This window comes from Streptococcus sp. Marseille-Q7087, from assembly GCF_965111935.1.
The window spans coordinates 767992-883334 of record NZ_CBCOPJ010000001.1; the positions used below are offsets into that span (position 1 = coordinate 767992).

At 37.3% G+C, this 115343-nt stretch carries 123 protein-coding genes, 1 tRNA gene, 1 pseudogene, 1 riboswitch and 1 other annotated feature (1 of these 127 running past the window's edge); of the genes and pseudogenes, 107 read left to right on the forward strand and 18 right to left on the reverse strand.

What is annotated here, in order from left to right; genetic code table 11:
- Positions 1-13 precede the first annotated feature (13 nt).
- The 28 genes from era to ACWPVF_RS04140 all read left to right on the forward strand — a co-directional run bounded on the left by era (position 14) and on the right by ACWPVF_RS04140 (position 28955).
- Positions 14-913 carry a GTPase Era gene (gene era / locus ACWPVF_RS04005; protein WP_414307818.1) on the forward strand — a complete coding sequence of 300 codons (900 nt, stop codon included), beginning with the start codon at positions 14-16 and terminating at the stop codon, positions 911-913.
- A 48-nt stretch (positions 914-961) separates the two neighbouring features.
- Entirely contained in the window at positions 962-1786 is an 825-nt protein-coding gene (gene mutM, locus ACWPVF_RS04010; protein ID WP_414307817.1) for a DNA-formamidopyrimidine glycosylase, read from the forward strand.
- A complete protein-coding gene (coaE, locus tag ACWPVF_RS04015) occupies positions 1786-2391 on the forward strand; it encodes a dephospho-CoA kinase (protein ID WP_454384844.1) in 606 nt (201 codons plus the stop codon). The genes mutM and coaE overlap by 1 nt, the downstream gene beginning before the upstream one ends.
- Positions 2378-3577, forward strand: coding sequence for a multidrug efflux MFS transporter (locus tag ACWPVF_RS04020; protein ID WP_454384846.1), 1200 nt, complete (start codon positions 2378-2380; stop codon positions 3575-3577). The genes coaE and ACWPVF_RS04020 overlap by 14 nt, the downstream gene beginning before the upstream one ends.
- The gene (gene rpmG / locus ACWPVF_RS04025) at positions 3577-3726 is read left to right on the forward strand and encodes a 50S ribosomal protein L33 (protein WP_045615846.1); all 150 of its coding nucleotides are present in this window, start codon (positions 3577-3579) and stop codon (positions 3724-3726) included. Before ACWPVF_RS04020 ends, rpmG begins: the two co-directional genes overlap by 1 nt.
- 39 nt (positions 3727-3765) lie before the next feature.
- Positions 3766-3999 carry a preprotein translocase subunit SecG gene (gene secG, locus ACWPVF_RS04030; RefSeq protein WP_045615847.1) on the forward strand — a complete coding sequence of 78 codons (234 nt, stop codon included), beginning with the start codon at positions 3766-3768 and terminating at the stop codon, positions 3997-3999.
- 95 nt (positions 4000-4094) lie between these two features.
- Positions 4095-6437: a ribonuclease R gene (gene rnr, locus ACWPVF_RS04035; RefSeq protein WP_454384848.1), complete on the forward strand. Its 2343-nt coding sequence runs from the start codon at positions 4095-4097 to the stop codon at positions 6435-6437.
- The gene (smpB, locus tag ACWPVF_RS04040; RefSeq protein WP_001051741.1) at positions 6400-6867 is read left to right on the forward strand and encodes an SsrA-binding protein SmpB; all 468 of its coding nucleotides are present in this window, start codon (positions 6400-6402) and stop codon (positions 6865-6867) included. Before rnr ends, smpB begins: the two co-directional genes overlap by 38 nt.
- 14 nt (positions 6868-6881) lie before the next feature.
- Entirely contained in the window at positions 6882-7742 is an 861-nt protein-coding gene (gene tehB, locus ACWPVF_RS04045; protein ID WP_454384850.1) for an SAM-dependent methyltransferase TehB, read from the forward strand.
- Positions 7743-7931: 189 nt separating this feature from the next.
- Entirely contained in the window at positions 7932-9080 is a 1149-nt protein-coding gene (locus tag ACWPVF_RS04050) for a hypothetical protein (protein ID WP_454384852.1), read from the forward strand.
- Between the two features lie 82 nt (positions 9081-9162).
- Complete coding sequence (locus ACWPVF_RS04055; protein ID WP_454384854.1) at positions 9163-10119, forward strand: competence protein CoiA; 957 nt, start codon at positions 9163-9165, stop codon at positions 10117-10119.
- A gap of 18 nt (positions 10120-10137) precedes the next feature.
- Complete coding sequence (gene pepF / locus ACWPVF_RS04060) at positions 10138-11940, forward strand: oligoendopeptidase F (protein ID WP_454384856.1); 1803 nt, start codon at positions 10138-10140, stop codon at positions 11938-11940.
- A gap of 1 nt (position 11941) precedes the next feature.
- Positions 11942-12655 (forward strand): O-methyltransferase, encoded by a 714-nt coding sequence (locus ACWPVF_RS04065; protein WP_414307809.1) that lies wholly within the window; start codon positions 11942-11944, stop codon positions 12653-12655.
- A 74-nt stretch (positions 12656-12729) separates the two neighbouring features.
- Complete coding sequence (gene prsA, locus ACWPVF_RS04070) at positions 12730-13671, forward strand: peptidylprolyl isomerase PrsA (protein ID WP_414307808.1); 942 nt, start codon at positions 12730-12732, stop codon at positions 13669-13671.
- 211 nt (positions 13672-13882) lie between these two features.
- Positions 13883-15094 carry a cell division peptidoglycan polymerase FtsW gene (gene ftsW, locus ACWPVF_RS04075; RefSeq protein ID WP_414307807.1) on the forward strand — a complete coding sequence of 404 codons (1212 nt, stop codon included), beginning with the start codon at positions 13883-13885 and terminating at the stop codon, positions 15092-15094.
- Between the two features lie 22 nt (positions 15095-15116).
- Positions 15117-17942, forward strand: a complete 2826-nt coding sequence (gene ppc, locus ACWPVF_RS04080) for a phosphoenolpyruvate carboxylase (RefSeq protein WP_414307806.1) — start codon at positions 15117-15119, stop codon at positions 17940-17942.
- A 94-nt stretch (positions 17943-18036) separates the two neighbouring features.
- Positions 18037-18253, forward strand: a binding site (T-box leader).
- A 133-nt stretch (positions 18254-18386) separates the two neighbouring features.
- On the forward strand, positions 18387-19385 hold the full coding sequence (gene trpX, locus ACWPVF_RS04085) for a tryptophan ABC transporter substrate-binding protein (RefSeq protein WP_414307805.1): 999 nt from the start codon (positions 18387-18389) through the stop codon (positions 19383-19385).
- 61 nt (positions 19386-19446) lie between these two features.
- Positions 19447-20313: an ABC transporter permease gene (locus ACWPVF_RS04090; protein ID WP_016465932.1), complete on the forward strand. Its 867-nt coding sequence runs from the start codon at positions 19447-19449 to the stop codon at positions 20311-20313.
- Positions 20310-21068, forward strand: a complete 759-nt coding sequence (locus tag ACWPVF_RS04095) for an ABC transporter ATP-binding protein (RefSeq protein ID WP_414307804.1) — start codon at positions 20310-20312, stop codon at positions 21066-21068. The genes ACWPVF_RS04090 and ACWPVF_RS04095 overlap by 4 nt, the downstream gene beginning before the upstream one ends.
- 243 nt (positions 21069-21311) lie before the next feature.
- A complete protein-coding gene (dnaG, locus tag ACWPVF_RS04100; RefSeq protein ID WP_414307803.1) occupies positions 21312-23072 on the forward strand; it encodes a DNA primase in 1761 nt (586 codons plus the stop codon).
- A gap of 2 nt (positions 23073-23074) precedes the next feature.
- Positions 23075-24184, forward strand: coding sequence for an RNA polymerase sigma factor RpoD (rpoD, locus tag ACWPVF_RS04105; protein WP_004252673.1), 1110 nt, complete (start codon positions 23075-23077; stop codon positions 24182-24184).
- 17 nt (positions 24185-24201) lie between these two features.
- Positions 24202-24531: a metal-sulfur cluster assembly factor gene (locus ACWPVF_RS04110; RefSeq protein WP_006145447.1), complete on the forward strand. Its 330-nt coding sequence runs from the start codon at positions 24202-24204 to the stop codon at positions 24529-24531.
- A 101-nt stretch (positions 24532-24632) separates the two neighbouring features.
- Complete coding sequence (locus tag ACWPVF_RS04115) at positions 24633-25685, forward strand: glycosyltransferase family 4 protein (protein WP_414307802.1); 1053 nt, start codon at positions 24633-24635, stop codon at positions 25683-25685.
- 8 nt (positions 25686-25693) lie between these two features.
- Positions 25694-27010 carry a glycosyltransferase family 4 protein gene (locus ACWPVF_RS04120; RefSeq protein WP_454384861.1) on the forward strand — a complete coding sequence of 439 codons (1317 nt, stop codon included), beginning with the start codon at positions 25694-25696 and terminating at the stop codon, positions 27008-27010.
- Positions 27011-27036: 26 nt separating this feature from the next.
- Positions 27037-27228 carry a PspC domain-containing protein gene (locus ACWPVF_RS04125; RefSeq protein WP_052689745.1) on the forward strand — a complete coding sequence of 64 codons (192 nt, stop codon included), beginning with the start codon at positions 27037-27039 and terminating at the stop codon, positions 27226-27228.
- Positions 27229-27257: 29 nt separating this feature from the next.
- On the forward strand, positions 27258-27392 hold the full coding sequence (locus tag ACWPVF_RS04130) for a DUF4044 domain-containing protein (RefSeq protein ID WP_000863850.1): 135 nt from the start codon (positions 27258-27260) through the stop codon (positions 27390-27392).
- Between the two features lie 75 nt (positions 27393-27467).
- Positions 27468-28778 carry a GTPase ObgE gene (gene obgE / locus ACWPVF_RS04135; protein ID WP_414307800.1) on the forward strand — a complete coding sequence of 437 codons (1311 nt, stop codon included), beginning with the start codon at positions 27468-27470 and terminating at the stop codon, positions 28776-28778.
- Positions 28779-28787: 9 nt separating this feature from the next.
- Complete coding sequence (locus tag ACWPVF_RS04140) at positions 28788-28955, forward strand: hypothetical protein (protein ID WP_414307799.1); 168 nt, start codon at positions 28788-28790, stop codon at positions 28953-28955.
- 44 nt (positions 28956-28999) lie between these two features.
- On the opposite strand, the gene ACWPVF_RS04145 is transcribed toward ACWPVF_RS04140, so the two are convergent.
- Positions 29000-31279, reverse strand: coding sequence for a Xaa-Pro dipeptidyl-peptidase (locus ACWPVF_RS04145; RefSeq protein WP_454384864.1), 2280 nt, complete (start codon positions 31277-31279; stop codon positions 29000-29002).
- 171 nt (positions 31280-31450) lie between these two features.
- On the opposite strand from ACWPVF_RS04145, the gene mutY reads away from it, so the two are divergent.
- The 7 genes from mutY (at position 31451) to ACWPVF_RS04180 (ending at position 36948) form a co-directional block, all read left to right on the forward strand.
- Positions 31451-32608 carry an A/G-specific adenine glycosylase gene (gene mutY, locus ACWPVF_RS04150; protein ID WP_454384866.1) on the forward strand — a complete coding sequence of 386 codons (1158 nt, stop codon included), beginning with the start codon at positions 31451-31453 and terminating at the stop codon, positions 32606-32608.
- Positions 32609-32676: 68 nt separating this feature from the next.
- Entirely contained in the window at positions 32677-33381 is a 705-nt protein-coding gene (gene yycF, locus ACWPVF_RS04155) for a response regulator YycF (protein WP_045615876.1), read from the forward strand.
- On the forward strand, positions 33374-34723 hold the full coding sequence (gene vicK / locus ACWPVF_RS04160; protein ID WP_414307796.1) for a cell wall metabolism sensor histidine kinase VicK: 1350 nt from the start codon (positions 33374-33376) through the stop codon (positions 34721-34723). The genes yycF and vicK overlap by 8 nt, the downstream gene beginning before the upstream one ends.
- A 1-nt stretch (position 34724) precedes the next feature.
- Complete coding sequence (locus ACWPVF_RS04165; RefSeq protein WP_414307795.1) at positions 34725-35534, forward strand: MBL fold metallo-hydrolase; 810 nt, start codon at positions 34725-34727, stop codon at positions 35532-35534.
- Between the two features lie 89 nt (positions 35535-35623).
- Positions 35624-35866: a type II toxin-antitoxin system RelB family antitoxin gene (gene relB / locus ACWPVF_RS04170; RefSeq protein WP_223140897.1), complete on the forward strand. Its 243-nt coding sequence runs from the start codon at positions 35624-35626 to the stop codon at positions 35864-35866.
- Between the two features lies 1 nt (position 35867).
- The gene (locus tag ACWPVF_RS04175) at positions 35868-36122 is read left to right on the forward strand and encodes a type II toxin-antitoxin system RelE family toxin (RefSeq protein ID WP_045615883.1); all 255 of its coding nucleotides are present in this window, start codon (positions 35868-35870) and stop codon (positions 36120-36122) included.
- A 52-nt stretch (positions 36123-36174) separates the two neighbouring features.
- Positions 36175-36948, forward strand: a complete 774-nt coding sequence (locus ACWPVF_RS04180; RefSeq protein ID WP_454384870.1) for a potassium channel family protein — start codon at positions 36175-36177, stop codon at positions 36946-36948.
- 136 nt (positions 36949-37084) lie between these two features.
- Here ACWPVF_RS04180 and ACWPVF_RS04185 read toward each other — a convergent pair whose 3' ends face one another.
- Both ACWPVF_RS04185 and ACWPVF_RS04190 read right to left on the reverse strand, forming a co-directional pair.
- The gene (locus tag ACWPVF_RS04185; protein WP_454384872.1) at positions 37085-37432 is read right to left on the reverse strand and encodes a thioredoxin; all 348 of its coding nucleotides are present in this window, start codon (positions 37430-37432) and stop codon (positions 37085-37087) included.
- A 108-nt stretch (positions 37433-37540) separates the two neighbouring features.
- Entirely contained in the window at positions 37541-39259 is a 1719-nt protein-coding gene (locus tag ACWPVF_RS04190; RefSeq protein ID WP_454384874.1) for a phospho-sugar mutase, read from the reverse strand.
- Between the two features lie 151 nt (positions 39260-39410).
- Between ACWPVF_RS04190 and abc-f the strand changes: the two genes are divergently transcribed.
- A complete protein-coding gene (gene abc-f / locus ACWPVF_RS04195; RefSeq protein ID WP_454384876.1) occupies positions 39411-41312 on the forward strand; it encodes a ribosomal protection-like ABC-F family protein in 1902 nt (633 codons plus the stop codon).
- 45 nt (positions 41313-41357) lie between these two features.
- Here abc-f and ACWPVF_RS04200 read toward each other — a convergent pair.
- The 3 genes from ACWPVF_RS04200 to ACWPVF_RS04210 all read right to left on the reverse strand — a co-directional run bounded on the left by ACWPVF_RS04200 (position 41358) and on the right by ACWPVF_RS04210 (position 42416).
- Positions 41358-41429 (reverse strand) — tRNA-Arg (locus tag ACWPVF_RS04200).
- Positions 41430-41536: 107 nt separating this feature from the next.
- The gene (mscL, locus tag ACWPVF_RS04205; protein ID WP_045615890.1) at positions 41537-41911 is read right to left on the reverse strand and encodes a large conductance mechanosensitive channel protein MscL; all 375 of its coding nucleotides are present in this window, start codon (positions 41909-41911) and stop codon (positions 41537-41539) included.
- A gap of 70 nt (positions 41912-41981) precedes the next feature.
- Positions 41982-42416, reverse strand: coding sequence for a GtrA family protein (locus ACWPVF_RS04210; RefSeq protein WP_454384879.1), 435 nt, complete (start codon positions 42414-42416; stop codon positions 41982-41984).
- 28 nt (positions 42417-42444) lie between these two features.
- Positions 42445-42542: riboswitch (PreQ1 riboswitch) on the forward strand.
- On the opposite strand from ACWPVF_RS04210, the gene ACWPVF_RS04215 reads away from it, so the two are divergent.
- The 13 genes from ACWPVF_RS04215 to ACWPVF_RS04275 all read left to right on the forward strand — a co-directional run bounded on the left by ACWPVF_RS04215 (position 42540) and on the right by ACWPVF_RS04275 (position 53765).
- Positions 42540-43049, forward strand: coding sequence for a QueT transporter family protein (locus ACWPVF_RS04215; RefSeq protein WP_016465913.1), 510 nt, complete (start codon positions 42540-42542; stop codon positions 43047-43049). It overlaps the preceding riboswitch by 3 nt.
- Before the next feature lie 115 nt (positions 43050-43164).
- The gene (locus ACWPVF_RS04220; protein WP_454384881.1) at positions 43165-43581 is read left to right on the forward strand and encodes a hypothetical protein; all 417 of its coding nucleotides are present in this window, start codon (positions 43165-43167) and stop codon (positions 43579-43581) included.
- A gap of 92 nt (positions 43582-43673) precedes the next feature.
- Positions 43674-44471, forward strand: a complete 798-nt coding sequence (locus ACWPVF_RS04225; protein WP_254730226.1) for a formate/nitrite transporter family protein — start codon at positions 43674-43676, stop codon at positions 44469-44471.
- Positions 44472-44551: 80 nt separating this feature from the next.
- Positions 44552-45823, forward strand: a complete 1272-nt coding sequence (locus tag ACWPVF_RS04230) for a DUF2130 domain-containing protein (protein ID WP_454384883.1) — start codon at positions 44552-44554, stop codon at positions 45821-45823.
- A complete protein-coding gene (locus tag ACWPVF_RS04235) occupies positions 45823-47073 on the forward strand; it encodes a glutamyl-tRNA amidotransferase (protein ID WP_454384885.1) in 1251 nt (416 codons plus the stop codon). The genes ACWPVF_RS04230 and ACWPVF_RS04235 overlap by 1 nt, the downstream gene beginning before the upstream one ends.
- Positions 47057-47872 (forward strand): hypothetical protein, encoded by an 816-nt coding sequence (locus ACWPVF_RS04240; RefSeq protein WP_454384887.1) that lies wholly within the window; start codon positions 47057-47059, stop codon positions 47870-47872. The genes ACWPVF_RS04235 and ACWPVF_RS04240 overlap by 17 nt, the downstream gene beginning before the upstream one ends.
- A gap of 3 nt (positions 47873-47875) precedes the next feature.
- Positions 47876-48682, forward strand: a complete 807-nt coding sequence (locus ACWPVF_RS04245; RefSeq protein WP_454384889.1) for a hypothetical protein — start codon at positions 47876-47878, stop codon at positions 48680-48682.
- Positions 48682-48795 carry a DUF4176 domain-containing protein gene (locus tag ACWPVF_RS04250; protein ID WP_454384891.1) on the forward strand — a complete coding sequence of 38 codons (114 nt, stop codon included), beginning with the start codon at positions 48682-48684 and terminating at the stop codon, positions 48793-48795. The genes ACWPVF_RS04245 and ACWPVF_RS04250 overlap by 1 nt, the downstream gene beginning before the upstream one ends.
- 44 nt (positions 48796-48839) lie before the next feature.
- The gene (locus ACWPVF_RS04255) at positions 48840-49601 is read left to right on the forward strand and encodes a hypothetical protein (protein WP_454384893.1); all 762 of its coding nucleotides are present in this window, start codon (positions 48840-48842) and stop codon (positions 49599-49601) included.
- A 165-nt stretch (positions 49602-49766) separates the two neighbouring features.
- On the forward strand, positions 49767-50645 hold the full coding sequence (truB, locus tag ACWPVF_RS04260; RefSeq protein ID WP_454385794.1) for a tRNA pseudouridine(55) synthase TruB: 879 nt from the start codon (positions 49767-49769) through the stop codon (positions 50643-50645).
- Between the two features lie 194 nt (positions 50646-50839).
- Positions 50840-51331 (forward strand): DUF536 domain-containing protein, encoded by a 492-nt coding sequence (locus ACWPVF_RS04265; protein WP_004252719.1) that lies wholly within the window; start codon positions 50840-50842, stop codon positions 51329-51331.
- 69 nt (positions 51332-51400) lie between these two features.
- Positions 51401-51991 carry a 3'-5' exonuclease gene (locus tag ACWPVF_RS04270; protein WP_454384895.1) on the forward strand — a complete coding sequence of 197 codons (591 nt, stop codon included), beginning with the start codon at positions 51401-51403 and terminating at the stop codon, positions 51989-51991.
- 10 nt (positions 51992-52001) lie between these two features.
- Positions 52002-53765, forward strand: a complete 1764-nt coding sequence (locus ACWPVF_RS04275; protein ID WP_454384897.1) for a glycerophosphoryl diester phosphodiesterase membrane domain-containing protein — start codon at positions 52002-52004, stop codon at positions 53763-53765.
- Positions 53766-53811: 46 nt separating this feature from the next.
- On the opposite strand, the gene ACWPVF_RS04280 is transcribed toward ACWPVF_RS04275, so the two are convergent.
- On the reverse strand, positions 53812-54111 hold the full coding sequence (locus tag ACWPVF_RS04280; RefSeq protein WP_142557396.1) for a YbaB/EbfC family nucleoid-associated protein: 300 nt from the start codon (positions 54109-54111) through the stop codon (positions 53812-53814).
- A gap of 364 nt (positions 54112-54475) precedes the next feature.
- Between ACWPVF_RS04280 and ACWPVF_RS04285 the strand changes: the two genes are divergently transcribed.
- The 11 genes from ACWPVF_RS04285 to ACWPVF_RS04335 all read left to right on the forward strand — a co-directional run bounded on the left by ACWPVF_RS04285 (position 54476) and on the right by ACWPVF_RS04335 (position 67313).
- Positions 54476-55183 carry an IspD/TarI family cytidylyltransferase gene (locus ACWPVF_RS04285; protein WP_454384900.1) on the forward strand — a complete coding sequence of 236 codons (708 nt, stop codon included), beginning with the start codon at positions 54476-54478 and terminating at the stop codon, positions 55181-55183.
- 4 nt (positions 55184-55187) lie between these two features.
- Entirely contained in the window at positions 55188-56210 is a 1023-nt protein-coding gene (locus ACWPVF_RS04290; RefSeq protein ID WP_006148454.1) for a ribitol-5-phosphate dehydrogenase, read from the forward strand.
- A 12-nt stretch (positions 56211-56222) separates the two neighbouring features.
- Entirely contained in the window at positions 56223-57092 is an 870-nt protein-coding gene (locus tag ACWPVF_RS04295; protein ID WP_454384902.1) for a phosphotransferase, read from the forward strand.
- Positions 57082-57960, forward strand: a complete 879-nt coding sequence (locus tag ACWPVF_RS04300) for a DMT family transporter (protein WP_036752746.1) — start codon at positions 57082-57084, stop codon at positions 57958-57960. The genes ACWPVF_RS04295 and ACWPVF_RS04300 overlap by 11 nt, the downstream gene beginning before the upstream one ends.
- A gap of 12 nt (positions 57961-57972) precedes the next feature.
- Positions 57973-58662 (forward strand): sugar phosphate nucleotidyltransferase, encoded by a 690-nt coding sequence (locus ACWPVF_RS04305; protein WP_247912265.1) that lies wholly within the window; start codon positions 57973-57975, stop codon positions 58660-58662.
- A gap of 249 nt (positions 58663-58911) precedes the next feature.
- Entirely contained in the window at positions 58912-59712 is an 801-nt protein-coding gene (locus ACWPVF_RS04310) for a dihydroorotate dehydrogenase electron transfer subunit (protein WP_414307783.1), read from the forward strand.
- A gap of 10 nt (positions 59713-59722) precedes the next feature.
- Complete coding sequence (locus ACWPVF_RS04315; protein WP_414307782.1) at positions 59723-60658, forward strand: dihydroorotate dehydrogenase; 936 nt, start codon at positions 59723-59725, stop codon at positions 60656-60658.
- A gap of 55 nt (positions 60659-60713) precedes the next feature.
- Positions 60714-61625, forward strand: a complete 912-nt coding sequence (locus ACWPVF_RS04320; protein WP_414307781.1) for a bifunctional riboflavin kinase/FAD synthetase — start codon at positions 60714-60716, stop codon at positions 61623-61625.
- Positions 61626-61774: 149 nt separating this feature from the next.
- Positions 61775-62740, forward strand: coding sequence for a hypothetical protein (locus tag ACWPVF_RS04325; protein ID WP_414307780.1), 966 nt, complete (start codon positions 61775-61777; stop codon positions 62738-62740).
- Positions 62741-62878: 138 nt separating this feature from the next.
- A complete protein-coding gene (locus ACWPVF_RS04330; protein WP_414307779.1) occupies positions 62879-63805 on the forward strand; it encodes a metal ABC transporter solute-binding protein, Zn/Mn family in 927 nt (308 codons plus the stop codon).
- Positions 63806-63812: 7 nt separating this feature from the next.
- Entirely contained in the window at positions 63813-67313 is a 3501-nt protein-coding gene (locus tag ACWPVF_RS04335; RefSeq protein WP_454384906.1) for a pneumococcal-type histidine triad protein, read from the forward strand.
- 77 nt (positions 67314-67390) lie between these two features.
- On the opposite strand, the gene pepT is transcribed toward ACWPVF_RS04335, so the two are convergent.
- Positions 67391-68614 carry a peptidase T gene (gene pepT / locus ACWPVF_RS04340; RefSeq protein WP_414307777.1) on the reverse strand — a complete coding sequence of 408 codons (1224 nt, stop codon included), beginning with the start codon at positions 68612-68614 and terminating at the stop codon, positions 67391-67393.
- Positions 68615-68767: 153 nt separating this feature from the next.
- On the opposite strand from pepT, the gene hemH reads away from it, so the two are divergent.
- Complete coding sequence (hemH, locus tag ACWPVF_RS04345) at positions 68768-69862, forward strand: ferrochelatase (RefSeq protein WP_454384908.1); 1095 nt, start codon at positions 68768-68770, stop codon at positions 69860-69862.
- 286 nt (positions 69863-70148) lie between these two features.
- Here the strand turns inward: hemH and mnmE are convergent, their stop codons facing one another.
- Both mnmE and ACWPVF_RS04355 read right to left on the reverse strand, forming a co-directional pair.
- Positions 70149-71522 carry a tRNA uridine-5-carboxymethylaminomethyl(34) synthesis GTPase MnmE gene (gene mnmE / locus ACWPVF_RS04350; protein ID WP_454384910.1) on the reverse strand — a complete coding sequence of 458 codons (1374 nt, stop codon included), beginning with the start codon at positions 71520-71522 and terminating at the stop codon, positions 70149-70151.
- 122 nt (positions 71523-71644) lie between these two features.
- Positions 71645-71827 (reverse strand): 4-oxalocrotonate tautomerase, encoded by a 183-nt coding sequence (locus tag ACWPVF_RS04355; protein ID WP_049550455.1) that lies wholly within the window; start codon positions 71825-71827, stop codon positions 71645-71647.
- 123 nt (positions 71828-71950) lie between these two features.
- Between ACWPVF_RS04355 and ACWPVF_RS04360 the strand changes: the two genes are divergently transcribed.
- From ACWPVF_RS04360 to msr(D), 14 genes are all read left to right on the forward strand, one after another.
- Positions 71951-72550 (forward strand): thymidine kinase, encoded by a 600-nt coding sequence (locus tag ACWPVF_RS04360; protein WP_454384913.1) that lies wholly within the window; start codon positions 71951-71953, stop codon positions 72548-72550.
- Positions 72540-73019, forward strand: a complete 480-nt coding sequence (locus ACWPVF_RS04365) for a GNAT family N-acetyltransferase (RefSeq protein ID WP_454384915.1) — start codon at positions 72540-72542, stop codon at positions 73017-73019. The genes ACWPVF_RS04360 and ACWPVF_RS04365 overlap by 11 nt, the downstream gene beginning before the upstream one ends.
- Before the next feature lie 9 nt (positions 73020-73028).
- Complete coding sequence (gene prfA / locus ACWPVF_RS04370) at positions 73029-74108, forward strand: peptide chain release factor 1 (RefSeq protein WP_006148466.1); 1080 nt, start codon at positions 73029-73031, stop codon at positions 74106-74108.
- Positions 74108-74944, forward strand: coding sequence for a peptide chain release factor N(5)-glutamine methyltransferase (gene prmC, locus ACWPVF_RS04375; protein ID WP_454384917.1), 837 nt, complete (start codon positions 74108-74110; stop codon positions 74942-74944). The genes prfA and prmC overlap by 1 nt, the downstream gene beginning before the upstream one ends.
- Positions 74928-75530, forward strand: a complete 603-nt coding sequence (locus tag ACWPVF_RS04380) for an L-threonylcarbamoyladenylate synthase (protein WP_414307772.1) — start codon at positions 74928-74930, stop codon at positions 75528-75530. The genes prmC and ACWPVF_RS04380 overlap by 17 nt, the downstream gene beginning before the upstream one ends.
- A gap of 1 nt (position 75531) precedes the next feature.
- Positions 75532-75978 carry a GNAT family N-acetyltransferase gene (locus tag ACWPVF_RS04385; protein WP_414307771.1) on the forward strand — a complete coding sequence of 149 codons (447 nt, stop codon included), beginning with the start codon at positions 75532-75534 and terminating at the stop codon, positions 75976-75978.
- Positions 75975-77231: a serine hydroxymethyltransferase gene (glyA, locus tag ACWPVF_RS04390; protein ID WP_454384920.1), complete on the forward strand. Its 1257-nt coding sequence runs from the start codon at positions 75975-75977 to the stop codon at positions 77229-77231. Before ACWPVF_RS04385 ends, glyA begins: the two co-directional genes overlap by 4 nt.
- Positions 77232-77237: 6 nt before the next feature.
- Positions 77238-78212, forward strand: coding sequence for a nucleoid-associated protein (locus ACWPVF_RS04395; protein WP_454384922.1), 975 nt, complete (start codon positions 77238-77240; stop codon positions 78210-78212).
- Complete coding sequence (locus tag ACWPVF_RS04400; protein WP_454384924.1) at positions 78212-78814, forward strand: lysozyme family protein; 603 nt, start codon at positions 78212-78214, stop codon at positions 78812-78814. Before ACWPVF_RS04395 ends, ACWPVF_RS04400 begins: the two co-directional genes overlap by 1 nt.
- A gap of 81 nt (positions 78815-78895) precedes the next feature.
- Entirely contained in the window at positions 78896-79870 is a 975-nt protein-coding gene (locus tag ACWPVF_RS04405; RefSeq protein WP_454384926.1) for a DUF1002 domain-containing protein, read from the forward strand.
- A 74-nt stretch (positions 79871-79944) separates the two neighbouring features.
- Positions 79945-81300 (forward strand): 23S rRNA (uracil(1939)-C(5))-methyltransferase RlmD, encoded by a 1356-nt coding sequence (gene rlmD / locus ACWPVF_RS04410; RefSeq protein WP_454384928.1) that lies wholly within the window; start codon positions 79945-79947, stop codon positions 81298-81300.
- A 514-nt stretch (positions 81301-81814) separates the two neighbouring features.
- A complete protein-coding gene (locus ACWPVF_RS04415; protein ID WP_000873143.1) occupies positions 81815-81985 on the forward strand; it encodes a hypothetical protein in 171 nt (56 codons plus the stop codon).
- A 385-nt stretch (positions 81986-82370) separates the two neighbouring features.
- The gene (gene mef(A) / locus ACWPVF_RS04420) at positions 82371-83588 is read left to right on the forward strand and encodes a macrolide efflux MFS transporter Mef(A) (protein ID WP_000417519.1); all 1218 of its coding nucleotides are present in this window, start codon (positions 82371-82373) and stop codon (positions 83586-83588) included.
- 119 nt (positions 83589-83707) lie between these two features.
- Positions 83708-85171 (forward strand): ABC-F type ribosomal protection protein Msr(D), encoded by a 1464-nt coding sequence (gene msr(D) / locus ACWPVF_RS04425; protein WP_000420313.1) that lies wholly within the window; start codon positions 83708-83710, stop codon positions 85169-85171.
- A 117-nt stretch (positions 85172-85288) separates the two neighbouring features.
- On the opposite strand, the gene ACWPVF_RS04430 is transcribed toward msr(D), so the two are convergent.
- Genes ACWPVF_RS04430 through ACWPVF_RS04445 form a run of 4 tightly spaced genes read right to left on the reverse strand, consistent with a single transcriptional unit; the run spans position 85289 to position 86533 of the window.
- Positions 85289-85588, reverse strand: a complete 300-nt coding sequence (locus ACWPVF_RS04430; protein ID WP_001072467.1) for a DUF5960 family protein — start codon at positions 85586-85588, stop codon at positions 85289-85291.
- A complete protein-coding gene (locus ACWPVF_RS04435) occupies positions 85575-85943 on the reverse strand; it encodes a hypothetical protein (RefSeq protein ID WP_316447150.1) in 369 nt (122 codons plus the stop codon). Before ACWPVF_RS04435 ends, ACWPVF_RS04430 begins: the two co-directional genes overlap by 14 nt.
- A gap of 12 nt (positions 85944-85955) precedes the next feature.
- Positions 85956-86291 carry a DinB/UmuC family translesion DNA polymerase gene (locus ACWPVF_RS04440; protein ID WP_000806926.1) on the reverse strand — a complete coding sequence of 112 codons (336 nt, stop codon included), beginning with the start codon at positions 86289-86291 and terminating at the stop codon, positions 85956-85958.
- Complete coding sequence (locus ACWPVF_RS04445) at positions 86288-86533, reverse strand: hypothetical protein (protein ID WP_004236330.1); 246 nt, start codon at positions 86531-86533, stop codon at positions 86288-86290. Before ACWPVF_RS04445 ends, ACWPVF_RS04440 begins: the two co-directional genes overlap by 4 nt.
- Before the next feature lie 412 nt (positions 86534-86945).
- On the opposite strand from ACWPVF_RS04445, the gene ACWPVF_RS04450 reads away from it, so the two are divergent.
- From ACWPVF_RS04450 to ACWPVF_RS04545, 20 genes and pseudogenes are all read left to right on the forward strand, one after another.
- Positions 86946-87575: a TetR/AcrR family transcriptional regulator gene (locus ACWPVF_RS04450; RefSeq protein WP_454384940.1), complete on the forward strand. Its 630-nt coding sequence runs from the start codon at positions 86946-86948 to the stop codon at positions 87573-87575.
- 276 nt (positions 87576-87851) lie between these two features.
- Positions 87852-88592 (forward strand): ABC transporter permease, encoded by a 741-nt coding sequence (locus ACWPVF_RS04455; protein ID WP_454384942.1) that lies wholly within the window; start codon positions 87852-87854, stop codon positions 88590-88592.
- A gap of 135 nt (positions 88593-88727) precedes the next feature.
- A complete protein-coding gene (locus tag ACWPVF_RS04460) occupies positions 88728-89465 on the forward strand; it encodes an ABC transporter ATP-binding protein (RefSeq protein WP_247912569.1) in 738 nt (245 codons plus the stop codon).
- A gap of 2 nt (positions 89466-89467) precedes the next feature.
- A complete protein-coding gene (locus ACWPVF_RS04465) occupies positions 89468-91150 on the forward strand; it encodes an ABC transporter ATP-binding protein (RefSeq protein WP_454384944.1) in 1683 nt (560 codons plus the stop codon).
- Positions 91151-91536: 386 nt separating this feature from the next.
- Positions 91537-92286, forward strand: a complete 750-nt coding sequence (locus ACWPVF_RS04470) for a CPBP family intramembrane glutamic endopeptidase (protein WP_454384946.1) — start codon at positions 91537-91539, stop codon at positions 92284-92286.
- Between the two features lie 16 nt (positions 92287-92302).
- On the forward strand, positions 92303-92713 hold the full coding sequence (locus tag ACWPVF_RS04475) for a DUF7668 domain-containing protein (protein WP_454384948.1): 411 nt from the start codon (positions 92303-92305) through the stop codon (positions 92711-92713).
- 111 nt (positions 92714-92824) lie between these two features.
- A complete protein-coding gene (locus tag ACWPVF_RS04480; RefSeq protein ID WP_454384950.1) occupies positions 92825-92980 on the forward strand; it encodes a hypothetical protein in 156 nt (51 codons plus the stop codon).
- A gap of 20 nt (positions 92981-93000) precedes the next feature.
- On the forward strand, positions 93001-93492 hold the full coding sequence (locus ACWPVF_RS04485; protein WP_414259141.1) for a phosphoribosylanthranilate isomerase: 492 nt from the start codon (positions 93001-93003) through the stop codon (positions 93490-93492).
- A gap of 45 nt (positions 93493-93537) precedes the next feature.
- Positions 93538-93624, forward strand: a pseudogene (locus tag ACWPVF_RS04490) (CPBP family intramembrane glutamic endopeptidase); the annotation flags it as partial.
- Between the two features lie 110 nt (positions 93625-93734).
- Positions 93735-94520 (forward strand): alpha/beta fold hydrolase, encoded by a 786-nt coding sequence (locus ACWPVF_RS04495; protein ID WP_454384953.1) that lies wholly within the window; start codon positions 93735-93737, stop codon positions 94518-94520.
- Between the two features lie 21 nt (positions 94521-94541).
- Positions 94542-95360 carry an ADP-ribosylglycohydrolase family protein gene (locus ACWPVF_RS04500; protein WP_454384955.1) on the forward strand — a complete coding sequence of 273 codons (819 nt, stop codon included), beginning with the start codon at positions 94542-94544 and terminating at the stop codon, positions 95358-95360.
- Between the two features lie 66 nt (positions 95361-95426).
- On the forward strand, positions 95427-96212 hold the full coding sequence (locus tag ACWPVF_RS04505) for a hypothetical protein (RefSeq protein WP_454384957.1): 786 nt from the start codon (positions 95427-95429) through the stop codon (positions 96210-96212).
- An 11-nt stretch (positions 96213-96223) separates the two neighbouring features.
- Positions 96224-96790: a hypothetical protein gene (locus tag ACWPVF_RS04510; protein ID WP_454384959.1), complete on the forward strand. Its 567-nt coding sequence runs from the start codon at positions 96224-96226 to the stop codon at positions 96788-96790.
- Between the two features lie 10 nt (positions 96791-96800).
- Positions 96801-97100: a hypothetical protein gene (locus ACWPVF_RS04515; protein ID WP_414307719.1), complete on the forward strand. Its 300-nt coding sequence runs from the start codon at positions 96801-96803 to the stop codon at positions 97098-97100.
- 35 nt (positions 97101-97135) lie between these two features.
- Complete coding sequence (locus ACWPVF_RS04520; protein WP_454384961.1) at positions 97136-97885, forward strand: hypothetical protein; 750 nt, start codon at positions 97136-97138, stop codon at positions 97883-97885.
- A gap of 244 nt (positions 97886-98129) precedes the next feature.
- The gene (locus ACWPVF_RS04525) at positions 98130-99011 is read left to right on the forward strand and encodes a diacylglycerol/lipid kinase family protein (RefSeq protein WP_414307717.1); all 882 of its coding nucleotides are present in this window, start codon (positions 98130-98132) and stop codon (positions 99009-99011) included.
- Positions 99012-99100: 89 nt separating this feature from the next.
- Entirely contained in the window at positions 99101-99979 is an 879-nt protein-coding gene (locus ACWPVF_RS04530) for a DUF4300 family protein (protein ID WP_414307716.1), read from the forward strand.
- Between the two features lie 14 nt (positions 99980-99993).
- On the forward strand, positions 99994-100176 hold the full coding sequence (locus ACWPVF_RS04535) for a hypothetical protein (RefSeq protein ID WP_414307715.1): 183 nt from the start codon (positions 99994-99996) through the stop codon (positions 100174-100176).
- A gap of 4 nt (positions 100177-100180) precedes the next feature.
- Positions 100181-100492 carry a hypothetical protein gene (locus ACWPVF_RS04540; RefSeq protein ID WP_045616054.1) on the forward strand — a complete coding sequence of 104 codons (312 nt, stop codon included), beginning with the start codon at positions 100181-100183 and terminating at the stop codon, positions 100490-100492.
- Between the two features lie 33 nt (positions 100493-100525).
- On the forward strand, positions 100526-101332 hold the full coding sequence (locus tag ACWPVF_RS04545) for a hypothetical protein (protein ID WP_414307714.1): 807 nt from the start codon (positions 100526-100528) through the stop codon (positions 101330-101332).
- Between the two features lie 30 nt (positions 101333-101362).
- Here the strand turns inward: ACWPVF_RS04545 and ACWPVF_RS04550 are convergent, their stop codons facing one another.
- Positions 101363-102382: a hypothetical protein gene (locus tag ACWPVF_RS04550; RefSeq protein WP_454384964.1), complete on the reverse strand. Its 1020-nt coding sequence runs from the start codon at positions 102380-102382 to the stop codon at positions 101363-101365.
- A gap of 119 nt (positions 102383-102501) precedes the next feature.
- On the opposite strand from ACWPVF_RS04550, the gene ACWPVF_RS04555 reads away from it, so the two are divergent.
- From ACWPVF_RS04555 to ACWPVF_RS04610, 12 genes are all read left to right on the forward strand, one after another.
- On the forward strand, positions 102502-103008 hold the full coding sequence (locus ACWPVF_RS04555; RefSeq protein ID WP_414307712.1) for a YfbM family protein: 507 nt from the start codon (positions 102502-102504) through the stop codon (positions 103006-103008).
- Positions 103009-103039: 31 nt separating this feature from the next.
- Positions 103040-103891 (forward strand): CbrC family protein, encoded by an 852-nt coding sequence (locus tag ACWPVF_RS04560; protein ID WP_414307711.1) that lies wholly within the window; start codon positions 103040-103042, stop codon positions 103889-103891.
- A gap of 194 nt (positions 103892-104085) precedes the next feature.
- The gene (locus tag ACWPVF_RS04565; protein WP_454384967.1) at positions 104086-105102 is read left to right on the forward strand and encodes a hypothetical protein; all 1017 of its coding nucleotides are present in this window, start codon (positions 104086-104088) and stop codon (positions 105100-105102) included.
- Positions 105103-105699: 597 nt separating this feature from the next.
- Complete coding sequence (locus ACWPVF_RS04570) at positions 105700-107154, forward strand: aminotransferase class I/II-fold pyridoxal phosphate-dependent enzyme (RefSeq protein WP_454384969.1); 1455 nt, start codon at positions 105700-105702, stop codon at positions 107152-107154.
- Entirely contained in the window at positions 107155-108015 is an 861-nt protein-coding gene (speE, locus tag ACWPVF_RS04575; protein WP_000366713.1) for a polyamine aminopropyltransferase, read from the forward strand. It begins immediately after the preceding gene.
- Positions 108012-109271, forward strand: coding sequence for a saccharopine dehydrogenase family protein (locus ACWPVF_RS04580; protein ID WP_454384971.1), 1260 nt, complete (start codon positions 108012-108014; stop codon positions 109269-109271). The genes speE and ACWPVF_RS04580 overlap by 4 nt, the downstream gene beginning before the upstream one ends.
- Positions 109271-110398, forward strand: a complete 1128-nt coding sequence (gene nspC / locus ACWPVF_RS04585; RefSeq protein WP_195184255.1) for a carboxynorspermidine decarboxylase — start codon at positions 109271-109273, stop codon at positions 110396-110398. The genes ACWPVF_RS04580 and nspC overlap by 1 nt, the downstream gene beginning before the upstream one ends.
- Positions 110395-111480 carry an agmatine deiminase gene (aguA, locus tag ACWPVF_RS04590; RefSeq protein WP_195184254.1) on the forward strand — a complete coding sequence of 362 codons (1086 nt, stop codon included), beginning with the start codon at positions 110395-110397 and terminating at the stop codon, positions 111478-111480. Before nspC ends, aguA begins: the two co-directional genes overlap by 4 nt.
- A 9-nt stretch (positions 111481-111489) precedes the next feature.
- Complete coding sequence (gene aguB / locus ACWPVF_RS04595) at positions 111490-112365, forward strand: N-carbamoylputrescine amidase (RefSeq protein ID WP_454384974.1); 876 nt, start codon at positions 111490-111492, stop codon at positions 112363-112365.
- Between the two features lie 161 nt (positions 112366-112526).
- Positions 112527-112649, forward strand: a complete 123-nt coding sequence (locus ACWPVF_RS04600; RefSeq protein WP_006148507.1) for a hypothetical protein — start codon at positions 112527-112529, stop codon at positions 112647-112649.
- Positions 112650-112712: 63 nt separating this feature from the next.
- A complete protein-coding gene (locus ACWPVF_RS04605) occupies positions 112713-112949 on the forward strand; it encodes an AbrB/MazE/SpoVT family DNA-binding domain-containing protein (protein WP_000260607.1) in 237 nt (78 codons plus the stop codon).
- Complete coding sequence (locus ACWPVF_RS04610) at positions 112946-113359, forward strand: type II toxin-antitoxin system death-on-curing family toxin (protein WP_424846550.1); 414 nt, start codon at positions 112946-112948, stop codon at positions 113357-113359. Before ACWPVF_RS04605 ends, ACWPVF_RS04610 begins: the two co-directional genes overlap by 4 nt.
- A gap of 140 nt (positions 113360-113499) precedes the next feature.
- Here ACWPVF_RS04610 and ACWPVF_RS04615 read toward each other — a convergent pair whose 3' ends face one another.
- The 3 genes in view from ACWPVF_RS04615 to ACWPVF_RS04625 are tightly spaced (each overlapping or abutting the next) and all read right to left on the reverse strand, a layout consistent with a single transcriptional unit that may run on beyond the window.
- The gene (locus tag ACWPVF_RS04615; RefSeq protein WP_454384977.1) at positions 113500-114315 is read right to left on the reverse strand and encodes a TIGR03943 family putative permease subunit; all 816 of its coding nucleotides are present in this window, start codon (positions 114313-114315) and stop codon (positions 113500-113502) included.
- Positions 114312-115217 carry a permease gene (locus ACWPVF_RS04620; RefSeq protein ID WP_454384979.1) on the reverse strand — a complete coding sequence of 302 codons (906 nt, stop codon included), beginning with the start codon at positions 115215-115217 and terminating at the stop codon, positions 114312-114314. Before ACWPVF_RS04620 ends, ACWPVF_RS04615 begins: the two co-directional genes overlap by 4 nt.
- Positions 115218-115343: the 3' portion of an SPJ_0845 family protein gene (locus ACWPVF_RS04625; RefSeq protein WP_454384981.1), read on the reverse strand. 6 nt of this gene lie beyond the right edge of the window; 126 of the gene's 132 nt are visible here — the last part of the coding sequence; its start codon lies beyond the right edge, outside the window — the gene reads right to left on this strand; the stop codon is at positions 115218-115220. It lies immediately after the preceding gene.

The window sequence follows — 115343 nt, forward strand, 5'->3', positions numbered from 1 at the left end:
TAAAGAGGTAACTATGACATTTAAATCAGGCTTTGTAGCCATTTTAGGACGCCCTAATGTTGGGAAATCAACGTTTTTGAATCATGTCATGGGGCAAAAAATTGCCATCATGAGTGACAAGGCTCAAACTACTCGCAACAAAATCATGGGTATTTATACTACGGATAAGGAACAAATCGTCTTTATCGATACACCAGGGATTCACAAACCAAAAACGGCTCTTGGAGATTTCATGGTGGAATCAGCCTACAGCACTCTTCGTGAAGTCGATACGGTTCTTTTCATGGTACCAGCTGATGAACCACGTGGAAAAGGCGACGATATGATTATCGAACGTCTCAAGGCTGCTAAGGTTCCGGTTATTCTTGTGGTCAATAAGATTGACAAGGTACACCCTGACCAACTCTTGGCTCAAATCGATGACTTCCGTAGTCAGATGGATTTCAAGGAAATCGTGCCGATTTCAGCCCTTCAAGGAAATAATGTTTCACATTTAATTGATATCTTGAGTGAAAATTTGGAAGAAGGATTCCAATATTTCCCATCGGACCAAATTACAGACCATCCAGAACGTTTCTTGGTTTCTGAGATGATTCGTGAAAAAGTGTTACACTTAACTCGTGAAGAAATTCCGCATTCAGTTGCAGTAGTGGTAGATTCTATGAAACGTGATGAGGAGACTGATAAAGTTCATATCCGAGCAACTATTATGGTCGAGCGCGACAGCCAAAAAGGGATTGTCATTGGTAAAGGTGGTGTCATGCTCAAGAAAATTGGTACCCTTGCGCGTAAGGATATCGAACTCATGCTAGGGGACAAGGTCTTCCTAGAAACATGGGTCAAAGTTAAGAAAAATTGGCGCGATAAAAAGCTAGATTTGGCTGACTTTGGCTATAACGAAAAAGAATATTAAGAAGAGGTGGGCGGTAGCCTGCTTCTTGTTTTTAGAGAAGGAGGAGCTATGCCTGAATTACCAGAGGTCGAAACAGTTCGACGCGGACTGGAAAAAATGATTTTGGGAAAGAAAATATCAAGTGTTGAAATCAGTTATCCCAAGATGATTAAGACAGATTTTGGACAATTTCAAAAGGAATTGCCAGGACAAGTTGTCGAGACAATGGGTCGTCGTGGGAAATATCTACTTTTTCACTTATCTGATAAGATTTTAATTTCTCATCTGCGAATGGAGGGTAAATATTTTTATTATCCTGATGAGATTCCTACACGAAAACATGCTCATGTATTTATCAACTTTGAAGACGGAGGCACTCTAGTCTATGAGGATGTACGCAAATTTGGGACCATGGAACTGTTGGCTCCTGAACTATTGGATTCTTACTTTATATCAAAAAAACTGGGCCCTGAACCAACTGAGCAAGACTTTGATTTAGAAAGATTTAAACTTGCCTTGAAAAAGTCTAAAAAGCCAATTAAATCTCATTTGCTTGACCAGACGCTAGTTGCAGGATTGGGAAACATTTATGTAGATGAAGTTCTCTGGAGAGCGAAAGTTCATCCTTCTAGAACTTCTAATAGTTTAAGCACCCAAGAGGCCATAAAAGTCCACGATGAAACGATTAAGGTTTTAGGTGAGGCTGTTGAAAAGGGTGGTTCAACGATTCGTACCTACACCAATGCTTTTGGTGAGGATGGAACCATGCAAGAATTTCATCAGGTCTATGATAAAACTGGGCAAGCTTGTTCTCGCTGTGGGGCTATCATCGAAAAAATTCAGCTTGGTGGTCGAGGAACCCACTTTTGTTCCAAATGTCAAAGGAGAAAGTGATGGGAAGAATAATTGGAATCACAGGTGGTATTGCATCCGGTAAGTCCACAGTCACAGAATTTCTAAGACAAAAAGGGTTTGAAGTAGTGGATGCGGATGCCCATGTCCACCAACTGCAGAAACCTGGTGGTCGACTCTATCAGATGTTAGTTGCGCACTTCGGTGCGAAAATTCTTCTTGAAAATGGGGAACTGAATCGACCATTACTTGCCAGTCTTATCTTTTCTAACTCTGAGGAGAGAGAATGGTCTAAAGAAACTCAAGGCAAAATCATCCGTGAAGAATTGAGGGCTTTGAGAGACAAGTTAGCTCAAACTGAGGATGTATTTTTCATGGATATTCCATTGCTTTTTGAACAAGACTATACTGCTTGGTTTGATGAAACTTGGTTGGTTTATGTATCACCTGATGTTCAATTAGAACGTTTGATGAAAAGAAATCATTTATCTAAAGAATCGGCTGAAGCTCGCTTGGCTTCTCAATGGTCTTTAGAAGAAAAGAAAAAATTGGCTAATCATCTTATAGATAATAATGGCAGTCGTGATCAGCTTCTGAGTCAAGTAGTGACCTTACTTGAAGGAGGCGATGTCCATGCAAGACATTAGTTGGAAGGATAATCTTCGTATTGCTTGGTTTGGTTGTTTTTTAACTGGAGCCAGCATTTCTCTCGTTGTTCCTTTCATGCCTATTTTTGTCGAACAGCTAGGAATTGAAGGAGATCAAGTTGCCTTTTATTCAGGTTTAGCTATATCAGTCTCAGCCATTTCTGCAGCCGTCGTATCACCAATTTGGGGTATCTTAGCAGACAAGTATGGTCGAAAACCCATGATGATACGAGCAGGGCTAGCCATGACTATTACTATGGGAGGTCTGGCCTTTGTTCCAAATGTTTTCTGGCTTTTGTTCTTACGATTTCTTAATGGTGTTTTTACAGGATTTGTACCCAATGCGACAGCTTTAATTGCAAGTCAAGTCCCCAAAGATAGGTCGGGATACGCTCTAGGAACTTTATCAACTGGTGTTGTTGCAGGTACGCTGACGGGCCCTTTTGTTGGTGGTTTCATTGCAGAAATTTTTGGAATTCAAAATGTCTTTTTATTGGTAGGTAGTTTTCTGTTTTTGGCAGCTATCTTAACAATTCTTTTTATTAAGGAAGACTTTCAACCTGTATCAAAAGAAAAAGAACTCCCAACAAAAGAGCTTTTTACCTCTGTGAAATATCCCTTTCTTCTGCTAAACCTCTTTCTAACCAGTTTTGTAATTCAGTTTGCTGCACAATCGATAGGTCCTATCCTTGCTCTCTATGTACGAGATCTTGGGCAGAAAGAGAATCTTCTCTTTGTCTCTGGCTTGATTGTATCCAGTATGGGATTTTCAAGTATGATGAGTGCAGGAGTCATGGGTAAACTAGGAGATAAGGTGGGAAATCATCGACTACTTGTCGTAGCTCAGAGTTATTCAGTTGTTATTTATTTATTATGTGCAAACGCGACAAGCCCATTTCAATTAGGTTTCTATCGTTTTCTATTCGGGCTAGGTACAGGCGCTCTGATACCGGGTGTCAATGCACTCCTCAGTAAAATAACTCCCAAAGCTGGCATATCAAGAGTATTTGCCTTTAATCAAGTTTTCTTTTATCTAGGAGGAGTGATAGGCCCCTTGGCAGGATCAACAGTAGCAGGTCAATTTGGTTACCATTCAGTATTTTATGCAACAGCTCTCTGCGTAGCTCTTAGTTGCTCTTTTAACCTTATCCAATTTAGAACATTATTAAAAGTGAAGGAAATCTAGTGCGCGTAAAAATTAATTTAAAATGCTCCTCTTGTGGCTGCATCAATTATCTAACCAGTAAAAACTCTAAAACACATCCAGATAAGATTGAAGTCTTAAAGTATTGTCCGAAAGAAAGAAAAGTAACTCTACATCTTGAATCTAAGTAGAAATTATGGTAAAATAATAAAGATTTTAAGGAGTTTGATATGTATAACCTATTATTAACCATTTTATTATTGTTATCTGTTGTGATTGTGATTGCAATTTTTATGCAACCAACTAAAAACCAATCTAGCAATGTATTTGATGCCAGTTCGGGTGATTTGTTTGAACGAAGCAAAGCGCGTGGTTTTGAAGCCGTAATGCAACGTTTGACAGGAATTTTAGTCTTTTTCTGGCTAGCCATTGCCTTAGCATTGACGGTATTATCAAGTAGATAAGAAAATAATGGGCGAGACTAGGTCTTAGCCTATTTTTATTTTAAAGAGAACTAAGGTTTACATTAAAATAAAATTCACAAATCTAGAAAGAAAATATGAAAGATAAAATAAAGGAATTTATAGAAGAGAAAGGGCGAGCAACAGTAAATGAGCTAGCTCAAGCTCTGGGAAAGGAGAGCTCTAAGGATTTTAGTGAGCTCATCAAAACTTTGTCTCTGATGGAAAGAAAGCACCAAATTCGTTTTGAAGAAGATGGAAGTTTAACCCTAGAACAGAAGAAAAAACATGAGATTACCCTAAAAGGAATTTTCCATGCTCACAAAAATGGATTTGGTTTTGTTAGCATAGAGGGAGAAGAAGACGATCTTTTTGTCGGAAAGAATGATGTTAACTATGCTATTGACGGAGATACTGTTGAAATCGTAATTAAGAAGGTTGCGGATCGTCAAAAAGGAACTGCTGCAGAAGCAAAGATTATCGATATTCTAGAACACAGTTTAACGACTGTGGTTGGGCAAATTATTCTTGATGAAGAAAAGCCCAAGTATGCTGGTTATATCCGTTCTAAAAATCAAAAAATTAGCCAACCAATTTACGTAAAGAAACCAGCTCTCAAGTTAGAAGGCACAGAAGTTCTCAAGGTCTTTATTGAAAAGTACCCAAGTAAAAAGCATGATTTCTTTGTAGCAAGTGTTCTGGATGTGGTAGGGCATTCGACAGATGCTGGAATTGATGTTCTAGAAGTACTAGAGTCCATGGATATCGTTTCTGAGTTTCCAGAAGCTGTTCTGCAGGAAGCAGAGAGTGTTCCGGATACTCCATCAGAGAAAGATATGGAAGGTCGCTTAGATCTTAGGGATGAAATTACATTTACTATAGATGGTGCGGATGCTAAGGACTTAGACGATGCAGTTCACATCAAGCCATTGAAGAATGGTAATTTTGAACTAGGAGTTCATATTGCAGATGTTTCTTATTATGTAAAGGAAGGTTCTGCTCTTGATAAGGAAGCCCTTAATCGTGCGACTTCTGTCTATGTGACAGACCGAGTTGTACCAATGCTTCCAGAACGACTTTCAAATGGTATTTGTTCTCTTAATCCTCAAGTAGACCGCTTGACTCAGTCTGCTATTATGGAGATTGATAAACATGGTCGTGTTCGTAATTATACGATTACGCAGACTGTTATCAAGACAAGTTTTCGTATGACCTATAGTGATGTCAATGATATCCTAGCAGGTGATGAAGAGAAGAGACAAGAGTATAAGAAAATTGTTCCTAGCATTGAACTCATGGCCAAGCTACATGAAATTCTAGAAGGTATGCGGATTAAGCGTGGAGCTCTAAATTTTGATACCAATGAAGCTAAGATTTTAGTAGATAAAAAAGGAAAGCCAGTTGACATTGTTCTTCGACATCGTGGTGTTGCTGAACGTATGATTGAGTCTTTTATGTTGATTGCTAACGAAACGGTTGCCGAGCATTTTAGCAAGTTGGACTTACCTTTTATTTATCGTATTCATGAGGAACCTAAAGCTGAGAAAGTTCAAAAGTTTATTGATTATGCTTCAAGTTTTGGCTTGAGAATTTATGGGACTGCTAGTGAGATTAGTCAGGAAGTTCTTCAAGACATCATGCGTGCTGTTGAAGGTGAGCCTTATGCAGATGTGTTATCCATGATGCTTCTGCGTTCGATGCAACAGGCTCGTTATTCAGAGCATAATCATGGTCACTATGGACTAGCTGCGGACTATTACACTCACTTTACCAGTCCGATTCGCCGTTATCCAGACCTCTTGGTTCATCGGATGATTCGTGACTATGGACGTTCTAAGGAAGTAGCGGAGCATTTTGAACAAGTAATTCCAGAGATTGCAACCCAGTCTTCTAATCGTGAGCGCCGTGCCATCGAGGCAGAGCGCGAAGTCGAGGCTATGAAAAAAGCTGAATACATGGAAGATTATGTTGGTGAAGAGTATGATGCTGTTGTATCAAGTATCGTCAAATTTGGTCTTTTTGTTGAATTGCTAAATACAGTCGAAGGCTTGATTCACATTACAAATCTACCTGAGTTCTATCATTTTAACGAACGCGATTTAACCCTCCGTGGGGAGAAATCAGGAATTACTTTCCGAGTGGGACAGCAGATCCGTATTCGTGTCGAAAGAGCTGATAAGATGACTGGTGAGATTGATTTCTCCTTTATTCCAAGTGAATTTGATGTCATTGAGAAAGGTTTGAAAGACTCTGGTCGTAAGGATAGAGGTCGTCGTTCGGGTAAGAAAGAAGACAAGAGAAAAGCTGGTCGCTCAAGTGATAAGCGCAAGCATTCATCAAAAGACAAGAAGAAAAAGAGCAAGAAGCCTTTTTATAAGGAAGTAGCAAAGAAAGGAGCCAAACATGGCAAAGGGCGAAGGAAAGGTCGTCGCGCAAAATAAAAAAGCGCATCACGACTATACTATCGTAGATACGCTAGAAGCAGGAATGGTTTTAACTGGTACAGAGATCAAGAGTGTTCGAGCAGCTCGTATCAATTTAAAAGACGGATTTGCCCAAGTAAAAAATGGTGAAGTCTGGTTGAGCAATGTTCATATCGCTCCTTATGAAGAAGGAAATATCTGGAATCAGGAACCAGAACGTCGTCGTAAACTTCTCCTTCATAAAAAGCAAATCCAGAAATTGGAGCAAGAAACTAAAGGAACAGGTATGACACTGGTTCCTCTAAAAGTCTATATCAAAGATGGCTATGCTAAGCTTCTTTTAGGACTTGCAAAAGGGAAGCACGACTATGATAAGCGTGAATCGATTAAACGTCGTGAGCAAGATCGTGACATTGCGCGTGTCATGAAGGCTGTTAATCATCGATAGAAAGAGTAAAGTCAATGGAAAAACTAGTTGCTTATAAACGAATGCCAGTATGGAATAAAGATTCCATGCCAGAGGCTGTTCAAAGAAAACACAATACTAAGATCGGAACCTGGGGCAAGATTACCGTATTAAAAGGTACTCTTAAGTTTATTGAGTTGACTGAAGAGGGAGAAGTTATAGCTGAGTACCTCTTTGAAGCAGGTGCTGATAATCCTATGGCACAACCTCAAGCTTGGCACAGGGTCGAGGCCGTCACAGATGATATAGAATGGTACCTGGAATTCTATTGTAAACAAGAAGATTATTTCCCCAAGAAATACAATACCAATCCAGTTCATTCGGAAGTCCTAGAAGCTGTGCAGACGGTCAAACCATGTAAGGCACTTGATTTAGGATGTGGTCAAGGTAGAAATGCACTCTTTCTAGCTCAATATGGATTTGATGTTACTGCAGTTGACCAAAATGAACTTTCCCTTGAAATCTTGCAAAGCATCGTAGAGCAAGAAGATTTAGAGATGCCTGTTGGTCTCTACGATATCAATTCAGCTAGCATAGGCCAAACTTACGATTTTATCGTATCGACAGTTGTTCTCATGTTTTTACAAGCAGATCGCATTCCGTCTATCATTCAAAATATGCAAGAACAAACCTCTATCGGTGGCTATAATTTAATTGTTTGTGCTATGGATACAGAGGATTATCCATGTTCTGTTAATTTCCCATTCACCTTTAAAGAGGGGGAGCTGGCAAATTACTACAAGGACTGGGAGTTGGTTAAGTACAATGAAAATCCAGGTCATTTACATCGTCGTGACGAAAATGGCAATCGTATTCAACTACGCTTTGCAACCATGTTGGCTAAAAAAGTAAAATAAATGAAAAAAAGGAATAGAGAGCAGTCGTTTTCTATTCCTTATTTGTTACCCTAATAAGAAAGGGAATTCTCAATTTATGCTATACTAGAAGTAGGAGAAGTCGATGAAATGAAACAGAATTGTGATGGTTTTAAAACGATTCTGATCGACTACTATTCTTTCAGACTTTTTTGTAGAGGAGGTCTTAGGATGACTAGTCTTTTAATTGAAGTGTATGACCGTCATACCATTGAGAAAAATGTCTATCAGGCTTTTGTCAGTGATTGTGATGAGATTTTATATCTTTCTACAAGAAAAATTGCTGAGGAAGAAAAGCTATCCTTGAAGCATTTTCTAATGGAACAGGTTCCTCACTTAAAACAAGTACATTTTCGACAATTTAACCTAGAAAAAACCTGCCAGGAATTAGACGTATTTATCAATGATTTTGAGACAGTTACCATCGATGTTTTTGGTGGAGATAATCTATTAGCAATAGTTCTATATCAGTATGGTTTGGAGAAAGGTATTCCCATTATTGCTATGGATGTTGAACAAGGAAAGCAGTATGCCTGGGAAAGGGGCAAGATTTATGATAAAAAGTTAGATATTCCTAGTTTATCCATTGAACAATTGATAGCTTTACGGGGTGGAAAAGTCCTTAAATCAAGAAGGCCTCAGCATTCTAATAAGCAAGTACTAGCTATTAAAAAATTGGCAAAATATGCTATTGAAAATCCTGAAAAATGGTATCAGATTACCCAATTCTTTGCACTGGCAAAAACAACTGATTTTTATGCTGAAACAGCAAAAGTTTTGGAGAGTAATGGAAAAATTTATTCTTACCCCAGTAGTTTGATTCCTTTGTTCACAAAAGCTAATTTACTGAAAGTAGAAGAGGAAACAACAGATACTGTCACTTATACATTCCCAACACCAGAGGCACATCTGTTATGTCGAACTAAAGGGCATATTTTAGAATTGTATATCTATTTACTAGCCCTCGAGTCAGAGTATTTTGATGAATGTATGATTGGTACTGAAATTGACTGGAATGGGATTTTCCCTGAGGCTGACAATGTTCAAAATGAGATTGATGTTATTCTTCGTAAAGGTCACTCTGTAGTTTTCATTTCTTGTAAAATGACTGATTTATCAGTTGAAGCTATTAACGAACTTGAAGTTTATGCCAATCATTTTGCGGGTGACAATTGTTTGAAGATGATTGTTTGCTCAGGCAAGATTAACCCCGTTTACAGCCATCGTTGTCAAGAATATGGTGTAATGGTGATAAAGCAGGATCAAATACAGAATCTTATTCCCATGTTGCAGAAATATATTAGAAAACTTCTGAAATAGTTGAGAATTAAATGTGAAAAAGGTTGAGTTGGTCAGCCTTTTTCTGCTTTTTCTTTTCGAATGAATTAGAAAAGGAGAGTTTATGTTTTTAGCTAGAGATAAAAAAGGTCATTTAATCAACTCGTTAGAGAATGAAGTAAAGAGACAAGCTTATTATTGTCCAGCTTGCGGAACAAGTGTTCGCTTGAGAAAAGGGAAAAATGTACGAACGCATTTTGCTCATGAAAGTCTAAAAAAATGTGATTTTTTTCATGAAAATGAAGGGCCAGAACACCTGGAAAACAAGGAGCAATTGTTTTATTGGGCTAAGAAGAATGATGAGGTTGAAACGGAATATCCGATACCTGAACTGAAGCAGATTGCTGATATCTTTATCAATAAACAACTAGCCCTAGAAGTTCAGTGTAGTCCAATTTCTTGTGAACTTTTAAGGGAGAGAAGCAATGGTTATCGAAGTCTCGGTATTCAAGTTTTGTGGTTACTTGGAGAAAAACTATGGTTAAATGAGCGACTAACTCAACTTCAGAGAGATTTTCTTTATTTCAGTAATAACATGGGCTTTCATATTTGGGAGTTAGACCATAAAAGACGAGTTTTGAGACTTAAGTACCTACTCCATCAAGATTTGAAAGGAAAACTTCATTATCAGGTCAAGGAATTTTCTTATGGCAAAGGGAATCTTCTAGAAATATTACGGACTCCTTATCAACAACGAAGCCTGATTTCCTTTTCAGTTGAGCAAGACAGGAACATCTGTTATTACATTCAAAAACAACTCTATTATCAAAACCCCTATTGGATGAAGCAACAAGCCCAAGCTTACTTAAGAGGAGAAAATCTTTTAAATCTAAAAAAAGAGGACTGGTATCCCCAAGTAAGGCCGATAGAACATGGTCATTTTTGTCAGATAAGTCAAAATCTATATGATTATTACCGCAACTTTCAGGCTTATTATGAACTGAATCCACAAAATCAGCAACAAAAGCTCTATCCACCTGCCTTTTATCAGCAGTATTTCTCGAAAAATATGGTAAAATAGAAAGGATGGAGGAAATTTATGGTATTACAACGAAATGAAATAAATGAAAAAGATACTTGGGATCTATCAACGATCTTTGAAACAGACAAAAAATGGGAAGAAGAATTAGCCCTATTAACCGAGGACACAAAAGAAGCAGCTAGACTTGAGGGACATCTTTTGGATAGCGCAGAGAGCCTATTAAATATTACAGAGCGTTATTTGGATTTGAGTCGTCGTCTTGAAAAACTCTATGTCTACGCTCATATGAAAAACGACCAGGATACACGAGTTGCTAAATATCAAGAATACTATGCAAAAGCAATGACTCTTTATAGTCAACTTGACCAGGTATTCTCTTTCTATGAGCCAGAATTTATGGCAATAACTGAAGAGCAGTATCAAAACTTTTTAGCAGAAGAACCAAAACTCCAGCCTTATAAACACTTCTTTGATAAACTCTTGCAAAATAAGGAACATGTCCTTTCACAACGTGAAGAAGAGTTGCTTGCAGGTGCTGGAGAAATCTTCGGGGCAGCTAGTGAAACCTTTGCTATCTTAGATAATGCAGATATCGTCTTTCCATTTGTTAAAGATGAAGATGGAAATGAAGTGCAGTTGTCACACGGTGTCTATATGCGCTTAGTAGAATCTAAGAACCGTGAAGTTCGTCGTGGTGCATATGAAGCACTATACTCTACCTATGAGCAATATCAACATACCTACGCTAAAACCTTGCAGACAAATGTAAAAGTACAAAACTACCGTGCAAAAGTTCGGAACTACAAGAGTGCGCGTGAAGCAGCTCTTGCGGCCAACTTTGTTCCAGAAAGTGTCTATGACAACTTAGTATCTGCTGTTCGTAAGCATTTGCCATTATTGCATCGTTATCTCTCACTTCGTTCAAAAATCTTGGGTATTCCAGACCTTAAAATGTACGATGTCTATACACCATTGTCTTCAGTAGAATACAGCTTTACTTATGAGGAAGCCTTGAAGAAGGCAGAGGAAGCTTTAGCTGTTCTTGGTGAGGATTACTTGAGTCGTGTGAAACGCGCCTTTAGCGAACGTTGGATTGATGTGTATGAAAACCAAGGCAAGCGTTCAGGTGCATACTCTGGTGGTTCCTATGATACTAATGCCTTCATGCTTCTTAACTGGCAAGATAACCTAGACAATCTCTTTACTCTTGTACATGAGACAGGTCATAGTATGCATTCTAGCTACACGCGTGAAACCCAACCTTATGTATACGGAGATTACTCAATCTTCTTGGCAGAAATTGCTTCAACAACCAATGAAAATATCTTAACTGAAAAATTATTGCAAGAAGTTCAAGATGACGCAACACGCTTTGCTATTCTCAATAACTTCTTGGATGGTTTCCGTGGGACAGTCTTCCGTCAAACTCAATTTGCAGAATTTGAACATGCTATTCACCAAGCCGATCAAAATGGTGAAGTCTTGACAAGCGAGTTCTTAAACAATCTCTATGCTGACTTGAACCAAGAATATTATGGCTTGAGCAAGGAAGACAATCCTCAAATTCAGTACGAGTGGGCTCGAATTCCTCATTTCTACTATAACTACTATGTATATCAATATTCAACTGGTTTTGCAGCAGCTTCAGCCTTGGCTGAAAAGATTGTTCATGGTAGCCAAGAGGATCGTGACCATTATATTGAATACCTGAAGGCTGGGAAGTCAGACTATCCACTCAACATCATGCGAAAAGCTGGTGTTGATATGGAAAAAGAAGACTATCTTAATGATGCCTTTGCAGTCTTTGAACGTCGTTTGGATGAGTTTGAAGCCCTTGTTGAAAAATTAGGATTAGCATAAAATGGTTGAGTCATACAGTAAAAATGCTAACCATAACATGCGACGGCCTGTTGTTAAGGATGAGATTGTGGAATTTATGCGCCACAGACAAAAACAAGTGACCGGTTCTTTAAAAGAACTAGAAAACTTTGCTCGTAAGGAGAATATTCCTATCATTCCTCATGAAACAGTCGCTTACTTCCGTTTCCTTATGGAAACTATTCAACCAAAAAATATTTTAGAGATTGGGACAGCGATTGGATTTTCAGCTCTTTTAATGGCAAATCATGCCCCAAACGCAAAAATTACAACCATTGACAGAAATCCTGAAATGATTGGTTTTGCCAAGGAGAATTTCGCCAAGTTTGATAATCGCCAACAAATCACTCTCTTGGAAGGCGATGCGGTAGATGTCTTGTCAACATTGACAGAGACCTATGATTTTGTTTTTATGGATTCTGCAAAATCTAAATATATCGTCTTTTTACCAGAAATCCTCAAACATCTTGAAGTTGGTGGAGTAGTTGTCTTGGATGATATTTTCCAAGGTGGAGACATTGCTAAGGATATTATGGAAGTCCGACGCGGTCAACGAACCATTTATCGTGGTTTGCAAAGACTATTTGACGCAACTCTAAACAATCCGGGATTAACAGCTAGTCTAGTTCCTCTTGGAGATGGAATCTTGATGCTAAGAAAGAATCAAGCAGAAATAGAACTGCCTGATGTTGATTAATTTCAGATATTTTTAAGACAATTTAGTAAAATAGATAAGGTAAACATTTATCTAGAGTATAAGAAGGAGTAAACATGAAGAAAAAATTATTGGCTGGTGCCATCACTTTGTTATCAGTAGCAACTTTGGCTGCTTGTTCAAATAGCTCTCAAGGAGCTGACTTAATCAGTATGAAAGGTGATGTCATCACAGAACATCAATTCTTTGAAGAAGTTAAGAATAATCCAACTGCTCAACAAGTCTTACTTAACATGACCATTCAAAAAGTTTTTGAAAAACAATATGGTTCTGAAGTAAGTGAAAAAGAAGTAGATGACGCTGTAGCAGAAGAACAGAAGAAATATGGTGATAGCTATCAAATCGTTCTTTCTCGTGCTGGTATGACAGCTGAAAGTCGTAAGGCTCAAATTCGTACAAGTAAATTGGTTGAGTATGCTGTTAAGAAAGCTGCAGAAGCTGAATTGACGGAAGAGAACTACAAAAAAGCTTACGATGAGTACACACCAGAAGTAACTGCGCAAATTATTAAACTTGATAGTGAAGATAAGGCTAAAGAAGTTCTTGCTAAAGCTAAAGAATCTGGAGCTGACTTCGCACAATTGGCTAAAGATAATTCAACTGACGAAAAGACAAAAGCAAATGGTGGAGAAATCACTTTCGACTCTGCATCAACAGAATTGCCAGACGTTGTTAAAAAAGCAGCCTTTGCCCTTAATGTTGATGGAATCTCTGATGTGATTACAGCTCCAGGTACACAAGCTTATTCAAACAGTTTCTATATTGTTAAATTGACTAAGAAAACTGAAAAATCTTCTAATATCGATGATTATAAAGAAAAATTGAAGACAGTCATTCTTACTCAAAAACAAAATGATGCTACTTTTGTTCAAGGAGTCATTAGTAAAGAATTGCAAGCAGCAAATATCAAGGTTAAAGATCAAGCCTTCCAAAATATCTTTACTCAGTACATCCAAAGTGATTCAACAACAGAAACTACAACTACATCTTCTAACTAAAGATTAAGACTCTATCTTTCTATTAAGAAAGATAGAGTTTTTCATGTGCCGTCAAAATCTCTGAGTAAAACTAGGCAGAATTTAATAGAATGCTCAATAATCATAAATTCAGCTCATTAAAGGGTAAGAGTTTTTTTCTAAGTTAAAAAATGGTATAATAGCTAGAAAAACTAGAGTTAATAAAAAATTATATTTTGATAGATGGTGAAGTATGAAAATTAGTAAAAGGCACCTGTTGAATTATTCTATATTAGTGCCCTATATTCTCTTGTCCGTTTTGGGCTTGATAGTGGTATATTCGACAACGAGTGCATCTTTAATTCAAGAAGGTCAGAGCGCCTTTCAATTAGTTCGAAACCAAGGTATATTTTGGATCGTTAGTTTGCTTTTGATAGCTGTTATTTATAAGTTGAAGCTAGGATTTTTACGAAACGAACGCTTGTTATTCATCGTGATGTTTTCAGAGTTAGTGTTGCTTGCTCTAGCGCGTTTGATTGGGATTCCTATTAATGGTGCTTATGGTTGGATCAAGGTTGGTCCTATTACCATACAACCTGCTGAGTACTTGAAAATCATTATTATTTGGTACTTAGCTCAACGTTTTTCAAAACAACAAGAAGAAATTGGTGTCTATGACTTTCAAGTTTTAACTCAAAACCAATGGTTACCAAGATCATTTAATGATTGGCGATTTGTACTCATAGTCATGATTGGTAGCTTGGCTATTTTCCCTGACCTTGGAAATGCGACAATTCTCTTCTTGGTAGCTTTACTGATGTACTCAATTAGTGGGATTGCTCATCGGTGGTTTGCAACCATTCTTGGTATACTGACTAGCGTTTCTTTTGTGTCATTGACGGCCATTAAATTGATTGGTGTTGATAAGGTTTCAAAGATTCCTGTCTTTGGTTATGTAGCGAAACGTTTTAGTGCCTTCTTTAATCCATTTGATGACGTTGCTGGTGCTGGACACCAATTAGCTAATTCGTACTATGCAATGGTTAATGGTGGCTGGTTTGGCTTAGGTTTAGGTAACTCTATCGAAAAGCGTGGTTATCTACCTGAAGCACACACGGATTTTGTGTTCTCGATTGTTATTGAAGAGTTTGGTTTTGTCGGAGCAAGTCTTATTTTAGCTCTCTTATTCTTCTTAATCCTCCGCATTATTTTGGTAGGTGTTCGAGCAAAAGATCCATTTAACTCAATGGTAGCGATTGGTATTGGTGGAATGATATTGATTCAGGTATTCGTCAATATCGGTGGAATCTCAGGATTGATTCCATCTACAGGTGTAACCTTTCCATTCCTTTCTCAAGGAGGAAATAGTCTGTTGGTTTTATCTGTAGCTATCGCCTTTGTGTTAAATATTGATGCTAGTGAAAAACGTGCAAAACTCTATAGCGAATATGAAGCACAGCTTTAAGAAAAGTAACAAGGAGAAAAATATGTCTCTTCAAAAACTAGAAAATAACAGAAACAAAACTGTCGTGCAAGAAGAAGTTCAAATCTTGACAGATATGCTTGAAGATATAACTAAAAACATGCTTCCCGCTGAGACCTTTGACAAGATTATGCAGTTGAAGGAGCTATCATCAAAGCTAGACTATCAAGGATTGGATAAAGTAGTAAGAAGTCTTTCTAATGATGAAATGGTCTACATTTCTAGATATTTCTCTATTTTGCCACTTTTGATTAATATTTCTGAAGATGTTGACTTGGCATACGAAATCAACCATCTAAATAATATTGGCCAAGATTATCTCGGTAAATTATCAACAACCATTGAAATGGTCGCTGAAAAAGAAAATGCCGCTGAAATTCTTGAACATCTGAACGTTGTTCCAGTATTAACAGCCCACCCAACCCAAGTGCAACGGAAGAGTATGTTGGATTTGACAACTCATATTCATACGCTCTTGCGTAAATATCGTGACGTAAGAATGGGCCTTATTAACAAGGAAAAATGGCACAATGATCTTCGTCGCTATATAGAGATTATCATGCAGACGGATATGATTCGTGAGAAGAAACTAAAAGTAACCAACGAAATCACTAACGTGATGGAATATTACAATAGTTCCTTCCTTCAGGCGGTACCAAATCTAATGCTAGAGTATAAACGTCTAGCAAAAGAGCAAGGTATTGATCTAAAACAAGCAAAACCTATTACTATGGGAATGTGGATCGGTGGAGACCGAGATGGGAACCCATTTGTAACGGCTGAAACACTCATGCGTTCAGCAACCATTCAAAGCGAAGTCATCTTCAACTACTATATCAGCAAGATTTCTAGTCTCTATCGTACTTTCTCTCTTTCTACTAATTTATCCAAGACAAGCAAGGCTGTTGAAGAAATGGCTGCGCAATCTAGTGATACATCTGTCTTCCGTGAAAAAGAACCTTACCGTCGTGCTTTTCACTTTATCCAATCTAAATTAATTCAAACGCTTTTGAATTTAAAAGAGTGGGCTCTTATTGGTTCATCAGCAGATGAACGACATCATGTTGAACGTCTCCTTGGTGCTCAAGGATACCAACAGGGAGAGATAACCGACTATATCAGTAGCCGACTTACAGGTGCTATCCAAGACTTAGCAGATGAGCGCCCACCCTACTATGAAACGATTGAAGAGTTTAAGCATGATTTAAATGTTATTAAGGATTCATTGCTTGAGAATAAAGCAGAAGCCTTGTTGACTGGTGAGTTTGCAGAATTACTAGAAGCAGTTGAGGTATTCGGTTTCTACTTGGCATCAATTGATATGCGTCAAGACTCAAGTGTCCATGAAGCCTGTGTTGCTGAATTGTTAGCATCTGCTGGAATCAATGACCACTATAGCGATTTGTCAGAAGATGAAAAGTGCGAGTTGCTTTTACATGAATTGTTAGAAGATCCTCGCATCTTGTCTGCGACTCATGCTGAGAAGTCTGAACTGCTCGAAAAAGAATTGGCTATTTTCCAAACTGCACGTGAATTAAAAGATCGTTTGGGAGAAGATGTTATTCGTCAAACAATTATCTCTCACGCAACTAGCGTATCTGATATGCTGGAATTGGCCATCATGCTCAAAGAAGTCGGTCTGGTGGATGCTGAAAAAGCTCGTGTTCAAATCGTTCCTCTTTTTGAAACGATTGAGGACTTAGATCATTCTGAAGAAACAATGAGAAAGTATTTCTCTTTACCACTTGCTAAGAAGTGGATTGCTTCTAGAGATAATTACCAGGAAATCATGCTTGGCTACTCTGATAGTAACAAAGATGGTGGATATCTCTCATCTTGTTGGACACTCTATAAGGCTCAAAAACAATTGACCGCTATTGGTGATGAATTCGGAGTCAAAGTAACCTTCTTCCATGGTCGTGGTGGTACCGTTGGCCGTGGTGGTGGCCCTACTTATGATGCCATTGCTTCACAACCACTCAAATCAATCAAAGATCGTATTCGATTGACTGAACAAGGTGAAGTTATCGGAAACAAATACGGAAACAAGGATGCAGCCTACTATAACCTTGAAATGTTGGTTTCAGCGGCTATCAACCGTATGATTACTAAGAAGAAGAGTGATACCAATACTTCAAATCGCTATGAAGCTATCATGGATCAAGTAGTGGAACGCAGTTACGATATCTACCGTGAGCTCGTATTTGGAAATGAACATTTCTATGATTATTTCTTCGAATCTAGTCCAATCAAGGCTATCTCAAGTTTCAATATCGGTTCTCGTCCAGCAGCTCGTAAAACGATTACTGAAATTGGTGGTCTACGCGCCATCCCTTGGGTATTCTCATGGTCACAAAGTCGTGTTATGTTCCCAGGTTGGTATGGAGTGGGTTCAAGCTTTAAGGAATTTATCGATCAGGATCCTAAAAATATCGAAACGCTTAGAGAAATGTATCAAAACTGGCCATTCTTCCAGTCTCTTCTCTCTAACGTAGATATGGTTTTGTCAAAATCTAACATGAATATTGCCTTTGAATACGCTAAACTATGTGAAAGTGAAGAAGTACAAGCAATCTTCTATACTATCTTAGATGAATGGCAATTGACTAAGAATGTTATCTTGGCCATCGAAGGCTACGATGAACTTCTGGCAGAAAATACATACTTGAAAGATAGTCTAAACTACCGTATGCCTTATTTCAACATTCTGAACTATATCCAGTTGGAGTTGATTAAGCGTCAACGTCGTGGTGAGCTTTCTTCAGATGAAGAAAGATTAATTCATACGACTATTAACGGAATTGCTACAGGATTACGTAATTCAGGTTAATATAAGCTCCATTTTCCAAAAACCGTAGGAATTTTCGTAATTTTTTAAAATTATTCATGAAAACCCTTGACAAGCTTTAGGAAAATGATATAATTTAAGCATTCAGAAAGTAATCATTGAATTTTTCTAGCGAGTCTGTGGTTGGTGGAAACAGATAAATGAAGATGATGAAAATTGGGCTGAATGTTATTAAGAATTTGAAATCATAAGAATTCGGTGAGCACACCTTACAGTGCAACTCGTTTTAGCGAGTAAGAGCGATAGGATAAGTTCCTATAATTGAGGTGGCACCGCGCATCGACGTCCTCACACAAGTTTTTTGTGTGAGGACTTTTTCTATGGGGAGGCAATTTTATGGAAATTAAGCGATGGCGACGCTTGGTAAAGTTATATTGAAAGTTAAATGAACATTACTAAGTTTAAGAAAAATAAGGAGAAATAGATATGAATAAACGTTTAATTGGTATTATCGTAGCATTAGCAGTTGTAGTTGGAGGAAGCTTGATCTACTCTAACTTGACGAAACAAGAAACTAAAACAGAGACAGTTAACAAGACAGCTAAAGTTGGTGTTTTACAATTCGTCAGCCATCCATCACTTGATTTGATTTACCAAGGAATTCAAGATGGACTTGCTGAAGAAGGTTATAAAGGTGACCAAGTTAAAATCGACTTTATGAACTCTGAAGGTGACCAAAGTAAGGTTGCGACAATGAGTAAACAATTGGTAGCAAACGGAAATGATGTCGTTGTCGGAATCGCAACACCTGCTGCTCAAGGTCTTGCAAGTGCAACAAAAGATCTTCCTGTTATCATGGCTGCTATCACAGACCCAATTGGTGCTAACCTTGTACAAAACTTGGAAAAACCAGGCGGGAACATCACTGGTGTATCTGACCACAACCCTGCTGAACAACAGGTTGAATTGATCAAAACATTGACTCCTGATGTCAAGACAGTTGGAGCGCTTTATTCAAGTAGTGAAGATAACTCTAAATCACAAGTAGAAGAATTCAAAGCTTACGCTGAAAAGGCTGGTTTGAAAGTAGAAACTTTTGCAGTACCTTCAACGAACGAAATTGCTTCAACAGTTAATGTTATGACTGGTAAAGTCGATGCAATCTGGGTTCCAATTGATAACACAATCGCATCTGCATTCTCAACTGTAGTATCAAGTAACCAAACAGCTAAAAAACCAATCTACCCAAGTGCGACTGCCATGGTAGAAGCTGGAGGTTTGGCATCAGTCGTTGTGGACCAACACGATCTTGGTGTTGCTACTGGTAAGATGATTGCCAAAGTCTTGAAGGGTGAAAAACCTGCAGATACACCAGTTAATGTCTTCTCAACTGGTAAATCAGTGATCAACAAGAAAGTTGCTAAAGAACTTGGAATTACTATTCCTGAATCAGTTATCAAAGAAGCTGGTCAAGTAATCGAATAAGAATAAAGGAGGAGTTGGAGACATCTCCTCCAATTTTTAGAGTAAAGGAAACGAATCAAACATGCTAATATCTATTATTTCACAGGGATTGGTCTGGGCTATCCTAGGTTTGGGAATCTTTATGACCTTTCGAATCCTGAACTTTCCAGATATGACAACTGAAGGTTCCTTCCCTTTGGGAGGAGCAGTTGCAGTTACTCTCATTACCCAAGGGGTTAATCCTTTTCTTGCGACTTTAGCAGCTGTAGGAGCGGGTTGTCTTGCTGGTTTAGCAGCGGGTCTTCTTTATACGAAAGGGAAGATTCCAACCCTTTTATCAGGAATTTTAGTCATGACTTCTTGTCATTCTATCATGCTCATGATTATGGGGCGAGCAAACCTTGGACTTTTAAATACCAAGCAAATCCAAGATGTTCTTCCTTTTTCATCTGAGATTAATCAATTACTGACAGGTTTGATTTTTGTGACTTTGGTCATTTTACTCATGCTTTTCTTCCTAGATACCAAACTTGGACAGGCCTATATCGCTACAGGAGATAATCCAGATATGGCTCGTAGTTTTGGTATCAATACAGGACGCATGGAGCTTATGGGTTTGGTCTTGTCAAACGGTGTTATTGCACTTGCTGGTGCCCTTATAGCTCAACAAGAAGGCTATGCCGATGTCTCTCGTGGTATCGGTGTTATCGTTGTTGGTCTTGCCAGCTTGATTATCGGTGAAGTCCTCTTCAAGAGTCTTACCCTAGCAGAGCGTTTAGTTACTATTGTTGTTGGTTCCATCAGTTATCAATTCTTGGTATGGGGGGTTATTGCTCTCGGTTTTAACACCAGCTACCTCCGTTTGTACAGTGCTCTTATCCTGGCAACTTGCTTGGTAATTCCAACCCTTAAGGATAAATACTTGAAAGGAGTCAAATTAAGCAAATGACAGCAATTGTAGAATTAAAAAATGCCACAAAAATTGTGAAAAATGGCTTCGACGAGGAAAAAATTATCCTAAACGATGTTTCACTTGAAATTTATGAACATGACTTCATCACAATATTGGGTGGAAATGGAGCAGGGAAGTCAACCCTCTTTAATAGCATTGCGGGAACTCTACCATTGACAAGTGGTAGCATTCGTATCATGGGTGAAGATGTAACTCATTTTAGCCCTGAGAAACGTGCTAAGTATCTCTCTCGTGTTTTCCAAGATCCTAAGATGGGAACTGCACCTCGTATGACCGTTGCAGAAAACCTTTTGATTGCTAAGTTTCGTGGAGAAAAACGTAGCTTATTTCCAAGAAAACTCTCAGCCTATAAAGAAGAATTTCAAGCAACCATTGAGAAGGTTGGCAATGGTCTAGAGAAGCATTTGGATACTCCGATTGAATTTTTATCAGGTGGACAAAGACAGGCTTTAAGTCTCTTAATGGCAACACTAAAACGTCCAGAACTACTTTTGTTAGATGAACATACAGCTGCCCTTGACCCTAAAACAAGTGTTGCTTTGATGGAATTGACAAATGACTTCGTCAACAAGGACCATCTAACTGCTTTGATGATTACTCACCATATGGAAGATGCTCTCAAGTATGGAAATCGCTTGATTGTTATGAAAGATGGACAAATCATCCAAGATTTGAATAAGGATGAAAAAGCTAAAATGAAGATTTCTGATTATTATCAACTGTTTGATTAAGAATTCACATTAACTATAAGCTTAGAGGTAGTATTTACCTCTAAGTTTTTTGTTTTTGAAACGAATAGAAAACTTTAGCTATGATTTTTATTTTCAAGGTTATTTGCTTTTAAATAAAATTTTACTTTAAAAAAGTTCATAATCTATGAAATAGGAGTATGTAAGGGTATGAAATGGTTTACTTTTTTTCAGAAATAAAGTATACTATATAAAGTAAACTGTGATAAAATGGAGGTATTGTCTATGGTTGACAAGAGAGTCATCGAAGAAATCAAAAACAATACCAATATTGTCGAAATCATAGGAGAAGTAATTTCCTTACAAAAATCTGGACGGAACTTTTTAGGGCTCTGTCCTTTTCATGGTGAAAAGACCCCTTCCTTTAACGTAGTTGAAGATAAGCAGTTTTACCACTGTTTTGGTTGTGGTCGTTCTGGAGATGTCTTTAAATTCATTGAAGAATATCAACAAGTAACTTTTGCTGATGCCGTGAGGATTCTAGGCGAACGTCTTGGGATACATCTTGAAACTCCTGCACACAATACTGCTCAACATACGTCCCCTCATCAAAATCTCTACGATATGCATGACAAGGCTGCACGCTTTTATCATGCAATCCTAATGACGACTAAAATGGGTGAGGAGGCGAGAAACTATCTCTATAAACGTGGCTTGACTGATGATGTCATTAAACACTTTATGATTGGTCTAGCTCCAGCAGAACGCTCTTATCTTTATCAGCGTTTAGCAGACGATTATAGTGAGAAGGACTTGCTGGATTCAGGTCTGTTTTATCTTTCTGAGAGTAATCAATTCTTTGATACCTTCCATAACCGGATTATATTTCCACTCTCAAACGGCCAAGGAAAGGTAATTGCTTTTTCAGGACGGATTTGGCAAGAGACAGATTCTCAAACTGCCAAGTATAAAAATAGTCGGGCGACGGCGATTTTTAACAAGAGTTACGAATTATATCATTTGGATAGGGTAAAAAAAGGCTCAGGTAAGGCTCCTGAAATTTATCTGATGGAAGGCTTTATGGATGTTATTGCAGCCTACCGTGCTGGTATTGAAAATGCAGTAGCTTCCATGGGAACAGCCTTGACTGCTGAACACGTTGAGCATCTCAAACGCTTTACAAAAAAAGTGATTATCACTTATGATGGTGATAAGGCAGGACAAGCAGCAACTGCTAAAGCTCTAGAGGAACTTGGTGATTTACCAGTTCAAATTGTTCAGATTCCAGACGCAATGGACCCTGATGAGTATTTACAAAAGAATTCTCCAGAGGATTTGGCTTATCTTTTATCCAATACTCGAATCAGTCCGATTGAGTTTTACATTCACCATTACAAACCAAGTAATAGTGAAAATCTTCAAGCACAGATTGATTTTATCGAGAAAATTGCACCTCTTATCGTCAAAGAACCTTCTATCACAGCTCAGAACACCTATATTCATTTACTGACTGATCATTTACCATCTTTTGATTATCAACAAGTAGAGCACATTATTAATGAAAGTCGTGTTAGACAGAGACAAGAAAAGGTTAAACAAGTCGTTAATCCGACACCAATTACTATGTCGGTTTCTAAACAATTGACGGCAGTCATGAGAGCTGAAGCGCATATTCTTTATCGTATGATGGAGCACCCCCTTGTGTTGAATGATTATCGTCTGAGAGATGATTTTGTATTTGAAACACCTGAGTTTCAAACCTTGTATGGTCTGCTGATTGATAATGGATCAATCACTTCGGAAGATTTGGCTAACCAGACTAGAGAAGTTGAAAATGCCTGGTACCAAGTGTTATCCTTGGATTTACCTTCTGAAATGTCTCCAGAAGAGTTAAAAGAAGTGGAAGAGTCGAGAAATCGTGCTCTGTTGAATCAAAAAAATCTGCAAATCAAAAAGAAGGTTCAGGAAGCTAGTCATGTAGGTGATACTGAAACTGCTTTAGAAGAGCTTGAACGCTTAATTGTCCAAAAAAGAAGAATGGAGTAAGAATGGCAAAAAAACAAAAAGAAGTAACAACTTTTGATGTCCAAGTCGCTGAGTTTATTCGTAACCATAAGAAAACTGGTACTGCGACAGATGACGAAATCAACAATGTCCTTGTAATCCCTTTTGCTCTTGATGTTGAAGGAATTGAAAACCTTTTGCAACGTATTCAAGATGCTGGTATTGCAATCACTGATAACGAAGGAAATCCAAGTGAGCGTGTCTTAAGTACAGAAGAAGAACCAGAACTCAGTGATGAGGATTTAATTGGTTCTACATCTGCCAAGGTTAACGATCCTGTTCGCATGTATTTGAAAGAAATTGGGGTTGTACCTCTTCTTACAAACGAAGAAGAAAAAGAGTTGGCCCTTGCTGTTGAAGCAGGCGATGTTGAAGCTAAGCAACGTCTAGCAGAAGCTAACCTTCGTTTGGTTGTGTCTATCGCGAAACGTTATGTTGGACGTGGCATGCAATTCCTTGACTTAATCCAAGAGGGGAACATGGGGCTTATGAAAGCCGTTGATAAATTTGACTACTCTAAAGGGTTCAAATTCTCAACTTATGCAACTTGGTGGATCCGTCAGGCTATTACCCGTGCCATTGCTGACCAAGCTCGTACCATCCGTATCCCAGTTCACATGGTAGAAACCATCAACAAGCTAGTTCGTGAACAACGTAATCTTCTTCAAGAGTTAGGACAAGATCCTACTCCTGAGCAAATTGCAGAACGTATGGATATGACACCTGATAAGGTTCGTGAAATTCTTAAGATTGCTCAAGAACCAGTTTCTCTAGAAACGCCTATTGGTGAAGAAGATGATAGCCATCTTGGTGACTTTATCGAAGATGAAGTGATTGAAAATCCAGTTGACTACACAACTCGTATCGTTTTGCGCGAACAGTTAGATGAAGTTTTGGATACTCTTACAGATCGTGAAGAAAATGTTCTTCGTCTTCGTTTTGGTCTTGATGATGGGAAAATGCGTACGCTAGAAGATGTGGGTAAAGTCTTCAACGTTACTCGTGAGCGTATTCGTCAAATTGAGGCAAAAGCTTTGAGAAAACTTCGCCAGCCAAGTCGTAGCAAACCGCTTCGTGACTTTATCGAGGATTAAGACAGAGGAGACTGAATATGGCGTACACTGAAGAGCAAATTGAAAACATCAAAACACGGATTTTGACAGCACTAGAAGAAGTTATCGACCCAGAATTAGGAATCGATATCGTCAACTTAGGTCTTATTTATGAGATTCGTTTTGATGGTGATACAGGAGATACAGAGATCGATATGACTTTGACAACTATGGGTTGTCCTTTGGCAGATCTCTTAACTGATCAGATTTATGATGCTATGACAGACGTTCCAGAAGTTACCAATGTTGAAGTTAAATTAGTTTGGTATCCAGCTTGGACGGTTGAAAAAATGAGTCGCTATGCGCGCATTGCTTTAGGAATTAAGTAGAAACATATCAAAAAGAGAAATAGTATAATTGTCAGGAATTTCCCTAGCTTTTATGCTATCTCTCTTTTAATTTGCTGATTTTCTTTCAAGAAAATGATATAATGGATAGTATGGAAAAAGAGAAATTACGCATCAATATGCTAAGTTCAAGTGAAAAGGTAGCAGGCCAAGGTGTTTCAGGAGCTTACCGTGAACTTGTGCAACTTTTGAAACGTGATGCGAAAGACCAACTAATTGTAACGGAGAATCTTCCTGTAGAAGCTGATGTTACCCATTTTCATACAATCGATCTTCCTTATTATTTGTCAACATTCCAAAAGAAGCGTTCTGGCCGCAGAATTGGTTATGTCCACTTCTTGCCGGATACCTTAGAAGGTAGCTTGAAGATACCATTCTTCCTAAAAGGAATCGTGAAGCGATACGTATTTTCCTTTTATGACCGTATGGAACATTTGGTTGTTGTCAATCCTACTTTCATTGAAGACTTGGTTGCAGCTGGGATTCCCCGTGAAAAAGTAACCTATATCCCTAACTTTGTGAATAAAGAAAAATGGCATCCACTTCCGGCAGAAGAAGTAAGTAAACTTCGACATGACATGGGGTTGAACGAAAATCAATTTGTGGTCGTAGGAGCAGGGCAGGTTCAAAAGCGTAAGGGAATTGATGATTTCATTACACTTGCTGAAGAGTTACCAGATATTACCTTTATTTGGGCTGGTGGCTTCTCTTTTGGTGGTATCACGGATGGTTATGAGCGTTATAAAAAAATCATGGATAATCCTCCAAAAAATTTAATTTTCCCTGGGATTGTTGCGCCAGAACGAATGAGAGAACTCTATGCTTTAGCTGATTTGTTCTTACTTCCTAGTTATAACGAGCTCTTTCCAATGACTATTCTAGAAGCTGCGAGTTGTGAAGCACCCATTATGCTTCGAGATTTAGATCTTTATAAGGTCATTCTAGAAGGAAATTACAGACCAACCACTGATGTGGAAGAAATGAAAGAAGCTATTTTGGAATACAGAGCGCATCCAGAAGCACTAAAAGAATTAAAAGAGAGGGCTAAGGCTATTTCAAAAGAATACTCAGAAGAGCATCTCTTAGAAATCTGGCTTAAATTCTATCGGGAGCAAGCAGCTTTAGGAAAAAAATGAGGTAGTATATGCGAATTGGATTATTTACAGATACTTATTTCCCACAGGTCTCGGGTGTTGCGACCAGTATTCGAACCTTAAAAACTGAGCTTGAGAAGCAAGGGCATGCAGTCTTTATCTTTACGACAACTGATAAGGATGTCAATCGCTATGAAGACTGGCAGATTATCCGTATTCCAAGTGTTCCTTTCTTTGCCTTTAAAGATCGTCGTTTCGCTTACCGTGGATTTACAAAAGCTCTTGAGATTGCTAAGCAATACAAACTTGATATTATTCATACGCAAACTGAGTTTTCTCTAGGTTTGTTAGGAATATGGATTGCACGAGAATTGAAAATTCCAGTTATTCATACCTATCATACCCAGTATGAGGATTATGTCCATTATATTGCTAAGGGGATGTTGATTCGTCCAGGTATGGTTAAGTTCCTTGTCCGTGGTTTTCTTTATGACGTTGATGGGGTTATTTGCCCAAGTGAAATCGTGCGAGACCTTCTATCAGATTATAAGGTCAAAGTTGAAAAGCGTGTTATTCCTACAGGGATTGAGCTAGCCAAGTTTGAACGACCTGAGATTGGACCAGAACATATCGCAGACTTACGTGATAAATTAGGCATTAAGGTAGATGAAAAGATGCTTCTAAGTCTTTCTCGAGTTTCTTATGAGAAGAATATTCAAGCAGTTCTTAAAGCTTTACCAGATGTCCTAAAAGAAGAACAAAATGTAAAATTGGTGGTAGCTGGTGATGGTCCATTTCTGAAAAATCTCAAGGAGCAAGCAGAGGATTTACAAATTCAAGATTCTGTTATCTTTACGGGTATGATACCGCCAAATGAGACGGCACTCTTTTATAAGGCAGCTGATTTCTTCATATCAGCTTCTACAAGTGAGACTCAGGGATTAACTTATCTTGAAAGTTTAGCTAGTAAGACACCTGTTATTGCCCATGGTAATCCTTATTTGGATAATCTCATCAGTGATAAAATGTTCGGAACCCTTTATTATGAGGAAAGGGACTTGGCAGGAGCGATTCTTGAAGCCTTACTTGCTACACCGTCAATGGATGAAAAACACTTGGCTGAAAAATTATATGAAATTTCTGCTGAGAATTTTGCTAGAAGAGTCCATGAATTTTATCTAGACGTTATTATTTCAAATAATTTTGCCAAAGAAACAGGGGCTGACGAACCTGTTACAAAACGTATTTTAAAGACAGTCTTCTATATCCCGCAACAGGCTGTTACTATGCCAGTTAAAGGTTCGAAGCGTATGCTTAAGGCATCTAGAAAACAATTAAGAAATTTAAGAAAATATATAAATGATTAATCGAATCAAAGAAAGGAAATAAAAATATGAAAAAGAAATTTATGAGAAGTGGTAGAGATCAAAAAATCGGTGGTGTATGCGCTGGTTTAGCTAATTATTTTGATATCGACCCTACAATCGTACGTGTTATTTGGGGAGTTTTAGCTTTCTGTTATGGTGCTGGACTTATTGCTTATTTAATCTTGTGGGCAATCGCTCCTGTATCAGATGAATATTAAGAACAGAGTATTAGAGTAAAGGAGAAAAAATGGCATTCGGTGATAATGGTAAACGTAAAAAAACTTTCTTTGAAAAACTAACAATGTTTGTCGTATTAATCATGTTGTTTGTTACTTTAGCAGGTATTTTTGCGACTGCAATTGGTGTATTTAGCAGATTCTAGATTGCTAGTTGTAGGATTTATTTCAAATAATTGGTGACTGGGATTTCCCAGCCCTTTTTAAAGTGAGAAGAGAATATGAGTATGTTTTTAGACACAGCCAAGATTAAAGTAAAGGCTGGTAATGGTGGCGATGGCATGGTTGCCTTTCGTCGTGAAAAATATGTCCCTAACGGTGGACCTTGGGGCGGTGATGGAGGACGTGGTGGTAACGTTGTTTTCGTTGTAGACGAAGGTTTACGTACTCTTATGGACTTCCGTTACAATCGTCATTTCAAAGCCCAATCAGGTGAAAAAGGAATGACAAAAGGGATGCACGGTAGAGGGGCAGAAGACTTAATTGTCCGTGTACCTCAGGGGACAACTGTGCGTGATGCTGAGACTGGAAAAGTCATCACTGATTTGATTGAGAATGGTCAAGAGTTTATTGTAGCTCATGGTGGACGTGGTGGACGTGGAAATATCCGTTTTGCAACACCAAAAAATCCTGCGCCAGAAATCTCAGAAAATGGAGAACCAGGTCAGGAACGTGAATTACAACTAGAGCTTAAAATCCTTGCTGATGTTGGTTTAGTTGGCTTCCCATCTGTCGGCAAATCAACCCTACTTAGTGTCATCACATCTGCAAAACCTAAGATCGGTGCCTACCACTTTACAACAATTGTTCCTAATCTTGGTATGGTTCGTACTCAATCAGGGGAGTCCTTTGCAGTAGCAGACCTTCCTGGATTGATTCAAGGTGCTAGTCAAGGTGTCGGCCTAGGAACTCAGTTCTTGCGTCATATCGAGCGTACCCGCGTTATCTTGCATATCATTGATATGTCTGCCAGTGAAGGACGTGATCCTTACGAGGATTATCTAGCGATTAATAAGGAACTTGAATCTTACAATCTTCGTCTGATGGAGCGTCCGCAAATCATTGTTGCCAACAAGATGGATATGCCAGAGAGTCAGGAAAACCTTGAAGAGTTCAAGAAAAAATTGGCTGCTAATTATGATGAATTTGAAGAATTACCGCCAATCTTCCCAATCTCAGGTTTGACCAAGCAAGGTCTTGCACCTTTATTAGATGCAACGGCAGAACTTCTTGATAAGACGCCAGAATTTCCAATTTACGACGAATCAGAAATGGAAGAAGAAGCATATTATGGCTTTGATGAAGAAGAAAAACCATTTGAGATTGGTCGTGATGATGATGCAACATGGGTTCTTTCCGGTGAAAAACTCATGAAACTCTTTAACATGACTAATTTTGACCGCGATGAGTCTGTTATGAAGTTTGCCCGTCAGTTGCGTGGAATGGGTGTAGATGAAGCTCTTCGTGCTCGTGGCGCTAAGGACGGCGACCTTGTTCGTATTGGTAAATTTGAGTTTGAGTTTGTAGACTAGGAGAAAGCTATGGGGGATAAACCAATATCTTTCCGAGATGCTGACGGAAATTTTGTTTCAGCTGCTGATGTTTGGAATGAAAAGAAGTTAGAAGAACTTTTTAATCGACTCAATCCAAATAGGGCTCTGAGACTAGCTAGAACCAAGAATCAAGCAGAAGGAAAAAAATCAGAATAAAAGAACCCGTGATATTTATTATCACGGGTTTTATAATTAACTAACTACTTTTGATAAGGAATTTCTAGACTAGACTGAGCAAGGTCCACAGTTAATTGATAATCTGTATTGTCACGTACCGTAATCTCAAAATCAGTAGTATAGAGTACAAGACGAAGAGTATCACCATCTTTGAGCTTGTAAATAGTTGGTTGTAGTTCAAATTGGAATTCCATCCATTCATCAGGCTTAACTTCCTCAATTTTCAGTAGATCATGACGATTTTGAAGATTGATATAGCCTTTTGTAATAACACGCTGAGCATTTGGAGTAAATGGAAGTTCACAAATATTTTCAAGCATGTGGTAACGACCGTTATCAATAGTACGAGCAGCCAAAACTCCTGGATATGGTTGTAAGTATTTCTTTTGACCAAGTTCGAGAAGTTGAGCAGAAAGTAAGCCTTTGTTTGTACTTGACTTGAGTCGAAGGTTCAGTTTAACACGCCCATTGATATGAAGGTCTTCAGTCACTGGAAGATCAATGGTAATCTGATTCACCTTACCTTGATAAAGTTCATTGTTAAAGGTTTGGTAAGTCTTTCCAAAACGTTCGAAGTCAGAATCTTGATAATGATTTTCAATGACAGCTTCCTCAGTACCTAAAGAGAAAGCTTTATAGTCAGTTTGATTTCCAAAATCTTCAAGAGCTAGCCAGGTTTGTGGAATAGTGTTATCTTGCCAAACGACTCTTGGAAGCTGGTAATCAGTTTCTTGCCCCAATAATTTCTGTGTTAAAAGAGCATTCATGGATTCACGGAAATCAATAGACTGCCAGTTGTTCATATAAACATGAGCCCCGTTATGATAAAAGAGGTGTTTATTAATATTGCTTGGAAGAGCATTGAACATTTGATAGACATGTAGTGGTTTGACATTCCAGTCTTGTGAACCGTGAGTAAAGACAACTTCAGCCTTAACCTTAGAAGCGTTAAGAAGGTAGTTTCTGTCATGCCAAAATTGGTTATAATCTCCAGTTTTACGGTCTAGATTTTTCTTCAGTTCTTCTATGGATTTTTTATGAGCCTCGTTTCCTCGGATATAGTCACCAGCTAAGAGGTTACGAGAATAAGTTAATTCATCTAATGAATCGAAGTCCTCCCCAGGATAGCCACCTGGGCTTGTCACAAGACCATTTTCACGGTAATAGTTGTACCATGATGAGATACCTGCTTCAGCAATAATGACTTCTAAACCATCAACTCCTGTAGTAGCCAGACCATTAGACATTGTTCCTAGGTAAGAAAGTCCAGTAGTTGCTACTTTACCATTTGACCAGTCAGCTTTTACTTGACGTTCACGACTATGGTCTGTGAAGGCACGGCATCGACCATTGAGCCAATCAATGACATTTTTATAAGCTTCGACTTGTCGGTAGTCACCATTGGTCATTTGACCTTGAGAATCCTTGGTACCAAGACCGGATACATAGATATTTGCAAATCCTCTTGGAAGGAAGTAGTCGTTAAGTGTGTAACTACTATTGATATGAGTGAGCTTTTCTTCAGCATCAGAAACGAGTGCTGCGTCCCCAACTGGTTCAACCAAGTCTAGGGTTGGCTTATCTAGCGTAATTTCATGTGGTTCCTTGACTTCTAGCACAGCTTCCATCTTGTAAAGGGCTTTATCGCTAGCCTTATCATTGGTTCCTTGATGGTAAGGACTTGCCGTCATAACAGATGGGATCTTCCCATTGTATGCTGGACGAATAATGTTTACCTTAATGAGATCAGGCAGACCATCCTTGTCAGAGTCAACGCGAGTTTCTACATAAACAACTTCACGAATGACATTGTTTGCAGAAAAGGTTGCCAAACTCTTACCATTGAAGTAGTGGTAGTTATTGTCCTCAGGAATAAGACCATCACTCACCAAATGGTCAATCAAGGTATTTCCCTTTTTAGTGCGCGTGTTAAGGAGTTGATAGAGATTATCAATCAAATTTCCGTAAACAATTGGGAATGCTGTATCTTCATGAAAAGCAATACTATCTTCAAAGTCTACTAAGTAACTGAATCCAAGTAACTGGAATGCTACAGTATAGAAAATCTCTGCAGTTAAATCACGTTCTGAATTGAAGAAAGTGAGCAGATCAGTTTCTTTATCAACTGCTAGAGCGGAAAGTGGATAATCGGTATTTTTGTAATTGAAAAAACAAGTTCTAACAAAGGTTTCAAACTGTTCTTTATGTGAAGCTGATAGATCAAGTTTAAAGCCAAGATCAGATAATTCCTTTAGTGCTTGTTGATTTGTAACGGGATAATAACTAAATTGATTAAAACGCATTGATATCTCCTTTAAAGATTCATTCAAAAGTCATTATATCAAAAAAATATGGAAAATGACAGAAACAGTTGATAGATATGTGATAGGCGAGTGAAAAGAATCATATGTGGCTAGTATAAAGCCTTATTTCCATTTTTTGAGTATCTTATAAGGATATGCTATACTAGATATATGTTAGATTTGGAGAAATATGGCGTATTTATGTGGGAAGAGGAGAGGATTCTCTCTTTCCGACAAAAATTATTAGCTTGGTATGATGAAAATAAGCGGGACTTACCTTGGAGAAGAAGTAAAAATCCTTATCATATCTGGGTGTCTGAAATCATGTTGCAGCAGACCAGAGTCGATACCGTCATTCCCTATTACGAACGTTTTTTAGAATGGTTTCCAACTGTAGAGAGTTTAGCAACTGCACCTGAAGAACGCTTGTTAAAGGCTTGGGAAGGTCTTGGTTATTATTCTCGTGTTCGTAATATGCAAGTAGCAGCTCAACAGATTATGAATGAATTTAACGGAGAGTTTCCTTCAACTTACGAAGGTATTTCAAGTTTGAAGGGGATTGGTCCTTATACGTCTGGCGCTATTGCAAGCATTGCTTTTAATTTACCGCAACCAGCAGTTGATGGGAATGTCATGCGTGTTCTGGCTCGTCTATTTGAAGTCAAACACGATATTGGCAATCCAAGCAATCGTAAAATATTTCAAGCTATGACGGAAATTTTGATTGATCCTGATCGTCCAGGTGATTTTAACCAAGCTTTGATGGATTTAGGTTCTGATATCGAATCACCAGTTAATCCTAGGCCAGAAGATAGTCCAGTTAAAGATTTTAGTGCTGCCTACCAAAATGGAACAATGGATCGCTATCCCATTAAAGCACCAAAGAAAAAACCCGTTCCCATTTATCTTAATGCTTTAGTGGTACAAAATGGGAAAGGACAGTTTTTACTAGAAAAGAATGAAAGTGAAAAGTTACTCGCTGGATTTTGGCATTTCCCCTTGATTGAGGTAGATGAATTTTCAAAAAATGAAGAACTAAATCTCTTTAATCAGGTAGCTGAACCATCTATTCAACTTGGGCCATCACCGCAAGAAAGTTTTAAGCAGGATTATGATTTAGAAGTTGAGTGGCAGGATAGTCATTTCGAAGAAGTCAAACATATCTTTAGCCATCGAAAGTGGCATGTCCGAATCCTAGCCGGGCAGGTAGTTGAGAGTAAAGAATATAGTGACAAAGAAGTTGTTTGGTTAACTCCAGATGAGTTTGACCTCTACCCACTAGCAAAACCTCAGCATAAAATTTGGCAAGAGTATTCAAAAAGATGCTGACAACACTAGTCTTTCGTGTCTTCTTTGCATTTTTTTGGTATAATTGATACAAGGAAAAAGGTGACTATATGAAAAAAATATTGATTGTAGATGATGAAAAACCAATCTCAGATATTATTAAGTTTAATATGACCAAGGAAGGCTACGAAGTTGTTACAGCCTTTAATGGACGTGAAGCGATTGAACTGTTTGAAGCTGAAAAACCTGATATTATTATTTTGGACTTGATGCTTCCAGAAATTGATGGTCTTGAAGTGGCTAAAACGATTCGAAAGACAAGTAGTGTTCCAATTATCATGCTTTCAGCAAAAGATAGTGAGTTTGATAAGGTTATTGGCCTTGAGCTTGGCGCGGATGATTATGTGACTAAGCCATTTTCAAATCGTGAGCTACAGGCGCGTGTTAAAGCTTTACTCCGTCGTACGGAGTTAGTAGCAGTGGATAACCAAGAGGAAGATGCTAAGTTACAAAGCCTTCAAATTGGTGATTTAGAGATTCTTCCAGATGCTTATGTGGCAAAAAAATATGGGGAAGAATTAGACTTAACCCACAGAGAATTTGAATTGTTGCATCACTTAGCTTCTCATCTTGGTCAAGTTATTACCCGCGAACATCTCCTTGAGACGGTTTGGGGCTATGATTATTTTGGTGATGTTCGTACTGTCGATGTTACCATTAGACGTCTACGTGAGAAGATTGAAGACACACCAAGTAGACCTGAATATATCTTAACTCGTCGTGGTGTGGGTTATTATATGAGAAATAATGATTGATATAATTAAACAAACAATTTTAACCAGAGATTTCGTCTTTGTACTCATATTAATTGGTTTTATTATGCTTGTTAGCTTTCTCTTGCTTGAAGGCCGTAGAGATAATATTCGACTCAAACAGTTAAATCAAAAGATTAAAGATTTAATTGCTGGTGATTATTCTCAGGTATTAGATATGCAGGGGAATACTGAAATCACTAACATTACGAATAACTTAAATGATTTGTCTGAAGTAATTCGTCTAACTCAAGAAAACCTTGAGCAGGAAAGTAAAAGATTGCATAGTATCTTGTCTTATATGACAGATGGAGTTTTAGCCACCAATCGACGTGGTCAAATCACGATGATTAACGATATGGCTAAAAGACAACTTGGAGTTGAAAGTGATGACGCGCTCAATCAAAACATTTTAGAGTTGCTCAAGATTGAAGATGAGTACGAGCTTAGAGACTTAATTACGCAAAGTCCTGAAATGATGATTTATTCCCAAAATGTAAATGGGGAGTATATTAGTTTGCGTGTGCGTTTTGCCTTGATTCGTAGAGAATCCGGCTTTATCTCTGGTTTGGTAGCAGTTCTACATGATACGACTGAACAAGAGAAGGAAGAACGCGAGAGAAGGCTTTTCGTTTCCAACGTTAGTCATGAATTGCGAACTCCATTGACCAGTGTAAAATCTTACCTAGAGGCCTTGGATGAGGGTGCATTATATGAACCTGTTGCTCCTGATTTTATCAAAGTATCTTTAGTTGAGACCAACCGTATGATGCGAATGGTGACGGACCTCTTGCATCTTTCGCGTATTGATAATGCAACTAGCCATTTAGATGTTGAATTGATTAACTTTACAGCTTTCATTACGTTTATCCTAAATCGTTTCGACAAGATACGATCCCAGGATCAAGAAAAGAAATACGAGTTAGTTCGAGATTATCCGATTACATCGGTCTGGATTGAAATTGATACAGACAAGATGACTCAGGTAATAGATAATATTCTCAACAATGCCATCAAGTATTCTCCTGATGGTGGGAAAATTACGGTTAGCATGAAGACAACTGATGATCAGATGATTTTATCTATTTCCGATCAAGGACTTGGGATTCCTAAAGAAGATTTACCGAAGATTTTTGACCGTTTTTACAGGGTTGATAAGGCTAGAAGTCGTGCCCAAGGTGGTACTGGTTTGGGTCTTGCGATAGCAAAAGAAATCATCAAACAACACAATGGATTTATCTGGGCCAAGAGTGAATATGGCAAGGGCTCTACTTTTACTATCGTACTTCCATACGATAAGGATGCTGTGAAAGAAGAGATTTGGGAGGATGAACTAGAAGACTAGAATGAGTGATATCGGTTTTAAATATAGTATTTTAGCATCGGGTTCTAGTGGTAATTCCTTCTATCTAGAAACCCCAAAGAAAAAGATTTTAGTAGACGCAGGATTATCTGGCAAAAAAATCACAAGCTTATTGGCTGAGATTAACCGTAAGCCAGAAGATTTGGATGCTATCTTAATTACGCATGAACATGCTGACCATATCCACGGTGTTGGAGTCTTGGCGCGTAAATATGGCATGGATCTCTATGCTAACGAGAAGACATGGCAAGCTATGGAAAATAGTAAGTATCTAGGTAAAGTTGACTCGACTCAAAAGCATATTTTTGAGATGGGAAAAACTAAAACCTTTGGTGATATTGATATTGAGAGTTTTGGCGTTAGTCACGATGCAGCCGCTCCCCAGTTTTATCGCTTTATGAAGGACGATAAAAGTTTTGTCATGCTGACAGATACAGGTTATGTCAGTGATCGTATGGCTGGTATTGTTGAAAATGCAGATGGCTATCTCATTGAGTCCAATCATGATGTAGAGATACTCCGAGCTGGATCTTATGCTTGGCGACTCAAACAACGGATTCTGTCCGATCTTGGTCATCTCTCAAACGAGGATGGAGCGGATGCCATGATTCGCACACTTGGGAATCGTACTAAGAAGATTTATCTAGGCCATTTGTCTAAGGAGAATAATATCAAGGAACTGGCCCACATGACCATGGTCAACCAGCTAGCTCAAGCAGACCTGGGAGTAGGAGTAGACTTTCAAGTTTACGATACTTCACCAGACACTGCAACACCATTGACGGAGATATAGCAAGGAACGCCGAGAGGTGTTCTTTTTATCTTGACTGAGCTCTTAAAAAGTAATACAATAGTGTTACCAATAGTTATAGGAGAAGAAACATGACGACTATTACATTAAAAGTTTCCGAAGCAGATAAAACATTTATGAAAGCAATGGCTAAGTTTGAAGGAGTTTCTCTCTCAGAGTTGATACGGACAAAAACTTTAGAAGCTTTAGAGGATGAATATGATGCTCGTGTAGCAGATTTAGCTTATCAAGAGTATTTAGAAGATTTGGAAAAAGGGCTTAAACCCATTACTTGGGAAGAAATGATGCATGATCTAGGTCTGGAGGAAGATTAACTTGTATAAGCTAGTTCCAACAAGACGATTTATTAAACAACTAAAGAAATTAGATCGTTATACACAAATATTAATTACAAAGTATCTAGAAAATAACGTTTTAGAGGATCCAAGACGGCATGGGAAAGCTTTGGTGGGGAATCGAGGTGGTCAATGGAGGTACCGGATTGGTAATTATCGAGTTATTGTGCAAATTGTAGATGATGAACTGATAGTCTCTACTCTGGAAGTTGGTCATCGTAGAGATATTTATTAGAAATCCCATTAAACTATTTTATTTAATTATTATAACAAGAGGAGTTTACAGATTGCAGAACAAGTGGAAGATAAAGGCCTATTACGATACTAGTATTATAATATTAGCTTTAATATCAGTTGTTTTAGTCATACTTGGTTTTACAGATTTAATTGATCTTGAGAAACCTCCATACAGTATTGTAGACTTAGTCATATGGTTTGTTTTTCTTGTCGATTATATTTGGAGATTTAGTATTTCCAAAAGTAAATGGTCATTTATTATAAACAACATTTTTGACTTGCTTGCAATTCTGCCTTTGAATGCTATTTTTACAGTTTTTCGTTTGGGGAGGATCTTCCGTCTTGCACGCTTAACAAAGTTAGTAAAACTAACTCGGTTATTAAGAATTATAGGTCTTACTGGCAAATTAGAGAAAAAGCTAAAAATTTTTCTAAGAACAAATGGATTAATTTACATTCTGTATGTCAATTTTTTTATCGTTCTAGTTGGTAGTTCGATCTTATCAGTTGTTGAAGAGAAGTCATTTTCTGATAGTGTATGGTGGTCACTTGTTACAGTTACAACTGTTGGATATGGGGATATTGTACCGAGTAGCCTATTTGGGAAATGGCTAGCTGTATTATTGATGCTAGTTGGAATTGGAACAATAGGAATGCTAACAAGTTCTTTAACTAATTTTTTTGTTAAGGATGAATCTAAAACTCAAATAAATCTTGATAAACTTTATAAGGAAATTGAGAATCAAAGACAATTAATAGAATCACAAGATAAGAAGCTTGAAGAGTTGAATCAGATGGTTAAAGAATTGCTGAAAAAATGTTAGCAAACAAATAGTTTTTCAACAGTCTATAAAATCAAAAAACGCATAATATCAGGAGTTCATAAACCTTGATATTATGCGTTTTAACATGAAATAAATTATTGGATTATCTCCTAAAATTAAATCTAAACTAAATTTCTTACAAACCAGCAAATTCTTTGATTTCTTGTGCTGTCATAGAAGAATCACAACGAACCTTGATTTCTCCATTAGCAACATGTACGAATCCAGGTACTGTAGTGATTTCATAACGTGAGCGGAAGTCTTGCAATGTATCGAGCTGGCTTGGCTCTTCGCTGTTAATGAAGTAGATATGTGCTTTTGTTTCGGCAATGACACCAGCTAAAGTTCCGGCAAATTTACGGCAGTAAGGACAAGATTTACGGCCGATAAAGAAAGTTGCAGTTTCTTTTTTATCAAGGGCTTCTTGCGCACGAGCTACAGTTGTAACTTCGAGATCTTTAATATCTTCTAAGAATTGTTCCATGAGTTTACCTCGCTTTCATTGATAAATCTAGTATGCCATAAAGTTTTTAAAAATGCTTAGATTTGATACGAAAAAAGATGAGATAGTCTATCTCATCTTTTTAAGTTGTTATTTTACAAAAGCGTTGATTTCAGCTTCAATGTTTGCAATTTTAGTTTGTGAATCTTCGTTGCTTTCACCAACCACTGCAATATAGAATTTAATTTTTGGTTCAGTACCTGAAGGACGAACAGCAATCCAAGAACCATCCGCAAGTGTGTATTTCAATACATCACTTGGAGGAGTAGTTAAAGCTGTAACTGTTCCATCAGCGGCAGTAGATGTTTGAGCTTTAAAGTCTTCAACAACAGTAATTGCTGTATTATTGAATTCTTTTGGACCCTTGTCACGGAATTCAGCCATAATTGCTTTGATTTGTTCAGCACCGTCAACACCAGAAAGAGTAACAGAGATTGTCTTTTCAGCATAGTATCCGTACTCTTTGTAGATTTCTTCGATGCCGTCAGCAAGAGTCAAACCACGAGAGCGGTAGTAGGCAGCAAGTTCAGCAACAACAAGAACAGCTTGAATCGCATCTTTATCACGTACGAATGGTTTAATCAAGTAACCGAAGCTTTCTTCAAATCCCATCATGTAAGTGTGATTGTGTTTTTCTTCGAATTCTTGAATCTTTTCAGCGATAAATTTGAAACCAGTCAAGACGTTGAACATAGTTGCGCCGTAGCTTTCAGCAATCTTAGTTACCAAGTCAGTTGATACGATAGATTTGCAAAGAGCTGCATTCTCTGGAAGTGTCCCAGCATTTTTGTGGGCTTCTAAGATGTACTTAGCCATGATAGCACCGATTTGGTTACCTGAAAGGTTGAGGTAGCTACCGTCTTTTTGAAGAACTTCAACACCGACACGGTCAGCGTCAGGGTCAGTTGCAACAAGAACATCAGCTCCAACTTGACGACCAAGCTCCTCAGCAAGGGCAAAGGCTGCTTGACTTTCAGGGTTTGGAGATTTAACAGTAGAGAAATCTGGATCTGGTGTTGCTTGAGCTTCAACAACCTGAACAGAGTCAAATCCTGCTTGAGCAAGAGCACGACGAGCCAACATTTCACCAGTACCATGAAGAGGAGTATAGACAATCTTCATGTCTTTACCAAACTCTTCAATCAACGCAGGGTTGATATTTACGTCTTTAACTTCTTTGAGGTATTCGGTGTCGACTGCTTCGCCAATAACTTCAATCAAACCAGAGGCTTTTTCTGCTTCTACATTAGCAACTTCAACAGCAAATGGATTTTCGATAGCACGGATGTAGGTAGTCAAAGCGTCCGCATCATGTGGAGGCATTTGGCCACCATCTTCACCGTAAACCTTGTAACCATTAAATGGAGCAGGGTTGTGACTGGCAGTAATCATGATACCTGCGAAGCAGTTAAGGTGACGAACAGCAAATGAAAGTTCTGGAGTTGGACGGAGACTTTCAAAGACATAAGATTTAATACCGTGTTTTGCAAGAACAGCTGCAGATTCAAAGGCAAATTCTGGAGAGAAGTGACGGCTATCGTAAGCAATAGCTACACCACGTTCTTTTTCGTTCCCACCTTTAGATTCGATCAAATGAGCCAAACCTTCAGTTGCTTGACGGACTACATAGATGTTAATACGGTTTGTACCTGCACCAATCAATCCGCGCATACCAGCTGTACCGAATTCAAGATTAGTATAGAAGGCGTCTTCCTTTGTTTTTTCATCCATATTTTCTAAATCTTGACGAAGGTAGTCAGGAAGTTCTGCAAAATCTACCCATTTTTGGTAATTTTCTTGATAAGTCATAGGAAATCTCCTTTATTATATATTCTAATCGGCTTCATTATACCATGAAATGAAGTTTTAGTAAAACGTTAGCATGAGTTTCTGCTAAGTTGTAAAAACTAGCTTAAGAACAAGCCTTGAACGGCTTAAAGAAACATGCTATACTAACTGTATGATTATTTTACAAGCAAATAAAATCGAACGCTCTTTTGCAGGAGAGGTTCTTTTTGAGAATATTAACCTCCAAGTAGATGAAAGAGATCGTATAGCTCTTGTTGGGAAAAATGGAGCAGGTAAGTCTACACTATTAAAGATATTAGTTGGGGAAGAAGAGCCAACCTCTGGTGAGATTAATAAGAAAAAAGATATTTCCCTTTCTTACTTAGCACAGGATAGTAGATTTGAATCAGACAACACAATCTATGACGAGATGTTGCATGTTTTTAATGACTTACGGTCTACTGAGAAACAGCTTCGTCAGATGGAGCTCGAGATGGGTGAAAAAACAGGTACAGATTTAGAAAATTTGATGTCTAATTATGATCGCTTGTCTGAGAATTTTCGTCAGGCAGGAGGATTTACCTATGAGGCGGATATTCGTGCTATTCTAAATGGATTTAAGTTTGATGAATCCATGTGGCAGATGAAAATTGCTGAGCTTTCTGGCGGTCAAAATACTCGTTTGGCTCTAGCCAAAATGCTCCTTGAAAAACCGAATCTCTTGGTTTTGGACGAGCCAACCAACCACCTAGATATTGAAACGATTGCCTGGTTAGAAAACTATTTAGTTAATTATAGCGGTGCCTTGATTATTGTCAGTCATGACCGTTATTTCCTCGATAAGGTTGCAACTATAACACTTGACTTAACCAAACATTCCTTAGACAGATACGTAGGAAACTACACTAGTTTTGTGGAGCAGAAGGAACAGAAGCTCGCAACTGAAGCCAAAAACTACGAAAAGCAACAGAAGGAAATTGCTGCCTTAGAAGACTTTGTTAACCGAAATCTTGTCCGAGCATCGACAACCAAACGTGCTCAATCTCGACGTAAGCAACTGGAGAAAATGGAGAGATTGGACAAGCCTGAAGCTGGCAAGAAATCAGCTAATATGACCTTCCATTCTGATAGAGTATCTGGTAATGTCGTTTTGACGGTGGAGAATGCTGCTATTGGCTATGATGGTGAAATTTTATCAGAACCCATCAACCTCGACCTTCGTAAGATGAATGCCATCGCTATAGTTGGTCCTAACGGTATTGGTAAGTCAACCTTTATTAAGTCTATTGTAGACCAAATTCCATTTATTAAGGGGGAGAAGCGCTTTGGTGCTAATGTTGAGGTTGGTTACTATGACCAGACGCAAAGTAAGTTAACACCGAGCAATACAGTCTTAGACGAACTCTGGAATGATTTTAAATTAACGCCAGAAGTTGAAATCCGTAATCGCCTAGGTGCCTTCCTTTTCTCTGGTGATGATGTTAAGAAATCAGTTGGAATGTTGTCAGGTGGTGAGCGAGCTCGTTTGCTTCTGGCTAAACTTTCCATGGAAAACAACAACTTCTTGATTCTCGATGAGCCGACTAACCACTTGGACATCGATAACAAGGAAGTTCTGGAAAATGCTTTGATTGACTTTGATGGTACTTTACTTTTTGTCAGCCATGACCGTTACTTTATCAACCGAGTAGCCACTCATGTTCTAGAATTATCTGAAAATGGCTCAACCCTCTATCTTGGTGATTATGACTATTATGTCGAAAAGAAAACAGAGCTAGAAGCTAGCCAAGTAGAAGAGGCTTTAACTGAAAATAAAGAGAAGGAAACTTCTCCAGTTAATGATTACCAAGCTCAGAAAGAGAGTCAAAAAGAACTTCGTAAGTTAATGAGACAAATTGAAAGTCTTGAGACAGAAATCGAAGAGCTAGAAACCAAAGCCCAAGCTATCTCTGAACAAATGCACACTACCAATGATGCAGATGAACTCATGCAGTTACAAGCAGAACTAGATATGATTAGTCAACGCCAGGAAGAAGCTATGCTGGAATGGGAAGAATTATCGGAGAAAGTTTAAAAATAAAAAAAGCAACAAACCTGTTGCTTTTTTCGTTTATATCTATCCACCCTGAGGGAATCGAACCCCCATCACAAGAACCGGAATCTTACGTGATATCCATTACACTAAGGGTGGAAACTTTAATTATTATATCAAAAAACAAGGTCTAACTCAAGAGTCATCTAAAACATGGATTTAAAGAATAGAAAAAGGATTTAGTATTCACTAAATCCTTTATGGAATTATTTTTTCTCAAGAAGTGCTTTGATTTCTTGAAGAACTTCCAATTCAGTTGGACCTGCAGGAGCTTCTTCAGCTTCTTTCTTACCAAGGCTTTGAGCTTTTTCAATTCCTTTAACAACAAAGAAAAGAACTGTACCAATAACGATGAAGTTAATAATAGCGCTCAAGAAGCTTCCGTAAGCAACACCATTCCATGAAAGTTCAGCGATACGGTCAACGTTCGCAGCTTTCAAAGCTGGGTTCAATAGAAGTGGAGTGATGATATCGTTAACGAATGAAGTTACGATAGCACCAAATGCAGTGGCGATGATCACACCGACAGCAAGGTCTACGACATTACCGCGGAGCAAAAATGCTTTAAGATCTTTTAACATTTTCTTTTTCCTTTCGAAATTTTTCAGACTAGATTATATCGTAAATTTATATTAAATGCAAGAAAAGTGATTATTTCTTTTTAAATACAAAAAGCTTACTAAAAACGTAGTTGAGAACAACCATCGTAACCTGTGCAATAAAGATTTCCACTGTATTAATTGTATTAATATCATTTCCAACAAAGTAACCAATAATTTGTGGGAAGCTTGTCACAAAAATAAAAGTTAGTAGAAGATCCAATAAAAATGTTATTAGTCTTGCAGAGGTAAATTTTATTAATCGATTAAACCAGTTTTTTCTATCTTGCTTAAATACAAATGTGTCATTTGTAAAGAAAGCAAATAGGATTCCAGCAATATTTCCCAAGGCAGTCGCAACTAATTCTTGATGAGTAAGATAAAAGATGACGATGCGGACAAATATTGATACTACGGTAGTCGCAACTCCGAAAAATAGATAGGATAAAATCTCGTTATCAAAGAATTTTTTTATATATGTTTTCATAAGATTAGTATAGCATAAAGCTGATAAATGTGCTATACTTGTAAAGTTGACTTGCTCAACCCTTGGTGCTTAGCTTCTTTCACCAAGCATATTATACGCGGGATAGCCGCTAAAGGAGAAAATATGAAAAAACTAACTGTCCGTGATTTGGCAGATATTGCCATTGTCGCAGCTATTTATGTGGTTTTGACAATCACACCACCACTCAATGCCATCAGCTACGGGGCTTATCAGTTTCGTATTTCTGAAATGATGAACTTCCTAGCTTTTTACAATCCTAAGTACATTATCGGTGTTACTCTTGGATGTATGATTGCTAATTTCTTCAGTTTCGGACTCATTGATGTCGCTGTAGGTGGAGGTTCGACACTTGTCTTTCTAAGTTTAGGAGTCTTGTTATTTAGCAAATACAGTAAAGACTATCTTTTTAATGGATTGATTCGTAAAGATCATTTCTTCTTTTCAATTCTATTTTCAATTTCAATGGTAACAATCGCTGCTGAATTGCATATCGTAGCAGAAGCACCATTCTTCTTTACATGGTTCACTACTGGTATTGGAGAATTTGCTTCACTCATTGTAGGTGCAATAATCATTGGTAAAATTGGTCAACGAATAGATTTGACTAGATAAAGATATCACACCAAATATTTGTGAAAAGGGCTGAACGTTGTTCAGTCTTTTTCTTTGTCCATAAAACTAGTTGCTCAATAAAAGTGGTATAATAAGGTAAAAAGGCGGTTTGATTATGATAGATTATTTTTTGATTGGGATAAAATCGATGATGAAAAGCTCGGTTTTGACTTTTGCTATTTACTTTGTGTCCTTCCTTCTTTTACTAATTCTATGGCGTCGTTATGTCGTTGTGCGTCAAAGTGGTGGAAACTTTTTTGCCCCGTTTCATATTGCTAAGGGAAGATTTTATATCCATAATGCTTATGTTTTTAGAAAGCGAATTATACCACTGAATAATATTAAAAAGATTGAGGTCCATTTTATTCCAAGTGTTAAATTGAATGGAGCTAGATATTTTTTGTGTATCCAACAAAAGAGCGGAAAAGCTCTAGCCTTTTTCTTTGGCAAGTCAAAAGAGTCTGAACAATTAGTGAAGAATTTAAAAAATGAAACAAAAAAATACAATATCAAGATTCGCAGTTTTGAATGATAGCTTTTAATTTTTTTTAATATTTCAGAAAGCCTTTCCATAAAATAAATTTTATGTTATAATATTCACAAATAAAAGTTTTAGGAGTTTATATGGTTTCATCAGAATTTATCTCAAAAATTGAATTTGCTTGTAAAAAGAAAGAAAGTCTTTATTCAAATAGCAAATTCAAGTATGCTATCCGTTCAATGTTTGCTGGTGCATTCTTAACATTTAGTACAGCAGCTGGAGCTGTTGGTGCTGACTTGATCAATAAGATCGCTCCTGGTAGCGGACGCTTCCTTTTCCCATTTGTTTTCGCTTGGGGATTGGCCTACATTGTCTTCTTGAATGCTGAATTGGTTACATCTAATATGATGTTCCTTACAGCTGGTAGCTTTTTGAAAAAAATTAGCTGGAGAAAAACAGTAGAAATTCTTCTATATTGTACTTTTTTTAACTTAATCGGTGCCCTTATTGCCGGTTGGGGATTTGCTCATTCAGCAGCCTATGCAAATCTTACACATGATAGCTTTATTTCTGGAGTTGTAGAAATGAAGTTAGCACGTTCGAATGAATTGGTATTACTTGAAGGTATTTTAGCGAATATCTTTGTAAATATCGCAATTCTATCATTTGTTTTGGTTAAAGATGGCGGAGCTAAACTTTGGTTGGTTCTTTCAGCTATTTATATGTTTGTATTCTTAACAAACGAACACATCGCCGCAAACTTTGCTTCATTTGCTATTGTGAAATTCAGTGTTGCTGCTGATTCGATCGCAAACTTTGGTATCGGAAATATTCTTCGTCACTGGGGTGTAACCTTCATAGGTAACTTTATCGGCGGTGGTCTACTGATGGGATTGCCTTACGCCTTCTTAAACAAAAACGAAGATACATACGTAGATTAAAAGTTGGATTGATTCCAACTTTTTCTTTTTGTTTTTCCATGCTATAATGAAAGTAGTAATGTTAAATTTAGAGGAAAATCATGAACGAAATTAAATGTCCAAATTGTGGCGAAGTTTTTACAGTAAATGAAAGTCAATATGCAGAACTGATTTCTCAAGTTCGCACTGTAGAGTTTGACAAAGAATTACATGAGCGAATCAAGCAAGAATTGACATTGGTAGAGCAAAAGGCCTTGAATGAACAACAGACAAAACTCGCTCAAAAGGATCAAGAAATTGCCCAGCTACAAAGTCAAATCCAAAATTTCGAAACTGAAAAAGAATTGGCTAAGAAGGAAGTAGAGCAAAGTGCTAGCCAAAGTCTGTTAGAAAAAGAAAAAGAGGTCCAAGCTCTTGAGAATCAATTAGCTACCTTACGCTTAGAGCATGAAAATCAACTACAAAAAACTCTTTCTGATCTTGAAAAAGAACGCGATCAGGTCAAAAATCAGCTCCTTTTACAAGAAAAAGAAAACGAGCTTTCTCTGACTTCAGTTAAACAAAACTATGAAGCCCAACTGAAGGCAGCTAATGAGCAGGTTGAGTTCTATAAGAATTTCAAGGCGCAACAATCAACCAAGGCAATCGGTGAAAGTTTGGAACACTATGCAGAAAGTGAGTTCAACAAGGTTCGTAGTTTTGCCTTCCCAAATGCTTACTTTGAAAAGGACAATAAAGTCTCAGCTCGTGGTTCTAAAGGGGACTTTATCTTCCGTGATTTTGATGAAAATGGGCTAGAATTCATTTCCATCATGTTTGAGATGAAAAATGAAGCTGATGGTACTGAGAAAAAGCATAAGAATGCTGATTTCTACAAGGAGTTGGATAAGGATCGTCGTGAGAAGAACTGTGAGTATGCTGTTTTGGTAAGTATGCTTGAGGCTGACAATGATTACTTCAATACTGGAATTGTTGATGTTAGCCACGAATATGAGAAGATGTATGTCATTCGTCCTCAATTCTTTATCCAACTGATTGGGCTCTTGCGTAATGCTGCCCTTAATTCCCTAAAATACAAGCAGGAACTAGCACTTATACGTGAGCAAAACATCGATATTACTCACTTTGAAGAAGACTTGCAAGCCTTCAAGGTAGCCTTTGCTAAGAACTACAATTCAGCCTCAGTCAACTTTGGCAAGGCCATCGACGAAATCGACAAAGCCATCAAGCGGATGGAAGAAGTCAAGAAATTCTTGACTACATCAGAAAATCAACTCCGCCTAGCTAATAATAAGTTGGATGATGTATCAGTCAAAAAATTGACCCGTAAAAATCCAACTATGAAAGCTAAGTTCGAAGCGCTGAAGGGGTAATGACCTTGACTATAAAAAGAACTCTAAAATTTACGGATGTCTATATTGCCTATTTACCATTAGTTGTTTTTTTACTCAATTTCTTATACGGTTTTTTGAACATCGAGGATTCAACAGTTTCTAACGAAAGTTCCAGATATGGTTTGTTTTTTGGTGTAGTTGGCCTTATTCCAACTATTTTTGGCTATGCTTTTAGCTTTCTAGCCAATCTTATTGTAGGTATAACTTATGTAATAAAAGCAAAAAATCAAACGAAGTGTTTGATAGCATTCCTGTTGATTGGAAATGTTTTTTTAGCAACTTTTCTAATGTTTTTGCTAAGATTTAAAATGATCGTTTCCTTTGACTTTATAAAAGATCTGGATCTTTGGAGTTTTATTTTTTTATTATTTTTATTTCCGTATTTAGATTGGATTTATCAAAAGGAAAACTATAAACCAAAATTAAGTCGTAATTTACTTATTATATTTTTGATTGGGATTTTTTCTCTACTTATAGGAAGTAGAATTCAAAGCCACTTTAGAAATAATGCTAAAGTTCAACAATTAAAAGAGTTTTATTCTTCTAGGGGAATGAATTATGATGTTGCTCTTAAAAGCGTAGAAATAGATAGTAACGTTTCAGATATTAGTATTTTTGATGTATCGAATAATGGCATAACTATTCAAGTAGGTGCTAAGTACATTCATCAAAGATTAACAGAGGTCAGTTTCATTAATGAGAATTATGGTTTTAAAGAATTCTTGAGACTTTCTGTATCGAGCCAAGAGGCACAGACAGTTCTGAATGATTTTAAATCAACTGTAGAAAGTGCAATACAAAAGAAAGGATATGATTTAGCAGTTATTGATGATAAAGAACAGCCATTGGCTAGCCCAGGTTTTCAAATATCACGTTCATTTAGAATCACTCCTTTTATTAAAGAAAAAGCAGTTCAAAATCAGAAGTCATCTAGTCCAAAAAAACAAGCATTTGGAGGATATGCAGCAATTTCTCTTAAAGATTATATGAGAGAGGGAGCCCTTCGTTTATGTTTAAGACTTAGTGAAAGTGACAAATTGAAGTTAGAAGACATTGATTTTTCAAGACTTTCCGATGGACACTACATGATCAATAATGACTATTTTATCGTTAATAATGGAATGTATACAATAGTTGAAGATGAAGGTGATTTTGAAAATTTTTTACTGAGAGAATCTAGTAAACAATTTTATTTGGAGGATTTTTATAAAATTGAAAAGCTTAATTAAATTATTAGCAAATAAAAATGAAACATTTGTTTATAATATTTGTATCCGATTATCTTCATATTTAGTAGTTGTTGCAGTTTATATAGCAATTTTGGGTTTGTTTTTATTGTTTAAACAAAATATTATTGCAGTACGTTATCTGTTGTTTTTGTCGGTATTATTTATAGTTATTGGCATCTTTTTAAGTTTATTGACTTGGGAAGTTTTACTATATTGGAAAGTGGTTTTGATTGATTTTAAGAAATATCAATCTTACTTTGTATACAATGTTAGTCATTCCAATAAGTTTAATAAGAAATTTAATGAAGTAAGTTTTGAATTAATCACAGGAGAATTATCTTACCTCAGAGGAGATTTTTTATTATCACTTAGTCAATATTCAAATATCAATCTTTCTAATGTTTCTAAAAAAAATAGAAGAATATTTGAATTGAAGAAATTATATTATGAATTTCTATCTTCTATTCATCTTAAAGATACGCAAAATATTGATTTCTTTGAGGAACAGTTGTCCAAGGCGCCAGATTCGAAAGATGGTAAGGCTAAATTCGTTGCTCAAGCCCAAGCCATAAAAGATATTGTGTTTAATAAAGAACCAAACGACTACTTCGATACAACTGAACCAGAAAATAAGCTAGCTCGAATCAAGTTCTCATATTACGGAGCTCTCAATGCTCAGCTAAAAGGAGACGAAGATCGTGCCCGTAGTTTGTTTGAAAGCATAGCCCATGAAAATCCAGAGCTTTTCTATGTACAGGAAGCGAAGAAATATTTAGAAGGAGAAAACTTAGGGAAGTAACATATGAAATTGATTGAAAAAATAGTTAGTAGGGCGACAGAAAACACTCTTTTACAAATAGAGACTATTAGTCAACTTACTTCAATTATAGGATTAGTTGTAGGAGTGTTAGCATTATGCTTAAATACTAAAAATGATACAAAAATGTGGGCGATAATATTTATATCATTAATGTGGGTTGCTCTTATTTTAGTCTTATATTTACGATTTATTTCCAATAGAGTAATCTATTTAATGTTACATGAAGCTATCAATCTTGAACTGTATGAGACTATGTTCCAGGTCGAAGCAGAGAAATCTATCAAACCCTATAAAGCAACGTACCAAGAAAATTTCCATTTTGTTAAGGGTCAAGTCAGTTTCCTAAAAGGAGATTTTCAGTCAGCAAAAGAAAATCTAGCAAAGATTAATTTTAAAAAAATTTGGAAGAGATTCAGGGGAGACTTATTTCTAAGAACAAGCTCCAATCAATTGCTAGTTTCCATCCATCTTCAAGATGAGCAAGACATTGCTTTCTTTGAGGAACAATTGTCCAAGGCGCCAGATGCGAAAGGTGGTAAAGCTAAACTAATCGCCCAAACTCAAGCCATAAAAGATATTGTGTTCAATAAAGAAGTGAACGACTACTTCGACACCACTGAGCCAGAAAGTAAGTTAGCTCGAATCATGTTCTCTTATTACGGGGCCCTCAATGCTCAGTTAAAAGGAGACGAAGATCGTGCTCGTAGTTTGTTTGAAAGCATAGCCCATGAGAATCAAGAGCTTTTCTATGTACAGGAAGCGCAGAAATATTTAGAAGGAGAAAACTGATGTCAGAACGTATGACTTTACCGATTGGAAGTGTTGTTCGAGTGAGAGAAGGTGTGGAGCCTGTCATGATTGTTAATCATTGTCCAGTTACTGAAAAGCAGAGGCAAAAATGAAACTAGGACCATTTGGATTGGGCTTATCAATAGGGGGGTAAAACATGGAAATACAATTAAAATTACATGGAAACTCGGAAGGATTTATCCTTCAGTCAAAATTACCTGATGATGAACATTGGACTGAAAGAATTGAAATCGTTCAAGAAGAGGAAGGTTATCGTCTATATGCAAAAGATGTAGAAATTCTTGTCTTGAAAGCATCAGAATACATTTCTAAAAAGAAAAGAATAGTCGCAAGAGGGTTAAATAAGGATTTGATTTATTTTGAAGAAGAAAGATTTGATCGTTTATGGGAACAAGCATACTGGCATGGAGTTTTTCAATTTAATTTAAATAACTATGAAATGACGCGTGTAGGTTCAGGTAGTAAAGGAGATATTTTACCTGTCACAAAAGATGGCATTCCGATTGCCGTTTATGCTGCAAGTAACATTGCAATTGCTGGAAAGAGAAACTTTTCTCTCTATACTGAAAATATTGACGAAATTGACAATTTACTGATGTTATATGTAGTTAAATATATTAGGGGATATGACTTTTTAGATATTGATTCTTTATCTGCAAGATATCGTTACTTTTATCAATTCAGTGATCGTTCAGCTCTAACGAAGGAACATTTAGATATGCTTCCAGAGGCTAGAAAACCTTCTAAGTTAGAGGCGTTTATCATTTATTTTTTATCAGCCTTCTTTGTTGTGGGTATCAGTTTGGTATCATTACGCCCTTTGTTCTCACTTATAGTAGTACTACTGATACATTCTATTTATAATATCATAAAGAATTGGAGAAATAGAGGTGAATAGTAGATTATTTACCTATTGATTTATTATTGATACTGCATTAAAAGAAATATTAAAAAGGTGCCAATAGCCTAATTAAAGGCATGAGAGGATGGTTTAAATGATACTGGAACGAATGAAAAAAACTTTATTAACCACATGATGAGAAAGGAAATCAGAAAGCAACACATGAACGGTATTATCAACTTAAAAAAAGAAGCAGGCATGACCTCGCATGATGCGGTTTTTAAATTGCGTAAGATTTTAGGGACTAAGAAGATTGGCCATGGTGGTACCTTGGATCCGGATGTAGTGGGCGTTTTACCTATTGCTGTGGGAAAGGCGACTCGCATGGTAGAGTTCATGCAGGATGAAGGCAAGGTCTATGAGGGAGAAATCACATTAGGATATTCAACAACAACCGAAGACGCTAGTGGGGAAGTTGTTGCAGAAACTCCTGTTTTAGCTCCACTAGATGAAAAACTTGTCGATGAGGCGATTGCGAGTTTGACTGGTCCTATCACTCAAATCCCACCGATGTACTCTGCTGTCAAGGTCAATGGACGTAAGCTCTATGAGTATGCGCGTGCTGGTCAGGAAGTGGAGCGTCCAGAACGTCAGGTAACGATCTATAGTTTCGAAAGAACCAGTCCCATTTCCTATGTGGAGAATCTTGCTCGATTTAGCTTCCGTGTAAAATGTAGCAAAGGGACTTATATCCGTACCTTATCAGTTGACTTGGGAGAAAAACTTGGCTATTCAGCTCATATGTCTCATTTAACACGAACAAGCGCTGCAGGCTTGCAGTTAGATGATGCTTTGACCTTGAATGAAATTGAGGAAAAGGTTCAAGCTGGTGAGTTAGACTTTCTCCATCCTCTAGAGATTGGTACTGGTGATTTAGTAAAAGTAAATTTGACTCCTGAACAGGCAGAAGAAGTCCGTTATGGGCGTTTCATTGAGTTAGAGCACACGGAAAATCAATTAGCTGCGTTTGAAGGCGAGAAGCTTTTAGCTATTTTAGAAAAGCGGGAAAATCTTTATAAACCGAGAAAGGTTTTCTCTTAAGTATTTGGCCAACTGATGATTTTCATCTACTAGTCCGAAGATGAGATTTTCTCATCTTTTTAAAATATTTGAAGATAAATAGATTTAAAATTTTATGTCTTAAAAAACCATTGAAAATACAGTGTTATTTGACAGTTTGAATTACTTATGATAAGATTTAATTTAAGAAAAGCTAGAGAAAAATAGAGGATATTATGAGTATTGAAATGACTGTCAGTGAGATTGCTGAGGTCTTGGGTCTATCCCGACAAGCAATCAATAATCGTGTCAAAGAATTACCTGAAGAAGATATTACAAAAAACGACAAGGGTGTTACTGTTGTTACTCGTAGTGGATTGATCAAACTTGAAGAAATCTACAAAAAGACTATCTTTGAAGATGAACCAGTTAGTGATGAAGTTAAGCAGCGAGAACTCATGGAGATTCTTGTTGATGAAAAGAACGCTGAAATCATCCGTCTTTATGAACAACTGAAAGCAAAAGACAAGCAACTGGCTGAAAAAGATGAACAGATGCGTGTTAAAGACCGCCAAATCGCTGAAAAAGATAAGCAATTGGACCAACAACAACAGTTAACCCTTCAAGCTATGAAGGACCAAGAAACTCTTCAGCTGGAGTTGGATCAAGCTAAGCAAGAAGTTCAAGCATCGAAGAAAGGCTTCTTTGCTCGCTTATTTGGCAAATAAGAAAAAACTGCTTGGTTTCTATGATTAGACCAGGTGGTTTCTTTTTACAAATCAATAAGGAATGATAAGATGGAAACAGTAAGAGATTATATCTCATTTGACTTAGAATTCAACAAACACCAAGAGAAGACTCATTTGATTCAGGTATCGGCAGTACATTTTAAAGATGGTGAAGAGGTAGAAGCGTTTGACTCTTATGTTCACTCCGATGTACCTTTAAAGAGTTTTATTAATGGTTTGACTGGTATTACTTCAGAGACTCTCAAGAATGCCCCAAAGGTAGAAGAAGTCCTCCAAAAGTTTCAAGATTTCGTTGGCAACTTGCCACTTGTTGGATACAATGCTGCAAAGAGTGATTTACCGATTTTGCTAGAACATGGTTTGGACTATCGAGAACAATATTTAGTCGATCTTTACAATGAGGCACTTGAGCGACGTAGCTCTGATCTGCATGGAATTGCTAATCTAAAATTACAAACTGTGGCTAATTTTCTAGGTTTTAAAGGGCAATCTCATAATAGTTTAGAGGATGCTCGTATGACTGCTCGAGTGTATGAAGCTTTTCTTGAGTCAGATGAGAGTAGGTTGTTACTCAATTCTCAGAGTAGTCTCAATTCGAATCCATTTGGTGGTTTAGATTTATCACAACTTTTTGATTAGGAGGTTTTTTATGAAACCTGAAAAACCGAAAAAATTGGGTTTTAAAAAGATTTACCTAAATCTAGATAAAATCCTATTTCTATTCTTTCTAATCTTTATGCTGGTTGACTATATTTGGTTGCCATTAAACTCAGTCATAGCTGGATTTTTACTCAGTCAGACTGGATATTTGTTTATTTCTTATAACAATATTTTTTCAATCATAAAAAATGCTCCTATAGTTAGTCTTGGTTTTGTGGTTTTGATAGCCATTAATCTACTGGTAGCCTATTTTCAACTCAGTATTCTCTTTATTGGAGCCCGTCATCTCCTTTATCATGAAAAAAGAACTCTCATAGAATATAGTCGAAAAGTATTCCGTGAAAGCCTTGCTTTTATGAAGGAATTGACTATTTCAAAAGCTTTGTTCATCTTTATATTTGTAGCAATGCTATTTCCGTTTATCAGAAAGATATTTAAGATTTATTATTTCAATAAAATCGTAATTCCAGAGTTTATTCAAACCTACATGGAAGATAAGTACTGGATGTGGTGGGTAGCCATTATTATCTTATCACTCTTATTCTTCTATGTTTCAGTTCGCTTGATATTCACTCTGCCCAAGGTCTTTTATGAAAAGATGACGGTTAAGGAAGCAATCATTTATAGTTTGGATAAAACTAAAGATCACTTTTGGTTTTACGCCTGGCATTTATTCTTAATTATTGTAAAAACCAATCTATTCTTCTATCTTCCTCTCATCCCAATATTATCTACTCAGTATATAGTGGATAGCCTTACTCAAAGAGAGTCTCTGGTTCTAGCTATTTTGAATTTTGTTCTTATCAAGAATTTCCACTATATGGCATTAACCTATTTCCTTGTAAAATTTACGTCCTTCTTAACAGGAGAAGAACTTGATATTATGCCAAGACGCGAGAAGGACCATATCATGAGGTGGGGTGTTATGGTGTGTGCATGTATCTTCTTTGCGATTGAAGGCTATAATTATCTAGAAGCTCCTGTAGTCAATCCACCGCTTTTGATTTCACACCGTGGTGTATCAAATGGAAATGGAGTGCAAAATACTATCCAATCCCTAGAAAAAACATCTCAATTAAAACCAGATTTAATCGAGATGGATATCCAGGAAACAAAGGATGGACAATTTGTCATGATGCATGATGCTAATCTTAGAGGATTAGCTGGTATCAATAAAACACCACAAGATTTGACCTTAGAAGAGTTAAAGCAGATTGACATTCATGAGAATGGTTATGATACAAAGATTTCAAGTTTCGATGATTATCTAACTCGCGCAAATGAACTGCATCAGAAACTACTCATTGAAATTAAGACCAGCCACAAAGATAGTCCGCAGATGATGGAACATTTTCTAGAAAAATACGGTGCAAAAATTAAGGTTTATGGTCATCAAATGCAATCCTTGGATTATAAGGTTATTGAAAAAGTAAGAGAGTATGATAAGGATATTCCGGTCTACTTTATTCTTCCCTATAATTCTGTTTTTCCTAGAACGGTTGCGACAGGCTACACAATGGAGTACTCTACTTTGGATGAATATTTTGTCACGAAACTATGGAATACTGAGCAAAAACTCTATGTATGGACAATCAATAGTTCCGAATCTTTTAATAAGTCTTTTCACCTAGGTGTTGACGGAATGATTACGGATGACTTGGAAAAAATAAAAGAAGAACTAGAAACTGCTCAGGAAGATCCTGAATATAGTGACTTATTGCTAAATAAAGCAACTGAATTATTTGCTTTTTAACATAAATTAAAAGAGGCTGTGTACTAGCCTCTTTTTGATAATCTAATTAAAATGGTAACTTACCAGCAAATGCTCCAAGTTTCTTCTTAGTAGTTTCGTCAATTTGTTCGAGAGCAGCATTGAGAGCTTGAACAGTCATATCTGAAAGAGTTTCAATATCTTCAGCATCCACAACTGCGGGATCAAAATCAATTTTTACGACTTTTTTATCACCTGTTAAGGTAGCAGTTACAAGGTTTTGAGCAGAAGTCCCAACAAATTCCGTGGCAGCCAATTCAGCTTGGCTTTGCTCCATTTGTTTTTGAAGTTTTTGAGCTTGACGCATCATGTTTTGCATATTCATCATGGCGGTAGTTAGCTTCCTTTTCTTTTATTTTCCATTTTATTTTAACAATTTTAATTGGAAAAGTCTAATTAAAATTTCAGGATTGCTATATATATCAACAAATGGTTTAAGGTTTCTTTAAGCTTTCTATATTATTCTGAAGAACTCTATATTATCCGAACAAATATCTTCAGTTTCATAAATAGAGAAAGTTTTCTTGGATAATTGTTTATTTTAAGTAAATGATTAATCCTAAAAGTTCAGATTATTATTTGAATACAAATTCGTTATAGCTTTGTTTGCTCGCTATTTATTTCAAGATACCAGTAGATTGTGATATAATAGTAAAGAATGAGTTTTTAGAACAAACTAAAGGAGAATCGATATGATTTACGCTGGAATTTTAGCAGGTGGAACCGGTATTCGCATGGGTATTAGTAATCTACCCAAACAATTTCTTGAGTTGGGAGACCGCCCAATCTTGATTCATACAATTGAAAAATTTGTCTTAGAGCCAACTATCGAAAAGATTGTGGTTGGAGTTCACGGAGACTGGGTGACACACGCAGAAGATTTAGTTGAAAAATTCCTTCCACTCCACAAGGACCGTATCATCATCACAAAAGGTGGGGCGGATCGTAATTCTAGTATTGAAAAGATTATTGAAGCTATCGATGCTTATCGTCCAATCACGGAAGATGATATCGTGGTCACACATGACTCAGTTCGTCCTTTTATCACACTTCGAATGATTCAAGATAACATTGCTCTCGCACAAAATCATGATGCTGTTGATACAGTAGTTGAAGCAGTAGATACCATTGTTGAGAGTACTAATGGGCAATTTATTACAGATATTCCAAATCGTGCGCATCTCTATCAAGGGCAAACTCCTCAAACCTTCCGTTGTAAAGACTTCATTGATTTGTATGGTTCTTTATCATCAGAAGAAAAAGAAATTTTAACAGATGCATGTAAAATCTTTGTCATTAAGGGTAAAGATGTAGCCTTAGCAAAAGGTGAATATTCAAACCTTAAAATTACAACAGTTACAGACTTGAAGATTGCTAAAAGCATGATTGAGAAAGACTAAAGACATGATTAATCAAATTTATCAACTGACAAAACCAAAGTTTATTAATATTAAATATCAGGAAGAAGAAATTGATCAAGAGAATCATATCCTCATCCGACCAAATTACATGGCGGTTTGTCACGCGGATCAACGTTACTACCAAGGTAAACGTGATCCAAAAATTTTAGCGAAAAAACTACCAATGGCTATGATTCACGAGTCTTGTGGTACAGTCATTTCTGATCCAACAGGTACTTACAAAGTTGGTCAGAAGGTTGTTATGATTCCAAATCAACCACCTATGCAAAGTGATGAGGAATTCTACGAAAATTACATGACAGGAACATATTTTTTATCAAGTGGTTACGATGGATTCATGCGAGAATTTGTATCTCTGCCTAAGGATCGTGTGGTAGCTTACGAAGATATCGAAGATACAGTTGCTGCCATTACAGAGTTTGTCAGTGTTGGCATGCATGCTATGAATCGTTTCATGACGGTATCTCACAGCAGACGTCAACGTATCGCTGTCATTGGTGATGGAAGTTTAGCTTTTGTCATGGCCAATATTATCAACTACACCTTGCCTGAAGCTGAGATTATTGTTATCGGACGTCACTGGGAGAAATTGGAACTCTTTTCATTTGCTAAAGAGCTCTACATTACTGATAGCATTCCAGAGGATCTTAGTTTTGACCATGGTTTCGAATGCTGTGGTGGTGATGGATGTGGACCTGCTATTAATGACTTGATTCGCTACATTAAACCACAAGGTACCATTTTGATGATGGGTGTTAGTGAGTATAAGGTTAACATCAATACTCGTGATTCATTGGAAAAAGGCTTGTTATTAGTTGGATCTTCTCGTTCTGGAAGAGTTGACTTTGAAAATGCTATCCAAATGATGGAGATTAAGAAGTTTGCCAATCGTTTGAAGAATATCATTTATCTAGAAGAACCAGTAAGAGAGATCAAAGATATTCACCGAGTTTTTGCAACAGACCTTAATACTGCCTTCAAGACAGTATTTAAATGGGAAGTCTAATGGAGGATGATTATGAAGGAAATCGTTAAAGAAAAGATTGCATCTTTATTATCTGGTGGTGAAGAAATTCAGAGTGTTGAACAATTGGGTGGAATGACTAATCAAAACTACTTGGTTAAAACAACCTCAAACCAGTATATCGTTAAGTTTTTTGGAAAAGGTACAGATAAATTAATCGACCGTCAGAACGAAAAATTCAATCTTGAATTGTTGAAGGATTTGAAACTAGATGTAGAAAATTATCTTTTCGATATTGAAGCAGGTATCAAGGTCAATCAATATATTGAAAATGCAGAGACACTTGATTCAACTACCATTAAAACTAAATTTGAGAAGATAGCTCCAATTTTACAAACGATCCATGCTTCGGGTAAAGAATTAAAAGGAGAGTTTGCTCCTTTTGAGGAAATTAAAAAATATGAATCATTGATTCAAGGGGAGATTTCCTATCCGAACTATGAAGTTGTCAGAAAATCTGTATTTTCTCTGAAAGACCAACTTGAAGAAATTGGAATGGATAAGAAATCGTGTCATATTGATTTGGTTCCTGAAAACTTTATTGAAGGATCAGATGGACATCTTTATCTCATTGATTGGGAATATTCATCTATGAATGATCCTATGTGGGATTTGGCAGCTCTCTTCCTAGAATCTGAATTTACAAGTGCAGAAGAAGAAGACTTTTTAAGTCATTACGAGAGTGATAAGACTCCAGTTTCAAGGGAGAAAATTCGTATTTACAAAATCTTGCAAGATATCATTTGGAGTCTTTGGACTATTTACAAAGAAGAAAATGGTGCAGATTTCGGAGATTACGGAATCTCTCGTTACAATAGAGCAGTAAAAGAATTAGAGTCTGAAGGAGATTTAAATGAAAACTAAAAATGGAGTTTCTTTTGGGCTACTATCAGGTGTGTTCTGGGGATTAGGATTAACTATTAGTGCTTATATCTTTTCAATATTCACGGATCTATCGCCCTTTGTAGTTGCAGCAGCACACGATTTCCTAAGTATTTTTATCTTGCTAGGATATCTTCTAGTTAAGGAAGGCAGAGTTCGTTTTTCAATCTTCTTGAACATTCGAAATGTCAGTGTTATCATTGGAGCTTTACTAGCTGGTCCGATTGGTATGCAGGCCAATCTCTATGCGGTTAAGTATATTGGAAGTTCATTAGCTTCGTCAGTCTCAGCTATTTATCCAGCAGTCTCAGTCTTGCTTGCCTTCTTCTTTTTGAAGCACAAGATTTCCAAAAATACAATTTTTGGTATCTTTCTAATCATTGCTGGGATTATTGCTCAGACCTATAAAGCAGAGCAGGTTAATTCTTTCTACATAGGTATTCTTTGCGCCTTGATTTGTGCCTTTGCTTGGGGAAGTGAAAGTGTTCTGAGCTCCTTTGCTATGGAAAGTGACCTCAGCGAAATTGAAGCTCTCTTGATTCGTCAAGTTACATCCTTCTTGTCTTATCTTGTTATTGTGCTTTTCTCGCATCACTCATTTGCAGAAGTGGCAAATGGCCAATTGTTTGGTCTATTAATTGTCTTTGCGGCATTTAATATGATTTCTTATCTTGCCTACTATATGGCTATCAATCGATTGCAGCCAGCAAAAGCTACTGGTCTAAATGTCAGTTATGTAGTTTGGACTGTCCTGTTTGCAGCGATGTTCTTGGGGACACCTCTGACTGTCTTGACCATTATAACTTCATTTGTTGTAATGGCTGGTGTTTATATTATCATTAAAGAATAAAGGAGAAAACGCGTGAAAGCGATAATCTTAGCAGCGGGATTGGGAACTCGTTTACGTCCTATGACAGAAAATACTCCCAAAGCCTTGGTTAAAGTCAATCAAAAACCTTTGGTTGAATATCAAATTGAATATTTAAAAGAACGAGGAATTGATGACATTATCATCGTCGTAGGTTATTTGAAAGAACAGTTCGACTATCTCAAAGAGAAATACGGTGTGCGTTTAGTTTTCAACGATAAGTATGCGGATTACAATAACTTTTACTCTCTTTACTTGGTAAAAGAAGAGTTGGCTAATAGCTACGTTATCGATGCGGATAACTATCTTTTCAAGAATATGTTCCGCAATGATATTGAACGTTCAACTTACTTTAGTGTTTATCGCGAAGACTGTGATAATGAGTGGTTCCTGGTTTATGGGGATGACTTCAAAGTTCAAGATATCATTGTCGATAGTAAAAACGGACGCATCTTGAGCGGTGTTTCATTCTGGGACGCTCCAACAGCTGAGAAGATTGTAGGATTTATTAATCAAGCCTATGAGAGTGGCGAGTTTGTTGACCTCTACTGGGATAACATGGTTAAAGATAATATCAAAGAACTTGATGTATATGTAGAAGAGTTAGAAGAAAATAGCATCTACGAAATTGATAGTGTTAAAGATTATCAAAAACTAGAAAAAATTCTTTCTTCGCAAAAATAAGCAACTTTTATGAACTGATACCTTACCTATTTTTACTTGACTTTTCATGTTTGATACAGTATACTAGTGAAAATTTAACCTTTAAGGGAAGTCCAGAGAGACTCACAAGGTGTCAGATAGAAAATAGATTACACAGACTTCGAGTAAACACAGTTTATTTGATTCATTTCTGTAAGTATCTTAACTGAAACCTTGCGATTGCAAGGTTTTTCTTTTTCTGAACCCCTTAAACTTTAAGGAGGAAAAGGTATGAATCCAAATTGTAAAAAACGCATGGGTGCAATTCGATTAGAAACTATGAAAGTAGTTGCCCAAGAAAAGATTTCACCAGCAATCTATGAGCTAGTATTAGAAGGAGAAATGGTAGAAGCTATGAGAGCTGGACAATTTCTTCATTTACGAGTTCCTGATGATGCTCATCTCTTGCGTCGTCCAATTTCAATCTCATCTATTGATAAGTTTAAGAAACAATGCCATCTTATTTATCGAATCGAAGGTTCTGGTACAGCAATCTTTTCAACCTTAAAAGCAGGTGATAGCCTGGATGTCATGGGACCTCAAGGAAATGGTTTTGATTTATCAGAATTAGACCAGCGTAGTCGTGTTCTCCTAGTTGGTGGCGGAATTGGAGTTCCGCCCTTACTTGAAGTTGCTAAGCAATTACATGAGTGCGAGGTGGAAATTACTACTGTACTAGGATTTGCCACTAAAGATGCCGTCATTTTGGAAGATGAATTAGCCAGATACAGCAAAGTCTTTGTTACAACAGACGATGGCTCTTATGGAATCAAGGGGAATGTCTCAGTTGTGATTAAGGAATTGGACAGTGAATTTGATGCTGTTTACTCTTGTGGAGCACCTGGTATGATGAAATACATCAATCAAACCTTTTACGAACATCCAAGAGCTTACCTATCTTTAGAATCGCGTATGGCTTGTGGTATGGGAGCTTGTTATGCTTGTGTGCTTAAAGTGCCAGATAGTGAAACAATTAGTCAACGAGTATGTGAAGATGGACCTGTATTTAAAACAGGCACAGTAGTTTTATAAGGAGAGTATCATGACTACAAATCGATTACAAGTTTCTCTACCTGGTTTAGAATTAAAGAATCCTATCATTCCCGCATCAGGCTGTTTTGGTTTTGGTCAAGAGTATGCCAAATACTATGATTTAGACCTTTTAGGGTCTATCATGATTAAAGCAACTACACTTGAGCCACGTTTTGGGAATCCTACTCCTCGAGTAGCAGAAACCCCTGCAGGTATGCTAAATTCTATAGGTCTACAAAATCCTGGTTTAGAGGTCGTTTTGTCTGAAAAGTTACCTTGGCTTGAAAGGGAATATCCAAATCTCCCTATTATCGCCAATGTTGCTGGATTTTCAAAACAGGAGTATGCAGCCGTTTCTCATGGAATTTCAAAGGCAAATAACGTAAAAGCTATCGAGCTCAATATCTCCTGTCCTAATGTCGATCATGGAAATCACGGTCTTTTAATCGGGCAAGATCCAGATTTGGCTTTTGATGTGGTTAAAGCAGCTGTAGAAGCGTCAGATGTTCCAGTCTACGTTAAACTAACTCCAAGTGTGACTGATATCGTAACCATAGCAAAGGCAGCAGAAGATGCCGGTGCTAGTGGTCTTACCATGATCAATACTCTTGTTGGTATGCGTTTTGATCTCAAGACAAGAAAACCAATCCTCGCAAATGGAACAGGTGGGATGTCAGGTCCAGCAGTCTTTCCAGTTGCACTTAAATTAATTCGCCAGGTAGCACAAACAACGAGTCTGCCAATTATCGGTATGGGGGGAGTCGATTCAGCTCAAGCTGCCTTAGAAATGTATCTAGCAGGTGCTTCAGCAATCGGTGTCGGAACAGCAAACTTCACAAATCCGTATGCTTGTCCAGATATTATTGAAAATCTACCAAAAGTTATGGACAAATATAACATCGAAAGTCTGGAACAACTTAGGAAAGAAGTAAAGAGTAGCTTATAGTCTTTTAAAATTCGAAATGTTTTGAATGCCTTCTTCTTTTTGGTATAATATGACTATGATTGTAACAATACCTATTAAAACTGAAAAAGACATTGCAACTCCAGGACCGACTGTCCTAGTATTAGGATATTTTGATGGTATCCACTTAGGACATCAAAAATTATTTAGTATAGCTGGTGAAATTGCTGCAAAGAAAAGATTAAGCGTTGCCTTAATCACTTTTCATGAATCACCAAAATTAACCTTAAAACCCTATACACCAGAAAATTTACTTCATATCCTAAATGCAGAAGAACGTGAACGTAAGTTTAAACGAGCTGGTGTTGAAAATCTTTATCTGATGGATTTCTCAAGCCGTATAGCTAATATGACAGCTCAAGAGTTTGTAGATGCCTTTGTCAAAGAAGTTAAAGCAGATGCCATTGTTGTAGGATTTGACTATAGCTTAGGTTCTGATCGAAAATCAGCGGAAGATTTAAAAGAAATCTTTGATGGAGAAGTAGTTGTAGTACCACCTGTAGAAGATGAAAAAGGAAAGATTAGCTCTACTCGTATTCGTCAAGCCATCCTAGAAGGGGATGTGAAAGAAGCTGGGCAATTACTAGGAAGCCCTCTTCCGACAAGAGGAATTGTGGTACATGGTAATGCCCGTGGACGTACAATTGGGTATCCTACTGCTAATCTTGTCCTCTTAGACCGTACTTATATGCCAGCAGATGGTGTCTATACTGTTGATATCGAAATCAAGAGAAAACTTTATCGAGGGATGGCAAGTGTCGGAAAGAACGTGACCTTCGATGGAGAAGAGGAGCGCTTTGAAGTCAATATCTTTGATTTTGATGAGGATATTTATGGAGAGACTGTGACCGTCTATTGGTTGGATCGTATCCGAGATATGGTAAAATTTGACAGTGTTGAACAACTGGTCAAACAACTCGAAGAAGATGAACAAGCTGCAAGAAAATAAAAATATCAAAAAGTTCGAATAATAGTTCGAGCTTTTTATTTCTTCTTTAGAATTTTTAGAAATTATGCTATCTTCAATGAATCACCACTAATATTGAAAAATAAGTTTTAGTTTGATATAATTTAAATATCAAACTAAAGGAGTCTATAATGTTCAAGGAAAAACGAAACAAGGGATTCATCTCAGGTCTTGTTCTCTCATTATTTCTTTTTTCTATAGCTATTGTGATGGGATTTCTATGGAATTTGCATAAAAATCCGACAACTGCTTTTGCGACAAATAATGAATCCGGTAAACAAGTAAAAATGACTATCTATGACATTTACCCAGAAGTTATTGGTGATGTTGATGGTGGAAGCGTTGTTTATCTCGTTCAATATAGTCAAGAAGGAGAAGGTAAGTATGCAGTAGTTGAGGCTAAAGAAAATGATGCTGAGATAAAAAAATTAATAGATCAAGCAACAGCTGAAACTTTAGCTGAAAATCCAGGTACTTTGACTGGTACACAGTTACAACCCCTTAACACAAAAGCTAATACTTCAAGAAATAACAGAATTGTTGACTTAACTGGATTCTTAAGATCAATTCTAGAACCTAGTTCTACAGTTTATCAAAACATGAATACAAATGTTTATCTCAGTTTAACTGAACATTCACGAGATGGTTGGACATATGTTATAGGTGCTGTTGTTTTTGGCGGTATGGGAGTTTTTACATTAGTTGGTGCCTTCATTTTGCGAAAAAAATCAATTGCTTCATATGAGGAATTGTATCAGTCATATCCAGAATTGCAAGGAAATCTTGATAGTATTGCGGAAGAATCTGATTACTACGATCAGGATTTAAAAGTTATTCTATACAAAAACCATCTTATTACTTACTTTAAAGGGACACAAGCCGTTGATTTAAGAGAAATACAACAGATTTATCTAATTGAACAACGCTATCATCGTTATGGAGTTACAAACAAAGTATATCAATTGTGTTGCATTAACAAGAACAGTGGAAAGAAACAAAATTTGATTATTAAAACTACTAAGACAGTACAAGAACAATTGGAAGAATTCTGGAATATAATTTCTGAAAAATTTCCAGATATTTTCTTAGGAATCTAAAAAAAGCATCGTTAAAGCGGTGCTTTTTTATAAGTAAAATTTTGGGAAAAATTGAATTTATAACTTGACATCTTAAATTTTAAATAGTAGAATGTTTACTAGTTAATTAAATGGTTAAACACTAGTTAAGGAGTTGTTATGAAAAAAAAATCTATTCTTTGGTTTTTGATTTGTTTGTTTGTTCTTTTCCTAGTAGCTTGTGGTCAACAAACAAGTCAAGAAAGCAAGGAAGCCAAGGGAATGAAAATAGTGACCAGTTTTTATCCAGTCTACGCCATGGTTAAAGAGGTTTCTGGTGATTTAAACGATGTTCGGATGATTCAGTCGAGTTCCGGTATTCATTCCTACGAACCTTCTGCAAATGATATTGCAGCTATTTATGATGCTGATGTCTTTATTTATCATTCACATACCTTGGAGTCGTGGGCAGGAAGTCTAGATCCTAGCCTGCAGAATTCCAAAGTAAGAGTCATAGAAGCTTCAGATGGAATGACTTTGGAGCGAGTTCCCGGCTTAGAAGATATGGATGCCGGGAAAGGGATTGACGAGAAGACCTTGTATGATCCTCATACATGGCTTGATCCTGAAAAGGTTGCAGAAGAAGCACAGATTATTGCTGACAAGTTATCCGAACAGGACAGTGCTAACAAGGAAACTTATCAGAAAAACGCACAAAGTTTTAGTGATAAAGCTCATGAACTTACTAAGAAGTATCAACCAATCTTTGAAAAATCAAGTCAGAAGACATTTGTAACGCAACATACGGCCTTTTCTTATTTGTCCAAACGGTTTGGTCTAAATCAACTAGGGATTGCTGGTATTTCTCCTGATCAAGAACCAAACCCAAGACAATTGACTGAAATTCAAGAATTTGTAAAGACTTATAAAGTCAAAACTATATTTACTGAAAGCAATGTTTCTTCTAAAGTTGCTGACACACTTGTAAAATCAACAGGTGTGAGTCTTAAAACTTTAAATCCTTTAGAGGCTGATCCACAAAATGATAAGTCTTATTTAGATAATTTAGAAGAGGATATTGCAATACTAGCAGAAGAATTGAAATGAGGAAATTATGAATAAAACAAAGAAATATTTAGCTGGATCAGCAGTAGTTATTGCGCTTAGTGTTTGTGCTTATGTTTTAAATCAGCACCAAGAAGCAGAGAAGAAGGAAGATAATCGTGTATCTTATGTTGATGGGAAAAACAATGAGTCTAAAAAGAACGAAAATTTGACTCCTGATCAAGTTAGCAAAAAGGAAGGCATTGAGGCCGAACAAATTGTTGTGAAAATTACTGATCAGGGATATGTGACTTCTCACGGAGACCATTTCCATTACTATAATGGTAAAGTTCCTTTCGATGCGATTTTTAGTGAAGAACTAGTCATGAAAGATCCAAGTTATCAATTGCGTGATGAACACATCGTTAACGAAATTAAAGGTGGTTACATCATCAAAGTTGATGGAAAATATTATGTCTACCTAAAAAATGCTAGTCAAGCTGAAAATATTCGTACCAAAGAACAAATTGAAAAACAAAAACAAGAGCATACATCTGACCAAAAAAATGATTCTAAGGAAGTTGTGGCAGCTAGAGCTCAAGGACGTTATACAACTGATGACGGTTATGTTTTTAACGCTTCTGATATCATTCAGGATACAGGAGATGCTTATATCGTTCCCCACGGAGGACACTTCCATTATATTCCTAAGAGTGATCTGTCAGCGGGTGAATTAGCTGCCGCAAAGGCTTATTTATCTGGCAATAGTTCAGCTCTCAGTCAACCCTTGTCACTGACACCGAATAATGGTGTCTCTGCAACAGATGATGGTTATGTCTTTAACCCTAATGATATTGTCAGAGATACTGGCGATGCTTATATCGTACGACATGGGGACCACTATCACTATATCCCTAAATCATCTCTTAACAATCATCAAGCACAATCTAACACTCCAAGATTAGAAAGTCCTTCTAATTCTACACCAAATAATCCGTTACCACATGTTCACCATGAAGAAGAGGAACACGATCATGGTTTTGATGCAAATAGAATTATAAGTGAAGATTCAGAAGGTTTTGTCATGAGTCATGGTAATCACAATCATTACTTCTTTAAGAAAGATTTGACACCTGAGCAAATCAAGGCAGCACAAGATCATTTGAAAGCTAAGTCACCAGTGACACCAAGTCCAAGTCATGAGGACCATGGTGAAGACCATGATCACGGCTTTGATGCGGATAGAGTCATCAGCGAAGATGCAGCTGGCTTTATCATGAGTCATGGAGATCACAATCATTACTTCTTTAAAAAAGATTTATCCCCTGCTCAAATCAAGGCAGCACAAGATCATTTGTACGGCAATAAACATTCAGAAACTAGCCCAGATAACCACAGCAGTAAACCAGAAGAACACCATCATGATAACCATGGAAACCATCATGAGGAAGAACACGATCATGGCTTTGCAGCAGATCGAGTGATAAGTGAAGATGATAAAGGATTTGTCGTTTCTCATGGAGATCACAATCATTACTTCTTTAAAAAAGATTTATCCCCTGATCAAATTAAGGCTGCCCAAGATCACTTGCACGGCAATAAACATTCAGAAACTAGCCCAGATAACCACAGCAGTAAACCAGAAGAACACCATCATGATAACCATGGAAACCATCATGAGGAAGAGCACGATCATGGCTTTGCAGCTGAGCGAGTGATTAGTGAGGATGAGCAAGGTTTTGTGGTTTCACATGGAGATCATGCCCACTATTTCTTTAAGAAAGATTTGTCAGCAGAACAGATTAAGGCAGCTCAAGAACATTTGCATGGGCACCATCAGTCAGAGCCTGTAAAACCTCTTGCCAAGACTGTTGAAAGTTTCTCTCGAGATGCCAGTGATGAAGAAAAGGTAGCTTATATCTCTAAAACCTATGGTGTTCCGCTTGAAGCGATTCGAATTTCAAATGGATTCTTTGTATTTGGAAATCCAGACCAGGCTTACGACCCAACTCACATTCACCCTTACGCTGTTCGTAAGGAACACGTTCGTATTCCGCTTCAAACAGGAGATGCAGAGCTTGATTTCCTAAACGAACTCTATACAACTGCACTTCGTGATGGTGTCTCTCCATATAGTTTGCAGGTGGAAAATGGTAGCTTTGTCATTCCTCACGGTGATCATAATCACTACATCAAAGTACAAACTAAAGGCTATGAAGTGGCTTTGAAACATAAGATTCCTGCCTTGCAATCCAACTACCAACCAGGTGCCTTTGATGAAGCGACTGTTCAGAATAAAATTGATCAACTTCTAGCAGAAAGTCGTGAAGTTTACAAGGATAAACCAATTCAACAAAGACAAATTGAGCTTGCCTTGGGACAATTCTCTGAAAATATGAAGAAGCTCTCAACCAACTCTACAGCTGGTTATCTAGCTGCATTAGATCTCTTTGATAAGCAGTATATCCATGTTGATGCTAGTGTAAAACCAACAGAAATCAGTCCTTTAGATAAGAAATATCAAGCTTTAGTAGATAAGATTAATACCTTGGATACGGATGCTTATGGACTTCCTAAAAAAGATCTCTTGGCTCAACTCCAAGAAAATAAATTGGCTCAAGAAGAGGCTGGTTTAGATGCAGTTGAAGCTAAACTAGAAGCTCTTCAGGACTTTAATGATCGTACTGGAGTTACAACAGTCGAGTACATTAAGTATTTCTATCAACATCTGTCAGATGATCGTTTGAATGATACTCTTAGAAATAAGGTTGCCAACTTAACTTGGACCCTTTATCAGTCACAATCCTTCCTTAAGGCGACTGACTTAAACAAACTCTTCCCTGAAATCTATCAAACAAAATTAGAGGTAGAAGAAGCTCTGAAGAATGAATCTGTTGCTCATAAGACTTCTGAAACGATCCTAGATACTGAAAAAGTGGATGGTCACAGTGCTAAAACGGCAGTTTATGAATTTTTGAAAGGTTTGTATGATGATATTAAGCCTGAGGAACAAAGCAATCATGTTCGAAAAGGTCAAGTAGAAGAACTCTTAACAAAAGCTGAAGAGTTAGTAGCTCAAGTCAAAGAAGAAGGCGTAAAAGCTTCACTTGCTGACGAAGTGAAAAACCTGAAAGTAGCTTTAGAGAAAGACGATGCAGACCTTGATGAACTAAACACACAAGTTCAAGATCTTCTAAAACGTATTTCACAAACCATTCAGACTGAACGTGAGAATGCCAACCAAGACCCAGAGGTTTTAGTTCTTTATCAAAAACTATACAACGGAGTTATTGCCCTTCATACTTATTTGGAAATGAATAATGGTTCTGATGCTGACTTTGAAAAAGTAGATGCCTTGTTTGATAAATTATCAGCTGCAAGCAAAGACAAGCAAGCTCTTCTAGCTCTTGCTCAAGAAATTGTCTCCTTAAACCAAGAATTTCAATCTAAAGTCAAGCCAGCTGAAGCTAACACCGAAACCGTCAATAAAGAAACAAGCGATAACCAAGCTGAGTCAACCTTAACTCCTGCAACTACATCTCCAGAAACAAGAGAAAAAGTAGCAGAATAACAAAAAGTTCAGTCAGCTACCGTGTCAAAAGTAGACTGCTGATAAAAAAAGAGGTCGGGAATTTTTTCCCGACCTCTTTAGTCTTTATAAGCTACAATTCCTATGATTGTATCAACAGCACGCTCCATTGTTTGTAGACTAACGTATTCAAAACGACCATGCATATTTTCACCACCGGCGAAGATATTTGGTGTAGGAATTCCCATAAAGGAAATTTTAGAACCGTCTGTTCCACCGCGGATAGGCTCGATAATTGGTGTAATATCAAGACTTTCCATGACTGCTTTAGCGATGGTGATTGGAGTCATATCCTTTTCAATGACTTCTTTCATGTTGTAGTACTGGTCTGTCAAAGTCAAGGTTACACGATCACTACCAAGTTCTTGGTTCATCTTATCAGCAATAGCTTGCATGGCAACTTTACGCGCTTCAAAGCTTTCTTTTTCAAAGTCACGAATGATGTAGCTAGCACGCGCTTCCTCAACAGTACCTGTTACATCCATGAGATGGTAGAAACCTTGATAACCCTCAGTCAATTCTGGTCGGTCACCAGCTGGGAGTTGGTTGTGGAAGTCGATGGCTAATTGGAGAGCATTGACCATTTGCCCTTTAGCAGTTCCTGGATGAACATTACGACCTTGGAAGTGAAGTTCTGCACCTGCAGCAGAGAAGGTTTCGTATTGCAATTCCCCAAGAGGGCCACCGTCGACTGTATAAGCAAAGTCAACATTGAAGTCCTCTGCATCAAATTTATTAGCACCAACTCCGATTTCTTCATCAGGGCCAAAGCCAACACGGATTTCACAGTGTTTAATCTCAGGGTGAGCAGTCAAGTATTCGATAGCTGTCATGATTTCAGCGATACCAGATTTGTCATCGGCACCGAGCAATGTAGTTCCGTCCGTTGTAATCAAAGTTTGGCCAGGATATTTCTCTAAGCTCTTAAAATCAGCTGGATCAAGTTTGAAATCTGAATTCCCAAGTTCGATAACTCCACCGTCGTAGTTTTCAATAAACTGAGGATTGACGCCTTCAGCATTAAAATCAGCTGTATCCATGTGGGAGATAAAACCGATCTTACGAGTCAAACTTGGGTCGTTAGCTGGTAAGGTTCCGATAGCAAAACCGTTTGGTAGGTAGTAAACATTTTGCAAACCAACACGTTTCATCTCAGGGATGAGGACATTGGTTGCGAAGTCTACTTGACTTTGGGTACTTGGTGTAGTGGTTGAATGTTCATCAGAACGTGTATTGACTTTGACATAAGTCAAAAAACGCTCCAACAATGTTGGATATTTCATCGTAACTCCTTTTTTCCTTCTTTTAAAACCATTGTATCATAGAAAGAAGAGAAAAACAAAAGTCAGAAGGGAGATAACATCCTTATGTTAGCGTTTACTTATGGCAACTTTAGTGATACAATAAAAAGATAAAAATATCACAAGGATGTAGAGATGAAAAAAGCGATTTTAATGATGACATTTGGTTCCCCAGAAGAGATTACCTTTGAAGGAGTAGCCGACTTTTTTACCAACATTCGTCGTGGAGTTCGACCTCAAGATCACGAGATTCAAACACTTTATGATAATTATGTTCGAATTGGAGGAACTCCACTTCAAAAAATTACCCGTGAAGAAGTTTCCTTAGTAGAAGCTAGATTGGGAAATGAATATAGTGTCTATTTTGCCAATAAATTTTCAAAACCCTTTATTCCAGATGTGATTCGGCAAATGGAAGCAGATGGAATTGAAAAGTGTATTTGCTTGATTTTGGAACCACACTATTCCTTTTACTCTGTCATGGGGTACGAAAAGTTTCTGGAAAGCAAACAAATTCAGTTTTTAGTTATTAAGGACTGGTATCAAGAAGAAGCCCTCTTAAACTATTGGGCAGCTGAAATTGCTAAGATTTTAAAAGAAAAGGTGAAACAGGATAGATTTAAAGTCATCTTTTCTGCCCACAGTGTGCCCATTTTTGCCTTGGATTTTGGTGATCCCTATATCGACCAGATTTTCGAAAATAGCAAGTTAATTGCTGAGAAATTAGGCTTGAAACCAGAGCAATATACCAACACTTGGCAGAGTGAAAGTGATATTGGTATTCCTTGGATAAAACCAGATGTCTTGGAATATCTTAGAGAACAGGAAGAACATCCAGAGCATTATATTTTTGTACCTATTAGTTTTATTAGTGAACACATTGAAGTTTTGTTTGACAACGATGTGGAATGTCATGACTTGTGTCAGGAATTGGAGGTGAACTACCATCGTCCACCAATGCCAAATACAGATTCTCGTTTGATTGATGCCTTGGTCAATATTGTCCGAGTTAACGAACATAAAGAATTTAGAGAATTCCTCCCAGAAGAAGAGACCTTTGATGAATTAGTCCCTTCGGATGAAACTAAGAATATTTTAGATGAATCACAAGACTTACAAATGCCAGAATTTGTTAAAAAATTAATTGAGAAAAAAGGTCGTGAAAATGTCAAGATGCCTTATTTAATCAAAAAAATGCTTGAAAAAGCTGGCAAATTACCCAAAGATTAAGTGAAAATAAAAAAGAAATGGTAAGGTTTGTTTCAAATATCTGCTAAGGCAGGATATAACTTAGAAGGTGAAAGAAAAGGCGGTGGGACAGAAATCGATAGACAAAGTCTTGATTTCGTAGTCCCAGCCCCGCGAGGATGATTAGGAGCTTTTTGGAGTCTAAAAGACGAACAAAAAGTTCAATCAGCTACCGCGTCAAATTATGATTTATAATAAAAAGTGAGGTCGGGATCGTTTTGTCCCAACCTCTTTTTAGGTGACTAGCATTTTTTGAACTAGTTTTTTCTTATTTACCCAGACAAAATTGGCTGAACAACTGTGTAATGAGTTCATCTGGAGCAGCATCACCAGTGATTTCTCCGAGGATTTCCCAAGTACGGGTCAAATCAACTTGAAGTAAATCAACTGGCATCCCCAGCTCAAGACCTTCGTTAACAGCTTGTAAGCTTTCAACTGCTTTCTCAATCAAAGAAATGTGGCGAGCATTGGACAAGTAAGTAGCATCTTGTTCGACCAAGCCTGCGTTTTCAAAGAAGAGATTATTGATGCGATCTTCAATCTTATCAATGTTTTGATTTTTGAGGACTGAAATACGGATGACATCTTCAGAAAGTTCCTGAGTTTCAATAGCCTCAGGTAGGTCAGTTTTGTTCAGTAGGATGATACGGTTGGTATCTTGGCTGATTTCAAGAAGTTGTCGGTCTTGGGCAGTTAGAGGTTCGCTAGCGTTTAAGACAAGTAGTACCAAGTCAGCTTCCTTGAGAGCTTTTTTGGAGCGTTCAACACCGATTTGCTCGACGATATCATCTGTTTCACGGATACCAGCAGTATCAATCAATTTCAGTGGAACACCGTTGATGTTGACGTATTCTTCGATGACATCTCGGGTAGTACCTGCAATATCCGTTACAATAGCCTTGTCTTCACGTAGGAGGTTGTTGAGTAGGCTGGATTTCCCAACGTTGGGGCGACCAATGATAGCCGTTGAAATCCCTTCACGTAGGATTTTACCGCGACGAGCTGTTCTAAGGAGATTGGTTAGTAATTGCTCAAATTCCAATGTTTTCTCTCGGACAACAGCAGTAGTGGCTTCTTCAACATCGTCGTACTCAGGATAGTCGATATTCACTTCTACTTGTGCAAGAGTATTGAGGATTTCCTGGCGAGTATTATTAATCAAGTCTGATAAAGAACCGTCTAGTTGCTTGACTGCAATATTCATGGCCTTGTCTGTCTTGGCACGTATGATATCCATCACGGCCTCGGCCTGAGTCAAGTCTACACGACCGTTAAGGAAGGCACGCTTAGTAAACTCACCAGGCTCCGCCATACGAGCCCCTTCACGGATAGCCAGTTGAAGAATTTCATTGGTTACGGCGATTCCACCGTGGGTATTGATCTCGATGATATCCTCACGAGTGAAGGTCTTTGGAGACTTCATAGCTCCCACCATAACCTCGTCCATAACCTTCCCTGTCTGAGGATCAACGATGTGTCCGTAGTTTAGGGTGTGGCTAGCAACCTTGCTCAAATCCTTGCCTTTAAAAATTTTCTGGGCGATAGCAAAGCTATCTGTTCCGCTTAAACGAACAATCCCAATAGCCCCTTCACCAAGGGGAGTCGAGATTGCTGCGATGGTATCAAATTCCCGTGTAATCATTTCAATTCCTTTATAGTTTATTTATTTGTATAGACTAATATCTCTTAAAATTGTAACAAAATATAGCGTTTTATTCAACGAATGCCACTTATAAAGAAAAGCCTAAGCAGATTGCTTAAGCTTTACTTAGTGCGTATTTCCCCTTGGGGGAAGTAAGTTCCTTCAGGCATATCGTTGATGATGACATGAACAGCAGATTGTGGTGCACCAGTGTTACGAACCACGGCTTCCGTTACTTCCTTAGCTAAGGCTTTCTTTTGCTCTAGCGTGCGTCCTTCAAATAAATCAATGCGTACAAATGGCATAATTGCGTCCTCCACTAGTTATTTGATTTCTTCTATTTTACCACATTTTGCCATTTAAAGCTTTGAGAAATTATGGTATACTAGAATGTAGCAAAAAATTAGAAATGGACGTGAAATAGAAGCATGGCACAGTTGTATTATCGTTATGGGACCATGAACTCTGGCAAGACGATTGAGATTCTCAAGGTAGCCTATAACTATGAGGAGCAAGGAAAAGGAGTTGTGATTATGACTTCAGCTCTGGATACACGTGCCGGTGTCGGTTATGTCTCTAGTCGCATTGGAATGAAAAGACCAGCAATTGCCATTGACGAAACAACAGATATCTTTGGGTTTATCCGAGATTTACCTGAAAAACCTTACTGTGTACTTGTCGATGAAGCTCAATTTCTAAAACGTCATCATGTTTACGATTTAGCTCGTGTTGTCGATGAGTTAGACATCCCTGTTATGGCATTTGGTTTGAAGAATGACTTTCGCAATGAGCTGTTCGAAGGTTCTAAACACCTCTTGCTTTTAGCAGATAAGATTGATGAAATCAAGACCATCTGTCAGTATTGCAAGAAAAAAGCGACTATGGTTTTGCGTACGCAGGACGGACTGCCTGTTTATGATGGTGAACAAATCCAGATTGGTGGAAATGAAACCTATATCTCAGTTTGCCGTAAGCATTATTTTGCACCACTGATAACATCCAAAAAGGAACAAGACTATGACAATTGAACTAAGAGATGTTACCATGGAAAATTATTTTGATGTTCTGAATTTGGATGTTAAGGAATATCAAAAAAAATTTATTGCTACCAACGCAATTAGTTTAGCTGAAGCATATGTCTACACAAAAAATGGAGATTTTGTAGCTCCATTGGCAGTTTACGATAATGATGCAATCATAGGTTTTGTGATGTTAGCTTATGATAAAAAAATCGAAATTAGTAATGGAAATTATTTACTTTTTCGTTTCATGATTGATAAGCATTTTCAAGATCAAGGATATTTTAAACCAATTATGGATAAGGTGCTAGACTATGTTCGGACAGCGCCAGCAGGTTTAGCCAATAAACTTTGGTTGTCTTATGAACCAGAAAATGAACATGCAAGATCTTGTTACCTCAGTTATGGATTTAAAGAAACTGGGGAAATATTTGAGAACGAAGTAGTAGCAATCTATGATTTAACAATTGAGAAATAAGGAGAAAAAATGAATATCTATGATCAACTACAAGCAGTAGAAGACCGTTATGAAGAATTAGGAGAATTGCTGAGCGACCCTGATGTCGTTTCAGACACCAAGCGTTTCATGGAGCTCTCAAAAGAAGAAGCTTCAACTCGTGACACAGTAACAGCTTACCGTGAATACAAACAAGTCCTCCAAAACATCGTTGATGCTGAAGAAATGATTAAAGAGTCTGGCGGAGATGCCGACTTGGAAGAAATGGCCAAGCAAGAACTCAAGGATGCTAAGGCAGAAAAAGAAGAGTACGAAGAAAAACTAAAAATATTGCTTCTTCCAAAAGATCCAAACGACGACAAGAACATCATCCTTGAAATCCGTGGCGCAGCTGGTGGAGATGAAGCTGCACTTTTTGCTGGTGACCTTCTAACCATGTACCAAAAGTATGCTGAAGCACAAGGTTGGCGCTTTGAAGTCATGGAAGCTTCTATGAACGGCGTCGGCGGCTTTAAAGAAGTTGTTGCCATGGTATCAGGCCAGTCTGTTTACTCTAAACTTAAGTACGAATCAGGTGCCCACCGTGTGCAACGTGTCCCTGTGACAGAAAGCCAAGGCCGTGTCCATACATCAACTGCCACAGTTCTGGTCATGCCTGAAGTAGAAGAAGTAGAATACGATATCGATCCAAAAGACCTTCGTGTCGATATCTACCATGCCTCTGGTGCTGGTGGACAGAACGTCAACAAGGTTGCGACTGCCGTTCGTATCGTTCACTTGCCAACCAATATCAAGGTTGAGATGCAGGAAGAACGTACCCAGCAGAAAAACCGTGAGAAGGCTATGAAAATCATCCGTGCGCGTGTGGCAGACCACTTCGCTCAGATTGCCCAAGATGAGCAAGACGCAGAGCGTAAGTCTACTATCGGTACTGGTGACCGTTCAGAGCGTATTCGTACTTACAATTTCCCACAAAACCGTGTCACAGACCACCGTATTGGCTTAACGTTGCAAAAACTTGATACTATTCTAGCTGGTAAGTTGGACGAAGTAGTGGATGCCTTGGTTCTTTATGACCAAACACAAAAATTGGAAGAATTAAACAAATAATGAAATTAGCTCAAATTTTTAAAGATTTTGAGGAAAAGTTAATAGCACAAGGAGAGGAAGCAGAAAGCCTCTCCTTTGTCTATCGTAGCCTAAAAAATCTATCTTTTACAGACTTCGTCTTTGCCCTCCAGCAAGAAGTAACAGAGGAAGAGAAGCAATTTGTGGAGGAAATCTACAAAAAATTGGCAGCTCATATACCAGCCCAGTACATTATCGGTCATGCTGAATTCTATGGGATGCAGTTAAAAGTAGATGAGCGAGTTTTGATTCCCCGCCCAGAGACAGAAGAGTTAGTGGAACTCATTTTGACTGAGAATCTAAAGGACAATCTCAGAGTTCTGGATATCGGAACAGGAAGCGGAGCCATTGCCCTTGCTTTAGCTAAAAATAGACCAGATTGGTCGGTCACAGCTGCGGATATTTCACAGGATTCCCTAGAACTTGCAACAGAGAATGCTAACGCTCAAAATCTAAATTTCTCTTTTATCAAATCTGACTGTTTCTCCGAAATTTCTTCAAAATATGATATAATTGTATCCAATCCACCATACATTTCTCGAGCAGATGAGGTAGAAGTTGGTTTGAATGTTCTGAATTCAGAACCACATTTGGCACTTTTTGCTGATGAGGATGGCCTATCTATCTACCGTAGAATTGCGGAAGACTCCAAGGATTATCTAAATGATGGTGGTAAGATTTATCTTGAAATTGGCTACAAACAAGGTCAAAGTGTGCCTGCTCTCTTTATGGAAAATCTTCCAGAGAAACGAGTTCGTACTCTGAAAGACCAATTTGGCCAAGATAGGATGGTTGTCATTGATGATGGAGAAAATTAAGCAAGAGTTGGAAAAAGGTGGAGCTGTAGTTTTACCAACAGAGACAGTTTATGGCCTTTTTGCGAAAGCTTTGGATGAGAAGGCTGTTGACCATGTTTATCAGCTCAAACGTCGCCCTAGAGATAAGGCTCTCAATCTCAATGTTGCTAGTTTAGACGATATCTTGAACTTTTCCAAGAATCAGCCACCTTGTTTACAACAACTTGTTGAAAGTTTTCTTCCTGGTCCATTGACCATTATCCTAGAAGCTAATGACAAGGTTCCTTACTGGGTTAATTCAGACATGACGACTGTTGGATTTCGCATGCCGAGTCATCCCGTCACTTTAGAATTGATTCGTGAATTTGGTCCTTTAATCGGACCGTCTGCTAACATTTCAGGACGTGCAAGTGGTATTAGCTTTCAAGAGATTCTAAAAGACTTTGACCAAGAGGTCTTGGGACTCGAAGACGATGTTTTTTTGACAGGTCAAGATTCGACTATTATAGACTTATCTGGCAGCAAGGTGAAGATTCTACGCCAAGGTTCGATAACTCGAGAAGATATCCTTGCCATGATACCTGAAATTCCTTTTGAGGAGGTATGATATGCTACGTGATTTGAAAGCAACAGATGTTGCATCTATTTGTGAGATTAACAGAAAAGCTTTAGGTTATGCTTTTAGTCCTGAAGAAACGGCTAGTCAATTTGCTAAGTTGTCTCAAGACTCTCATCACTATTTACTAGGTTTCGAGGATTCGTCCAGCCATGACTTGCTTGGCTATGTACATGCTGAAGTTTATGAATCCCTTTATTCAAAACCGGGTTTTAATATCCTAGCTTTAGCTGTTTTGCCCCAAATGCAAGGAAAAGGTATCGGGAAAACTTTACTACAAGGCTTGGAACAAGAAGCAAAAGACCGTGACTATAACTTTATTCGCTTAAATTCTGCAGACCATCGTACAGGTGCGCATGTATTTTACGAAAAGGTTGGATATACCTGCGATAAAGTTCAGAAACGATTCATTAAATTAATAAAAGGAGAAGACCTATGATTTTTGACAAAGATGATTTTAAAGCCTATGACGCGGATCTTTGGAATGCCATTGCCAAAGAAGAGGAACGCCAACAAAATAATATTGAATTAATTGCTTCAGAGAACGTAGTTTCTAAAGCTGTTATGGCTGCTCAAGGGTCTATCTTGACTAATAAATACGCCGAAGGTTATCCAGGACGTCGTTATTACGGTGGAACTGATGTAGTAGATATTATCGAAACTCTAGCTATTGAACGTGCGAAGGAGATTTTTGGAGCAAAGTTTGCTAATGTACAACCCCACTCAGGGAGTCAAGCCAACTGTGCAGTATACATGGCCTTGATTGAGCCAGGTGATACAGTTATGGGGATGGATTTGGCTGCAGGTGGTCATTTGACTCACGGGGCTCCTGTAAGCTTCTCAGGTCAAACTTACAACTTTGTTTCATACAGCGTTGATCCTGAAACAGAACTTCTGGACTTTGATGTCATCTTGAAACAAGCCCAAGAAGTAAAACCCAAACTAATCGTAGCTGGTGCCTCAGCCTATTCTCAAATTATTGATTTTTCAAAATTCCGTGAAATTGCAGATGCTGTTGGTGCTAAACTTATGGTTGATATGGCGCACATTGCTGGTTTGGTTGCTGCAGGTCTTCATCCAAGTCCAGTTCCTTATGCACATATTACAACAACAACGACCCACAAAACCCTTCGTGGACCACGTGGTGGTTTGATTTTGACCAATGACGAAGACCTTGCTAAGAAGATAAATTCTGCCATTTTCCCAGGTATCCAAGGTGGACCATTAGAGCACGTTGTTGCTGCTAAGGCTGTTGCCTTCAAAGAAGTCTTGGATCCAGCCTTCAAGGAATATGCTGCTAACGTCATCAAGAACAGTAAGGCTATGGCTGAAGTATTCCTGAAAGACCCTGATTTCCGTATTATCTCTGGTGGCACTGAAAACCACCTCTTCCTAGTGGATGTCACTAAGGTTGTAGAAAGTGGAAAAGTAGCTCAAAACTTATTGGATGAGGTCAACATTACCCTTAATAAAAACTCAATCCCTTACGAAACCTTGTCACCATTTAAGACTAGTGGTATTCGTATCGGAGCGGCAGCAATTACTGCTCGTGGATTTGGTGAAAAAGAAAGCCGTCAAGTTGCTGAACTTATTATTAAAGCACTTAAGAATGCAGAAAACGAAGCTGTCTTAGAAGAAGTGAGAAGTGCAGTCAAATCCTTGACAGATGCCTTCCCATTATACGAGGACTAATATTTTATGGATATTTATATCAAGAAAGCCATCATCCATCAGTTCAGCCTTGATGACACAGAGTTGTTCCTAGCGGATAAGTTTCTCAATATCACTCCAAAAATAGAGGAATACTTGCGTAAAAAAGTGGAGCGTGTGTATTCGGACGATGCCAAAACTGGGATTTTTGAAGAAGATAATCCATTTTTTAACAACATTACAGAAGATTTAATGGAAACATCTGTGATGATTGCCAATCTATGGAAAGAGGAATTCTCTGTATCTGAAAATCAAAAGACAAACGATTTGGTCTTTGTACAGTTTTCAAAAGAAGGAGTGGAACACTTTGCCTTCCTTCGAATTGCATTGCGAGAAACCTTAACACACCTATGTGGTGAGGTTGATAATCCAATCAAACTGACTCAGAATAATCTACCAGGTTTTGGTACTGGTGCTGATGAAGCCCTTGTGGTTAATCTTCAAAGCCGAAAGTATCACCTGATTGAAAAACGCATCAAGTACAATGGAGCTTTTTTAAACTATTTTTCTGAGAATCTTATTCAAGCGCAACCAAAGATTTCACCTAAGAAATCTATCAAGGAACTTGAAAAAACGGCTCAAAAAATTGCCGAAACCTTTAATGCGGATGATTTTCAATTTCAATCCAAGGTTAAATCAGCAATCTTCAATAATATCGAAGAAAACAATGAACTCTCTCCAGAAAAATTAGCTAATGATCTCTTTGACAACAATCTTACTGCTCGTCTAAGCTTTATTGACAGAGTCAAAGAAGCAGTACCTGAGCCAGTTCAGTTTGATGAGATTGATGCCAGTCGTCAGTTAAAGAGATTTGAAAACCAGAAACTTTCCTTGTCAAACGGGATTGAACTTATTGTTCCAAACAATGTCTATCAAGATGCGGAATCCGTTGAGTTCATCCAAAATGATAATGGAACTTATTCTATCTTAATCAAAAACATCGAGGATATTCAAAATAAATAATGTTTAAACTTATACGAAGAGTGCTGGTACTAGCAGTCTTCCTTTTCGCTGGATACAAAGCCTATCTCATTCGTCAGGATGTCAAACAAGTCATGACCTACCAACCCATGGTACGTGAAATCTTGAATGAAAGAGATACGCCAGCAAACGAAGAGCTTGTGCTCGCCATGATCTATACAGAAACCAAGGGTAAAGAAGGAGATGTGATGCAGTCAAGTGAATCTGCTAGCGGCTCTACTGATACCATAAACGATAATGCAAGTAGTATTCGTCAAGGGGTTCAAACCTTGACAGAAAATCTCTATCTAGCTCAAGAAAAAGGAGTGGATGTTTGGACAGCCATTCAAGCTTATAACTTTGGACCTGCTTATATTGATTTTATCGCCCAAAATGGGAAGAAAAATACGATTGCACTAGCCAAGCAATACTCAAGAGATACAGTTGCACCGACATTAGGAAATACAAGTGGGAAAACCTATAGCTACATCAATCCCATTTCTATCTTTCAGGGTGGAGAACTCTATGTCGATGGGGGAAACTATTATTATTCTAGACAGGTTCAGCTAAATCTCTATATTATGAAAATTTTTAATCTATTTTAAGCATCTAGAATCTCTAGGTGCTTTTATAAGTTTTCTTTAAGGATATTTTAATATGCTAGAGTGGAAAAGGAGGAACGTCTCATGCGAAAGAAATTCTTTCTGACGAGTGCTGCAGTTCTTATGGCGGTTGCAACATTGCAAAGCGCCCAGGCAGCTACTGATGTTCAAAAAGTCATTGATGAAACCTATGTTCAACCTGAGTACGTCTTGGGTTCTTCACTAACAGAAGTTCAAAAAAATCAAACACTAAAAAAACTAGGCTATGATGCCTCTAAAGATACTAAAGACTTGAAGACCATGACGCCCGATGTCTACTCAAAAATTATGAATGTCGCAAACGATTCAAGTCTTCAACTTTATTCATCAGCAAAAATTCAAAAATTAGGAGAAAAATCTCCCCTTGAGGTCAAGATTGAGACACCTGAAAATATCACTAAAGTAACGCAAGATATGTACCGTAATGCGGCTGTTACCTTGGGTGTGGAGCACGCGCGTATCACCGTTGCGGCACCAATTCCAGTTACTGGTGAAAGTGCCCTAGCAGGCATTTACTATTCCCTTGAGTCAAATGGTGTAAAATTACCTCAGGAAAATAAAGACTTGGCTCAGGAAGAGCTCAAGGCCTTGTCAGATATTAACGATGAAAACAAGGACAAATCAGGCTTTGATGCCAATAAACTGAACGTAGCCCTTGCTGATATTAAGGCTGCAATTGCTAAAGCAAAAGAATCTAAAGGCGAACTTACTGAGGACGATGTTCGTAAGATTGTTGAAGATACCTTGAAGAACTACAAACTGGATCAAGTTGTTACAGGCAACCAAGTCAATGTCATCATCAACTTTGCCTTTAATCTTTCAAAGAGCGATATTCTTAACAACGAAGACTTTACAAAGACTCTTAAAGATTTGAAACAAAGCATTGTTGCTCAAGCAGGTGATAGTTTTAGTAATATCGATCTAAACTTTGATGCCAATAAAGCTATTCAAGACGGTGGAAACATCCTCAGCTCAATTTGGCAAGCTATCCTTGATTTCTTCAAGAGTTTTGGTGCTTAGGTCAATTCATGGTATAATAGATGGTAACAGGATTGTTGCCGTCTTTTTTTGTCGGCTTATAGAAAGTGAAAATTATGTTAAAGAAAAATGATATTGTAGAAGTTGAGATTTTCGATTTGACCCATGAAGGAGCAGGTGTTGCCAAGGTAGATGGCTTGGTCTTTTTTGTAGAGAATGCTCTTCCGACTGAAAAAATCCTTATGCGAGTCCTTAAAGTCAACAAGAAGATTGGCTTTGGTAAAGTCGAGGAATACCTTACGCAATCTCCACATCGTAATCAAGACTTAGATTTGGCTTACCTACGTTCAGGTATTGCCGACTTGGGACATCTAGCTTATCCAGAGCAACTCAAGTTTAAAACCAAGCAAGTAAAAGACAGTCTTTATAAGATTGCTGGAATCATGGATATAGAGGTCGCAGATACTTTTGGCATGAAAAATCCGATCAAGTATCGTAATAAGGCTCAGGTTCCTGTTCGTCGTGTCAATGGTGTTCTGGAGACTGGTTTCTTCCGTAAGAATTCGCATGACCTCATGCCTCTTGAAGATTTTTATATCCAAGATCCAGTCATTGATCAAGTTATTGTGGCTTTACGTGATTTGCTTCGTCGCTATGACTTAAATCCCTATGATGAAAAGGAACATTCTGGCTTGATTCGTAACCTTGTTGTACGTCGTGGCCATCATTCAGGTCAAATTATGGTTATCTTGGTGACAACTCGTCCTAAAATTTTCCGAGTTGAACAGTTGATTGAACAAGTCATCAAGCAGTTCTCAGAGATTGTGTCTGTCATGCAAAATATTAATGACCAAAATACAAATGCGATTTTTGGGAAAGAATGGCGAGTTCTCTATGGTCAAGATTACATTACGGATCAAATGTTGGGGAATAGCTTCCAAATTTCTGGACCAGCCTTTTATCAGGTCAATACAGAAATGGCAGAGAAGCTTTATCAGACAGCTATTGATTTTGCGGGGTTGAGTGAAGATGATGTGGTGATTGATGCCTACTCAGGAATCGGAACTATTGGATTATCTGTCGCTAAGCATGTCAAGGAAGTCTACGGGGTGGAAGTTATCCCAGAAGCAGTAGAAAATAGCCAGAAGAACGCAGAATTGAACGGTATTACCAATGCCCACTATGTCTGTGATACAGCTGAAAATGCCATGAAGAATTGGCTCAAGGAAGGCATCCAACCAACTGCCATCCTGGTCGACCCACCACGCAAGGGCTTGACCGAAAGCTTTATCAAAGCAAGCGCTCAAACAGGAGCTGACCGCATCGCCTATATCTCATGTAATGTCGCAACCATGGCGCGTGATATCAAACTATATCAAGAGTTGGGCTTCGAATTGAAGAAAGTCCAGCCGGTTGATTTATTTCCGCAAACTCACCATGTTGAGGCGGTAAGTTTGCTAGTCAAGGAGTAAAACGACGAAGATTAGCATTTACTTCCGCCCATGCGATAGCTGTCCGTGATTGACAAGTGCTAGCACGCAGACAGAACGGAGATAGCGAACCGCTGAGTGTGTCGCTCTGCTCGTAAAAGCTTAGAAACCTTTGAACGAAAGGGATAATGAAAGCCTTGATTGCAAGGCTTTTTGCTTTATGGTGGGTAAGTATCAGAGTGAGAAAATTTTTGGAATGAGTAGAAGTGATAGCTAGAAATTATCAGTTTCTATTTCCATTTACCCTGTGGGTACGTGTTTGTTTCCATTGACAAGGAGTTTGTGGGAATAGAAATGTACCCACCTTGTTTGAATCAAGTGAAGTGTAGTTGAAGGAAATCTGTTGAAAGCAATACTTCATTTTACCGAATAAGTAATAATTTAGGCAACTTCAAATCGATTAAAAAAAACTATTTTAAAGGTTAAGAGTAGACAAAAATTGTCCACTCTTTTTTGCAAACTCAATTTATCAATAAATGAAATGAGGGAATGTAAAATGAAATATTTTGAGGTTGAGTTAGAAAATCCTGATGAATTTTTAAAACTACAAACAGAAGATTTTGTGAAAGCTAATCGCTTGCTACTAAGGAAGATAATCCAGAGCGTTACAGTCTATGAAGAAAACTTCGTCATATCCTTTAAATCTGGCATCGAATTGGAAGTATGAGTCTCATTCCATAACTTTTATATTGAACATATCATCTTGTTGTGTTATACTATAAATTGATATAAACAAAGATGTAGGAGGAACCGAAACTATGACAGCCTCAATGCGTTTAAGATAAGCTGGCAATAAAAAAAGCAGAATCTATACCCGATGATAGGCTTTTTTGTTGTGCTTATTTATACGATATTGAGCATTCATTAGTTACGGTGAGGATATTGGTTATTTAACTATACCTTTATTTAACTATGTCTTTAATATGAATGTTTCCAAATTGTATGTATGCAGACCAAAAGCCACATTGTGGGGTTTGGCCTGCATTTTTTATTGCCTAGAATGCTATTCAAAATAGAAATTCAAGCAAAATAATATGCAGGAGATAATATAAATGGAAAAATACAACAATTGGAAACGAAAATTTTATGCAATATGGGCAGGGCAAGCAGTATCATTAATCACTAGTGCCATCCTGCAAATGGCGATTATTTTTTACCTTACAGAAAAAACAGGATCTGCGATGGTCTTGTCTATGGCTTCATTAGTAGGTTTTTTACCCTATGCGATTTTGGGACCTGCCATTGGTGTGCTAGTGGATCGTCATGATAGGAAGAAGATAATGATTGGTGCCGATTTAATTATCGCAGCAGCTGGTGCAGTGCTTGCTATTGTTGCATTCTGTATGGAGCTACCTGTCTGGATGATTATGATAGTATTGTTTATCCGTAGCATTGGAACAGCTTTTCATACCCCAGCACTCAATGCGGTTACACCACTTTTAGTACCAGAAGAACAGCTAACGAAATGCGCAGGCTATAGTCAGTCTTTGCAGTCTATAAGCTATATTGTTAGTCCGGCAGTTGCAGCACTCTTATACTCCGTTTGGGATTTAAATGCTATTATTGCCATCGACGTATTGGGTGCTGTGATTGCATCTATTACGGTAGCAATTGTACGTATACCTAAGCTGGGTAATCAAGTGCAAAGTTTAGAACCAAATTTCATAAGGGAGATGAAAGAAGGAGTTGTGGTTCTGAGACAAAACAAAGGATTGTTTGCCTTATTACTCTTAGGAACACTATATACTTTTGTTTATATGCCAATCAATGCACTATTTCCTTTAATAAGCATGGAACACTTTAATGGAACGCCTGTGCATATTTCTATTACGGAAATTTCCTTTGCATTTGGGATGCTAGCAGGAGGCTTATTATTAGGAAGATTAGGGGGCTTCGAAAAGCATGTATTACTAATAACAAGTTCATTTTTTATAATGGGGACCAGTTTAGCCGTTTCGGGAATACTTCCTCCAAATGGATTTGTAATATTCGTAGTTTGCTGTGCAATAATGGGGCTTTCGGTGCCATTTTATAGCGGTGTGCAAACAGCTCTTTTTCAGGAGAAAATTAAGCCTGAATATTTAGGACGTGTATTTTCTTTGATCGGAAGTATCATGTCACTTGCTATGCCAATTGGGTTAATTCTTTCTGGATTCTTTGCTGATAAAATCGGTGTAAATCATTGGTTTTTACTATCAGGTATTTTAATTATTGGCATTGCTATAGTTTGCCAAATGATAACTGAGGTTAGAAAATTAGATTTAAAATAAACAATATTGGAGGAATATTTATGTATCTTATTTTCATGTAACTCTTCCTGCTAAAATCGCAGGGTTTTCCCTGCATACAAGCAAATGAAAGCATGCGATTATAGACAGGAGGAAATGTTATGGAATTAATATTAAAAGCAAAAGACATTCGTGTGGAATTCAAAGGACGCGATGTTTTAGATATAAATGAATTAGAAGTATATGATTATGACCGTATTGGTTTAGTAGGAGCAAATGGTGCTGGAAAAAGCACTTTACTCAGGGTACTTTTAGGAGAATTAACTCCCCCAGGATGTAAAATGAATCGTCTGGGTGAACTTGCCTATATTCCCCAGTTGGACGAAGTAACTCTGCAGGAGGAAAAAGATTTTGCACTTGTAGGCAAGCTAGGTGTTGAGCAATTAAATATACAGACTATGAGCGGTGGTGAAGAAACAAGGCTTAAAATAGCACAGGCCTTATCGGCACAGGTTCATGGTATTTTAGCGGATGAACCTACGAGCCATTTAGACCGTGAAGGAATTGATTTTCTAATAGGACAGCTAAAATATTTTACAGGTGCACTGTTAGTTATTAGCCATGACCGCTATTTTCTTGATGAAATAGTAGATAAAATATGGGAACTGAAAGATGGCAAAATCACTGAGTATTGGGGAAACTATTCTGATTATCTTCGTCAGAAAGAGGAAGAACGTAAGAGCCAAGCTGCAGAATACGAACAATTTATTGCGGAACGTGCCCGATTGGAAAGGGCTGCGGAGGAAAAGCGAAAACAGGCTCGTAAAATAGAACAGAAGGCAAAAGGTTCTTCAAAGAAAAAAAGTACTGAAGACGGAGGGCGTTTAGCTCATCAAAAATCAATAGGAAGTAAGGAAAAAAAGATGTATAATGCTGCTAAAACCCTAGAGCACAGGATTGCGGCCTTAGGAAAAGTAGAAGCTCCGGAAGGCATTCGCAGAATTCGTTTCAGGCAAAGTAAAGCATTGGAGCTCCATAATCCATACCCTATAGTCGGTGCAGAAATTAATAAAGTATTTGGGGATAAGGCTCTGTTTGAAAATGCATCTTTTCAAATTCCGTTAGGAGCAAAAGTGGCGTTAACTGGTGGTAATGGAATCGGAAAAACAACTTTAATCCAAATGATCTTAAACCATGAAGAAGGAATTTCTATTTCGCCTAAGGCAAAAATAGGTTACTTTGCACAGAATGGTTACAAGTACAACAGTAATCAGAATGTTATGGAGTTTATGCAGAAGGATTGTGACTACAATATATCAGAAATTCGTTCAGTGCTAGCATCTATGGGGTTCAAACAGAACGATATTGGAAAAAGTTTATCTGTTTTAAGCGGTGGAGAAATTATAAAATTGTTGCTTGCTAAAATGCTCATGGGTAGATATAACATCCTAATAATGGATGAACCCAGTAACTTCCTTGACATACCAAGTTTAGAGGCTTTGGAAATACTAATGAAGGAGTACACCGGAACTATCGTGTTTATCACCCACGATAAACGATTACTCGAAAATGTAGCAGATGTAGTTTATGAAATTAGAGATAAGAAAATAAATCTGAAACATTAAATTTAAGGTAGTCGCTGGTCAGTATAGTCTGTTCTGGTTGGCGACTCCATTGTTAAAGAGTATAAAGACTTTAGATTTTATGAATATTAAAAATAGGAACAGTCAATTGAACTGCTCCTATTTTTCTGCTAAATATATTGTAGTTTTCTTATATGTATAATGATAGATTAGCGGATTCTCATCTACGGTACTTACTTCAAATATGAAGAAGTGATCGCGGTTATCTCTGGACTTTTCCTTATTGAGGACAAAGTAATTCTTACGTGAAGTCGCCATTGTTTTTAGGATATCATCAGTTAGGAAGGTCAATGGAATATTCATGTTAGAGTAGCGGTAGAAGTCACGTTCAAAATCTTGGTAGCTCTCGCTATAATAGTCCATTTGTAGGTGATTACGCTGAAACTCAAGCTGATTCATAGAGCACCTCCTCGACAAGTTCAATACTAATAATGTCTTTTAATTTCAAATTGATGTGACCTGTTGTAGTTTTTATCAAAATGAAATCTTTGGTCAGACTTGGTATTGTTCCAGTGTAGGAAACACGCTTGTTTTTTTCAATCACTTGAATGCGTGTGCGTAGCTGCCCGGCGTATACTTGACTGAGGAGTAATAATTTCTTCTCTAGTGATAAGTCAGACATGTACGTTACTTTGTTTGTATCATCAGAGAGTGCTAATGCATGTTCAGATAGGAAAAAGCCCATCCATTTTTGCATCTTTGTATCCTGGTACTCTCTTGCTGATTGAAATGGTAAATATGAACGGTCAATCATATCAAATCCTTTCTATGCAGAGGCAAGGGTATTTTTATCAAATTGAATCGTAAAACCTTGAATTCCCCCACCTGTGTAACATTCTTTAAAGCGATTGATTACCTCAGTATAGATTATCACAGATGAGCTTGTTGGCTTAATGCTAAATGTAAATTCCAATGGTAATCGGTTTTCAGATTTAGCATGTACTAGTCGTATCGATATTTCAGTTGTTTTGAGTTTTCTCTGACGAAGTTTTGAAGTTGCTGTTTCAACGATTCCATGTAAAAATCTTTCAAGCATTTCAATATCATTACATCCTTTGCTACGGATTTCTGAAAATTGTACTGTATTTTTTTCTTGTTTCATTTTAATCCCTCCAATCCACCCGTGGAATGACCACCGATAAGTTTACTGCGTTCAATATTTCTGGAACCTTCAGTTAGGACGGTTCCTTTTTGTATGGCTAAAAAACCAAACTGTTCTCTGACAACATCAATAGCTGTCTGAAGTCTATTATCTTTTTCAATTTGTTCTACATCATCAAAGAGTGATAGTAGAGTATAGCTTTCATCTACGAAGCCACTATAAGATACACCAATTTGTCTCACTGCACCAGAGGTGTATTTTTTCGGAATAATACAAGTACATGACTCACCATTGTTTTGGGGAGATTTGCGGGTTCAATTTTATTCTGAGCATTTATAGATTTTTTCATCTCAGTCCTAGAATAGCCAATATGAATAGAAACGACAGTAGTCAATACTAGGGCTACTGTTCCGTTCCACAGTATCATTTAAAAATCATTTTCACACCCTTTCGTCTATTAGTATAGAAGAAAGCTCTCAGCACATGTTGAGTGTGTATCTTTGCTTGTAAAAGCATAGAAAACTTGGTATGAATCAATAATGGAAAGCCTTGATTGTAAGGCTTTTTTGCATTTTCCAATAAAGAACTTGACATTATTAGTTACTTCCACTACAATAGAACTACATACCATCGGTATGATAGAAAGGGACTAAAATGGCAAGGAATAGAAACTCACATGAAACTAGAAAAAAAATACTAGAGGTCTCTAAAAACTTATTTTTAGAAAAAGGATTTGATAATACGTCAATACAAGATATCATAGATGGCTTAGGAGGATTAACGAAAGGTGTCATTTATCATCATTTTGAGTCCAAATATGATATACTGCAAACGATTATTAGCGAAAATAATCAAGAAATTTTAAATTATAATTGGAGAGGAAATAGTGGATTAGAAAAGATACAAAATTCTTTGATGGACTCTTTCTCTAATTTTGAACACCAAAGGCTCGTATACTCTGCCTCAATCATGCTAAGAAGTCCACGTTTGTTAGGGGAACAGTATCTAGGTCTATTTTCTGATTTTTTACCCGAAATTAGAGAAAAAGTTTACGAAGGAGTTGAAGATGGGTCTATTAAAACAGAATATCCAGAAGAGCTAGCAGATTTAATTGTTTTAACTCTAAATATTTGGATTGGTTTTCAAATTTCCGTTTTTTCATTAGTAGAATTAAAGAGCAAAATGAATTTCATTAAACTTACTTTTGAAGGTCTAGGGGTACAGTTAATTTCTGATGAAATGATGGAGGTGATTTTCAACTTATTCGATCACTTAAAAAAATAGTAAATAAGTCGTCCATGACATTCTTGTTAATACTTATTTCTATTTATGTATTATCAATTGAATAAATTATCTTACATAATTTATAATTAATAAATAACATACTTTAAGTGTGTTATTAAAAATCTATTATACATACCGTAGGTATGTTTGTTTTTAACATATACATACCGGTAGTATGTATATTGGCATTGTCTGAAGAATAAGCTTATTTTTAAATATTTGTCGAGATAAGTCTGAATAGTTTATTCTTTATTTACGGTTTGGAGGAAATAATCTATGTTGTCGCTTATTAAAATTGAATTAAATAAAGTTTCTAAATCTAAATTATTTTTAGCCTGGTTGTGTACTATATTTATAGTGTTAGGTATTACAGCAATCATTATTATGGGTTTAGGTACTGACAATAAACTAGGAGAATTCACTGGACAGGATTCTAATGTTATTAGAATTACTGGTAAATGGGAAGGTTGGGCAATTGTAGCTTCATTGTTTTCATCTTTATTTACAAAAGCAGCATTTTTGATTTTCGAATCTTATTTATTATCTACGATTATTATTGATGAATTTAAACGAAGAACAATTTTTCAGTTGTTTTCTTACCCTATTTCTAAAATAAAGTTACTTTGGGGAAAAATTCTTTCAGTCATTCTAATAGCATTTATTGCCCATTTTTCTGCACATTTAGTGATTCAATTATTCATTAGATTCATGGCTGTTGTAACTGAATCTAGTTATATCCCTCTAGCTAGTCAATTAATTAACTTAGCTGGAATAACGTTTGCAACAGTACTAATAGGGTTACTACCATTTGTTTTAGGTATGATTAAACATTCAACAGCTATAACAATGCTTTCAGGACTTGGTTTAGCAGCATTACTTTCAAATGTAAGTCCAGGAAGTTTATCTAATAATATTGCTGATAACTTATTCTTTTTGATATTTGCAAGTTTCATAAGTTTAATGATTACTTCATTTTCAATTTTTAAAATTTCAAGACAAGATATTAGTATCAAGTAGCATACCTGAGTTTAATTGAAGGAAAGTGAGAATTCCTTGATGATTTCTATAAAAAAAGAGACTGTATAAGTTAGTATTTATGCTCCTGGAGAAAAATTCTTGCGTTTAAAGCTAGATATAGAAAGAGAGATAGAAATGAGAAATATTGTTGAAATAAAAGAAGTTTTTAAAACAATTGATAAAGAAGAAATTTTAAGTGGTATCAATCTTCAAATTGCTGAAGGAGAAATCTATGGTTTTTTAGGACCGAATGGTGCTGGAAAAACAACGTTAATGAAATGTATGTTATCCTTATCAACAATTACATCAGGTAGTATTGAAATTTTTGGGAAAAATCTACACGAACACAGAGAAGAAATCCTAAGTCAGATTGGAAGTATTATTGAATCACCAATTTTTTATGATAATTGCACTGCAAAAGAAATTTTGGAAATTCACGCTCAGTATATGGGGAAAAATATTACTGAATCAGATGTAATAAGAGTCTTAAGAATGGTCGGATTAAAAAATACGACTAAAAAAGTAAAAGATTTTTCGTTAGGAATGAGGCAAAGGCTTGGTTTAGCTCGTGCTTTTCTAACAAAACCTAAATTGTTGATTTTAGATGAGCCAATCAATGGTTTAGATCCAATAGGAATTCAAGAAATTCGAAATCTTTTGTTGTCGCTTTCTAAGGAGCATGGAATTACAATACTAATATCGAGTCATATATTATCGGAAATTTCACAGATAGCAGATAAAATTGGTTTTATCAAAAATGGAGAAATGGTAGAACAGGTCTCTATGAAAGAGATTAGGAGAGAGAATATTAACTTAGAAGAATATTTTATGTCTCATTTTCTAAATGAAATTAAGAATTATGAGGTAGATTAAGGATGAAACAATTGATAAAGGATCATCAGAAGGCTTTTTATGCTTTCATGATATTTAATATACTGGTTCCTTTAACTAATATTGCTTTTGCTTATTCTATTAAAGGGATTATTGATAGTGGAATGTCCCAAAATGAAGATGCCTTAACTCAAGCGGTACTAGTAGGAGCTACTGTTATTTTCATCTATGCAGGACTCAACTTTATATCTCTTCGATTGAGAAATAAACTTGTTAGGCAAATCATGTCAAGATACAAAAACAAGGTGTTCCAATCTATTTTAGATAGCGATTATAGAGAATTTTCTAAGGAAAAATCAGGGAAGTTTATTTCTGTATTAACCGAAAATATGAAGAAAATTGAGCAAGATTATCTCCACCAGTATTTTAATATTTCAAAAAACCTTTCCTTAATGATTTTTTCACTCCTAGCTATGTTTATAGGTAATTGGTTTTTGACTTTATTAGTTATCATTGCTAGTGTTATTCCGATAATAATTTCAGGATTTATTGGACAAAAATCAGCCTCTCTACAAAATAGTGCTATGATTGCAGATCAGAAGTATTTAGCTAAGGTTAAAGATATTTTAGCAGGATTTCTTGTTATCAAAAGTTTTAATGTGAAAGAGTCTATCTGTGAGGATTATAGTCATGAAAGTGAAAAATTTGATGAAATAAATTTTATAAAAGGGAAATTTGATGTTTTAGCTAATGTTATTTCGCAGCTTTCAGGGATGATTGTTTTTTTGGTAGCCTTTGGTGGAGGAATGTATCTTGTTTTTAATGGCCATACCACAATTGGAAGTGTAACAGCTATTGTTCAACTGGTCAATTTTGTAGTAATGCCACTAAATGAAGTTGGCATGGGAGTGAGTAAATTCCGTGAAGGTCAGGCAACACTAGATGCATTTGTGGTAAAAGATGTAAGCGAACTTCAGACTGGTGAAACGAAAGAAAATTTCGATGATGTTATTTCTTTTTCAAATATAGATTTTTCTTACCCTAATACTGAAGAAAATATTTTTAACCATTTATCTTTAAAGATTCAAAAAGGGGAAAAAATTGCAATTGTAGGAACGTCAGGTAGTGGGAAATCAACTTTGCTCAATCTATTGCTGAGTTTTTACGATGTAACAAGTGGACATATTTCAATTGATAATCAGGATATACAAGCTATTTCAGCAGAGAGTCTTTATAACTTAATGACTATTGTTCAACAAGACGTTTATATCTTTGATGATACTTTAAGAGCAAATATTACACTTAATCAATCCTTCACTGATGGGGAAATAAATCAAGCTGTACAGCAGTCAGGTCTGGAAAGTTATGTTTTAGAAAATGAATCTGGTCTACAAACTTTATGTGGAGAGAATGGCTCAAATCTATCTGGTGGACAAAAACAAAGACTTAGTATTGCGCGTGCCTTAATTCGAAAAACACCGATCTTATTATTGGATGAGGCTACCTCATCTTTGGATAATCAAGTAACTACTGAAATTGAAAATTCAATCTTGGATATTCAAGATTTGACTGCACTTGTAGTAACCCATAAGTTGAATGAGAACATTTTGAAAAAATACGATAGAATTCTCTTTATGAAAGCAGGCGTCATTGTTGAAGATGGTTCTTTTTGTGACTTGATGGATAGGAGAGGTGAGTTTTATAAGTTGTTTGAGTTGAGTGTGTAATTCTCTTTCATTTTATAGTATAATTTTATAAAACACTCTATCACTTTCGTTCTATAATATAGAAGTATACTAGCACCACATGTTGAGGCGGTATCACTGCTTGTACGAGCTGAGGCATCAGCGAAGTAGAAGCAGATGTTCTGCCCATGCGATAGCTGTCGTAGAGTAAGGAGTGAACGACGAAACGATACGGTTACAGCGAACCGCCGAGTGTGTATCTTTACTCGTAAAAGCCTAGAAACCTTGTAACAAAAGGGATAATCAAAAGCCTTGATTGTAAGGCTTTTTTTGTGTTTTTGTGATAGAATATAGGTAGTTATAATCGAGAGCAACTAAGAAGCAGTAACAAATATTACATATAAAATAATCAAAATAAGGAAGATAAAATGACAGAAATTGACAAAAAGAATTTAAAAAATTATCTTTATTGTACATTTGGAATTACTTATATAGCTTGGGGGATTCTTGCCATTTTTACGCAATCTCATATTTTTGGATTAGAAACAATTATAGGAAGAACATTACATATAGTAGGTGCACTTGGTCCAGCTATTGCAAGTAGTTTTTATTTGAAAAGGAATAATATAAAATTTCAACATTTTCTATTTAGTAAGAAAGGAAATAGTAGTATTTATTTCATTATTCATTTGTTAGCAATTTTGATACTATTTTCTGTATCTTCCTTAGAATTAAATGAAGTATCCATTTATCTGATGCCATTATTCTTTATACAACTAATTTTTTTTGGTGGTGGACATGAAGAATTAGGATGGAGAGGTATACTACAACCCTTACTTGATAAAAAATATACTTATTGGCAATCTAATTTGATTGTAGGTTCAATCTGGGGAATTTGGCATCTGCCTTTATGGTTTATAGTTGGAGAAAGTCATCAAGGATTTCCTTTTATTTTATTTTTTATATATACATTATTTTTAAGTTTTGTTTTAGGGCTTCTTTATCGTCAAACGAAATCTGTGGGATACTGTATATTATTTCATGCGTTCGCAAATTTGTTAAATCTCTATTTTGTGTTGAAGATTAATCTTACTTTTATTATCATTTTTATAGCTTATTTAATTTATACAATATTAGCAAGTAATAGAATTAGTAAGGAAAAGGATTTTAAATTTTAGAAAAGGAAGTATTATCATGGGAATATTCGATGATTTTGAGTACAAAGAAAACTACCAAAATGAAGAAAAAGTAATTGAAGTACTTAAAAAGATTTTAAGAGCAATTCATATAAATAATTATAGAGATATTATGGATTGTGTTGATGGTTCAGAAGTTGATGATGTAAGAGAGTTGCTTGAATATATCGACGAGTCATTACAATTAAATGATTTTGATAAAATTGATGAATATGGTGTAGAATGTAATTTCCATCCGAATTATGAGTATTCTCAACTACAAGTTTATGAATTTAATGATCAAACTGGCTTTGTTGTTGAATATCAGATGACCTCCGATTCTGAATTAGTAGATTTAACCCTACAATTAGAATTTTTATACCAAGAGGATGGTTACAAAATAGCTTCTATAGATGTAGATCCTGGATAAACCAAACTTAATTATCTTCGTTATATGATAAATGCGTATATTAAGGATAGATAATTTGATTGTTGGTTGCTTAAATATCAGTTAGTTTTTCAAATATTGAGAGAATAAAAGATGTATCTATTGGAATTGTACCAAAATTATTATTTTAAAAATTTAGTCGCTTTTGATTCTTTAGAAGAAGGGAAAGCCTTTGTATCTAAAATAACTGGATATACTCTAGAAAATGATTTTGATCAAGGTAATAAAGTAGAAATAACGAACATTTAGATGAAAGGTTTAGAGTAAACATGAGTCTCTTATTTGAAGAATTTAAAACCATTTGTTTCCATTTAAATCGAGTCGGAATTACACCGACACTGATGGGCTCTTTGGGATTTGAGTTTAGAACGAAAGAAAATTGGGAGCCGTCTGACATTGACATTCATGTGCCTGGTGACCCTAGAGGTTGGGAAGTACCTGATCATCTCAGAATTTATGACTGGGACAAGATAATGAAAGTGATGAAAGACTTAGGCTACGTCTTAATAGATATTCATGAGCATGAATTCCAAAAGGATAGAGTGAGTGTTGAATTTGGAAGTATCGATTCCTTACCTGATTTTGCAGGAGTTTCGGAATCGGATATAGAGCTTATTCACATTGAAGGCATCACTTTTCGTCTTCCAAGTATGGAGCAGTATCTAAGTATTTACAAAGCTTCTTCTCAAGACTCTTATCGAAATGATCACAATAACAATAAGGATTTTAAAAAGATCGAGTGGCTGGAAAGACATTTGTAAATTATCATATGAATAGTAGTAAGTTGTAAGACTGGTTACTTTTTTATTTTTATTATTATTTTTATTTGTTATTTAATTTATACTATATTGGCGAGTAATAGAATTAGTAAAAAAAATATTTTAAATTTTTGATCAGCTTAACTATTATCGAAAGTAACGATTGATTTATTTAGATCACTGCTTCTTTAAACAGATTAAACAAGGACGTATCTATTGAAAGTCTCACAGTAAGGAGTTTAAATATGAAATTCCATGAATTTGGGGATAAGAATTTGCCTTCTATCTTACTGATACATGGTGGTGGCAGTTCTTGGTGGAATTATCTTCGTCAAGCACGGATCTTGTCAGAAGACTACCGTGTTATTCTACCCACTTTGAATGGCCACGGCGAAGAATACCAACTTGATTATGTTTCTACTGAAGATTCTGCTTTGGAGATTCTAGACTATATCAAAGCAAACTGTGGTGGGAAGGTGTTTACGATCGGTGGTGTTTCTCTTGGTGGTCAAATTGCCATGGAACTTTTGTCATTAGACAGCGAGATAGCTGAGAAGGCAATAATAGATGGAACCCTCTGTATGCCTCAACCAAGGTTGGCTAAAATCAGCATCTTTCTAGTATCATTATTTGGTAAACTGATGTTCAGTAAATTCTCTTGTAAACTTCAATTAAGAATGATGAACAAAATTTATCCTAAACTGGCTTATCCAGAGGAAATAAAAGCTTATTATTTGGAGGATTTGCCAAGGACACCTATCAAAACATTGGTGAGCATTTACAAAACCTATATGGGACGTTACAAGCTGAAGGAGACGATTTCTGCTAGTAAGGCTCAGGTTCTGTATATCTATGGTGAAAAAGAATTGAACTGTGTGAAAGCTTCCGCGAAATTATTTCAGCAGCTACATCCAAATACAATTTTGTATGAAGCAAAGGGGTATAACCATGGTTATCTATCAGCTTACCTGCCTCAAGAATGGATCGATTTGGTTGAGCCGTTTTTAAAGAGTGATCCATTGGAAATCTGATATGCTGTAAGGAGGAATCTTATGCTAGGAGCAATAGTTGGAGATATTGTAGGTTCTGTTTATGAATGGGACAATATTAAAACCAAGAATTTCCCATTATTTCGTGAGGATTGTTTTTTTACAGACGACACGGTGATGACCTGTGCTGTGGCGGAAGCAATCATGAATGGCGGACAGAAGGATGACTTCATCGAGGCCATGAAGAAGTACGGTAGAATGTATCCAAACGCGGATTACGGTGCCAGGTTTAACTGGTGGCTTATGACCGACAACCGTGAGCCTTACAATAGTTTTGGGAATGGGTCTGCGATGCGCGTTTCTCCGTGCGCTTGGATGATGGATGCCACAACAGGCGAGTTGCCGTCTGAGGTGAAACGTCTGGCGCAACTTTCTGCAGAGGTGACGCATAACCATCCTGAAGGAATCAAAGGAGCAATGGCTACAGCGGATGCACTCTATATGTGCCGTTATTTCCTTGGTGGTGATGGTAGCGATAACCTTGCGGAGATTAAAAGACGTATCAAGGAACATATCGAGAAAGAGTATGGATATGACCTTTCTAAAAAGTTAGATGAAATTCGTCCTACGTATCAATTCAATGAAACGTGTCAGGATACTGTTCCTCAAGCTATCGTTGCCTTTTTGGAGAGTACAGATTTTGAAGATGCGATTCGAAATGCGATTTCTCTTGGTGGGGACAGCGACACACTTGCTGCAATCACAGGAAGTATCGCCGAGGCAGCTTATGGAATTCCTGAGTGGATTAAGGACAAGGCCTATAGCTATCTCGATGAGCCTTTGAAAGAGGTGCTTAGACGATGGGAAAAGGAAGTTGGCTGAATGCATAGAAATAAGGCTATCGCTCGATAATAGTTAAAATTCTAAGACCAGATGGAGGTGGAATGAGTGATTCATCTTAGCCGCTTTAAAAAAGTGAATGAAAATTGTTTAATTAACAATCATAACCAAGCCTATAAGAGTTTTGAAAATATAGATACCAATGTAGGCACTTTAATCGGCAGCCATCAATCTCAGAAAAATAACTTAACTTGGTTTGCTTATCGAAAAAGTAGCCATGAAATTCGGATTGAAGTGAGAGATGAACAGAATTTTCAAAGTCACTATTTAGATTTGGAAGATAGCTTTCTTGATTCTGAGGTGACTTTTAAGAGTTTCTCTGATAGTAAAATCATTGTTTCATTAACAGCGGAACAGGACGGCTCACAGGACTTTTGCTTTGAATTTTTGAATCATGAATTAAGTGTGAGACATAAATTTCCACGAAATTTGTCGTATGTTTTTACGATTGACGAGGATAGTTCGTTGTTGGTAAATTTTTACACGACGGAATTTTATAAGATATCGAATCATGATTTTCAAATAAAGTCTAGCCAACGATTTCCAGTATTTGAACAGGACGGGTTATCAAACGTTTGGAAGATTAACAATTCTTACGGTGTATTCTCCACAACGGAAGAAAGATGGTTTGTGTTTCATTTAGAGACATTAGAGCTCATTGATGAAATGGTACTAGATATATGCCAAGGAGACTACTCTGGGATAGACACGCTGTTTCCGACAGGAGATCAATTGATTTTTAGATGCTATCTTTACAATGAAGGAACAAAAGAAGTCGAATACATGAGTGTGGAAAAGCGTGATTTGGAGAGCATACTTGAAACAACAAGCTAGGAGGGTTATCGATGGTTATATTGGAATTGTATCAAGGTGATTATCAAAAGGATTTAGTCGCGTTTGATTCTTTAGAAGAAGGGAAAGCCTTTGTCGCTCAAATTCCAGGGTATACTCTAGAAAACGAAGATGGGTTTGAAGTGGAGTATGTGAATCCTAAACCCTTGCCGGATTATATGGAAATTGTCTTCAATGGAAATATTGTCCCTTTATCTAGATTTTCGTTTGAACCTGAAGAAAATGTCGAGATTATTTGGAAAGAAATTTCGAATCTATCCGTTAAAAACGATAAAGTGGTCGAAGGAGCTACAAAGGTCGATGCTTATGTCGTGAATAACGATGAAGTTAAAGCCTATATCGAAGCCAGAGAGATAAACTTCCGCAAGGCAAAAGCTTTCTTAGAAAGTAAAGGGTATGAAGTTGATAGAAGCTATTTTGGAAGTGAAGATGGCGAAGCAATTCTCTACAGAAAGAAAGGCGCCGAAGATTGGCACTTCTTATGTCACTTAGACCCGTTGTTTGTAAAGATTGAAGATGTCGAAGGATATGTGAAAAAAGCGCTTGAAGAGGCCTTGTAAGGAGAATAATATGGTTGAATGTAAAGTGAATATCGTAGAGGCATTCGACCTTGATCAATTTCCGGGTTGGTGCAAGGCGATTCTGACGGATGCGAACGGAGTAGAGCATGCTTTCGTTGACAAGCTTCCAGTGTTTGGAATAGAAGAGGTGGAAGTTAGAAAACTTCCTTTAGAAAAATATATCACTGTTAAAGTAGTCTGTGATTTAGGAAACATCGTTGAAATTGATGCGTCAGTGCCACATGGGCTTGAAACAGAAGACGGCAACAGTCACTTTGTGGTCAGGAAAGACTTGATAAAATTCAATTAGGTCTACCAATTTTATAGAAATTTTTGAGGAATATAATGAATTATGTAGAATTACGCAAAAAATATGTCCTTTATAGATATGTTGCCATTGTCTTGGCTGTCATTTCTATTCTTTGTATAGCTTGGATGGTGAGAGATACCACTTTTCAAATATTGCTTATTTTATTAGTGAACGTTCTCCCGTTTCTTATTATGCTATTTATTAAAAAAAGCTATATAGGAGCTGGAACTAAACTTTTACATAAGGACCTGGATTTACCATCTTGGAGACAATATATAGAACACAATAAAAAGTCAAATAGAGCAATCATGCAGACCGATGCTTCTTTAACATCTGTATCATACTCATACATGACTGGTGATTTTAAGGCTGCTATTAAAGAAGCAACGGAAACACTAGCTAATACGAAACTAAAACCAAAATATAGAGATTTGTTAAAAAGTTATCTCATTCGATCTACCATTCTTGCTCGACCTGATTTGAATAGAGAAGAGCTTGATGATATGTTAAACGATTTGACTATTACTGATCCTATGCTAGCTGACAAGACTAAAAATACGAGTTATGCTCTTCATGATTTGACGATTGCTCATAAAAGTAATGATTATTTTGAAGACTTGGATAATGAGTTTAAGTATCAAAAACTTGAAATTAGTTACTATCAGGCTTTAAATGCTAACATAAAAGGACAAGTAAATAAATCCAATGAATTATTTAGCAAACTAGCTCAGGAAGATCAAGAGTTATACATTGTTAAAAAGGCTAAAGAATTTTTACATAGTTAAGATTATAAACGATTCATAAAGAAATAAATCAATCGAAAGGAATTGTCGGTTGGTTTTTTAGTGCTGAATCTTGTAAACTTGCTAAATAAACTAGAATCAAGTACAATGAATTTAGATAGTTCTATATGTATAGTTTTTTACTCAATATAAATCTATCAGTCTAATACAGCATCAAAAAAGTGAATGAAGAAAAAGTTTCTTACTTGCTTTGCATTGTTTTTAAAATGTTTAAGGAGAACGATAGATGAATAAAATTATGATAATCATTAATCCAACCTCTGGAGGCGAAAAAGCCTTAGATTATAAGGTAAAGCTGGAAAATAAAGCTAGAGACTACTTTGAAGATGTCGAGATTAAAATTACGGAGAAAGCGCAAGACGCCACAAACTTTGCAGAAGAAGCGTCTCGGGAGCACTATGATGCGGTTCTTGTATTCGGTGGAGATGGTACTGTTAATGAAGTAATTTCTGGTATCGCGGAAAAAGACTACATTCCTAAACTTGCGATTATTCCAGGAGGAACTGGAAATCTCATTACGAAACTATTAGAAATCGATCAAGATATTGATGGTGCTATAGACGAGCTTGATTTTAATTCTACGAATAAGATTGATATCGGAAAATCAAATGGAAATTATTTTGGTTATATCTTTAGTATTGGGTCATTACCAGAAGCGATCCATAACGTTGGGATAGAAGATAAAACAAAGTTTGGTATGCTCGCCTATGCGATTAATACCATGAAGTCTGTGGTTACAGATCAAGCATTTAACATTGCAGTTGAGACCGAAAATGGTAATTACATTGGCCCAGCCAGTCATGTCTTGGTTCTCCTAACAAATTATTTCGCTGACAAGAAGATTTTTGACGAAAACAAGGATGGCTACGCTAATATTTTGATTTTAAAAGATGCATCTATTCTTACTAAATTGTCAGTTATCCCTGATTTATTAAAAGGAGATGTTGTCGTGAATGAGAATATCGAGTATATGAAAGCTCGTCATATAAAAATTTCTTCAGATACTGAATTAGAAACGGATGTTGATGGTGACAAATCTGATAATTTACCAGTAGAAATCATGGTTCTAGGTCAGCATATCGAAGTTTATTCTCAACCTAAGGAATAAGAATATTAACCTTAACAAATGATTTAAATCAACGGATGCTGTGATATGTAGCTTCAATATTTCATTCTAGTTGATAGTAAGGAAAGCCTATGAAATTTAAAAGATTAGCAACTATCAGTCTTTGCTCAACGTTTCTTTTGACCTTAGTAGCTTGCAGTCAAACTCAAAATACAACTGATGGAACTAGTGATACTTCAGTGACTCAATCGCAGTCTAATCCGGTTTCCTGGAAAGCTACTTATAGCAATATGAACAGTAAGCCCAGTGAAGAAGAAGTTCGAAAAGCCTTGGCTACTCATTTGGATAAAGAAAGTGTGGATGCATTTTTCAATCTTGTCAATGACTACAATGAAACTGTTGGTTCAGTTGGATTAGCTGGAGATTTTTCTGCATTTACAAAGACTGAATATGACGTAGAAAAGATAAGCTATCTTTGGACACCGAAAAAAGGTGATTTTGTCGGGACTAACTGTCGTATCAACAGTTATTGTTTATTGAAAAATTCTATTGAAATTCCTAAGTTGGAAAAAGATGACTCCTTGTTATTCCTAGATAACGATGCTATTGATAAAGGAAAGGTCTTTGCTGCAGAAGACAAGGATGCTTTTGATATTTTATTCTCAAGAGTCAAGACTGAAGCGACGACAGATGTTAAGGTTCATGCAGCAAAGATGGAACAATTCCTCTCTCAATTTAAGTTTAATGAAAATGCAAGAATGCTATCGGTTGTTGTTCATGATGACTTGGATGGACAATCCCTCTTTATCGGCCATGTTGGAATTCTTGTACCAAGCGAGGAGGGCTACCTCTTTGTTGAAAAATTGACCTTTGAGGAACCTTATCAGGCTATTAAATTTGCGACCAAGGAAGATTGCTACAAATATCTAGATACAAAATACGAAAACTATACAGGTGAAGGTCTAGCTAAACCATTTATTATGGACAATGATAAGTGGGTTCAAGTCTAAAGGAAGTGAGTAGCATGGACATATTGCTGGGACTGGTCGTTTTATTCTTGATAGGGATATGGCCTATTACGGCAATTAATGGTAATCAGTACAAACCAAAAAATAATGAAAAATTTATTGGTTATATCAATCGATACGATGAAGATGGAGAACCCTACCAAGCTGAGGTTTGGGAAGTGACAGAAGATGAGGACTAGACATATGGAATTACAAGATTTTACAGAAAAAGAACAAGAAATGATTAAAAAGGGATTAACTTTTTCTAAACTTAGCGATAAGGAAACAGCCGATAAGATAATCGCTCTAATTCCTCAAGAGATGATTAAGCGTATCCCGTTTTTTGTTAGAAAACATGCCATTACACGTACTGTCAAGAGAATTTCACTTGAGTATCCAGAATTATACGCCGTTGCTGAACAAGAAGGCCAACTTCCTGAAAAGGAAGCTCAAGAATTACGACAAATTCTTACAGATATTTTCCAAGAGAAAATGAATAAGCATAAGATTAAATAAGCTTTGAGATTTAAAAAGATATAGGAGTTGAGTATGGCTATTGATGGCGTTAAAATCATTGACAGTGATCAAGGTTATGACATTTACAATGAAGTAGTCAGTCGCTATAGAGACGGTGAACAGGTGGCGAACATTATAAAGGATATCCTCGATGAGGAGAAAGATTACTGCCAAACAGACTTATTTACAGAAATTTATTGGACAGCTCTTGCCTACTCACTGTGGAAGATTGGTCACCTGACAGATGATATCAGAGATAAAACCTTGGAGCTTCTCAGAAAAGGGGCTGATCCATTTTGGTTGGAAATAGATCCAAAGGCTTTGAAGCAAAGGCAAAAGGTCTTGGAAAAACTTGCAGTTCAGTTGCAAACTGAAAATCCTAGACCTCTAAAGGTCACTAAAGCCAAAACTAAACGCAAACCTTACTTTGAAGAAGGAGATATTCTTGCTGTTAAGTTCCAAGATGAGTATGGTCTTGTCTTTGTATCTATGGTTGAGCAGAGTCCTAGAAAGCTTGAGTACCATCTAGCTTGCACTCGCCTCTTACAAACAAAAAAGCCCACTATCGATGATTTTTTGACCAGTCAAATCTCCTGTAAGATGGACAATACGAAGTTTGCTCTGGATACAGATTGCTGGTTCAATCACAAAGATTTAGGGCAATTATTAGAGAATATTGAAAAAATTGGACAGGTGAAACTCAGCCCATTTAGTCTTTGGATGCTAGCACCTGCCCAAAATTTAGAAGATATTTATGAAGAAATCACAAGAGGTAAAGGTTCCTCTGGCCTTAGATTCATCGAAACCTATAAACTTGTCGACGATATTTTTCCAGTTTAATGCTTATGTGATAAAGTGGGAAATGGTCAATTATTCCCACATGCTGTGCTGGACTCTGACACCATAGCTATCTAGGGAACCATCTGAATTGAACTTGGATTCAATCCGGTATCTTTTCCAGAGGTCGTAATCTGCTGTTTGAATGGTTAGGATGTAGTTTGCGTCAGTCTCAGCGACATTATAATCAGTAGGATTGACTTCAAAGATATTGATTAATTTTCGTGTTTGAAAGTCTTGGAGCTTGAGATTTGCTAGCTTGACATGATTGATGGAAATTTCTTCTAGTTGATTGTTATCCTTAGGTGTTCTGTAATAGGTGACGATGCAGTTTTTGAGTTGATCAGTATCTCTTCCCGTAGGAGTAAGGCTCATAAAGCCATAGGACTGATCATCCCGCTTGACTTCGAGAAGCTGACCGTAGTAGAAGTGGTCGTTTTTGGGGTTGGTAATCAAGCTCTCCGCGCTTTGATCTCCAAAGGTGAACCCCTGCTCCAAAAGCTCGGAAGCCTTGGTCTCGCCTATAATGACAGTGGTATCTTGAATGGTTACTGGAACAGGTTGAGCTGGAAGTCCACTCATCATCATGCAAAACATAAAAACATAACTCGTTAAAAAGGCTGTCCCGACAACAGCGTTGGTTGATGCATAGGCATGACTGTTATGAAAGTTTTTTCTTATAGCTAGTACAACAAATTTTCCAAGACTTTTTAAAATCATACTAACAAGTACGATAAAAAATTGTTTTTTCAAACATTCATAAATGGCTTGCGGGAAGCTATTATCATGATAGTAGAAGACAGCCAATACGAGTAGATTTACGATTAGATAGATTAGCAAGAACCAATGAATCTCTTTAATCGCATTAGCATCAGTAATTTCTTCATAGTCAACGTGAATTCTTCCTTGAACAGCATGGCCAAGTTTATAAATCCGTTTGGGAATGTCTTTGCCTTTTTTAACCGCAACTACGAGTCTAATATAGAGATAGACGGTAAAGGATAAGGATAGAAAGAAAAGAGCATAAAATCCTAAAACAATACTAGTGAACATGACTACTTCCCCCTATTTAACATACAATAAAACAATTTCTTAGCTCCATTATAGCATTTTCTAGGGAAATAGAGCTAAAAACATCCGTATTATACTAACTGATTCAAAGGAGTAAAATCATGGGAATGATTGCCAATTATCAATATTTGTCGGACGATAAATTAAAACAAATAAAGCTACTTTCTAATGAGGAAAATGACTTGCTGGACTTGGCGGAGGATTATGCAGAAGAATATGAAATTTTTCTGGATATCGATAAAATGTGGGATGCCTTGGTCTTTGTCTTGACAGGATTTAGTAGTTCAGAATTTTTGGATGACAATCCCTTGAGAGAAGCTGTTTTAGGGGTGACTCCTCTAGAGGATGTATCTGAATATATCGCCTATACTGAAAAAAACAAGATAGCCGAGATTGTAGAAGCTATAGAAAGTTTTGACATGGACAGGGCTATGACTGACTTTAGTATGGAAGCCTGTAAGAAAGCGGATTTGTATCCTGATATTTGGGATTATCTTGAGGAAGAGGAAGAAATCAAGGATGATATTTTGACCTGCTTTGTTAAAATGAAAGACTTTTACAAGGAAATCTTAAAGCTAAACGGGAATGTCTTAGTGACTATTTGTTAAGGTTTTTATAATCCATTAGAAAGGTAATCCTATGAATCCATATTTACAAAAATACATTACTTTAAAGAAGCAATATATAGCCCAAGAGGGCAATCCACCAAGTGTCTCAGCTCTTTATGACTTAGCTGATGAATTAGCCAAGTCTGATGATTTAGAAGCGAAGAAGGTCTTAGTTGACCTCTATGAACAATTGGGTCTCTATACTAGTGCCTATAGCTTATTTACCGAAATCTTAGACAAACCTGATCGAAAACAGATAAAGAAACTGAGCTGTTTACAAGAAATGAGTCAGAGTCATGGCGATCGTTTTGCCCTTCCTCGTCCTCTAAGAAAAGAAGAGAAGAAGCAAAGACAGGACTTGTTAAAAGACTTACCCCATTTTCTCTATCATCCAGATCCCTTAGCTACAGGTTCATTTGTTGAAGGAGAAGCTAAGGTTTGTCCATCTTGTGGGAAAGAAAGCAATGTTTATTATGCACTTATACCTTATAGTATAGAGGATATAGAATACCTTTGCCCATTTTGTATTGCAAACGGTCAAGCGGCCAAAAAATTTGATGCGGAATTTATCCAAGATGCCGAGTGGCAGGGTGAATTGGATCCAGAAAAGAATCAGCTGCTTTTTTGTCAGACCCCAGGGTACTCTAGTTGGCAGGGAGAATATTGGCTTTCTTGTTGCCAAGATTATTGTGCTTACTTGGGTACAGTTGGAACTCGAGAATTAAAGGACATGGGAATCGCTGAGCAAGTCTTGGCAGACTATGAAGCGCGTGAAGAATTTCAAGATATTGAAGAATACTTGGTTAAGGATGGCTCTCTCTGTGGCTACCTTTTTAGATGTCTCCACTGTCAAAAATACCAGATCTGGGTTGATGCAGATTAAATCGGATTGTGATTCACTATGAAAATTAAAGAGAAGACTGTAGTTGGCATCAAAAGCAAGTTAGTTTTTTGATGATTGCTCTACTGGCTATACCGATTGTACTGATAGAAGGTAGTCCTTTCTTACTAATCGTTTTATTGGTTAGGAATTTGCTTTTAATGAGAAAGAAAAGAATCATAAAGGAGTAGAGAGCCATGGATAGAACGGTGATTATAGGTACTTTAATAGCTTTTGCAATCTTTAATCTGTTGCTAGGTCTGGGCTTTTATCTTTTTCTTAAGAAAAGGAGAGAGAATGGACAGTCATTGTACGAATCCCCTGTAAACCAACAAACTCGTACAGAAAAACTGGGTCTTGGCGAGATTTTGGTTTACCTGACCTTGATTGCTATTGCTGGGGTCTTTGCTTTTCAGACCTTAAATAGAGGTGGTGTGGGGAATTCTATTTTAGCCAAAATGATTATCCTCCCAGCTCTAATGGCCCTCTTCAATGCTCGAAAAAGGACTGGAAAGTCTTTACTTGCCCTCCTTATAACCTTTATGGTCTTTCTAGTAGGAGCCATGTTTAATCTCACGATTGGTTTGCCACCTCAAGCACCGATTTTGCAAATTAATGAAAGTAAAATCATTTTAGCAGAAACAAAAGCAAGTGATCTGATGGAAGCTGGATTTGATATCTATGTAAGACAAGGTGATGGTGGTAGCGACTACGAAGCCTTCCTGACAGATGGCAATTTCCAAAAGTATGCAGGAGATAAATCAGTCTCTATCGAAAAAGGCTTCAAACTTGATAGCAATGCTCTTCCCTACGCTCCCTATTTATTAGCAAAAGATGGGATAGTACTGGGGAGTATTTCCTTTTACGGTGCTGAGGATCAGGATGTAGCTTTAGAAGATTCTAAGGTTATTCAGGTTCGATTTGACAAGGACAGTATTGAGGCGGCCAAAAAACATTCTATCACTTTCAAGTTAAATGAACTTGACTTGACTACGCGACTGGACCTTCCTCTTGTTCAAGAAACTTTTAAAAAGCATCTATGGTCAACACCCCCATCACATACAAGTGATGTCACTCAATTGTGGTATGGATTAAAGTGGTCCAGCAACAGTGACTCTCTATTTTGGAATGGGTATTATAGTCTCATCCATCTGGATGAAAATCACTTGATGACTGATTTTGAATTAGCGGTTCAAATAGCACGAGATGAGTAGATAGGATTTTGAATAGTTGACTGTAGTTATAACTAATTAAGGAACTAATCGATTTAGTTCCTTTTTAATTTTTTTGAACTTATTTTAAAACGGTTTCTATTTTATTGTTCGTTAATTTTTACGAACAACAAAATGTATCTATTTAAAAAAGTTTCTAAAAATACTTTACAAGTATCTGAAAACATGATATAGTAATGAAGCTTAGAAAATGAGATGATGTTTTCTAGCAAATATAAACCCGAGTAAAAAATGCCTACGGACAGGCAGGGTTGAATGCCGAAGCGTGGTTGAAAAGCCACATTATTGATAGGGTTAAAAGCCTACTTTTATAAGTTGATGTTAGGACACTTGTCCTAATTCGTATAGATTTGTTAGTGTGGTGAAAGCACACGTCATCTTGTGAAACGATCAATAAAGTACGTAATATTTGCTACTAGAGAGTTAGGAAACATCAGGAACAGACATACTCAAAAGAAACAAACATAAACACGTCAGTAGATTGTAGAGCAGGTGCCAACCTGCTCTTTTTTCATAAGTATCCTTTAGAACCTTACATTGTTAAGGTGTAAAACTATGGTAAAGGAGTATGTCTTTATAATGTTAAATCAAAACCAAGCTCCCATTTATGAGGGACTGGTCAAGTTACGAAAGAAAAGAATTGTACCATTTGACGTACCTGGTCACAAGCGTGGCCGTGGTAACCCAGAGTTGGTTGAACTTTTAGGGGAAAAATGTGTAGGTATAGATGTTAACTCTATGAAGCACTTGGACAATCTGGGGCATCCCATTTCGATTATTCGAGAAGCTGAAGAGCTAGCAGCAGATGCTTTTGGTGCGGCTCATGCCTTTCTAATGATTGGGGGGACAACTTCATCTGTTCAAACTATGATTCTCTCCACCTGTAAAGCTGGAGATAAGATCATCCTTCCTCGAAATGTTCATAAGTCAGCTATCAATGCGCTCGTTTTATGTGGAGCTATTCCCATCTATATCGAGATGAGTGTGGATCCAAAAATCGGTATTGCTTTGGGGCTTGAAAATGAGCGTGTAGCACATGCTATTCAAGAACATCCAGATGCCAAGGCAATCCTAATCAACAATCCAACCTACTATGGAATTTGTTCAGACCTTAAGGGGCTAACAGAGATGGCTCACGTTGCAGGAATGAAAGTTTTAGTAGATGAAGCGCACGGGGCCCATCTACATTTTACAGATAAACTTCCCCTATCTGCTATGGACGCAGGAGCTGATATGTCAGCTGTATCCATGCATAAGTCTGGTGGCAGCTTGACACAAAGTTCGCTTCTTTTAGTTGGGGATCAGATGAATCCTGAGTACGTTCGTCAAATTATTAACCTGACACAGTCAACATCAGCATCTTATCTGTTAATGGCTAGTCTAGATGTTTCTCGTAGAAACCTAGCCCTTCGTGGTAAGGAGTCCTTTGAAAAGGTCATTGAGTTGTCAGAGTATGCTCGTCGTGAAATCAATGCCATTGGTGGCTACTATGCCTACTCAAAAGAGTTAATAGACGGTGTGTCTGTTTGCGATTTTGACGTGACTAAGTTGTCAGTCTACACTCAGGGTATTGGCTTAACAGGTATTGAAGTTTATGATCTCCTACGAGACGAATATGATATTCAGATTGAGTTCGGTGATATTGGGAATATCTTGGCCTACATTTCAATTGGTGACCGCATTCAAGACATTGAACGCTTGGTGGGTGCGCTAGCTGATATCAAGAGACTCTACTCACGAGATGGGAAGGACTTGATTGCTGGAGAATATATCCAGCCTGAGTTGGTGCTATCTCCTCAGGAAGCCTTTTATTCAGAGAGAAGAAGTTTAACCCTGGACGAGTCTGTGGGGCAAGTCTGTGGGGAATTTGTTATGTGCTACCCTCCAGGTATTCCAATCCTAGCGCCAGGTGAACGGATTACACGAGAAATTGTCGATTATATTCAATTTGCCAAAGAACGTGGTTGTTCCCTCCAAGGAACGGAAGATCCAGAGGTCAATCATATCAATGTCATTGAAAGAAAGGAGAACTAGATGGATTTATGGTTTTCTGAAGTTCATACTCCAGATGTGAAATTATCCCTGAGAACAGCCAAGCAACTCTACGCTGGTAAAAGTGAATGGCAGGATATCGAAGTTTTAGACACGCCTGCTTTTGGGAAGATATTGATTTTAAATGGGCATGTCTTGTTTTCAGATGCAGATGATTTTGTCTACAATGAAATGACGGTCCATGTGCCTATGGCTGTCCATCCCAATCCAAAGAAAGTCTTGGTTATTGGGGGTGGCGACGGTGGTGTTGCCCAGGTTTTGACACTCTATCCAGAATTGGAACAAATCGATATCGTGGAACCGGATGAGATGTTGGTTGAGGTCTGTCGTGAGTATTTCCCAGACTTTGCTGCAGGACTTGATGACCCTCGTGTCACTATTTATTATCAAAATGGTTTGCGTTTTTTGAGAAACTGCGAAGATGACTACGACATTATCATCAATGATGCGACAGATCCATTTGGACATACAGAAGGTCTTTTTACCAAGGAATTTTACGGTAATAGTTATCGCGCTCTTAAAGAAGACGGTATTATGATTTACCAGCATGGTAGTCCTTTCTTTGACGAAGATGAGTCAGCATGCCGAAGCATGCACCGCAAGGTCAATCAAGCCTTTCCAATCAGCCGGGTTTATCAGGCACATATCCCAACTAGTCCTGCGGGCTATTGGTTGTTTGGATTTGCATCGAAAAAATATCACCCTGTCAAAGATTTTGACAAGGAAGGCTGGAAAAAACGCCAGTTATTTACGGAATATTACACTGCAAACTTACATGTGGGAGCCTTTATGTTGCCTAAGTATGTAGAAGATATTTTAGAAGAAGAGGAAGGAAAAAAATGAGTCGATTATTAGTTATTGGATGTGGGGGAGTTGCCCAAGTTGCTATTTCAAAGATTTGCCAAGATAGCGAAACGTTTAAAGAGATTATGATTGCTAGCCGTACAAAGTCAAAATGTGATGACTTGAAGGCTAAATTAGAAGGCAAAACAAATACTAAGATTGAGACAGCTGCTCTTGATGCTGACAAGGTAGAAGAAGTGATTGCCTTGATCGAAAGCTACAAACCAGAAGCTGTTTTGAACGTAGCTTTGCCTTATCAAGACTTGACTATTATGGATGCTTGTTTGGCAACAGGTGTCCACTATATCGATACTGCCAACTATGAGGCTGAGGATACAGAAGACCCTGAATGGCGTGCTATTTATGAGAAACGTTGTAAGGAGCTTGGTTTTACAGCTTACTTTGACTACTCATGGCAATGGGCTTATCAAGAAAAATTCAAGGAAGCAGGATTGACAGCTCTTCTTGGTTCTGGTTTTGACCCAGGGGTAACCAACGTCTTTTCAGCTTATGCACTCAAACATTACTTTGACGAAATCCACTATATCGATATTTTAGACTGTAATGGTGGTGACCACGGTTATCCATTTGCGACAAACTTTAACCCAGAAATCAATCTACGTGAGGTTTCTGCACCAGGTTCTTACTGGGAAGATGGAAAATGGGTAGAAGTTGAAGCTATGTCTATCAAACGTGAGTATAATTTCCCTCAAGTTGGTCAAAAAGACATGTATCTCCTCCACCATGAAGAAATTGAATCATTAGCAAAGAATATTCCAGGAGTTAAACGCATTCGCTTCTTTATGACTTTTGGCCAATCTTATCTAACGCATATGAAATGCTTGGAAAACGTTGGGCTCCTTCGTACAGATGCTATTAACTTTAACGGCCAAGAAATTGTTCCAATCCAATTCTTGAAAGCCTTACTTCCAGATCCTGCCAGCCTTGGCCCACGTACAGTTGGAAAAACCAATATCGGATGTATCTTTACAGGCGTCAAAGATGGCGTTGAAAAGACCATCTACATTTACAATGTTTGCGACCATCAGGAGTGCTATGCAGAGGTTGGATCACAAGCCATTTCTTACACAACAGGTGTTCCTGCCATGATTGGGACAAAATTAGTGATGGATGGTACATGGAAACAACCAGGAGTTTATAACCTTGAAGAGTTGGATCCAGACCCATTCATGGAAGCTTTAAATAAATACGGTTTGCCATGGGTTGTGGTTGAAAATCCACAAATGGTGGACTAATGAAATTAGAACAAGTACCAACGCCTTCTTATATCATTGACTTAGGAAAATTAGAAGAAAATTGCCGCATTCTACAAGAGGTTCAGGAAAAGGCAGGTTGTAAGGTTTTGCTAGCTCAAAAGGCTTATTCTCTCTATAAAACCTATCCTTTGATTAGCCAGTATCTATCAGGTACGACAGCTAGTGGACTCTATGAAGCCAAGCTGGCTAGAGAAGAATTCCCAGGGGAAGTCCATGTATTTGCACCTGCTTTCAAGGAATCAGATATGGAAGAGCTACTGCAAATATCGGATCATATTGATTTTAACTCAGAGAGACAACTTCGAAAGTATGGTCAACGTTGTCGTGAGGCTGGTATCAGTGTGGGTCTTCGCATCAATCCTCAATGTTCTACCCAAGGAGATCACGCACTCTATGACCCTTGTGCTCCTGGATCCCGTTTTGGAGTGACTGCAGATAAGATACCAAGTGATTTGCTGGATTTAGTTGACGGCCTTCATTTTCATACTCTCTGTGAGCAAGGGGCAGATGATTTAGAGACAACTTTGAAAGCTGTAGAAGAACAGTTTGGTCCTTATTTACATGAGGTCAAATGGCTCAATATGGGCGGTGGACATCACATTACGAGAGCCGACTATGATGTGGACTTGCTGATTTCTGAGATTAAACGAATTCGAGAAACCTATAACCTTGACGTCTATATCGAACCAGGAGAAGCGATTGCACTCAATGCTGGTTATTTAGCTACTGAAGTCTTAGACATCGTTGAAAATGGGATTGAGACCTTAGTGTTAGATGCTTCAGCAAGTTGTCATATGCCAGACGTCCTTGAGATGCCTTATCGCCCCCCATTGAGAGATGGTTTTGAAGCGCAAGATAAACCTTATACTTATAGACTCTCTTCAAATACTTGCCTGACAGGGGATATCATTGGGGATTACAGCTTTGAAAAACCGATTGAAATCGGCGATCGCCTCTATTTTGAAGACATGGCTATTTACTCATTTGTCAAAAATAATACCTTTAATGGCATTGGGCTTCCAAGTTTGTATCTCATGGGTAAAGAGGGTGAGTGCAGTCTAGTCAAAGCCTTTGGCTACCAAGACTTTAAGGAGAGATTATCATGATGGACAGCCCAAAGAAATTAGGTTATCGTATGCCAGCAGAGTATGAACCCCATCATGGAACTCTCATGATATGGCCGACTCGACCAGGATCATGGCCTTTTCAAGGAAAGGCTGCAAAAAAAGCCTTTAGCCAGATTATCAAAACGATTGCTCAGGGGGAAACAGTTTACCTTTTGGTGGAGCAAGACTATCTATCTGAAGCACAATCTTATCTTGGAGACAATGTCGTTTATCTAGATATTCAGACAAATGATGCCTGGGCTCGTGATACAGGTCCAACTATTCTCCTCAATGATCAAAGGAAAAAGTTGGCGGTAGATTGGTCTTTCAATGCATGGGGTGGTGCTGTTGACGGTCTTTACCAAGACTATGAAGCAGATGACCAAGTAGCCAGTCGTTTTGCTGATGCGTTGGAAATCCCTGTTTATGATGCCAAACCTTTTGTACTGGAAGGTGGAGCTATTCACAGTGACGGTCAAGGAACTATTCTCGTAACTGAAAGTTGCTTGCTTAGTCCTGGTCGTAATCCTCACCTGACTAAAGAGGAGATTGAAAAGATCATACTAGAGAGCCTTGGTGCTGAAAAAGTCATTTGGTTGCCTTACGGTATTTATCAAGATGAGACAAATGAACACGTCGATAATGTTGCAGCCTTTGTTGGTCCTGCAGAGCTTGTTTTAGCGTGGACAGACGACCAAGACGATCCTCAGTATGCCATGTCTGCAGCAGATCTAGCTCTTTTAGAGAAGGAAACTGATGCAAAAGGCCGGAGTTTCACTATTCATAAACTTCCAATCCCAGCTATTCATCAAGTAGTTACAGAGGAAGATTTGCCGGGCTATACTTATGAAGAAGGCGAAGAGGAGCGTTATGCAGGTGAAAGACTAGCAGCTTCCTATGTGAATTTTTACATTGCTAATAAGTCTGTCTTGGTGCCACAATTTCAGGACGCTAACGACCAAGTGGCCTTGAATATTCTGAGCCAGTGTTTCCCAGACCGTTATGTTGTCGGAATTCCTGCAAGAGATATTCTATTAGGTGGTGGAAATATTCACTGTATTACCCAACAAATTCCAGAATAGGAGAAAAAGATGAGAAATGTAACGGTTGCAGCTATTCAGATGCAATGCGCTAAGGATGTGGAAACGAATATCCAAACAGCTGAACGTTTAGTTCGTCAAGCTGCTGAGCAAGGAGCCCAGATCATTCTTTTACCAGAATTATTTGAACGTCCCTATTTCTGTCAGGAGCGTCAGTATGACTACTACCAGTATGCCCAGTCGGTATCAGAAAATACGGCTATTCAGCATTTTAAAGGAATTGCCAAAGAGCTAAAGGTGGTTTTACCGATTAGTTTCTATGAAAAAGATGGTAATGTCTTATACAATTCCATTGCTGTCATTGATGCGGATGGAGAAGTATTAGGAGTTTATCGTAAAACTCATATACCAGATGACCATTATTATCAGGAGAAATTCTTCTTTACTCCTGGAAACACAGGCTTCAAGGTCTGGGATACTCGCTATGCCAAGATTGGTATTGGCATCTGTTGGGATCAGTGGTTCCCAGAAACAGCCCGTTGCCTGGCACTAAATGGCGCAGAATTACTCTTTTATCCAACAGCCATTGGTTCAGAGCCTATTTTGGATACAGATAGTTGTGGTCATTGGCAACGTACTATGCAAGGGCATGCAGCAGCAAATATTGTGCCAGTTATTGCAGCCAATCGTTATGGTTTAGAAGAAGTCACTCCTTGTGAAGAAAATGGGGGACAAAGTTCCAGCCTTTACTTCTACGGTTCATCCTTTATGACCGATGAAACAGGAGCTATTTTAAGTCAAGCCGAACGACAAGATGAAGCAATCCTCTTAACCACTTATGACCTTGACAAGGGAGCGAATGAACGCCTAAATTGGGGCCTGTTTAGAGACAGAAGACCAGATATGTATAAAGATATTGTCAGATGAGAAAAAGCCTCTTGGAGGCTTTTTTCTGTAGATACTATAATAATTTTTTGATAATGTCCTAGGATTCTGATAAAATGAACATAGTGGAAGAAGGATAAAAGAGATTGGGGAACTCTCAATCAATTTTTCCTTGAAGAATTAAGTCGTGACTGAGGTTAGATATGGGAAAATGGACATGTAGATGTGGTCAAGCAATGAACGACCACCAAGCGAATGATCCAAATGCTTATTCGGTTTATTCGGATGAGTTCTTAGCAGAAATTTCTCAAGCTGAATTATTTTAACTGATATTCTGTCATTGTAATTACGGTAATTATTTGTTATAATACTTCAAAGGAGGAAATCAGATGGTAGTAAAAACAAGAAAACAAGGAAATTCAATCACCATTACCATTCCAAGCGAATTCAATATTCCAAGTGGTGTAAAATACGAAGCGAAATTGTTACCAAGTGGTGAAATTATCTTTACTCCCGAAGAGTCTGGACATCAGATTTCCTATGTATCTGATGATGCCTTTGACTTAAATTTGGACAAAATTTTTGACGAATACGATGATGTTTTCAAAGCTTTGGTGGAAAAATGACAGTCTATCTGACAGAAAAGCAAATTGAAAAAATCAATACTTTAGCAATTCAACGGTATTCACCTAATGAAAAAATTCAAACAGTTAGTCCTTCTGCCTTAAATATGATTGTCAATTTACCAGAACAATTTGTCTTCGGTAAACCTCTTTATCCAACAATTTTTGATAAAGCAACGATACTGTTTGTCCAATTGATCAAGAAGCATGTTTTTGCCAACGCTAATAAACGAACTGCTTTCTTCGTATTGGTGAAATTTCTACAGTTGAATGGCTATCTTTTTTCTGTAACAGTTGAGGAAGCGGTCGATATGTGTGTAACTATTGCAGTAGAATCCTTAACAGATGAAAGATTATCTAGTTACACCAAATGGATTTCTGAACATTCATTTAGAGTTAATGGCAACAATTAAGCTTGGATGTTTAAATCCTATAAGAAAAAAATAGATAAACAGACAGTATTAGAATTCTGAAATACAGAAATCTAATATTTTGAATATGTCAAACATTCAACCTTATTAAATAAAAAAAGTAGCCCATTCAGGCTACTTTTTTAAAATTCTTTATAAACATAAAGGTTCTCTGGTTTGTCTACTTTGATGAAAGACTGGACTTCGAGAGTTGGGAGGACTTGGTTTAGTTCTTTGTGATAGTGATTCCTAATCTTACCTTTGACTCTGACCCAGGTGTTATTTTCATACTGATTGCTATTTCCTGTAGTCAAGAGACCAAAAACACCCGAATCAGCAATACAGTGCATGATACCAAAACGAAAGACAAATTGACTATTGGCGTAATTGGGATCATTGTAGACAAAACCAGTAAACTCAATCTCCTTACCTTCAAATTCATTTGGAAAATCATAGATGACCTCCATGACTTCCAAGTAATTCTCATCCTTGATGACAATGCTTGATTGGCCTAAGTATTTATCAGCAGTCTTCCTAACAATATTTTCATAAGCAGTTTTTGAATAAAATCTGCTAGTATCCGGCTTGAGATACTGACTGCTGGTACCTTCACTTGCTTGGATTGCCTTGTCAGTTCCTTCCGACAAAGGAAAATAATATCCTTTTGCCGATACTGTTTGTGAATCCAGAGTGACTGTTGGGAAGGTAAATCCAACCAACAAGGGCAAACCTAAGAGGATAAAACTAGCAAGCTTGGCAGAAATACTGTGTAAGTGACTGTGTTTTTTATAGCGCTTGAAGCAAGTATAAGCTTGAACAATGGCTAGTAACAAAGATAAAAACATAGTGATATAAGCCAGATATGAGTAGTGGAGGTTTATATACTGATTGAGCTTTCCTGATAGGTGCAGATAAAGGCTTAAGATAAAGTAGCCAAATAAAATAAGAAATCGAATCATAACATCACCCCGACTAGATAAGAATATACAAGTACAACAAGAGTGACAATTGCCATGAACTGCCAAATAAAGCTCGTTTTGAGATAATTCTTCATCATGAGTAGATTTTTGACATCAAGCATGGGACCTATAACCAGAAAGGCGAGAACTGGAGCAAAGCCAAAACTGGAGAGAAGTGAAGAACCAATAAAAGCATCGGCTTCACTACAGAGTGATAGTAGGAAGGATAAGAGCATAAATAGAATAATAGCAAGCAGTGGTGTTGCGCTGATAGAAGTCAGGATCCTAGTTGGTACATAAACCTGAACTATGCTAGCAAACAGACAACCGATAACCAAGTAACGTCCCATATCAAAGAACTCATCAATAGCTTGGATAAAGACCTGAAGGATTTTTTTACTTTTATTCAAGTGAGAAAAATCATGTTCATGACAAGCTAGTCTATTTTCCTTTTGAATAGGTCCCTCCCAGAAAAATCCAAGGGCAATACCCATTATCGTAGCAATGAGTATTGCCCCTAAAGCTCTTAGAAGAACCATTTGAATGGAATTACCAAAAGCTGAATAGGTTGCAAAGAGTACGATAGGATTGATGATAGGAGCTGTAACTAGAAAGGGAACAGCTGTATAGCTTGGAACCTTCTTCTCCAAGAAACGATTAATGATAGGAACAATTCCACATTCACAAGAAGGAAAGAGAAATCCTATAAAGGTACCAAAAAAGATTCTCCCCAAGCGATTTTTAGGGAGAAATTGATAAACTTTTTCGGGAGTGACGTAGACTTCAATAGCACCAGAGATGATGCTACCAATTAAGACAAAGGGTAGGGCTTCAATGATAATTGATAGAAAAATGGCACCAGCTTGTAAAACACTTGAAGGCAAGTTTTGAAAGAGATCCATCTATTTTTTCTTTTCTGCTTTTTCTTTCTTTAATTTGTCATCAGGAAATGTTACTTGTTTCAAATCAGGAAGTTTGGCAAACTCTTCGAACATCTTATCTAAGTCATCAGTTTTTGTAAATTTAAC

Coding starts and splice junctions, on each gene's coding strand:
- ACWPVF_RS04190 (WP_454384874.1), bottom strand. CDS start 39,259: ATGACTTATCAAGAAAATTACCAAAAATGGGTAGATTTTGCAGAACTT.
- ACWPVF_RS04360 (WP_454384913.1), top strand. CDS start 71,951: ATGGCACAGTTGTATTATCGTTATGGGACCATGAACTCTGGCAAGACG.
- glyA (WP_454384920.1), top strand. CDS start 75,975: ATGATTTTTGACAAAGATGATTTTAAAGCCTATGACGCGGATCTTTGG.
- ACWPVF_RS04570 (WP_454384969.1), top strand. CDS start 105,700: ATGTTAAATCAAAACCAAGCTCCCATTTATGAGGGACTGGTCAAGTTA.
- truB (WP_454385794.1), top strand. CDS start 49,767: ATGAACGGTATTATCAACTTAAAAAAAGAAGCAGGCATGACCTCGCAT.
- yycF (WP_045615876.1), top strand. CDS start 32,677: ATGAAAAAAATATTGATTGTAGATGATGAAAAACCAATCTCAGATATT.
- ACWPVF_RS04210 (WP_454384879.1), bottom strand. CDS start 42,416: ATGAAAACATATATAAAAAAATTCTTTGATAACGAGATTTTATCCTAT.
- ACWPVF_RS04355 (WP_049550455.1), bottom strand. CDS start 71,827: ATGCCATTTGTACGCATTGATTTATTTGAAGGACGCACGCTAGAGCAA.
- rnr (WP_454384848.1), top strand. CDS start 4,095: ATGAAAGATAAAATAAAGGAATTTATAGAAGAGAAAGGGCGAGCAACA.
- ACWPVF_RS04555 (WP_414307712.1), top strand. CDS start 102,502: ATGGGAATGATTGCCAATTATCAATATTTGTCGGACGATAAATTAAAA.
- ACWPVF_RS04455 (WP_454384942.1), top strand. CDS start 87,852: ATGTTGTCGCTTATTAAAATTGAATTAAATAAAGTTTCTAAATCTAAA.
- ACWPVF_RS04325 (WP_414307780.1), top strand. CDS start 61,775: ATGTTCAAGGAAAAACGAAACAAGGGATTCATCTCAGGTCTTGTTCTC.
- ACWPVF_RS04215 (WP_016465913.1), top strand. CDS start 42,540: ATGAAAAAACTAACTGTCCGTGATTTGGCAGATATTGCCATTGTCGCA.
- ACWPVF_RS04400 (WP_454384924.1), top strand. CDS start 78,212: ATGTTTAAACTTATACGAAGAGTGCTGGTACTAGCAGTCTTCCTTTTC.
- mutY (WP_454384866.1), top strand. CDS start 31,451: ATGTTAGATTTGGAGAAATATGGCGTATTTATGTGGGAAGAGGAGAGG.
- ACWPVF_RS04415 (WP_000873143.1), top strand. CDS start 81,815: ATGAAATATTTTGAGGTTGAGTTAGAAAATCCTGATGAATTTTTAAAA.
- ACWPVF_RS04220 (WP_454384881.1), top strand. CDS start 43,165: ATGATAGATTATTTTTTGATTGGGATAAAATCGATGATGAAAAGCTCG.
- ACWPVF_RS04465 (WP_454384944.1), top strand. CDS start 89,468: ATGAAACAATTGATAAAGGATCATCAGAAGGCTTTTTATGCTTTCATG.
- ACWPVF_RS04440 (WP_000806926.1), bottom strand. CDS start 86,291: ATGAAACAAGAAAAAAATACAGTACAATTTTCAGAAATCCGTAGCAAA.
- ACWPVF_RS04580 (WP_454384971.1), top strand. CDS start 108,012: ATGAGTCGATTATTAGTTATTGGATGTGGGGGAGTTGCCCAAGTTGCT.
- aguB (WP_454384974.1), top strand. CDS start 111,490: ATGAGAAATGTAACGGTTGCAGCTATTCAGATGCAATGCGCTAAGGAT.
- abc-f (WP_454384876.1), top strand. CDS start 39,411: ATGATTATTTTACAAGCAAATAAAATCGAACGCTCTTTTGCAGGAGAG.
- ACWPVF_RS04275 (WP_454384897.1), top strand. CDS start 52,002: ATGAAACCTGAAAAACCGAAAAAATTGGGTTTTAAAAAGATTTACCTA.
- ACWPVF_RS04485 (WP_414259141.1), top strand. CDS start 93,001: ATGAGTCTCTTATTTGAAGAATTTAAAACCATTTGTTTCCATTTAAAT.
- ACWPVF_RS04470 (WP_454384946.1), top strand. CDS start 91,537: ATGACAGAAATTGACAAAAAGAATTTAAAAAATTATCTTTATTGTACA.
- ACWPVF_RS04090 (WP_016465932.1), top strand. CDS start 19,447: ATGCTAATATCTATTATTTCACAGGGATTGGTCTGGGCTATCCTAGGT.
- ACWPVF_RS04320 (WP_414307781.1), top strand. CDS start 60,714: ATGATTGTAACAATACCTATTAAAACTGAAAAAGACATTGCAACTCCA.
- ACWPVF_RS04120 (WP_454384861.1), top strand. CDS start 25,694: ATGCGAATTGGATTATTTACAGATACTTATTTCCCACAGGTCTCGGGT.
- ACWPVF_RS04525 (WP_414307717.1), top strand. CDS start 98,130: ATGAATAAAATTATGATAATCATTAATCCAACCTCTGGAGGCGAAAAA.
- ACWPVF_RS04535 (WP_414307715.1), top strand. CDS start 99,994: ATGGACATATTGCTGGGACTGGTCGTTTTATTCTTGATAGGGATATGG.
- era (WP_414307818.1), top strand. CDS start 14: ATGACATTTAAATCAGGCTTTGTAGCCATTTTAGGACGCCCTAATGTT.
- ACWPVF_RS04250 (WP_454384891.1), top strand. CDS start 48,682: ATGTCAGAACGTATGACTTTACCGATTGGAAGTGTTGTTCGAGTGAGA.
- ACWPVF_RS04495 (WP_454384953.1), top strand. CDS start 93,735: ATGAAATTCCATGAATTTGGGGATAAGAATTTGCCTTCTATCTTACTG.
- ACWPVF_RS04270 (WP_454384895.1), top strand. CDS start 51,401: ATGGAAACAGTAAGAGATTATATCTCATTTGACTTAGAATTCAACAAA.
- relB (WP_223140897.1), top strand. CDS start 35,624: ATGACGACTATTACATTAAAAGTTTCCGAAGCAGATAAAACATTTATG.
- mutM (WP_414307817.1), top strand. CDS start 962: ATGCCTGAATTACCAGAGGTCGAAACAGTTCGACGCGGACTGGAAAAA.
- mscL (WP_045615890.1), bottom strand. CDS start 41,911: ATGTTAAAAGATCTTAAAGCATTTTTGCTCCGCGGTAATGTCGTAGAC.
- ACWPVF_RS04290 (WP_006148454.1), top strand. CDS start 55,188: ATGATTAATCAAATTTATCAACTGACAAAACCAAAGTTTATTAATATT.
- ACWPVF_RS04225 (WP_254730226.1), top strand. CDS start 43,674: ATGGTTTCATCAGAATTTATCTCAAAAATTGAATTTGCTTGTAAAAAG.
- ACWPVF_RS04545 (WP_414307714.1), top strand. CDS start 100,526: ATGGCTATTGATGGCGTTAAAATCATTGACAGTGATCAAGGTTATGAC.
- ACWPVF_RS04230 (WP_454384883.1), top strand. CDS start 44,552: ATGAACGAAATTAAATGTCCAAATTGTGGCGAAGTTTTTACAGTAAAT.
- ACWPVF_RS04435 (WP_316447150.1), bottom strand. CDS start 85,943: ATGATTGACCGTTCATATTTACCATTTCAATCAGCAAGAGAGTACCAG.
- ACWPVF_RS04510 (WP_454384959.1), top strand. CDS start 96,224: ATGGTTATATTGGAATTGTATCAAGGTGATTATCAAAAGGATTTAGTC.
- ACWPVF_RS04605 (WP_000260607.1), top strand. CDS start 112,713: ATGGTAGTAAAAACAAGAAAACAAGGAAATTCAATCACCATTACCATT.
- rlmD (WP_454384928.1), top strand. CDS start 79,945: ATGTTAAAGAAAAATGATATTGTAGAAGTTGAGATTTTCGATTTGACC.
- aguA (WP_195184254.1), top strand. CDS start 110,395: ATGATGGACAGCCCAAAGAAATTAGGTTATCGTATGCCAGCAGAGTAT.
- ACWPVF_RS04565 (WP_454384967.1), top strand. CDS start 104,086: ATGGATAGAACGGTGATTATAGGTACTTTAATAGCTTTTGCAATCTTT.
- ACWPVF_RS04540 (WP_045616054.1), top strand. CDS start 100,181: ATGGAATTACAAGATTTTACAGAAAAAGAACAAGAAATGATTAAAAAG.
- ACWPVF_RS04530 (WP_414307716.1), top strand. CDS start 99,101: ATGAAATTTAAAAGATTAGCAACTATCAGTCTTTGCTCAACGTTTCTT.
- ACWPVF_RS04050 (WP_454384852.1), top strand. CDS start 7,932: ATGACTAGTCTTTTAATTGAAGTGTATGACCGTCATACCATTGAGAAA.
- ACWPVF_RS04560 (WP_414307711.1), top strand. CDS start 103,040: ATGAATCCATATTTACAAAAATACATTACTTTAAAGAAGCAATATATA.
- ACWPVF_RS04280 (WP_142557396.1), bottom strand. CDS start 54,111: ATGATGAATATGCAAAACATGATGCGTCAAGCTCAAAAACTTCAAAAA.
- secG (WP_045615847.1), top strand. CDS start 3,766: ATGTATAACCTATTATTAACCATTTTATTATTGTTATCTGTTGTGATT.
- rpoD (WP_004252673.1), top strand. CDS start 23,075: ATGGCAAAAAAACAAAAAGAAGTAACAACTTTTGATGTCCAAGTCGCT.
- ACWPVF_RS04145 (WP_454384864.1), bottom strand. CDS start 31,279: ATGCGTTTTAATCAATTTAGTTATTATCCCGTTACAAATCAACAAGCA.
- ACWPVF_RS04110 (WP_006145447.1), top strand. CDS start 24,202: ATGGCGTACACTGAAGAGCAAATTGAAAACATCAAAACACGGATTTTG.
- ACWPVF_RS04475 (WP_454384948.1), top strand. CDS start 92,303: ATGGGAATATTCGATGATTTTGAGTACAAAGAAAACTACCAAAATGAA.
- ACWPVF_RS04600 (WP_006148507.1), top strand. CDS start 112,527: ATGGGAAAATGGACATGTAGATGTGGTCAAGCAATGAACGACCACCAA.
- ACWPVF_RS04315 (WP_414307782.1), top strand. CDS start 59,723: ATGACTACAAATCGATTACAAGTTTCTCTACCTGGTTTAGAATTAAAG.
- ACWPVF_RS04365 (WP_454384915.1), top strand. CDS start 72,540: ATGACAATTGAACTAAGAGATGTTACCATGGAAAATTATTTTGATGTT.
- tehB (WP_454384850.1), top strand. CDS start 6,882: ATGGAAAAACTAGTTGCTTATAAACGAATGCCAGTATGGAATAAAGAT.
- prmC (WP_454384917.1), top strand. CDS start 74,108: ATGAAATTAGCTCAAATTTTTAAAGATTTTGAGGAAAAGTTAATAGCA.
- ACWPVF_RS04125 (WP_052689745.1), top strand. CDS start 27,037: ATGAAAAAGAAATTTATGAGAAGTGGTAGAGATCAAAAAATCGGTGGT.
- ACWPVF_RS04335 (WP_454384906.1), top strand. CDS start 63,813: ATGAATAAAACAAAGAAATATTTAGCTGGATCAGCAGTAGTTATTGCG.
- ppc (WP_414307806.1), top strand. CDS start 15,117: ATGTCTCTTCAAAAACTAGAAAATAACAGAAACAAAACTGTCGTGCAA.
- ACWPVF_RS04265 (WP_004252719.1), top strand. CDS start 50,840: ATGAGTATTGAAATGACTGTCAGTGAGATTGCTGAGGTCTTGGGTCTA.
- ACWPVF_RS04140 (WP_414307799.1), top strand. CDS start 28,788: ATGGGGGATAAACCAATATCTTTCCGAGATGCTGACGGAAATTTTGTT.
- ACWPVF_RS04115 (WP_414307802.1), top strand. CDS start 24,633: ATGGATAGTATGGAAAAAGAGAAATTACGCATCAATATGCTAAGTTCA.
- ACWPVF_RS04380 (WP_414307772.1), top strand. CDS start 74,928: ATGATGGAGAAAATTAAGCAAGAGTTGGAAAAAGGTGGAGCTGTAGTT.
- ACWPVF_RS04430 (WP_001072467.1), bottom strand. CDS start 85,588: ATGAATCAGCTTGAGTTTCAGCGTAATCACCTACAAATGGACTATTAT.
- ACWPVF_RS04395 (WP_454384922.1), top strand. CDS start 77,238: ATGGATATTTATATCAAGAAAGCCATCATCCATCAGTTCAGCCTTGAT.
- ACWPVF_RS04095 (WP_414307804.1), top strand. CDS start 20,310: ATGACAGCAATTGTAGAATTAAAAAATGCCACAAAAATTGTGAAAAAT.
- ACWPVF_RS04480 (WP_454384950.1), top strand. CDS start 92,825: ATGTATCTATTGGAATTGTACCAAAATTATTATTTTAAAAATTTAGTC.
- ACWPVF_RS04300 (WP_036752746.1), top strand. CDS start 57,082: ATGAAAACTAAAAATGGAGTTTCTTTTGGGCTACTATCAGGTGTGTTC.
- ACWPVF_RS04330 (WP_414307779.1), top strand. CDS start 62,879: ATGAAAAAAAAATCTATTCTTTGGTTTTTGATTTGTTTGTTTGTTCTT.
- ACWPVF_RS04460 (WP_247912569.1), top strand. CDS start 88,728: ATGAGAAATATTGTTGAAATAAAAGAAGTTTTTAAAACAATTGATAAA.
- ACWPVF_RS04500 (WP_454384955.1), top strand. CDS start 94,542: ATGCTAGGAGCAATAGTTGGAGATATTGTAGGTTCTGTTTATGAATGG.
- ACWPVF_RS04405 (WP_454384926.1), top strand. CDS start 78,896: ATGCGAAAGAAATTCTTTCTGACGAGTGCTGCAGTTCTTATGGCGGTT.
- ACWPVF_RS04620 (WP_454384979.1), bottom strand. CDS start 115,217: ATGGATCTCTTTCAAAACTTGCCTTCAAGTGTTTTACAAGCTGGTGCC.
- ACWPVF_RS04515 (WP_414307719.1), top strand. CDS start 96,801: ATGGTTGAATGTAAAGTGAATATCGTAGAGGCATTCGACCTTGATCAA.
- trpX (WP_414307805.1), top strand. CDS start 18,387: ATGAATAAACGTTTAATTGGTATTATCGTAGCATTAGCAGTTGTAGTT.
- coaE (WP_454384844.1), top strand. CDS start 1,786: ATGGGAAGAATAATTGGAATCACAGGTGGTATTGCATCCGGTAAGTCC.
- mnmE (WP_454384910.1), bottom strand. CDS start 71,522: ATGATTACACGGGAATTTGATACCATCGCAGCAATCTCGACTCCCCTT.
- ACWPVF_RS04165 (WP_414307795.1), top strand. CDS start 34,725: ATGAGTGATATCGGTTTTAAATATAGTATTTTAGCATCGGGTTCTAGT.
- ACWPVF_RS04520 (WP_454384961.1), top strand. CDS start 97,136: ATGAATTATGTAGAATTACGCAAAAAATATGTCCTTTATAGATATGTT.
- ACWPVF_RS04235 (WP_454384885.1), top strand. CDS start 45,823: ATGACCTTGACTATAAAAAGAACTCTAAAATTTACGGATGTCTATATT.
- ACWPVF_RS04610 (WP_424846550.1), top strand. CDS start 112,946: ATGACAGTCTATCTGACAGAAAAGCAAATTGAAAAAATCAATACTTTA.
- prsA (WP_414307808.1), top strand. CDS start 12,730: ATGAAGAAAAAATTATTGGCTGGTGCCATCACTTTGTTATCAGTAGCA.
- ACWPVF_RS04020 (WP_454384846.1), top strand. CDS start 2,378: ATGCAAGACATTAGTTGGAAGGATAATCTTCGTATTGCTTGGTTTGGT.
- ACWPVF_RS04285 (WP_454384900.1), top strand. CDS start 54,476: ATGATTTACGCTGGAATTTTAGCAGGTGGAACCGGTATTCGCATGGGT.
- ACWPVF_RS04450 (WP_454384940.1), top strand. CDS start 86,946: ATGGCAAGGAATAGAAACTCACATGAAACTAGAAAAAAAATACTAGAG.
- smpB (WP_001051741.1), top strand. CDS start 6,400: ATGGCAAAGGGCGAAGGAAAGGTCGTCGCGCAAAATAAAAAAGCGCAT.
- vicK (WP_414307796.1), top strand. CDS start 33,374: ATGATTGATATAATTAAACAAACAATTTTAACCAGAGATTTCGTCTTT.
- obgE (WP_414307800.1), top strand. CDS start 27,468: ATGAGTATGTTTTTAGACACAGCCAAGATTAAAGTAAAGGCTGGTAAT.
- ACWPVF_RS04245 (WP_454384889.1), top strand. CDS start 47,876: ATGAAATTGATTGAAAAAATAGTTAGTAGGGCGACAGAAAACACTCTT.
- ACWPVF_RS04295 (WP_454384902.1), top strand. CDS start 56,223: ATGAAGGAAATCGTTAAAGAAAAGATTGCATCTTTATTATCTGGTGGT.
- ACWPVF_RS04550 (WP_454384964.1), bottom strand. CDS start 102,382: ATGTTCACTAGTATTGTTTTAGGATTTTATGCTCTTTTCTTTCTATCC.
- ACWPVF_RS04310 (WP_414307783.1), top strand. CDS start 58,912: ATGAATCCAAATTGTAAAAAACGCATGGGTGCAATTCGATTAGAAACT.
- ACWPVF_RS04615 (WP_454384977.1), bottom strand. CDS start 114,315: ATGATTCGATTTCTTATTTTATTTGGCTACTTTATCTTAAGCCTTTAT.
- ACWPVF_RS04065 (WP_414307809.1), top strand. CDS start 11,942: ATGGTTGAGTCATACAGTAAAAATGCTAACCATAACATGCGACGGCCT.
- prfA (WP_006148466.1), top strand. CDS start 73,029: ATGAATATCTATGATCAACTACAAGCAGTAGAAGACCGTTATGAAGAA.
- ACWPVF_RS04055 (WP_454384854.1), top strand. CDS start 9,163: ATGTTTTTAGCTAGAGATAAAAAAGGTCATTTAATCAACTCGTTAGAG.
- dnaG (WP_414307803.1), top strand. CDS start 21,312: ATGGTTGACAAGAGAGTCATCGAAGAAATCAAAAACAATACCAATATT.
- ACWPVF_RS04185 (WP_454384872.1), bottom strand. CDS start 37,432: ATGGAACAATTCTTAGAAGATATTAAAGATCTCGAAGTTACAACTGTA.
- ACWPVF_RS04130 (WP_000863850.1), top strand. CDS start 27,258: ATGGCATTCGGTGATAATGGTAAACGTAAAAAAACTTTCTTTGAAAAA.
- speE (WP_000366713.1), top strand. CDS start 107,155: ATGGATTTATGGTTTTCTGAAGTTCATACTCCAGATGTGAAATTATCC.
- hemH (WP_454384908.1), top strand. CDS start 68,768: ATGAAAAAAGCGATTTTAATGATGACATTTGGTTCCCCAGAAGAGATT.
- ACWPVF_RS04385 (WP_414307771.1), top strand. CDS start 75,532: ATGCTACGTGATTTGAAAGCAACAGATGTTGCATCTATTTGTGAGATT.
- ACWPVF_RS04255 (WP_454384893.1), top strand. CDS start 48,840: ATGGAAATACAATTAAAATTACATGGAAACTCGGAAGGATTTATCCTT.
- nspC (WP_195184255.1), top strand. CDS start 109,271: ATGAAATTAGAACAAGTACCAACGCCTTCTTATATCATTGACTTAGGA.
- pepT (WP_414307777.1), bottom strand. CDS start 68,614: ATGAAATATCCAACATTGTTGGAGCGTTTTTTGACTTATGTCAAAGTC.
- pepF (WP_454384856.1), top strand. CDS start 10,138: ATGGTATTACAACGAAATGAAATAAATGAAAAAGATACTTGGGATCTA.
- ftsW (WP_414307807.1), top strand. CDS start 13,883: ATGAAAATTAGTAAAAGGCACCTGTTGAATTATTCTATATTAGTGCCC.